Here is an 86,335-nt window from a genome sequence, read left to right as displayed (position 1 = left end):
ACGCGCCTCGCGCCTCGCGCCTCGCGCCTCGCGCCTCGCGCCTCGCGCCTCGCGCCTCGCGCCTCGCGCCTCGCGCCTCGCGCCTCGCGCCTCGCGCCTCGCGCCTCGCGCCCTCGCGCCTCGCGCCTCGCGCCCCGGACCCCGCGCGCCCTCCACCGAAGCCCACTTTGTGCACCGGATGGTCGTCTTCCGCGCGCATTCTTGGTCATCCGGTGCACAAAGTGGGCCGCGCGGCGCTGGGGACCCGGCGCGCGAGTGGGTGGGTAGAGGTCAGAAGGTGTCCTGTTTGGTGCCTAGGGTCGTGGACATGGAGATCAGGTGGGACGCGATCGTTGCTCGGCGGATGCGCCGGCACGGTCTGATCGAGCCGTTCGGTACGCCGGTCGACGCCGTACGGGCGATGTGTGGGGCGCATGCGCAGATCGCGACGGCGGGGGAGGCGTCGGTGGCGATCCGGGTCGCGGAGGCGACTCGCCGAACGGTGCAGCAGAACGACGAGTTGGTGAAGACGTTCGGGCCGCGGGGGACTGTCCATCTGTTGCCGCTCGAGGATCTGCCGATGTGGACGGGGGCGTTGTCGGCGCTGCCTTCGGTCGGTAGCCAGCCGGATCCGATCAGGATGTCGCAGGACGAGATCGATCAGGTGATCGTCGCCATCGGTGAAGCACTCGCGCACGAGGATCTGACCGTCGACGAGCTGACCGAAGAAGTCGTACGGCGGACCGGCGCCTGGGCGCGGGAGCCGACGATTCCCGCCTTCCAGGGTGCCTGGGCCCGTTGGCGGCAGGCGACCTCGCTTGCGGCGAACGCCGGCGTACTCTGCCATGGCCCGATGCGCGGCCGGCTGATGACGTACGCGAACCCGCATCGCCTGCGCCCGTTCGAACCACTCCCGGCCGAGAAGGCGCTGACAGAGCTGCTGCACCGCTACCTGTACTCCTACGGACCGGCGACCCCGCAGCAGTTCGCCCGCTGGCTCAAGACCACGCCAACGTTCGTGAAGCCGTACTTCGATGATCTACCGCACGCGACGCTGGCAGACCATACCGTATGGTATGCCCCGGGTGACGGTGACTTCCCGGACGAGCGCGTCGACGGTGTGCGATTGCTGCCGTACTTCGATGCGTACGGCGTCGGCAGCTACCCCAGGGAACTGCTCTTCCCCGGCAAGGCCTTCGACCGGGCGACCGCTCGCGGGCAGGCCGGCAACTACCCGCTGCTGCTCGTCGACGGCATCGTCGCGGGCGTCTGGCACCAGAAGAAGTCGGGCCGGACCCTGCACGTCACGGTCGAAGCACTGACCCCGCTGAACCGTCGCCGCCGCAAACTCCTGGACGCCGAGGTAGAGCGGCTGGGAGCGATCCTCGGTGGTGCGCCATCGCTCACACTCGGCGACGTGGCGGTCGGCGCTCACGCCTGAAACCGGTACCGATGTCCACAATATGATCAGCAATCCCGTATTCTGGATGAATTCGGAGCGTTACCGGGATTCCGGTGGAAACTGCTGGCATACTGCCCAAGATGCATCGCCAACCGTCGGTGCATGGGGGGACCGTGCGAGTGTGGGGAACAATCGTGCGGCACGAGAGGAATCCGAGGGAGAACTGTGGCGAGGCGCCTTTTCACGTCCGAGTCCGTGACCGAAGGTCACCCGGACAAGATCGCTGACCAGATCAGCGACTCCATCCTCGACGCGTTGCTGGCCGAGGACCCGAAGAGCCGCGTGGCGGTCGAGACCCTGATCACCACGGGTCTGGTCGTCGTCGCGGGCGAGGTCACCACGACGGCGTACGTCGATATCCCCGGGATCGTGCGGTCGCGCATCCTGGAGATCGGCTACGACTCGTCCTTGAAGGGCTTCGACGGCGCGTCCTGTGGGGTGCAGGTCGCTATCGGCAGCCAGTCGCCGGACATCGCGCAGGGTGTCGACACGGCGTACGAGACGCGTTCGGACGCGTCCGAGGATGCACTGGACCTGCAGGGGGCAGGGGACCAGGGACTGATGTTCGGCTACGCGTCCAACGAGACGCCGGAGCTGATGCCGCTGCCGATCACGATCGCGCACCGGCTGTCGGAGCGGTTGTCCGAGGTCCGCAAGAACGGCACGCTGGCGTACCTGCGGCCGGACGGCAAGACCCAGGTCACGGTCGAGTACGACGGTGACAAGGCGATCCGGATCGACACCGTGGTGGTGTCCAGCCAGCACGCGGCGGACATCAACCTGGAGTCGATGCTGACCCCGGACATCAAGAAGCACGTCGTCGACCCGGTGCTCGAGCAGTTCGACATCGACTCGACCGACTACAAGCTGCTGGTGAACCCGACCGGCCGATTCGAGATCGGCGGCCCGATGGGCGACGCCGGGCTGACCGGGCGGAAGATCATCATCGACACGTACGGCGGAATGGCGCGGCACGGCGGTGGCGCGTTCTCCGGCAAGGACCCGTCCAAGGTGGACCGGTCGGCGGCGTACGCGATGCGCTGGGTGGCGAAGAACATCGTCGCCGCGGGGCTCGCGGACCGGGTCGAGTGCCAGGTCGCGTACGCGATCGGCAAGGCCGCGCCGGTCGGCTTCTACGTCGACACGTTCGGGACCGAGAAGGTGCCGGTGAGCAAGATCGCCGACGCGGCCCGTGAGGTCTTCGACCTGCGGCCGGCCGCGATCATCCGCGACCTGGAGCTGCTCCGCCCGATCTACGCCCAGACCGCCCGCAACGGTCACTTCGGGCGTACCGGCGAGGACTTCACCTGGGAGCGCACCGACCGCGTCGAGGCCCTGAAGGCCGCGGTCAACAAGTAATACGGCGGTTCCGACGACCCGGTTGTGGCAGTTGTCCACAGCCGGGTCGCGGCGTTCCGCGCGCTGTCGTCCGGGCGGACTAGAGTTTCCCGGTGACATCGGACTCGCCGGAGCAACTCACGCTGCTGCGGGACGCCGTGCGCAAATCCCGGACCAAAGAGCCGGCCGAGATCACCGAGACGTTGCCGGTGGCACGGATCGCGGTCGATGTCTCCCTCCCGCATCTGGACCGGCCGTTCGACTATCTCGTCCCTGAGGACATGGCCGAGGCGGCGCAGCCGGGCGCCCGGGTGAAGGTTCGTTTTGCCGGCAAGGACCTGGACGGGTTCGTGCTGGAGCGGCTTGCGGAGTCGGATCACGACGGCAAGCTGATGAGGTTGCGCAAGGTCGTGTCGCCCGAGCGGGTGCTGACGCCGGAGGTCGCGGACCTGTGCCGTGCGGTCGCCGATCGGTACGCCGGAGTGCTCGCGGATGTCACGCGGCTGGCGGTCCCGCCGCGGCACGCGAAGGTGGAAGCGGAGCCGCTGCGCTGCGATCAGCCACCGCGTCCGCCGGTGTCCACCTCGCGATCCGAGTGGTCGCCGTACCCGCCTGGTTTTCTCGATGCGATCGCGCGAGGTGAGGCGCCGCGGGCGGTGTGGACCGCCGTACCGGGGGCTGACTGGGCGTTGGCGTTCGCGCAGGCCGCGGCTGTCTGCGCTGCATCCGGTCGGGGCGCCCTGCTGCTAGCCCCCGACGCGCGCGACCTCGAGCGACTGGCGGCCGCCTGCGAAGCCGTCCTCGGCCCGTCCGGCTTCGTCACGCTCTCGGCCGACCTCGGCCCGACAGCTCGCTATCGCGCCTTCCTCGCCGCAGTCCGCGGATGCGCGCGGGTCGTGATCGGCACGCGGGCGGCGGCGTTCGCTCCGGTGGCGGATCTCGGGTTGGTGGCGATGTGGGACGACGGCGACGAGTCGTACGCCGAGCCGCGCGCGCCGTACCCGCATGCGCGTGAAGTCCTGCTGCTGCGGGCGTTCCGGCAGAATTGTGCGGCCGTTCTCGGCGGGTTCGCGCGGTCCGCGGAGGCGGCGGCGTTGATCGAGTCGGGGTTCGCGCACGAGCTGATCGCCGACCGGAAGGTGATCCGCGCGGCGGCGCCGTCGGTGCACATCGCGGGCGAGTCGGATATCGAGTTGGCGCGTGATCCGAGCGCGCGGGCGGCGCGGCTGCCGCACCGGGTCTTCGAGATCGCGCGCGACGGTTTGCGGTCCGGGCCGGTGCTGGTGCAGGTGCCGCGGGCCGGATATCTACCGAGCCTCGTCTGCCAGACGTGCCGGGCGCCGTCGCGGTGTTCGACGTGCGGCGGCACGTTGCGTCGTACGGGCGGATCCGGGCCGGCGAGCTGCAGTGTGTGCGGGCGTCCGGCGGTCGACCACCGGTGCCCGGAGTGTGGCGACACCCGGATGCGCGCCGCGATTGTCGGCGCTCGTCGTACTGCGGAGGAGTTGGGGCGGGCGTTTCCTGGCGTCGTGGTGCGTACGTCGGGCGGCGAGAACATGCTCGATGTCGTATCGGATGCGCCGGCGCTGATCGTCAGTACGCCGGGAGCCGAGCCGGTCGCCGAGGGCGGGTACGCCGCGGCCGTCCTGCTAGACACCTGGCTGATGCTCGCCCGCCCCGACCTACGAGCTCCCGAAGAAGCCGTACGCCGATGGTTCAACGCGGCCGCCCTGGTCCGATCGGCCCGCGACGGCGGCACCGTGATCCTCGTCGGCGACCCGTCCGCCCTTCCACTCCAGGCCATCGTCCGCTGGAGCCCCGAGGGCTACGCCACCCGCGAGATCGAGGAACGTCGCAGCGCCCGCCTGGCTCCCGCCGCCAAGCTGGCCGAACTGACCGGCCCCTCTGAGTCCGTCAACGACCTCATCACCCGCCTCCGAGACCTCGTCCCACCATCCGCGGGCCTGGAGGTCCTTGGCCCCGTTGACCTCGACGAAGAAACCGTCCGAGCCGTAGTCCGCACCCCCCGCCAACACGGCGCAACCCTGGTCCGCTCCCTCAAAGAATCCCAATCAGCCCGCACCACCAAGAAAAACCCCGGCACAGTCCGAATCCAGGTAGACCCACCCAGCTTCGGCTGATTCCGACTCCTATGTCGCCCACCTCGGTCTCGCCCTACCTCCTGCCGGGGCCCGCGCTCGGCCCTTGGTCCACCTTGTGCACCGGATACGCGCTTTCGCCGCCCGACGCTGACCATCTGGTGCACAAAGTGGCCACCCGCTCCGGCGAGGGCGGACCTGAGCCACTGATCAAGCGCACACCGCCCCAAGCAGGAACGCTCATGCCTCGGCCGGCGAAGACCCGCCGGGCGGGTTTGGTCAGTGATGCAGATCCGCACCACCGGACACGAGCCGGCCCAGCTCGCCGCCACACATGTCGGCTACGCTCCAGCTGCCGGAGCACCGGTAGCGGCTTGTTGGTCCGCTGACCGGATACAACATGCCAGCCGTCAAGCAACCCGCCGCCCGGCACTCCCGCAACCCGGCACTCCCGCAACCCGGCACTTCCGCCGCTGGCGACCCCCGTCAGCGGCGACCTGTGGATAACCACCCGACCTCCATGCGCCGGACGGATACGCTCAAGCAGGAAGGGCAGGGGCGACGTCGGGCGTCACGCTCAAGCGGAGGTTGCGAGGGGCGTTGCGGCGGCGAGCAACTGGTGGCCCAGCGGAGTGCGGTGGTAGAGGACGGTGCGCCCGTCGCGGTGGGAGCTGACTACGCCGGCGTTGCGGAGGATGCTCAGGTGGACGCTCAAGGTCGGGGCCGAGACACCCAGCTGGTGGGCGAGGTGGGTGGTGGACATCGGTAGGTCCAGGTGGCTGACGATCGCGGCGCGGGTGCGGCCGACGAGGTCTGCCAGGGGTGAGTCCGTCGTGTCCTGGCGGTCCTCCCACAGGCGGCCGAGACCGCGCGGGGGATACGTGATCGTCGGCACGTGCGGCGCGCCCGTCACCGCCAGGCCGGCGGGCCAGGTGAAGACGCACGGCACGAGGAGCAGGCCCTGCCCGGCCATCGGCTCGCCGTCGCAGGTGTACGGGCGGTCGATCTCGACGCGATCGCCGCGGTAGCTGATCGACGGGTGCAGGTTGCGGAACAGCCGCTCGATCCCGCCGCTCGCCAGCTCGTCGAGCCGGAACGCGAGGTCCTCCTGCAGCAGCGACCGCATCCGCCGCCACTCCGGCTCGATCGCCCGGCGCCAGTAAGTCTCCAGCGCCGACGTGATCAGCTCGAGCGCCTTCGCCGGATTCGCGATCAGCTCCGGCAACAGCGGGTGCGGAGTGTCGTGATGCAGCCTCCCGAGCTCGTCGGTCACGATCTCGTGCGGCGTAGCGGCGATCGCGGCCAGGCCGGACTCGAAACTCGTCGACCGCCGTGGGGGAGCGGGCGTCATGAAATCAGGGATATAGCCGTACGGCGGAATCAGGGCCCTGAGCAACGTCAGGTCGTCACCCGCGATCGTCGGCCGGACCTTCTGCAGCCACGGACCGTGCACGCTCTGCGCGGTGTTGTTGCTCAACGCCCGCACACTCGTCATCGCTTCCCACACCGGCGACAGCGCGAACCGGATCCGCCCGACGTCACCGGCGTTCAGCCTGATCGTGATCACCCGGCCAAGATTAGTCCTCACCCTAATCATCGACAACGGTCGGCATCGACCCGAGAGTTGATCCCATGAGTGCAGTCGCCATCGACACCGCCGCCCCCACCGCCCTGCCGCGGGCGTTCTGGGCGCTGTGGGTGTGCCAGCTGGTCAACCGGCTCGGCAGCTTCGTGCAACCGTTCCTCGTCCTGTACCTGACCCACGACCGCCACCTCTCGGCCGGTACGGCGGGAGCCGTCGCGGCCGCAGTCGGCGCCGGATCCGTGTGCGCGCAACTCGTCGGCGGCTGGCTGGCCGACCGGGCCGGACGCCGGGTGACCATGCTGATCTGCTTCTTCGGTACCGGCGCCGCGCTGATCCTGCTCGGATCCGCCCGTTCGATGGCGCTGATCTGGGTGACCGCCTTCCTGGTCGGCCTGCTCAGCGACCTGTTCCGCCCGGCTGTCCAGGCGACGGTCGCGGACCTGCTGCAGCCGACCGAGCGGGTGCGCGCGTACGGCCTGCTGTTCTGGGCGATCAACCTCGGCTTCTCCGTCTCGACCGTCAGTGCGGGCGTCCTCGCGTCGTTCGGCTACGGCCTGCTGTTCTGGGTGAACGCCGCCACCTCGGTGATCGCCGGCCTGGTCATCTGGATGATGGTGCCGGAGAGCCGCCCGGCGCCCGAAGAAGACTCAGTACGCCGGGCGCTGCTGCCGGTCGTCGTACGCGACACCGTGTTCCTGCTGATGATCCTGATCCAGATCGGCTACGCGACCATCTACATGCAGGGCTACTCGACCCTGCCGCTGGCGATGTCGGATGACGGTCTCTCGTCCCGGACGTACGGTCTGGTGATCGCGCTCAACGGTGTCGTGATCGTGCTCGTCCAGCCGTTCCTCGGCAGATGGTTCGTCAAGCTCGACCGGCCGAAACTGCTCGCGGCCTCGATGCTGGTCGTCGGGCTCGGCTTCGGCGTCGGTGCGGTCGTGCACAGCTGGTGGGGCTACGCGATGTCGGTGGTGGTGTGGACGATCGGGGAGATCGGGTTCGCCGCCGTGATCGGCGCGGTGTTCGCCGACCTCGCGCCGGTCGACCTGCGCGGCCGCTACATGGGTCTGTCCGGGATGGCGTTCGGCGTCGGCACCGTGATCGGTCCGCTGGCAGGCACGAACGCCCTCGAATACCTCGGCCCCACCGTCACCTGGCTCGGCTGCGCCGTCCTCGGTGTGGTGATCTTCATCGGCCAGTACTCGCTGGCGCCGGCGCTCCACGCCCGCGCCGCAGCCAACGCGGCAACCGCCTGAGTTGAGCGGTGAGAACCCGTCACCACGACGTCCGCGACCGCAACCCACGCCGTGTCTCATAGGGTTGAGGGCATGACGATCGACGCGGTGGTGTTCGACATCGGTGGCGTGCTGCTGGACTGGAGTCCCACCTACCTCTACGCCGACCTGATTCCCGACGAGGAACAGCGGTCGCACTTCCTGACCAACGTGGCCACGCCGGCCTGGAACCACAAGCAGGACGAGGGGCGCACGTGGGCCGAGGCCGTTGCGGAGCTGACGAGTCTGCACCCGGAGCACGCCGAGTGGATCGAGGCGTACGACACCGGCTGGCTGAAGATGGTCAAGGGCGTGTTCGAGGACACCGCCGCGGTACTCACCGAGATCAGGGCGCTCGGCCTGCCGACGTACGCGCTGACGAACTTCTCCGGTGAGAAGTGGGAGATCGCGAAGGACGCGTTCCCGATCCTCACGCAGTTCGACGGGGAGGTCGTCTCGGGCATCGAGCAGACCGTGAAGCCCGACGAGAAGATCTACCGGATCCTCATCGACCGCTTCGATCTGGACCCCGCGCGCACCTTCTACACCGACGACATGGCGTACAACGTCGACGGTGCTCGCGCGGTCGGTCTCGACGCCGAAGTCTTCACCGGTGCGGCCGACCTCCGGACGCAACTCCGGGCCCGCGGTCTGGCCGTGTAGCGGTACTACAGTGGTTTGGTGACGTCCGTACCTGGAGACCGCTCGCCCTCGATCGGGGACGTGGATCGCGACACCGCCGTGCGACGCGTGCAGGAGGCCTACACGGACGGGATCCTCACCCATGAGGAGATGGACGCGCGCCTTGACCAAGTGCTGGGTGCCAGGACCCGGCAGGACATCCAGCGGGCCCTGGCATCGCTGCCGGCGCCGGACCCGGGCCGCTCCGCGACCATCGGCGCGGCGTCCGGGCGGATCGTCCGTGCCGGGGTCTGGCGGGTGCCGCGGACGCTGAAGGTGCACTCCGCGTTCGGCCGTGTCCGGCTCGATCTGACCCGCGCGATCTTCGAGCATCCAGAGGTCGACATCGAGCTCAAACTCGGGACCGGCGGCGCGAAGATCCGGGTGCCGCGCAATGCGGTCGTCGAGCTCGAGGGTCTGCACACCACCTGGAAGGACTCGCAGTACAAGCCGCCGCGCGGGTCGACCGGCACCGGGCCGCGGATCCGGATCACCGGTACGGTCGGGTTCGGCCGGGTGCGGATCTGGCACGCGCGCTGGTAGCCGCGTTCAGACTGCCGCCGAGATCGTCTCGGTGTACGTCGGCGTGCTCGCGAGGTGCGCCGCTTCGACGTACACCGTGTTGTCCTGACACGTCATCGGGGTGAGCGCGACGCCGGGTCTGGCGGCGTACATCCGTTGCGGGCTGGCGAGACCGGGACGCCAGCGGTTGATCTGGTAGGTCTCCTCGCCGGCCGGGCTGACCGTGCGGACCTCCCACAGAATCCAGTTGCCGCAGGCAAGGATCGTGTCGGTGACGACGGTGCCGAGCGGGCGGGCGGGGGAGTCGCCGGACTCGCGCACGTATGCCTTGCTCTGGTACTGGTCGGGGTCCGCGGCGGCGACCTCGGACCACACCGTTGCGCCGGCGATGGTCGCGCCGCTCCACTGGATGCAGTTGGTTGCTGCGGGCACCGGTTTCGCCGTGCCGCCGGTCAGGGGAGCGGAGAGGATGCGTTTGCAGCGGCGAGCGGTCTCCGGAGCGATGATCTCGCTGAACGTGACGGTGTCGGCGGAGACGACCGGATCGGCGACGTACCCGGGGGCGGCAACGCAGGTCACAGCGCGCGACTTCAGGGTGGCAAGCTCGGCGACGATCAGGCACGAGCGGTTCTTCGCGTCGGTGGAACTGTAGGCGAACGTGCCGTTGTAGGCGCCGATCTCGGGTTCGGAGACGGGTGGGAGTCCGACGGGTGTCGCGGCCTTGCCGGTCGTGAGGTCGTAGCGGACGACTTTGATCTCCGGGTCCGGGCCGTCCGAGCGGATGTCCTCGATCAGGGCCCAATGGTCGTCGATCACAACGGGGGACTGGGCAACGAAACCGGTCGTCGGGACGTGGCGTACGACGACCTTCCGGCTGGTGCGGTCGGCGATCGTCGTCGTACCCGCCTCGTCGCTTCCGCGCGTAACGACGTACTTGTGTTGCTGGGTGACGAGGTGCTGGCCGTCGACCGGTTGCCGCAGGACGTTCGCCCAGACCGGGATCGCCGTACCGCTGTCCGTCGGCCGGGTCGGGGTGACCGACGGCTTCGGCGTTGGGGTGGGGGCCGGCTTCGGCGTTGGTGTCGGCGTGGTGGTTAGCGTGGTTGACGAGCAACCGGCCAGCGCCAGGACGAGAAGGGTGCCTGCGGCAACCGTACGGCGACGCATCACAGCCCGATGTTCTGGAAGGAGTTGGCCAGGGTGGCGTTGAACAGTGCGCTCGCCGGGATGTTCCGCGGGCCGTCGGTGACGTTGCCGCGGCTGTTGAACCGGCGCTCGTTGAACACCTCGAAGATCGCGATCGTGCCGTTCGCCTTGTCGTAGCCGCGGCCGACCTGGTAGTGGCCGCTGTGGTTGAACGCGAGGTACGGGAAGTACCGCTTCAACAGCTGCACGTGCTCGATCACCGGGGCCTTGTACACACCGAGGTGCTTCTGGTGGACGGTGAAGAACGTCTGCGCGTTCCAGTCCGAGACGTTCTGCACGACGTACGTGCCCGCGGACTTCGGCCAGGCGGTCTTCACGTTGGTCTGCTTCACCATCGCTGAGATCGCCGTACCGCCGGTGGTCGACCCGAGGTCCTTCGCCCAGGACGCCTGGGTGTCCTTCTGGTTGTCGTCGGCCCAGTCGATCGACTGGAACGTCGCCGGACCACACCAGTACCCCTTCTCCTGCGAGGTCTGGAACCCCTTCATGATGTACGCCGAAGCCGGCGTCTTCACCGGAGCAGCCGGCGTTTGCGGAGCAGAAGGCACCGGCTTGGACGGCGCGACCGTCGGTGCGGTCCGAGTCGGCACCACCGTCGCCGTCGCAGTCGGAGTGGCGGTAGGAGTGGCAGTCGACGTCGGCGTCGCGGTCGCCTGGGTCGTCGGCTCGTCGGACGGGGTTTCCGGGTTCACGGGAGGCGTTTGGGCGGCGACCAGCTCGCGGAGTTCGCGAGCTTTTTCGCGGCCGTTCCAGGCTGCTTGCATCTCGTCCAGCTCGGCGGCGACCCGGGTGCTCTTCGGCATCGCGGCACGCTGGGCGACGAAATCGGCCGGGGTGAGGTCACCGGTCGGGATGTCCTGCTCGACTCCGGCCTCGTCCGCCGCGCGCAGGGTCGGCGAGCTCACGAGAGACTGCAGCTGCGCGCCCGTCGGCAGCTTGTCGACGAAGCCGAGACCAAGGCAGTAGTTCTCGGTGTCGAGCTTGAAGCACCTGAGCATGGACTCGGTCTGCTCGGTCTTGTCCGCCGACCGCACCTGCAGATCGCCCGGCGACGTCTCGGTCACCTGCTTGACCACCTCGCTCCACGACCGCGCCGCAGGCTCGTCCACCGGCAGATTCGCAGTCGGCCCGGCTGTCGGTGTCGTGGCCGTCGGTGTCGCCGCGGTTGGCGTCATGGTCGGTTCGACGGTGGGCGCCGAGGTAGGTGCAGAGGTGGGCGTCGACGTGGGGGGAGCGGTCGCGCCGGACGGCCCGGAGTACTCGGGCTCGCGGGGTTGGTAGGCCTGGGCAGTGAGGGGTGCCTGCGCAAGCAGTGCACCCAGGAGGATCAGAGTTGCCCCCCGTGCTGCAGTGAGCATTGGGTCTCCCGAGCGGCGTGTGACGGCAGTGACTGAGGGTACGCCTGGGACCACAGTACGTGCTTGTGGCAACAAACGGGAGGGGCCTCCCGTCCTGAATCCACTCCACGAGCCAACTAGACTTGCGCAGTCCTGCCTCGTGGAACCCGTGTGGAGAGTCTGTGTCGGTCCAACCCATCCGCCTGTTCGGCGACCCTGTGCTGATCACCAAGGCCGAGCCGGTCGTCGACTTCGACGCCGAGCTGCGCCGCCTGGTCACGGACCTCACCGACACCATGCAGGCGGCCCCCGGATCCGGCCTGGCCGCGCCGCAGATCGGCGTCGGGCTGCGGGTGTTCACATACCACGTCGAGGGCGAGCTCGGGCACCTGATCAACCCCGAACTGTCGCTCTCGACCGACGAACAGTTCGGTCCCGAGGGCTGCCTGTCGATCCCCGGTCTGACCTTCGACTGCCGCCGCGCCCAGTCGGTCATCGCCAAGGGCTTCAACATGTACGGCGACCCGGTGGTGATCGAGGGCTCGGACCTGCTCGCCCGCTGCATCCAGCACGAGACCGACCACCTGGACGGCATCCTGTTCGTCGACCGCCTCGACCGGGAGACCCGCAAGCAGGCGATGAAGGCGATCCGCGAAGCCGACTGGTCCGGCCTGGGCGGCCCGCCCCAGCTCAAGCTCTCGCCCCACCCCACGAATGGATTCGGTCTTTGAGAGTCGTCTTCGCCGGTACGCCGGAACCAGCTGTCATCGCTCTCGAGGCGATCGTTGCCAGCCGCCACGAACTCGTCGGCGTCGTCACCCGCCCGGATGCGCCGGCCGGCCGCGGGCGCAAGCTCGTCGCCTCACCGGTCGCGCAGTACGCCGAAGAGCTCGGCGGGATCGAGATCCTGAAGCCGGTCAAACCGAGCGACCCGGACTTCCTGGCCCGGCTGCGGGAGATCGCGCCGGACGCCTGCCCGGTCGTCGCGTACGGCGGTCTGCTGCCGCAGGCTGCGCTCGACATCCCGCGGTACGGCTGGATCAACCTGCACTTCTCGGTGCTGCCCGCGTGGCGTGGGGCCGCGCCGGTTCAGCACTCGATCATCGCGTGCGACGACGTCACGGGAGCAAGCACGTTCCGGATCGTGAAGGCGCTCGACGCGGGACCCGTGTACGGCGTACTGACCGAGCCGATCGGCCCGTCGGACACCTCGGGTGACCTGTTGCACCGGCTGGCTGTGTCGGGGTCGAAGCTCTTGGTCGACACGTTGGACGGTATCGAGGCCGGCGTACTGGAGGCTCGGGAGCAGCCGGCCGACGGCGTGACGCTCGCGCCGAAGATCACGGTCGAGGATGCCGAGCTGGATCTGAATGCGCCGGCGCAGCGGGTCGATCGGCTGGTGCGCGGGTGCAACCCGGCGCCGGGGGCGTGGACGACGTTCCGGGGCGAGCGGCTGAAGGTGCTCGCCGTCCGGCTGACCGACGACGAGCTGAAGCCCGGCGAACTGCAGGCAACAAAGTCGAGTGTGAAGGTCGGCACCGGGAGCCGCGCGGTCGAGTTGGTCACGGTTCAGCCGCAGGGCAAGAAGCCGATGGCCGCGGCCGACTGGGCGCGCGGTATCCGTCTGACCGATGACGATCGGCTGGGTCCGTCCTGTGAGCGAGCGTAGCGAGTGAACAACAAGCACAGCAGTGCAATCACTCACGCCGGAACCGAGCGCAGCGAGGTGGAGGCGTGAGTGATCGGTCTCCTCGCAATCGTGCGCCGCAGGTCCGGCCGGATCGGGTCCGGCGGGTTGCCTTTCAAGTCATCCGGCAGGTGACGGCCGAGGGTGCCTACGCGAACCTCGCCCTCAACAAGGCTCTCCGCGATGCACGCCTGTCCGGTCGCGACGCGGCGTTCTGCACCGAGCTCGTCCACGGGACGCTGCGCTGGCAGGGCACGTACGACGCATTCCTCGCACGCAGCGCCTCCCGCCCGTTGGCGGACCTCGACCCCGAACTCCTCGACCTGCTCCGCCTCGGCGCACACCAGCTACTCAACATGCGAGTCGACTCGTACGCCGCGGTCAACGAGATGGTCACGCTGACCCGCTCCGAACTCGGCCAGAAACGCACCGGCATCGTCAACGCCGTACTCCGGAAGATCAGCCAGCGCACCCTGGACCAGTGGATCGACACGGTCGCCCCGTCACCGGATGAGGATCGTCTGGGCTTCCTGGCGATGGCCGAAGCCCACCCGCGGTGGGTCGTGGAGGCCTTCGACCGCGCCCTCACAGCCGGACCGGGCGCTGCCCCGCCAGGTGATGAGGCGGTCGAGCTGGAGCGGTTGCTTGTCGCTGACAACGAGCCTCCTCGGGTGACGCTTGCTGTTCGGCCGGGGCTGGCGGAGGTTGACGAGCTGGTTGCGGCTGGGGCGAGTCCGGCGCGGTGGTCGCAGTACGGCGCTGTGCTTGAAGGTGGAGGTGATCCGGGCCGGATCGAAGCCGTTGCTACCGGGCGGGCCGGCGTGCAGGACGAGGGGTCGCAGCTGGTCGCGGTCGCGTTGGCTTCAGCGAAGGTTGACGGGGATGACGCCAACTGGCTGGACCTGTGTGCGGGGCCGGGCGGGAAGTCCGCGCTGCTGGCGACGCTCGTTCGCGAGCGCGACGGGCAGTTGACCGCCGTCGAGCCGCTCAAGCACCGGGCCGAGCTGGTCCGCTCGAACCTGCGCGCGATCCCGGGCAATCACAAGGTTCTCGTGGGGGATGGCACCAAGCCGACCTGGCCGGCCGGCTCCTTCGACCGCGTGCTCGCCGATGTCCCCTGCAGCGGACTTGGCGCGCTCAGGCGTCGCCCCGAGGCCCGCTGGCGCCGTACGCCGGAAGACGTCGTCGAGCTGCGTCCGCTCCAGGAGGCGCTGCTCGACTCCGCGATCACCTCGGTCCGTCCGGGCGGCGTGGTCGCGTACGTGACCTGCTCGCCTCATCCCGACGAGACCCGCGCGGTCGTCGACGCCGTCCTGGGCCGCCGCGACGACGCGTCCCTCGAAGACGCACGGGCGTTGTTCCCCGGCGTACCGGATCTGGGAGACGGACCCGACGTCCAGCTCTGGCCGCATCTGCACGGCACCGACGCGATGTACCTGGCGCTGATCCGACGGTCGTAATGGGGACCTGCTGTCAGCAGCTATTGGCTGGACGGTCATGATGGTGAGGTGACAACAACCGCCTCGCCTCCCGCCGTGTCGACCCGGCAGCACCATCTCGTCGGCCTCGTCTCGGCGTTCGGGATCGGCATGCTCGTCGCGGTGCAGTCGCGGCTGAACGGCGAACTCGGCGGAATCCTCGGAGACGGGATCCCCGCAGCACTGATCTCGTTCGGCACCGGCCTACTGATCCTGCTGATCGCGACCGCCGTGGTGCCGCCTGTACGTCGCGGACTCGGCAACGTCTGGCGCACGATCCGCAGACCGATGCGCGGGTACGGCGGTCTGCGCTGGTGGCAGTGCCTCGGTGGACTCGCAGGCGCCTTCCTCGTCGCGACGCAGTCGATCACTGTCTCCATCATCGGCGTCGCGGTCTTCCTGGTGGCCGGTGTGGCAGGGCAGGCGATCAGCAGCCTGGTCGTCGACCGTCTCGGCTTCGGACCCGCCGGCCCGCAGCCGCTCACCCCGATCCGGATCGTCGGCGCGATGATCGCTCTGGTCGCGGTCGCCCTGGCGGTATCGGAGCAGTTGAGTCACCCCGACGGCCTGCTGCTCGCGGTCCTGCCCGCGCTCGGCGGCGTCGGCACCGCCGTACAGCAGGCCATCAACGGCCGGGTCGCGCGGACCGCTTCCTCCGATGCGTACGGCGCGGTCGCCGCCGGGGTCGTCAACTTCCTGGTCGGATTCGCGGCCCTGCTGCTCGTCTTCCTGGTCGATCTCGCATTTCGTGGCGCACCGCGACACCTCCCGAGCGAGCCCTGGCTGTACTTCGGCGGCGCCTGCGGTGTGATCTTCATCAGCGCCGCCGCCGCAGTGGTCCGGGTCGTCGGCGTCTTCGTACTCGGCCTCGGCACGATCGCCGGCCAGCTCATCGCGAGCCTGTTCATCGACGTCTTCGTGCCCGTCGCCGACAAGCCGGTCACGGTGCCGGTCGTCGCGGGGACGCTGCTCGCTCTCGCCGCGGTCGCGGTCGCAGCCGTCCCCAACCTCCGCCGCCACGCCTGACCGAACCCGGATCTGCGCCACTGACCAACTGGCCGTTGCCGGCGCGGCTCACGCTCAGCCGGCACCCGCTACCGGCCGCGGGCGGAGGTTGGTCAGTGGCCCAGATCCGCCGCTCAGATGGTCGCCTGGGCCGCGACGACGGGCTTCTGGCGGAGCGAGGTGAGGACGCCCTGCGAGACCGCCACTCCCAGCAGGACGATGAGGCCGCCGACCGGCTGGTACCAGGTGATGTGCTCGTGCAGGACGATCACGCCGACCAGGATCGAGAAGACTGGCATCAGGTACGTGACCATCGACGAGCGGCTCGCGCCGATCAGCCGGATGTTGCGCATGTTCAGCACGAAGGCGAGCCCGCTGCCGAGGGCACCGAGCGCGACGACGCTCAGCACCACCTCGATCGACAGCGACCACGGCGCGGGCGGCGCCTGCCGGGTCACGATCGGCGCGACGATCGCCAGCTGAACAGTTGCGCACAGCAACAAGGCTGCGGACAGCGCGGTACCGGACAGGGTCGTCCCGGCCAGGAACTTCTTCTGGTAAGGGATCGCGAGTCCGTAGAACACCGCCGCGAGCATGCACAGCCCCTGCCCGAGCAGGTCTGCGCCACTGTCGACCCGCCACGCGCCGAGGACGACGAGCATCCCGGTGAACCCGATCAGCAGCCCGACACCGCGCTGTACCGAGAACACCTCGGTGCGGAAGATCAGCACGGCGATCGGCAGCACGATCAACGGGGTGATCCCGTTCCAGATGCCGGCCAGCAACGACGGGATGCGCTCCTCGCCGTACCCGAACAGAGTCCACGGGATCGCTGAGCCGATCGCACCGGCGACGAACGAGTGCGCCCACAGCCGCGGATCGCGCGGGAGCGACTCGCGCTTCACGACCAGGATCGCGAGCAGTACGACGGACCCCGCGATCACCCGCCCGAGCGCCAGGTAGAGCGGCGGCAACTCCCGCACGCCGACCGAGATGAACAGGAAGCTGCAGCCCCAGATCGCGGCCAGGGCCAGCATCACCGGGAGCCAGGCCCGCACCGGAGCCTTGTCAGGAGTCGTAACGGTACTCACTCCTGACATCCTGCACTACGTCACCGACATTCCGGAGATTTTTATCCGTATTCGGGCAGCTGGCTGTGAGTAATGGACAGCACGTAGCGGCGGGTGTCAGGGGCGAGAGAGGATGACGCTCATGAGTGCCTTCGATGTGGTGGCGGTCCGGAAGCAGTTCCCCGCGCTCGACGAGGGAGCGGCACACTTCGACGGCCCGGGCGGCTCACAGACGCCGCAGGCCGTCGCCGACGCGGTAGCAAGAACGATGACCTCGGCGCTCGCCAACCGGGGTCAGCTCACGGCCGCCGAGCGCCGCGCCGACGAGATCGTCGTCGGCGCCCGGGAGGCGATGGCCGACCTGCTCGGGACGACCGCGCAGGGCATCGTCTTCGGTCGCAGCATGACCCAGCTGACGTACGACTTCTCGCGCACGCTCGCCAAGTCCTGGAGTGAGGGTGACGAGGTGATCGTCACGCGGCTCGATCACGACGCGAACGTCCGCCCTTGGGTGCAGGCTGCTGAGGCCGTCGGCGCGACGATCAAGTGGCTCGGGTTCGACCCCGAGACCTCCGAGCTCGACGACCTCGCTCCACTCCTCACCGACCGTACCCGCCTGGTCGCGGTTACCGGCGCCTCCAATCTGCTCGGTACGCGGCCCGACACGCAGCACATGGCCGACCAGGTCCACGAGGCCGGCGCGCTCATCTACGTCGATGGCGTGCACCTCACCGCGCACGTGCCGGTCGACGCGGCGTACGCCGACTTCTACGTGTGTTCGCCGTACAAGTTCTTCGGGCCTCACCTCGGCACGCTGACCGCCTCGCCGGAGCTGCTCGAGACGTTGAAGCCCGACAAGCTCATGCCGTCGTCGAACGTCGTACCGGAACGCTTCGAGTTCGGCACGCTGCCGTACGAACTGCTGGCCGGCACGACCGCGGCCGTCGACTTCCTGGCTAGCCTCGGCGGGACCGGCGCGACCCGTCGCGAGCGGCTCGTCAGCTCTCTCGAGCTCGTCGAGGAGTACGAGGACAACCTCCGTGACGACCTCGAGTCCCGCCTCGCCGCGATCCCCGGCATCACCCTCTACGGTCACGCCGCGAACCGGACGCCGACCCTGCTCTTCAACCTCGAGGGCCACAGCACGGCAGCCGTCGCCGAGCATCTCGCGAAGGCGGGCGTGAACGCTCCGGCCGGCTCGTTCTACGCGTACGAACCTGCTCGCGTCCTCGGCCTCGGTCCGGCCGGAGCGGTCCGCGCGGGCCTCGCGCCGTACACGGACCAGTCGGATGTCGACCGTCTCGTCGCCGCGGTAGCCGCCTTGACCGGCCCGAGAAGCACTAACTAAAGTCTGTGGGGAAAGTAATCCGCCCCGAGGGAGCCAGGTGAGAGAACCGACTGCTGTTTTCGTCCAGGCGGATCTCTCGGACGGGTTGATCACCGCGGTCGGATCGGGCCCGACCTGGTCCGCGGCCGGCGCCGAGGTCAGCTGGAACGACGGGACCGTCGACGTCACCGCGACGACGATCTCCCGCGTTGCGCTCCGCTGGACCTCGAAGCTGCCGGCGGATGCGCTGATCCTCGGCGACGCCTGGGAGCGTTCGTACGGCGACCTGCAGTGGCGTCACGTCCAGCCCGAGCGTTTGCTGCCGTGGTACTTCCTCATGTACGACCCGCGGACCGGCGCCACGACCGGCGCAGGCGTCGACGTGCAGCCGAGCGCGTTCTGCGCCTGGACGGTCGACGCCGACGGCTTCACGCTCTGGCTTGACCTGCGCAACGGCGGCGGTCCGGCACACTTGAGGGGCCGGACGCTGACCGCGGCGACCGTGCGACTATTCAAGGACAGCGGCACACCTTGGCAGACCCTGAACGCAGCGGTCGCCACCATGAGCACCCGACTACCGGCGCGACCTGAGCCCGCGCCGGTGGTCGGGGCCAACAACTGGTACTACGCGTACGGCGAGAACTTCGACGAGAAGGCCGTCCTCCAGGACGCGACCACGATCGTCGAGCTCGCCGACGGCCATCCGGTCAAGCCGTTCAGCGTCGTCGACGACGGCTGGTACCCGGGCGGCGTCTGCTCCGGCGGGCCCTGGGACCGCGGTACGCCGGGTGTCTTCGACGACATGGCGGGTACGGCGGCCGCGATCAAGGCGATCGGGGCGCGTCCGGGCCTGTGGTTCCGGCCGCTCCTGGTCCGCGAGCCCGGATCGTTTGCGTCGAAGGGACCGCACGACAAGCCCGGCCGCGCGCTCGATCCGTCGTACCCCGAGGTCCTGGACGGCGTGCGGGCCGACCTCGAGCGGTTCCGGTCCTGGGGCTTCGAACTCGTGAAGCACGACTTCAGCACGTACGACGTCTTCGGCGCGTTCGGACCGGCGATGGGGTCGCGGCTGACCCGCGGCGGCTGGCAACTCCACGACACCTCGCGGACGACGGCCGAGATCATCCTCGCGTTCTACCGCGAGATCCGTGCCGCGGCGCAGGACGTCGTACTGATCGGATGCAACACCGTCGGCCACCTCGCCGCCGGGCTCGTCGACGTACAGCGGACCGGTGACGACACGTCCGGGCGCGACTGGGAACGGACCCGGAAGATGGGGGTCAACACGCTCGCGTTCCGGCTCCCGCAGCACAACCGGTTCTTCGCCGTGGACGCGGACTGCGTTCCGTGCACACCGCAGACGCCGTGGGAGCTCAACGAGCGCTTCCTCGACCTGGTCGCCCGATCCGGCACTGCGCTGTTCTTGTCGATCGATCCAGCAGCCCGGACCGAGCGGTCAGACCAGGCGCTGCGGAACGGTATACATTTGGCGCTCAGTGGTGGTGCGGCGGCTGGGATCGAGCCGACCGATTGGCTCGTCAACACCACACCCAACGCCTGGCGGGCGGGTGACCAGGTCCTCCACTACGACTGGTCTCGTCCGTGGGGTGCGGACCCGACTGCCAACTGACCGGGGGACTCTGTGACCGTACGGCGGGGTACGAATCTCGATCGGGTCGGCGGCTTCAACGATGCCGTCGTACTCGATGCGATCCGCCGCAGCGGGCAACTGAGCCGTGTCGAACTCGCCGAAGCGACCGGGCTGTCCGGCCAGGCCATCTCCAACATCGCCCGTCGTCTTCTCGACGCCGGGCTCGTGCGGGAGGCGGGCCGGCTGCGCGGCGCGGGCCTGGGCAAACCGCGGACGTTGCTCGAGCTCGAACCCACCGGCCAGTATGCCGTCGGTGTGCACCTCGATCCGTCCGTGGTGACCGTCGTACTGCTCGATCTCACTGGCGAGGTGGTCGCGCGGCGACCCGTCGAGCAGGACGCCGACGATCCAGGCGTACTCATCGACGGCATCGCGAAGACGATCGAGGCAGTGATCGCGGATTCCGGTGCTTTGCGCGATCGGGTCACGGGCGTGGGCATCGCGGCACCCGGTCCGATCGATGTCGAGCGAGGTGTGGTCGTCGATCCGCCGAACCTGTCGGCCTGGCATCTGGTCCCGCTCCGCGACGAACTGCGGGAGCGGACCGGACTGCCGATCCTGCTGGACAAGGACGTCACGGCCGCCGCGTCGGCGGAGAAGTGGGCCGGACAGGGCGGCAGCTTCCTGTTCTTCTATCTGGGGACCGGTGTTGGCGCCGGCCTGGTGATCGGTGACGAGCTCGTCCGGGGCTCGTCCAGCAACGTCGGCGAGATCGGTCACGTGATCGTCGATCCCGACGGTCCGGTCTGCTACTGCGGGCGGCGTGGCTGCGTTGGCGAGAGCAGTCAGCCGAGCTATCTCGTGCAGCAGGCGATGGCGGCCGGCGTACTTGCCCAAGGCATCGATATCGAGGATCGGCCGGCGGTGGATGCGGCGTTCGCCCGGCTGTGCGCGTTGGCCGCGGACGGTCCTGGTGTGGCGCGGGAGATCATCGTGGCGCTGGCCGGGCGGATCGCGAAGGTCGTCGAGGACATCGCCAATCTGCTCGATCTGGAGCGGGTTGTCTTCGGTGGTCCGCACTGGGAGCACCTTGCGCCGGTGCTCTGCGATGCGGTGCGCGATGCGCTGGACGGCCGGTTCCTGGTGCGCGCGGTCCATCGGTTCGAGGTCGTGGGTACGGCGCTCGGCACCGACGTCGGCGCGATCGGCGCCGCCACCCTGGTCCTCGACCAGACGTTCTCGCCGAACCCTTCCTTGTTGTTGCAGAGCAGTTCCGTTGTCGCTGGTGAAAGGTGATTGTGTTGTTGACGTCCTCCGTGCCCCGTATGGGGGGCTGGGATTCCAACTGCTACGCGGAGGTAGCGAGTTGAGGTTCACGCTTCGGCGAGACCCGTCTGGGCGTCTCTCGGCGTACGCTGACGGCCCGCCCGGCCGCGATGTTAATTGCCGCGTTCACGTCCGCGTTGACCTGGTGTCTGCAGGCCACGCACTGGAAGACCGCTTGGTTCTTGCGGCTCTCTGGTGCGCGGTGCCCGCAATTGCTGCAGGTCTGCGATGTGTATGCGGGGTTCACTTTCTCGACTCGCCCCGCAGCCTTGTGTTCCAGACGACGTACCAGCGCACCCCAGCCGTTGGTCAGTATGCCGCGGTTGAGTCCGGCTTTAGCTCGGCGACGGTTCGGCCCGTAATTGCCCAGTCGTTGGGGGTCGGGTCGGGGTTTGGGTCGTTTGGTCATCTGCGTGATGCGCAGGTCTTCGACCCTGATGACGTCGAACCGTCGTGCGAGGCCGGTGCTGGTCTTCTCAACCCAGTCCTTGCGGCGATCGCTGGCGCGGGCGTGCAGTTTGGCGATTGCGGCCTGCGTCCGCCGGCGTCGTTTCGAGCCGCGACGGCATCGGGTCAAACGGCGTTGCAGTTGCTCGAGCCGATCCTGTTCAGATTCCGTCAGCCCAGGGCAGGCCAGGAGTTCGCCTGTGGACAGCGCAGCAGCCACGATCACTCCGCGATCTATACCGACGACCTCACCAGTCCCCAGTGCAGGGATCGGCGGCGGGATCGCCGCGAAGGCGAGGTGCCAGCGACCCGACCGGTCGCGGGTGACGCGGTAGGATTTTGCATCGGGTATGGCACGCGACACACGAAGTCGTACCCAGCCGACCTTCGGCACCATCACCCGCGCCCACTTACGACTGGTCTGCTCAAGGCGGCTTGCTTGCGGTCCGACAACGCGAAACCCCTCGTGCAGCCCGGCCTTGCGCCACGTCGGCCGCGCGTGAGTACGTTCGTGAAAGTTCTTGACAGCCTGGGCGAAGTCTCGCAACGCCTGCTGTTGAACGGTTTGCGACCCCGCCCGCAACCAGCCGAACACGGCCCGCGCATCGGTCAGTTGCCGTGCTTGCTCGACGTACCCAGGCGTGCTTCCTTTGTCGCGCGTCCACATCGACCACTGCTCGAGCGCGAGGTTCCAGACGTACCGGGCATGCTTGCACTGTTCCAGCAACGCAACCCGCTGCATGGGAGTCGGGTACAGCCGGAACCGGGACATGCAGTAGATCCAATCAGCCGGGACCGACAGTCCCCGATATCCGAAGGGAGGGAGTCGCGGTTCGTTGCCGACAAGAACGACGGGACCGCCCGCGGCCAATCCAATGATCGACCCCGAGGTCCTCGCCCGAGCCGTTGCTGCTGTTCAGCAGGCCACCGGCGACGAGGTGATCGCGGAGATGTTCCGGCGCTCGATGGCCGGCAACCTGCCCGCAGTCGCCCAGCAGTTGCCGGACGGGACGACGTTCGTGCTCACCGGCGACATCCCGGCGATGTGGCTGCGCGACTCCGCGGCACAGATGCGCCCGTACCTGCTGCTGTGCAAGGACGATCCGGGGCTGCAGGACACGCTGATCGGTGTACTGCACCGGCAGCTCGAATACGTCGTCCTGGATCCGTATGCGAATGCCTTCAACAAGGAGGCGAACGGCTGGGGTCATGTGACCGACCAGACCGAGATGTCGCCGTGGGTGTGGGAGCGTAAGTACGAGATCGACTCGCTGTGCTTCCCCCTCGAGCTGGCCTACCGGCTGTGGCGGATCACCGGCCGGGCGGACGTGATCGACGAGCGGTTCCGTGCGGCGGCGGAGGCGATCGTCGAGCTGTGGACCGTGGAGCAGGATCACGAGGCGAGGTCGCCGTACCGGTTCCAGCGGCTCGACGACCGGCCGTCGGACACGCTGGTGCGCGAGGGACGTGGGCGGCTGACGCGGCCGACCGGGATGTCGTGGAGCGCCTTCCGGCCGAGCGATGACGCGACCGAGTTGGGCTTCAACGTTCCGGGCAACATGTTCGCGTCGGTGGTGCTCGGGTATCTGCAGGAGATCGCGACCGAAGTACTGCGCGACTCCGACCTGGCCGACCGTGCCAAGGCGCTGAAGGCGGACATCGACGACGGCATCGCGCGGCACGGGGTTGTGGATCATCCCGTGCATGGGCAGGTGTACGCGTACGAGGTGGACGGCTTGGGGGAGGCGTTGCTGATGGACGACGCGAACATGCCCAGCCTGCTGTCGATCCCGCTGACCGGGTACGCGGCGGCGGACGATCCGACGTACCTTGCGACGCGGAAGCTGTTGTTGAGCCCGGAGAACCCGTACTACTACAGCGGTACGCATGCAGCGGGGATCGGTAGTCCGCACACGCCGCCCCGGTACATCTGGCACATCGCGCTTGCTGTGCAAGGCATCTCGAGCACCTCGCCTGAGGAACGCCAGCGGCTGCTGGAGCTGTTGCGCGACACAACCGGCGGCACCGGTCAGATGCACGAAGGCTTCGACGTCGACGACCCCTCGCAGTACACCCGAGAATGGTTCTCCTGGGCCAACGCCATGTTCTGCGAACTAGCCCTGGTCCACGCCGGCATCAAAAGCTAAACGGACACCGCTCCGCGGCGCCTGTCTTGTTAGCCGCCTCCGGCGGCGGGTGCTGAAGGGGTCGGGGCCGCGATATCGCGTTGGAATCATCCGGTGGAAGACCTCGTAGCACGCTGGGTGCAGGTTGGCGTTCGGCTCACGCGCGATGTTTCAGGTGATGTCTCGGTTGCGGGTGGTCCAGAGGGATAGGGCTGTGAAGAGGGCGCAGTAGGCGAACAGGGTTAGTAGGGCTCGGGGCCCGCCTACTGCGTCGCGGACTCCGGGTGGGGCGTCGGAGGGGGTCATGGTGGTGACGGAGAAGACCAGCGAGCCGGCGTTGGTGCCGGGGAGGGTGTTGGTTAGCCATTTCAGGCCTGGTAGGAGACTGCTGACGACCCCGGCCAGGAGCGTCTCGATGCCCAGGATCCAGACGACGCCTAGGCCGATGGGCAGAGCTACGTTGCGGAAGGCAACGGCTAGTACTGCGCCGGCCAGGCACCACGTCATGAGGACGAGCCAGCCGCCGGCTAGGCCCTGAAGGAGTGCGCCGATGCTGGGCCAGGTCATCGAACCGCTCTCAGCGGCGGCGATGCCGACGCTGCACAACGCACAGGCGACGAAGATCCCGAGGACCCAGAAGGCGATCACCGTGCCTAGGGCAAGGAACTGCGCACCGAGAATCGTGCCGCGGCGTGGCCGTTGGGTGAGGACGGTTTTCAGCGTTCCCCAGGTGTACTCGCCGCCGATCACGATCGCGCCCAGGACAAGCGCCAGAGCGCCGGCGAAGATCGGATAGCCGCCGATCGTGTTGTCGATGACGCGTTCGGGGAGCATGCCGCGGAGTACCTCGGCGCGCGGTACGCCCTCGGTCGACGGACTGTCGTCGCCGGTGGTGTAGGCAAGGTAGGGCAGCAAGTAGCCGAAGATCAGGCTCAGCACCAACCCGGCGCCGAACAGCACCCAGACCGCGGATCGCTTGCGGAGTTTGAGCATCTCCGCCCGGTAGCTACCCAACATCGGCCTTCTCCTCGGTGGTGAGCTCGAAGAAGATGTCCTCGAGCGCTCGCTCGGTCATATGCAGTTCGGAGACGGCGATCCCGGCGCCGACCAGCACGCTGTTCACCTCGGCGGCCCGGCTCGAATCCACCGCCACTCGGAGCGTGTCGTCGTACTGGTGCACGGTGCCGAAGCGGCTCAGGATCGCTTGCGCCTGGTCCTTCGGGTCGGCGCGGACCACCAGTTCCTGTTCGCCGCGGAGTTCGTTGACGTTGTGCTCGGCAACCATCCGGCCGGAGTTGATGATCCCGACCCGATCGCAGATCTGCTGCACCTCGCCGAGCAGGTGGCTGGACAGCAGTACGGTCCGGCCGCCGGTGCCGAGCTCGCGGATCAACCGGCGCATGTCGCGCATGCCGGCCGGGTCCAGCCCGTTGGTCGGCTCGTCGAGGATCACCAGCTCCGGATCCTTCAGCAGCGCGGCCGCGACCCCGAGCCGCTGCTTCATCCCCAGGGAGTACGTCGAGAACCGATCCTTGGCGCGATCGGCCAGGTCGACAAGCTCGAGTACTTCGTCGATCCGCCGGCGCGCCACCCCGGCGTACTCGGCCAACAGCCGCAGATTGTCCAAGCCCGACAGGTACGGGTAGAACGCCGGGGACTCGATCATCGACCCGGTCCGTCCCAGTACTTCGGCCTGCCCGGGCTTCCCGCCCAGCACGCGTACATCGCCACTCGTCGGCGCGATCAACCCGGTCAGGATCCGGAGCGTGGTGGTCTTCCCTGCGCCGTTCGGTCCGAGGAATCCGTAGACCTCGCCCGGCAGCACTGTCAGATCGACACCATCGACCGCGAGGGTGTCGCCGTACCTCTTCGTCAGTCCACTGACCTCGACTAGCGCATCCATGCCAAGAGCGTGGCGGTCGACCCCGCCACGCCGCGTCACCTCGGGGGAGTGACCGCACGTACCTCAGCAGGAGTAGTGCTAACGACAGGAGGTGTGTGCTGATGCGGCGTGTTTTGTGGTGAGCTCAGGCGGCGCGCAGTCGCGAGCGGACCGACACCTCCTGTCGTTACGGGCCCTGCCTCAGCTGCTGGGATTGGATGGCAGGCGGTCGGTGTTTCCGGCGGCGAGTGCTTCGGCTACGTGGTCTACGGCGGATCGGATCAGTTCGCCGTAGCCGTCGGTGGGGAGCAGGTGGAGGTGTTTCCGGGCCAGCTGCAGGTGTTCGTCCGCCTGCAGTGGCTGCGCCAGGCGGCGGTAGTCGTCGGCGAGGTTGAGGTGCAGGGATGGGAGCCAGGCGGTGTCCTCGACCACCTCCAACGCTCGGAGGTCCCACTCCAGTTCGTCGGAGGTTTCGTCCTGTACGTCGGCCAGGTAGTGCGCGATCGCGCATCGGGTCTGCGGATCGTCGACTGCGTCCCACAATCCACTCAGCTGGCGACGGGCGGTTTCACGATCCCCGGCCTGGCCCAATGAGACGGCGGCGGTGATCTCGTCGAGGTGCATCATGCGAGCAGCCTCGCGGTTCGAGTAGCTGGAAGGTCAACCCAGCCAGCCGGGACGGACCAGCCCGGTCTGGTAGGCGACGACAACCAGTTGCGCGCGGTCGCGGACGCCGAGCTTGATCATCGCGCGGCTGACGTGCGTCTTCGCGGTCGCCGGACTGAGTACGAGCCGCTCTGCGATCTCGTCGTTCGACAAGCCCTCGCCGACAAGCGCCACGATCTCCTTCTCACGTTCCGTCAGAACGTCGAGTTCCTTGCTCGCATGTGGTTGCCGGCTGCGTGACGCGAACTCGGCCACCAGCCGCCGCGTGACACCGGGGGAGAGGAGCGCATCGCCGCGAGCAACGACCCGGACGGCCTGCAACAGTTCGACCGGCTCGGTGTCCTTCACCAGGAACCCGCTCGCCCCGACCCGCAGCGCCTCGAACACGTACTCGTCCAGGTCGAACGTCGTCAGAATCACCACATGTACGTCGGTCAGCTCGGGATCGGCGCCGATCTGCCGCGTCGCTTCAAGGCCGTCTGTTCCAGGCATCCGGATGTCCATCAGCACGACGTCGGGCTTCTCGGCGCGCGCGACCGTGACCGCCTCGGCGCCGTCGGCAACCTCACCGACCACCGTGATGTCGTCCTCGGCGTTCAGCAACGACCGGAAACCGGCCCGCACCAACGCCTGATCATCCGCCAGCAGCACCCTGATCATGCGCTGGAGCTTATGCGAGCCCGGCGTCATGGGCGAGGAGGGCGATCTGGGTGCGGTTGCCGAGCTCCAGCTTGGTGAGGATGTGGGAGATGTGCGCCTTGACCGTCGCGAGGCTCATGAACAGCTCGGCGCCGATCTGTGCGTTCGCCTTCCCCTGCGCGACCGCCAGCATCACGTCGTACTCACGGGGTGACAACAGTTGGAGCTTGTTCTGCGCGATCGTGTGGGCGTCGGCCTGCGTGGCAGCTCGGTCCATCAGCCGGCGGGTGATGGCCGGTGACAAGATCGGATCGCCGGCCGCGACCCGTCGTACGGCCTCGACGATCTGGGCCGGAGGGGTGTCCTTGAGCAGGAACCCGCTCGCCCCGGCGCGCAGGGCATGCAGCACGTTCTCGTCGGTGTCGAAGGTCGTGAGTACGACGACCTCGGGCGGATTCGTCCGCGTCCGCAGCCGCCGCGTCGCGACGATGCCGTCCACCCGCGGCATCCGCAGGTCCATCAGCACGATGTCGGGGAAGTGCGCGTCGACCGCGGCCGGTACTTCGTCACCGTCGGCGGCCTGACCTACCACCGAGATCCCGTTCGTCCCGTCGAGCATCATCTCCAGGCTGGCCCGGACCAGCGCGTCGTCGTCCACGACGAGTACGCGGATCGGCGTCGCTGCGGTTTCGCTCATGGGGGCCACGGTAGCGAGGCCTCGAGCCGGAAGCCGCCACCGGGCATCTGCCCATGGTCCAGCGTCCCGCCGGCCAGCTGCACGCGCTCGGTCAGTCCCACCAGGCCGGTCCCGCTTCCGGGCGTCAGCGTGATCCCGTTCGGGGCCGGGTTGGTCAGCTCGATCCGTAAGCCGTCGCCCGGTCGCCCGTCCACCGTGACCGTCACGGGTCGCCCAGCGGCGTGTTTACGTGCGTTGGTCAGTCCCTCCTGCACGATCCGGTACGCCGTCCGGCCTGTTGCCGGGGGCAACGAGGTGGGATCCGTGACGCGGTCCTCGTAGGCGACCGTCGTACCTGCCTGGCGCGACTCGTCCACCAGTGCGCGGACGTCTCCGAAGGTGGGCTGCGGCCGGCCCTCGTAGACGTCCTCGTCCCGGAGGACGTTGATGACCTCGCGCAGTTCGTCGAGCGCCTGGTGTACGCCGGTGCGGATCACGCCGGCCGCCTTCGCGAGGCGCTCGGGAGACGAGTCGGGGCGGTACTCGAGCGCGCCGGCGTACGTCGCGAGCAGGGACAGGCGATGCGCGAGTACGTCGTGCATCTCGCGGGCCATCTTCGTGCGTTCGAGGGTGCGGGCTTCGGCGACCCGGCGGCCTTGCTCGGCCTCAGCCCGCTCGGCGCGCTCACGGAGCGACTCCAGCAGTTGGCGGCGGGCCTGGGCGGCTTGGCCCCAACCGAGCAGAGCGGCGTGGACGACGACGTCGAGTACGGCGAACCAGAGGTACGGGAGTCCGCTGATCGGTTGCCACAGGCCCTGGATCAGGTGTGCGACAGTGCCGGCGATCGCGACCAGAAGCGCAGTACGGAAGGGACGCCGGAGGGCGACGGTCAGCGTGCCGACGGTCGACGGCGGCGTAGCGGCGGGGGAGAAGACCGCGAGTGCGGCGAGCGCGATCGCGCCGTGCACCGGGCGGCGGATCAGCAGCGGGATTACCGCAACGGAAAGGATCCCGACCACGATGTCGAGCACGAAGAACTTCCGGTGCTCCGGATCCGACCATCGTCCGACGATCGTCCCGGCGACCATCGCCGCGACCAGCCCCAACGCCACCAGCCCGGCCAACCGACCCGACCTCCGCGGCACACACAACTCCTCCATGCCGCCGAGACTAAGCGGCCCCGCCCCTCCCCACCACCAACCAAAGTAGAACCCGCGCCTCACTCCACCTGAGCGTCGGCCTCCGGCGTCCCGCGCTCCCCGTCGGCGAACGGCGCTAGCTGCGCCGCCTGGTAGAACCCCCGGATGTGTGCGGTCACCAACGAGGCCGCGCGCTCCGGCTCTCCACCCCGCACCGCGGCCAGGATCCCGCGATGCTCGTTCCGCAACCCGACCGCCACCGCTTCCCAGTCCGGCAGATTGGGTACGGCGGCCAGCACGTATCCGTGGATCGCCGACCGCAACGAAGTCATCACCGCCGCGATCAACACGTTCCCGGCCAACCCTGACAGGGCGACATGGAACTCCGCATCGAGCAGATGGAACTCCTCCGGCGACAACCCCGTGTCGTCCATCCGATCCAGCAGCCCCTCCGCCACCTTCAGCTCATCCGCCCCCAACTCACGCTCGGCAGCCTCCCGCGCCGACCACGACTCGAGCAGCAGACGCGTCTGCACGACGTCCCCCATCGGCAGGTGATTCGTTGCCAGATGCAACCGAAGGACCGCGGTCAGCGGCGACACCGGCTCCGCCACGATCACCGCACCCGCCTCCGGCCCGGACCCGGTCGCCGTCCGCACCACCCCCATCGCCTCGAGCACCCGGACCGCCTCGCGCACCGACGGCCGGCTGATCCCGAGCTGCTCGGCCAGCGTTCGTTCCCCGGGCAACCGCCCGCCGATCCGCAGCCGCCCCGCGGCCAGATCGGCCTCCACCCGGTGCAGGACCAGCTCGTAGTTCTTCACGTGGACACTGTATCGGTGTGGTCGGACCACAGGGTAGGGTGTGGTCCGACCACAGATTGAGCCGGGAGTTGTGATGACCGATCGCCAGATGCCCAAATGGTCCGAGCTGAAGCCGTTGCTGCGGCCGAAGCCGATCACGGTGAACGCCACCGAGCGGCGGCTGGAGAAGGCCCTGACGATCGCGGACCTGCGCGCGATCGCGAAACGCCGTACGCCGAGGTCGGTCTTCGACTACACCGACGGCGCGGCCGAGGCCGAGATCAGCCTGCGCCGTGCCCGCCGGCTGTTCGCGGAGATGGAGCTGCAGCCGTCGATCCTGCGCGACGTGTCCGAGATCGACCTCGGTACGTCGATCCTCGGCGGCCGCTCCGAGCTGCCCTTCGCGTTCGCGCCGACCGGGTTCACCCGGATGATGAACCACGAGGGCGAGAGCGCGGTCGTGAAGGTCGCCGAGCAGATTGGCATCCCGTACGCGCTGTCGACCATGGGCACCACGTCGATCGAGGACGTCGCGGCCGCCGCACCGGACGCGCGCAAGTGGTTCCAGTTGTACGTCTGGAAGGACCGCGAGGCCGGCGAGGATCTGGTGAAGCGCTCGGCCGCGGCCGGCTACGAGGCGTTGATGCTGACCGTCGACGTACCGGTCGCCGGCGCTCGCCTCCGCGACGTACGCAACGGCTTCACGATCCCGCCGTCGCTCACCGCGAAGACGGTTCTGGACGCCTCGCTGCATCCGGCGTGGTGGGCCAACCTGCTCACTACGCGACCGCTGACGTTCGCCTCGCTGTCCACCTGGGACGGCACGGTGGCGGAGCTGCTCGACAAGCTCTTCGACCCGACCATGACGATCGACGACCTCAACTGGCTCCGCTCGATCTGGGACGGCCCGCTGATCGTGAAGGGCATCCAGACCGTCGCGGATGCACGCCGTGTGGTCGACGCCGGCGCGGACGCGGTTGTGCTGTCCAACCACGGCGGACGTCAGCTCGACCGGGCGCCGACACCGCTGCGCATCCTCCCCGACGTACGCAAGGCAATCGGCACCGACGCCGAGATCTACCTGGACACCGGCATCATGTCCGGCGCGGACATCGTCGCGGCGATCGCCCTCGGCGCCGACGCCTGCCTGGTCGGTCGCGCGTACCTGTACGGCCTGATGGCCGGCGGCCAGCGCGGCGTCGCCCGCGCCGCGGAGATCCTCACCAAGGAGGTACGCCGCACGATGGCACTACTCGGCGTCTCCAGCGTGGCCGACCTCAACCCGTCCCACGTCCGCCTCCCGTAACACCAGCCGAACCACGTCCAAGCACTTCGCCGGCCCAGCGCTTCGGGGGACCGTTGCTCACGGCAAGCGCCTGCGGCTGGTTGTACGCCGTGGCGGCTTGCGGCCGCCCGACCTACAGCGGGAGGGTCGCCGTGATGCGCAGGCCGCCGGACGGCGTGCGGCTGGTGGAGAGGGTGCCGCCGAGCGCGGTCGCCCGTTCGCGCATGCCGCCGATGCCGTTGCCTTCCTTCGGCGGGGCGGTGAGCGACTGGCCGTCGTCGTCGATCTGCAGCATGAGCGCCTGTTCGCCGTACTGGATCCGGACCGTTGCGGACGTGGCCTTCGCGTGGCGTACGACGTTCGTCAGCGACTCCTGGATGATGCGGAACGCCGCGCGATCGAGCCCGGTCGGTAGTGGACGCGGCTCGCCGTGGACGATGCGATGCACCTCGAGGCCGGCTCGCGACGTACGAGTGATCAGGTGGTCGAGATGGTTGAGACCGGCGACCGGTTGGCGCGGCGCGGATTCGTCGGACTGCCGCAGGATGCCGACGATCGAGCGGAGCTCCACCAGGGCATCCTTGCTGGCGTCCTTGATCGCGGCGAGCGCCGGCTCGGCCCGCTCGGGCTGCCGGTCGACCAGGTGGAGCGCGGTCGATGCCTGCACGTTGATGAGCGAGATGTGGTGCGCCACGACGTCGTGCAACTCCTGCGCGATCCGCAGCCGCTCCTCGCCGGCGCGGCGCAGTTCCTCCTCCTTGCGGGTGCGAGCTGCCGCGTTGACGCGGTCGCGGTGTGCGCGGAACAGCTCGGCAAGGAAGCCGAGGACGACGAAGCAGGTGCCGACGAGGAGAGTCTGGTACAGGCCGAGTTCGCTGAGCCCGAGGATCAACCGTCCGCCGACATGGCCGAGGTAGAGCGCGGCCAGCGCGGACCAGCCGGAGACGCGGTAGCCGAGCCGGATCGTGGTGAACACGGCGATGATGAACGCGAAGATCATCGGGCCGTAGGCGTACCCCATCAGCATGTAGACGAGCGTCGACCCGACTGTTGCCCACAGCACCGGTCTCGGGTGGGTGCGGAGCCAGTACAGCGACAGCGATCCGATCAGGATCAGCAGCACCATGAACCAGTCCGGCCGGCGGCTGTCCGGCTCGCCGTGGACCGCCGCGCCGATCGAGCCGCCGACCGCGATGATCGAGACGATCACGGGCAGGACGATCCGCCGCGCCCAGTACCCGACGCCGGGCGAGGTGATCGGCTCAGTCGTGCTCACAGTACGAAACCGTAGAGTGCCGCAGGCCAGGTGTCATCGGCGCCACGGAGTACTTCGGCCTGCTCCTGCTGCGGTAGTTCAGTACTTGACCTTGTAGATCTTCTCCTCGTACTGCGGCCCGTAGTACTCATCGAGCGTCGTCAGGTCTTCGTCGGGACGCTCCAGCGTCTGGGAGATGACGGCCCGACGCGGGACGGCGTCCGGGTTCCAGGTCTCGGGCTTCCAGAGCTTCGAGCGCATGAACGACTTCGAGCAGTGGTGGAAGATCTGCTCGATCTCGATCAGCAGCGCCAGCTGGGGGCGGTTGCCCTTGACGATCATGTCGTCGAAGAACGGCGCTTCCCTGACGATGCGGGCGCGGCCGTTGATCCGCAGCGTGTCGGTGCGGCCGGGAACGAAGTAGATCAGACCGACGTGCGGGTTGCTGAGGATGTTCGTGAAGCCGTCGACGCGGCGGTTGCCGGCCCGGTCCGGGATCGCGATCGTCGAACGGTCGAGGACCTTGGTGAACCCGGCCGGGTCGCCCTTGGGGGAGACGTCGCAGTTGCCGTCCGCGTCGGAGGTGGCGATCAGGCAGAACGGGGAGGCATCGAGCCACTGCAGATCCAGGTCGTGGAGCTCTTTGCGCTCCTTGCCCGCGGCTGCTGCCAGTGGCGGCGGAACGAGCTCGCGCAGCTCGTCGTACGACGTGATCTCGACCAGTCCGGGAATCTCCATCAGGCGACGTTCTCCTCTACCAGCGACGGCGTGGCGTCCTCGTTGACGGCCCTCGTCCGCGCAGCCCATCGTACGGCGGGACCAGTTGCGCAACTGGTCCCCAGGAACAGGGCACCGATGACGATCCAGCCGATCGGACCCCAGCCGAGGATCACCGTGGTGAGCAGCGCGGGGCCGAGCATCCTGGCGATCGCGGGGCCGGTGCCGAAGAAGCCCTGGTACTGGCCCTGCTTGTCCGCAGGGGCGAGTCCGAAGCTGATTTCCCAGGCGCCGGACGCGAGCTTCATCTCGCCGACGGTCAGCAGCGCGGCGGCGATCACCAGGATTCCCGCGGTGACTGCGGGGGTCAGGTGGGCGGCAGTCGTCGCGAACACGCCGCAGGCGGCCAGCATGGCGAGTCCGGCGTACCGCACGGAGCGGGCGGCGGTGCGGAGGTCCTTGACGCGCTTGGCGATGTGGACCTGGAAGAACGTGACGCCGAGGGTGTTCACGATCATCAGCGAGGCGACGACCCAGCTCGGCGCGCTCGTCCGGGTCACGATCCACAGCGGGCCGACGAGGCTGATCAGCGGCATGAAGAGCAGCATGATCGCGTTGAGCAGCGCGAGGACGGCGTACGGACGGTCGTGCAGGACGGCGAGGCGGGGTTCGCCTGTGACCCGGATCGTGGTCGCGATCGACGGCACCCGGCGGATGAGAGCGGCCGCGATCAGGAAGCTGAGCGCGTCGATCGCGAAGACCGTCAGGTACGCCGCCTCAGTGTCGAAGCGGAGCGCGATGCCGCCGAGGAGCGCACCGACGGCGAGACCGGCGTTGACCGTGGACTGTAGGAAGGCGCGGATGCGGGTGCGTTCAGCCGGCTGCACCAGGCCCGCGAGGAGCGCTTGGCGGGCTGCGGTGAGTCCGGTTTGGCTGCAGGCGTAGACGATGGCCGCGATCAGGAAGCCCGCGAAGCTGCGCACGAACAGGAATGCTCCGACGCCGGCGGCGGTCATGAGCGCCAGGAGTACTGCGGTGCCGCGCGCTCCACGCCGATCGGCGAGGTTGCCCAGCGGGACGCCGGTCAGGAAACCCACGAGCCACGCGATGGTCAGCCCGAGCCCGACCTCCGCGGTCGACAGGCCGACCACCCGGGTGAAGAACAACGCCGAGGTTACGACGAACGCGCCGTCGCCGACCGAGTTGGCCAACTGCGCCATCGCCAGGTCCCGCGGCGCTCCGGCCGGGGGAAGCATCTGCCCAAGTCTGCTGCTCATGACTTGAGCCTAGGGACTCAGCGGCCCAGCAGGCAGGTCCACTCCAGCCACGGAACGTTGGGCCACTTTTGTCTGTGGACAACCCTGATCCGGGGGTGGAGTCGCGGCACTTTCTAGGTATGAGCTTCCTCGACCTGACACCCACCTGGACCGACCAGCCCCTCACCGACCCACGAGTCGCCGCCGACGTCGTAGACCTGATGCTCACCCTCGGCGACCGCCAACGAGGCACCTTCGCCGTCATCCTCTGCGACCCCGACGACCACTACCGCGCGACGATCACCGTCGACCTCCCATCGGAATTCGACCGCCTGACCCCGCCCCCAGACACCCACACCCTCTGCGCGACCGCCCTCACCCCAATCGTCACAGCCATCCAAACCGCCCCCAACACACCCCTGATCCTCGCCCTAGGCCGCCCAGGCCCCACCCGTTCACCCGCCCTAGACCACGACTGGTCCACCGCCGGCCGGGCCATCTGCCAAGCCGCCCACCTACGCCTCCTCAGCTTCCACATAGCCACCGCCAACGGCATCTACCAACCCCACACCAACCACCCCCTCACCAACACAACCGCAGCCTGACCCCCACCACATCGCGCCCTCACACGCCGCCCAAGCGCGCCCGCCCACCGCGCCCACCGCCGCGCACCGTCGTACTGCGTGTGCCTGCGTGTGCCGGCGAACTGCGTGTGCCTGCGTGTGCCGGCGAACTGCGTGTGCCTGCGTGTGCTGGCGTACTGCGTGTGCCTGCGTGTGCCTGCGTGTGCCTGCGTGTGCCGGCGTACTGCGTGTGCCTGTGCCGTACCCGTACCCGGGGTACTGCGTGCTCCCGCGCATGTCGGCGTGCTGATGCGTCAGCGCGGCGCCGTACCAGGGCCGGCGACGATGGCGCAGACCGTACCCGGGACCGACCTGCTGCGGGCTGCTCTTGTGTGCCGCCTGCTGCTGTACGTCGCGTGCGTTCTGCTGCGTGGAGGCGTGAGGACCGGCGCCCTACGAACGCCGGGCACCGAACGCCGACCGCACGCTCCGGGTCAGACATACTGCGTGCGGCTGCCGCGCACTACCGCGTCCCGCTCGGCGCCGGTTCGTGCTGCCGCATGCGCCGCGTGCTGCTCTTGCTGCCGTGTCGCTCCGCGCAGGTTTGGGTGGGTTGTCAGCGGACGCCGCGGGGGCGGAATTGGATGCTGATGCGGGGACCGATGCGGCCGGAGGCCTTGGGGATTGCGTGTTCCCAGGTGCGTTGGCACGTGCCACCCATCACGATCAGGTCGCCATGCCCGAGGGGATATCGGACGGTCGAGCCCACCGGCCCGCTCGCTCCGGCAGATCCGCCCGAGCCGCCTGGGCGCGGGCGTAGGGCCAGTACGCGGGCCTCACCGACTGACAGGATTGCGACCATCGTGTTCTCGCGATCGCCGCGGCCGATTCGGTCGCCGTGCCAGGCGACGCTGTCGCGGCCGTCGCGGTAGAAGCACAGCCCGGCCGTGCGGAATGGTTCCCCCAGTTCCTCGGCGTACCGCTCGCTCAGCGCGTCCCGGGCCTCTTCCAGGATCGGCAGCGGCAGGTCGACGTTCTCGCCGTAGAAGCAGAGCAGTCGCGGTACGTCGACCACACGGTCGTACATCTGCCGCCGCTCCGCCTGCCACGGCACATCCCGCGCCAGCCGCCCGTACACCTGGTCGGCGCCGGTCAACCAGCCCGGCAGCACATCGATCCAGGCCCCGCGGCCCAGCTCGGTCCGCGTCAGCCCGTCCAACGAGCCCAAGGCCGGATCCTCGAAAGCATCCAGCAACGAGCCCTGGAGATCAGCACCCATACCCCCACCATACCCGACATTCGAACATCTGTTCCCCTGCTGTTGATAATGACCATAGAGGTCGCGGGACGAGGGTGCGGCATCGTCGGCGTCGGGCTCGGTTGTGGGGTGTGGCGCCCTGGTGCGTCTATGTGCGGCTGATCGGTCAGTTGTGCGGGCCTGGCTGGAAGACGCGGACGTCCTGGGCGCAGCGGCAGGCGGCGGCGATCTTCGCGGCCCATTCCAGGGCTTCCTTCCGGGTGGGTACGTCGACCACGGTGAAGCCGCCGAGGAGCTCCTTGCTCTCGGGGTATGGGCCGTCGGTGAGCATGCCCTCGGTGACCGTCCCGTCCGTGGCGACCACGGCGGGCTCCTCCTCGGGGTCGAGTCCGCCGGTGAAGACGTAGACGCCGGCCTCCATCGCCTCCTTGATCACGGCGCGGGCGGCCTTGCTGATCTCGGGCATGACCTCCTCGGGGAAGTCCATCGCGTTCATGCCGAACGAGATGAGGTACTCGGTCATCTCAGCACTCCTTGTCCGGACGGCCTCCCGCCGGCCGCCTCTCATCCCTGCAACGAACCCGATGCGTCGAATCCGACAGGCAGACGGAAATTCTCACGGCCCGTAGTACACCTTCGCCGTAGTTTGGTGACTTCGACGACCCGCTACCCGACCTGGAGGTCGTGCAATGACCAGCAAGTTCACCGAGCTGGCGATCGACTGTGCGGATCCGAGCGGCCTGGCGCGGTTCTGGTGCGCGGTCCTCGGCTACGAGGTGCAGGACGACGGGGAGGACGGCGTGGTCACGATCGGCTCGCCGCTGGTGCCCGAAGGCAGGAGCCGTCCCGGTCCGGTGCCGCCGACGCTGACGTTCGCGCGGGTGCCGGAGGGCAAGACGGTTAAGAACAGGCTCCACATGGACCTCAACCCGACGGATACAGATCAAGAAGCCGAGGTACGTCGGGTGGTCGCGTTGGGCGCACGCCCCGCCGACGTGGGGCAGACGGGCGACGAAAGCTGGGTCACGCTCGCCGATCCCGAAGGCAACGAGTTCTGCATCCTCGCAAGCCGGCAGCCCTGATCGGCCGGCGACGGATGACTCGCGTGCTGATCCGAAACGTCGCTGTGCTGGTGGTGCCCGAGCAGGGCGAGTGCCGGGTCGACGAGGCGCAGGACATCCACATCCACGACGACCTCGTCACCGCAATCACGCCAACAACCGCCGACAGCCCGACGGCCAATCCAACCGACAGCCCGACCGACAGCCCGACCGGCAGCCCGACCGGCAGCCCGACCGGCAGCCCGACCGGCAGCCCGACCGGCAGCCCGACCGGCAGCCCGACCGGCAGCCCGACCGGCAGCCCGGCCGACAGTTCGACCGCCAGCCCACCGGACGGTCTGGCCGGCAGTCCGACGGATGCTCCGTCCGACGGGGAGGTGATTGACGGGACGGGGCTGGTTGCGGTTCCGGGGCTGGTCAACTCCCATACGCACAGTCCGATGGTGATGATGCGCGGGGCGGCGGAGGATCTTTCGATCGCGGACTGGTTCAACCAGCGGATCTGGCCGATGGAGGTGAACCTGACGCCGGAGCGCGTGCGAGTAGGTGCGCGCCTCGCGTGCGCCGAGATGCTGCTCGCCGGCGTCACCACGTTCGTCGATCACTACTTCCACGCCGACCAGATCGCGGCGGCCGCGATCGAGTCCGGCATCCGCGCCGACCTCGCGCCGACGTACTTCTCCTCCGCGGGCGCGGACGGAATCAAAGCAGCGGTCGACACGACCCGCGAACTCAGCCGGCTCCATCCGCGCATCACCGCGAGCCTCGGCCCACACGCGACGTACACAGTCACCGACGACGACCTGAAACGTACGGCGGAGATCGCGCGAGCGGAGGGTTTCCGCATCCACCTGCACGCCGCGGAGACCGGCGACCAAACGCAAGCGTCTCTCGACAACCACGGCGTCACACCGGTCCAGGTGCTCGAACGGACCGGCGTGCTCGAGGCGGGCGCCCTGATCGCCCACGGGTGCGGCATCCGCGACGACGACCTCCCGATCCTCGAGCGGTACGCCGATCGCACGGCCGTCGCGTCCTGCCCGAAGGTCTACCTCAAGCTTGCGATGGGCGAAGTCACGCCGATCAAGGGCCTCCGCTCGGCCGGCGTACAAGTTGGCATCGGCACGGACGGAGCCGCCGTACACAACACCCTCGACGTCTGGGAAGCGATCCGCATGTCGCCCTGACCCAGAAGCAACGCGAGCACGACGCCGAGTGGATGACGCTGTCCGACACACTCCGCCTCGCCACCCGAGGCAGCGCCGCAGCAGCCGGCCTCGCCGGCCGGATCGGCGTCGTCGAACCAGGCCGGCAAGCAGACATCGCCCTGGTCGACCTCAGCGCGCCCCACAACCAACCGGTTCACGACCCACGAGCCGCCCTTGTCTACTCCGTCCGAGCCTCCGACGTGGTCACCGTCCTCGTCGCGGGCAAGGTCGTGGTGCGCGACCGCCGACTCACCACGATGGATCTCGAAGAGGTCCTTGCCGACGCGAAGTCGTTGGCCCACACGCTCGTGGACCTCTCGAAGGGCGGCGCGATCCAGCACTACGCGCCCTGACGACACGGCCGCAGCAACCGGGGCATGCACGACGACACGTTCAGCTGATGGTGACGTCGAGAACTCCAGTGCGGACCAGAATCGATGTACAAAGCTGCAACCGTGCAACGACGTCCCACGAGAGCGCCGACAATCCGGCGCAGGAGCGACGGAAGGTGATCCGTGAAGTACATGCTGTTGATCCGGCCCGACCACGAGTACCCCGACGGCGTGCCCGACGAGATGATCCGCAGGACCGAGGCCTGGGTCGCCGAGATGAAGGCCCGTGGCGTCCATCTGACCGGCGGGGCACTCCATCCGCCGGCGAAGTCGACCGGCGTACGGCGGCAGGGTGCCAAGGTGGTCACCACCGACGGCCCGTTCGCCGAGTCGAAGGAGCAGATGGGCGGCTTCGACCTGATCGAGTGCGACACCCTCGCCGAGGCGGTCGAGATCGCTGCCGGCCATCCGGTCGCCGAGGCCGGCATGGTCGAGGTTCGTCCGATGGTCGAAGAACTGGCATCGCTCGGACGACAGGCTGTCGCCGGCCGCACACCCTAGGCTCGGGCCATGACTGTGGACCTGGGTTCCTGGCAGAGGGCGCCGTTCACCGGCGGCGGCCTGACCTACGACTGCTTCGAGAAGGGCGAGGGGCCGGGCGTCGTGCTGATCCCGGAGATCCCGGGCCTGAGTCCCGAGGTGGCCGAGTTCGGCGAGCATCTCGTCGCCGCCGGCTTCACGGTCGTGATCCCGTCACCCTTCGGTACGCCGGGACGCGCGGCCACCGCCGGCTACACGCTGGGAATCGTCGCGCGGCTCTGCGTCTCCAAGGAGTTCCGCAGCTTCGCGGTGAACGCCGAGCGGCCGATCACGAAGTACCTGCGTGCGGTCGCGAAGGACCTGGCCGGACGTACGCCGGGCCGCGGCGTCGGTGTGATCGGCATGTGTTTCACCGGAGGTTTCGCGCTCGCTGCGGCCGTCGAGGACGTCGTCAACGCGTCGGTGCTCAGTCAGCCCGCAGTGCCCTTCCCGGTCAGCGCGAGGATGCGGCGCGATCCGGGGATGTCGCAGGAGGAGTTCGAGGTCGTCAAAGAGCGCACGCGGACCGACGGGCTGTGCGTGCTTGGCCTGCGGTTCAGCGGCGACCGCGCGGCCCCTCCCGAGAGATTCAACACTCTGCGTGCTCACCTCGGCGATGCGTTCGAGGTGATCGAACTCGATTCGTCGCCGGGCAACCCCGACGGATACGCCAAGGGCGCGCACGCGGTGCTCACCGCAGAGATCCGCGACAATCCGCCGAATTCGGCCTTCAACGCTCGCGCCCGGGTGGTCGAATTCCTCGAAGAACACCTCACAGCGACCGCGTGACGACGTTCAGTGCGGAAATGTCAAAACCACGTTGAGTAACTCGTCCGGTGTGATTCGGTGGCTTTCACGCTGGGGAACGTGGTGATGCCTGGGGGTTGTTCGTTGCGGTCTGCATGTAAGGGGGCGCGGTGGGTGACGCCGTTGTTCTTCCTCTGGTCGTGGGTACCTGGGTCATGGCACGATCGGCAACCGAGGGCACAACAGGGGACGCATCGCATATGGCGGGTGCCAGGCACTGGACGAGTGAGGCTGTATGAACGGGCGGACAGCGCAAGATAGCCGGATCCCGGTGAACGGGTCGGGCAACGGGACCAACCGTCACGGTCCGCAATCATCCACTCACCTTCAACCACCGGACCAGTCCGAGGGTCCGACCGGCGAACATCCTCAGCCGAATCAACAGAATCAACAGAATCAACCGAAGCAGCCGAACTGGCAGCCGGGGGAGAAGATCGCCGAGATCCGCACCGACCAGCCCGACCAGCCCGGACAGCCCGACCAGCCGCCGCGCTCGGACTGGCTCTCCGAGGTCCGTGATCGGCCGCGCGAGCACAACGGTACGGCGCTGCGCCAGTTCAACACCCCGGTCCGGGTCGACGAGATCGCGGTTGCCGCGATGACGCTGGCCGAAGACCTGCAGGCGGCGACGCAGAGCATGCCGGACTCCACCGAGCTGCGCCGGTTCCGGCACGAGCTCGACCAGGCCGCCACCACGTTCCGCGAGATGGCGTCCAAGCTCGAGGCCACCGCCGGCAAGCTCGTCCGGCTCGCGGCGAACGAGGGCCAGGTCTGCGGTGTCGGCTGGGGCGTCTGCCCCGAGCACGGCCTGACGCTGATGAACATCGGGGACACCGCGACCTGTCACGTCCTGGGCTGCGGGCGGCAGAACGAGGGCGAGGTCGAGCGCTGCGAGCACCCGGTCGCCTACAAGGTCGTCGACGCTGCCGGACCGGCCCTGCTCACCTGCTCCGGCCATGCGATCGCCTGCCGGATGTACTTCGACAACCCGGTCATCACCGCGACCGCCGACAGCATGGAGCTGTTCTAGCTCCGAGGCGGTCCGGGCGGTCCAAGCGGTCCACGCCGTACCGAGGTCAGCGGCGCCTGCCTGAGCAGGCGACCGCTGCCGTTGGTCTGTCGCGCGGCGAGCGTACAAGTCTGACAAAGCCCCGCAAGAACTTGACCGCTCCGTAGCTCTTGACGCCCTTCTGTCGTGAACTTAGTTTGTTGGATCAACAGACAAAGTCGGCAGGGAGGCACGAGGATGACGTTGACCGACGGTCGTCGCCCCGGCAGCCGGGGTGTCGCCGCCGATCACGTCTCGCTCCGACGGAACAACCTCTCGGTCGTACTGCGGCATGTCCGCGACCTCGGCCCGCGGTCCCGGGCCCGGATCGCCGAGGAGACCGGCCTGAACAAGGCCACCGTGAGCAGCCTCGTCGCCGAACTCGTCGAACGCGGACTGCTCCGCGAAGGCTCCGCCGACTCGTCCCGCGCGCTCGGTCGCCCTGGCCTGCTCGTCGAGCTCGACGGCACCGGCGTGTGCGGCGTCGGTGGCGAGATCAACGTCGACTACCTGGCCGTCTCGGCCCTCGACCTGACCGGCGCGGTCGTGCTCGAGAAGCGCGTCCCGGTCGACGTCGCGCACCTCGATCCCGCTACGACGCTCGACCGCTTCGCGGACCTGGTGCAGGAAGCGGTCGCAGGCGTCGAGGTCCGTGGCGGGCAGTTGGCGGGCGTCACCCTGGCCGTGCCGGGCCTGGTCCAGGGCGAGACCGGCGAGCTGAAGATCGCGCCGAACCTGGGATGGGGCGAGCTGTCCGTCGCCCAGGAGATGCGGTCGCGGCTGGGCGACCCGACGTACCCGTTGCACGTCGACAACGAGGCGAACCTTGCGGCGCTGGCGGCGTACGCCGATCTGCGCCAGACCGAGGACGAGCCGGTGCACGACCTCGTGCTGCTGACCGGCGCGGTCGGTGTCGGCGGTGGCGTGGTGGCCGGCGGGCAGCTGTTGCGCGGCGGGCACGGGTACAGCGGCGAGGTCGGGCACATGCCGGTCGCGCCGCCCGGACGGACCTGCGGCTGTGGCCGGACCGGCTGCTGGGAGACCGTCGTCGGGCTGACCGCACTGTTGCACAAGGCAACGGACAGCGACGACCCGGTACGGGATCCGTCGCTGGACGTGGAGCAACGGCTGGCCGGGATCACCCGGCGGGCCGAGGCGGGGGAGGCGCGGACGCTGTCCGCGTTGAAGGACGTCGGCACCTGGCTGGGGATTGGGGGAGCGATCCTGGTGAACATCCTGAACCCGGACGTGCTCGTGCTCGGTGGGTACTTCGCCGTGCTCGGGCCATGGCTGAAAGAACCACTGGAGAAGGCGATCCGCGAGCGCGTGATCGCACCGGACGGCGGCGGCTGCCGGGTGGTCCGGTCCGAGCTCGGTTTCGCGGCGGCAGTCCGCGGCGGCGCGCAGATCTCGCTCGACCAGGTCTTCGTCGACCCGACGAGGATCGGGGTGGCGCGATGACCGACCTCCTGACCATGACCGGCATCGTCAAGGAGTTTCCCGGCGTACGCGCGCTCGACGGCGTCGACCTCGACGTTCGCGCCGGGGAAGTGCACTGTCTGCTCGGGCAGAACGGCGCTGGCAAGTCGACCTTGATCCGGGTGCTGACCGGTGCGCACCAGCCGGATGCGGGCACGATCCACTTGAACGGCGAGCCGGTCCAGCTGAACAGCCCGACCGCGGCGATCCAGCGCGGCATCGCCGCGATCTACCAGGAACTCGACCTGGTGCCCGACCTGACCGTTGCCGAGAACATCTTTCTGGGCCACGAGCCGGCCCGCTTCGGCTTCAGCCGTACGCACGAGGCGACCGCCCGGGCCCGCGAGATCCTGCAGGGTCTCGGGCACGCCGAGATCCCCACCCATCGCGCAGTCGGTTCGCTGCCGGCCGCCGGGCAGCAGGTCGTGAGCATGGCCAGGGCGCTGTCGCGTGACGCCCGCCTGATCGTGATGGACGAACCGTCCGCGGTCCTCGATCCCGAAGAGGTGTCGAACCTGTTCCGGGTGATCCGCGGCCTGACCGAACGCGGCGTCGCGGTCGTCTACATCTCGCACCGGCTCGAGGAGATCCGCCAGATCGGCAACCGGGTCACGGTCCTGAAGGACGGCGCGACGGTCGCCACCGGACTCGACGCCCGCGAGACCCCGACGAAGGAACTCATCCGGCTGATGACCGGACGCTCGATCGAGTATGTCTTCCCGCCGCGCAACGAGGTCGCGAGCACGGCGCCGGTCGTCCTCGAGGTCGACGAGCTGACCAGGCCGGGCGAGTTCGCCGGGATCGGCTTCACGGTCCGAGCCGGCGAGATCCTCGGCCTGGCGGGCCTCGTCGGCTCCGGCCGCTCCGAAGTACTCGAGACCGTGTACGGCGCGCGACGCGCAGCGAGCGGATCCGTCCGCGTCGACGGTGTCGCGCTACGGCCGGGCCGGGTGCAGGCGGCGGTCAAGGCCGGGGTCGGGCTCGCTCCGGAGGAACGCAAGAGCCAGGCACTGCTGCTGGACCAGGCCGTGTACAAGAACATCACGGTGTCGACGCTGCAGCGGTTCGCCAGCGGGGGATTCCTGAACAACCGGGCCGAGCGGGAGGCAGCCGCCGGCCTGGCCAAGTCGCTGGACCTGCGGCCGCCTGGGGTGGACCATCCGGTCCGCAACCTGTCCGGGGGCAACCAGCAGAAGGTCGTGCTGGCGCGCTGGTTGCTGCGCGACTGCCGGGTGCTGCTGCTCGACGAGCCGACACGCGGCGTCGACGTCGGCGCGCGCTCGGAGATCTACGCGCTGATCCGCACGCTGGCGGCCAACGGGGTCGCGATCGTGCTGGTCTCCAGCGAGGTCGAGGAAGTGCTCGGTCTGTCCGACCGGGTCGTCGTACTGCGGGAGGGGCGTGCCGTCCACACGGGACCCGCGCAAGCCATCGACGAACACCAGGTCCTCGACCTGGTGATGGAGGGAAGTGCGGTGTGATGAGTGAGGACATCACGACACCTGACACAACGGGGGAGACCGGACCGGACACGACAGCGTCGAGCCAGGCCACTGTCACCCAGCCGGCAGCCCAACGATCGGCGAACCTGCTCAGGTCGGGGGTCGGACGCAACCTCGGTCTGGTGGTCGCGCTGGTCGTGCTCTGCATCGTCGGTGTGATCACCGCCGGCGACACGTTCGCCACCGGTGCCAACGTGCTGACCATCCTGCGGCTGGCCGCCGTCATCGGTGTCGTCAGCGTCGGCATGACGTTCGTCATCACCGGCGGCGGGATCGACCTGAGCGTCGGCGCGATGGTCGCGCTGGCCTCGGTCTGGGCGACCACGCTGGCGACCCAGCAGCTGGCCGCCGACTACCACTGGATCCTGATGGTCTCCACGGCGCTCGCGGTCGGTGCCGCGTGCGGCCTGGTCAACGGCCTGTTGATTGCCTACGGCAAGATCGTGCCGTTCATCGCGACGCTGGCGATGCTCGCGGCGGCCCGCGGTCTGGCCGAGATCATCTCCGACCGGAAGACCCAGATCATCACGGTCAATTCGTTCGTCGACTTCTTCGGCGGCTCGCTGATCGGCGTCCCGGTCCTGGTCTGGATCTTCCTGCTGGTCGCCGCGGCCGGCTGGGTGGTGCTGAACCGGACCACCTTCGGCCGCCGTACCTTCGCCGTCGGCGGTAACGCCGAGGCCGCCCGGCTGGCGGGGATCAAGGTCCAGCGTCACACCGTGGCGCTGTACGTCGTGGCCGGACTGTGCTGCGGGATCGCCGCGGTGATGTTGATGGCGCGGACGACGACGGGGAGCTCCACCCATGGTCAGTTGTACGAGCTGGACGCGATCGCGGCGGTGGTGATCGGCGGCACGCTGCTGTCCGGCGGCCGCGGCACGATCGTCGGCACGGTCATCGGCGTACTGATCTTCACGACGTTGAACAACGTCTTCACGCTCAACAACCTGAGCATCTCCGCCCAGTCTGTGGCCAAGGGCGCGATCATCGTGGTCGCCGTCCTGCTGCAGCAACGTCTGGCCGCCCGCACGACGAGTTCATAGGAGGACAACGATGTCCAAACGTTTCGCCCGAAGTCTGGTGGTCGCAGGTCTGGCAGCCGTCGCCTTGACTGCCTGCACCAGCAACACCCCGAAGACCGAGGACAATGCCGACAAGGCGCCGGCCAACCAGGCCGCGGTCAAGAACGACGAGCCCGGCAAGAAGGTCAAGATCGGCTTCTCCGCGCCGGCCGCCGACCACGGCTGGATGGGCGCCATCACCAAGGCGACCCAGGCCGAGGCCAAGAAGTACTCCGACGTCGAGCTGATCGTCGCCGAGGGCACGAACGACGTGAACCTGCAGATCAGCCAGGTCGAGACGTTCATCAACCAGAAGGTCGACGCCATCGTTCTGCTTCCGTTCGACGGGGCGGCGCTCACCCCGGTCGCGACGAAGGCGATGGAGGCCGGCATCACGGTGATCAACGTCGACCGCGAGTTCGACAGCCCGTTCGCGGCCCGGACGACGGTGCTCGGCGACAACCACGGGATGGGCGTGTCGGCCGGTACGTACATCTGCGACCAGCTGAAGGGCAAGAAGGACGCGGTGGTCGCCGAGATCGCCGGCATCGACTCGCTGCCGTTGACTCAGGACCGCAGCCGTGGGTTCAAGGAAGCGCTCGCCGACTGCGGTCTGAAGGTCAGCAACCGGGTGGCCGCGGAGTTCACCGTGGAGTCCGGCGAGAAGGCCGCCGCCAACCTGTTGCAGGCAGCGCCGAAGATCGACGCGATCTGGAACCACGACGACGACCAGGGCGTCGGGGTGATGGCCGCGATCAAGAACTCCGGCCGCAAGGAGTTCTTCGTGGTCGGCGGGGCCGGTTCGGCGAACGTGATGCGGGACATCAAGTCCGGCAACTCGTTGCTGAAGGCCACCGTTATCTACCCGTCCACGCAGGGTGCCGACGGCATCCGGCTGGCCCGTCTGCTGGTGCAGAAGAAGGCTCTCGGCGACCTGGTGGAGGTCGAGGTGCCGCGCACCGTCCAGCTGTACGCGCCGGTGGTCACCAAGGAGAACGTGGACCAGTACCTGCCCACCGCCTTCGAAAGCTGATCAAACACAGCGAGAGCTAAGAGGAGAGCAATGACGAACCTGGGCATCGGCCTGATCGGCTACGCGTTCATGGGCGCGGCCCATTCGCAGGCCTGGCGGAGCGCGCCGCGCTTCTTCGACCTGCCGCTGGACCCGGCCATGAATGTGCTCTGCGGCCGCAACGCGGAGGCCGTGCAGGCCGCCGCGACGAAGCTCGGCTGGAAGGACACCGAGACCGACTGGCGCAAGCTGCTCGGCCGCGACGACGTCCAGCTGGTCGACGTGTGTACGCCGGGCGACAGCCACGCCGAGATCGCGATCGCCGCCCTGGAGGCCGGCAAACACGTCCTCTGCGAGAAGCCGCTGGCCAACACCGTCGAGGAGGCCGAGGCGATGACCGCGGCAGCCGAGGCGGCCAAGGCCAAGGGGATCAGGTCGATGGTCGGGTTCACCTACCGCCGGGTGCCGGCGATCGCGCTGGCCCGCCAGCTCGTTGCCGAGGGCAAGCTCGGGACGATCCGGCACGTCCGCGCGCAGTACCTGCAGGACTGGATCGCCGACCCGGAGGCGCCGCTGTCGTGGCGGCTGGACAAGTCCAAGGCCGGGTCGGGTGCGCTCGGTGACATCGGCGCGCACATCATCGACATGACGCAGTACATCACCGGTGACACGATCGGCGAGGTCAGCGCCCGGCTGGAGACCTTCGTCAAGGAGCGCCCGGTCGCCGCCGAACACTCCGGTCTCGCCGGTACGGCGGGGACCGAGCGCGGACCGGTGACGGTCGACGACGCTGCAGTGTTCCTGGCCACGTTCCGCTCCGGTGCGCTCGGTGTCTTCGAGGCCACCCGCTTCGCGACCGGCCGGAAGAACGCGATCCGGATCGAGATCAACGGCAGCCTCGGCAGTCTGGCCTTCGACTTCGAGGACATGAACCTGCTGCACTACTACGACGCGACAGATGACTCGAGGACGGCAGGCTTCCGCCGCATCCTCGCCACCGAACCCGACCACCCGTACGTCGGTGCGTGGTGGCCGCCGGGCCACCTGCTCGGCTACGAGCACGGCTTTACCCACCAGGTCGTCGACCTCGTCACCGCGATTGCCGAGGGCACCGATCCGGCGCCGTCGTTCGCCGACGGACTGCAGGTCCAGCGCGTGCTGGCCGCGGTCGAGACCAGTTCTACAACCCGTCAATGGCAGGAGATCTCAGCATGAACAGCTTTACCCCGACCAAGGACGACAAGTTCTCGTTCGGTCTGTGGACGGTCGGTTGGCAGGGCGTCGACGTGTTCGGTACGGCGGTGCGCCCGGCGATGGACCCGGTCCACGCCGTCGAGAAGCTCGCGGAACTGGGCGCCGCGGCGGTCACGTTCCACGACGACGACGTCGTACCCGATGACAGCACTCGCGGCCAGGTGCTCGAGCGCTTCACGAAGGCGCTCGCCGACACGGGCATGGGCGTCGAGATGATGACCACGAACCTGTTCAGCCACCCCGTCTTCAAGGACGGCGGCCTGACCGCCAACGACCGCCAGGTACGGCGCTACGCGTTGGCGAAGGTGCTGCGCAACGTCGATCTGGCCGCCGAGCTGGGCGCGACGACGTACGTGCTGTGGGGCGGTCGTGAAGGTGCGGAGTCCGGTGGCTCGAAGGACGTGCGGGCCGCGCTGGACCGGTACAAGGAGTCGATGGACCTGCTCTGCGCGTACGTCCGCGAGCAGGGGTACAACATCCGCTTCGCGATCGAGCCGAAGCCGAACGAGCCGCGCGGCGACATCCTGCTGCCCTCGATCGGCCATGCGATTGCCTTCATCAACGATCTCGCCGACCCGGAACTGGTCGGCATCAACCCCGAGGTCGGGCACGAGCAGATGGCGTCGCTGAACTACGCGCACGGCATCGCGCAGGCGTTGTGGCACGGGAAGCTGTACCACATCGACCTCAACGGACAGCACGGTCCGCGGTTCGACCAGGACCTGCGGTTCGGCGCCGGCAACCTGCGTGAGGCGTTCTGGACGGTCGACGTACTGCAGGGGTCGGGGCGCTACCCGGCGTACGACGGGCACATCCACTTCGACTACAAGCCGCCGCGGACCGAGGACGAGGACGGCGTCTGGGAGACCGCGCGCGGTTGTATGCGGAACTACCTGATCCTGCGCGAGAAGGTCAACGCGTTCCGTGCCGACCCGGAGGTCGCCGAAGCACTCGCGGCGGCGCGGGTTGCGGAGCTGAACGAGCCGACGCTGGCCGAAGGCGAATCGCTGGCCGACCTCCGCGGTGCGTCGTACGACCCGGATGCGCTGGGCAACCGCGGTCTCGGGTTCGAACGTCTGGACCAGTTGGCGATGGAACACCTCCTCGGCGTCCGGTAAGGAGTAGACGACATGGCTCGACCGATCACGTTGTTCACCGGGCAGTGGGCCGACCTCCCGTTCGAGGAGGTGGCCCGGCTGGCGGCCTCGTGGGGCTACGAAGGTCTCGAGATCGCCTGCTGGGGCGACCATCTCGACGTACGGCGTGCTGCCGAGGATCCGGCGTACGTCCAGGACCGTCTGGACATCCTGGAGAAGAACAACCTGAAGGTGTGGACGATCTCCAACCACCTGCTCGGGCAGGCGGTCTGCGACGATCCGATCGACCAGCGGCACCAGGCGATCCTGCCCGCGCACATCTGGGGCGACGGTGATCCGGAGGGGGTCCGGCAGCGGGCGGCCGAGGAGATGAAGACCACCGCCCGGGCCGCGCGTGCGCTCGGCGTCGATGTCGTGGTCGGGTTCACCGGGTCGTCGATCTGGAAGACGGTCGCGATGTTCCCGCCGGTGCCGCCGGCGATGCTCGAGGCCGGGTACCAGGACTTCGCGGACCGGTGGAACCCGATCCTCGACGTGTTCGACGAGGTGGGCGTGAAGTTCGCCCACGAGGTGCACCCGTCGGAGATCGCGTACGACTACTGGTCGACGACCCGGACGCTCGAGGCCATCGGGCACCGGCCGGCGTTCGGGCTGAACTGGGACCCGTCGCACTTCGTCTGGCAGGACCTCGACCCGGTCGGGTTCCTGTGGGACTTCAAGGACCGGATCTACCACGTCGACTGCAAGGACGCCAAGCGTCAGGTCGGCAACGGCCGTAACGGGCGGATGGGTTCGCACCTCGCCTGGGGTGACCCGCGGCGCGGTTGGGACTTCGTCTCGACCGGCCACGGGGATGTCCCGTGGGAGGCGTGCTTCCGGATGCTCAACACGATCGGGTACGACGGCCCGATCTCGGTCGAGTGGGAAGACGCCGGCATGGACCGCCTGGTCGGCGCCGCGGAAGCGGTCCAGTTCGTCCGCTCGCTCGCCTTCGACGCACCGACCGCATCGTTCGACGCGGCGTTCTCGTCCTAGAGCTTTCCGAAGAACGCCTGGAGGTCCTCGATCACCAGATCGGGGACCTCCACCGCCGCGAAGTGGCCGCCGCGGTCGAACTCGGTGTAGTGCACGACGTCGAACTCCCGCTCGACCAGCCTGCGAACCGTGCTGTCGTTGGGAAACACCGCGAGCCCCGTCCGAACCGGGCACCACGCGACCTCGGCGCCCCACGACGACTGGCCCTCGCGGTAGAGCCTCGCCTGTGACCCTGCGGTCCCGGTCAGCCAGGTCAACGTCACGCTGTCCAGGATCTTGTCGTTGCTGATGGCACCGATCCGGTGGCCGTAGTCGTCGTACCACTCGAGATTCCAGGCCAGCTGGCCCACGGGGGAGTCGACCAAGGCGTACGCCAGGGTCTGTGGTCGCGTGGACTGGATCGACGCGTATCCGGACCGCTCGGCCTGCCACCTGTCCAAGCCGCTCAACCGTTGCTGCTCGTCCTCCGTCAGCTCCTCACCCTGCGGAAACGCCAGGTAGCTGTCCAGGTGCATCCCGATCACCCGCTCCGGCGCCAATCGCGCGAGCGCCGGCGCGATCCGCGCGCCCCAGTCGTAGCCGTGCACGCCGTACCGCTCGTATCCGAGCTCTTCCATCAACGTCGCCCACGCCCGCGCGATCCGCTCAACACCCCAGCCGGTCGCTGTGGTCGGGCCGGAGAATCCGAAGCCGGGCATGGTCGGGATGACCAGGTCGAAGTCCTCCGCAAGCGGCTCGATCAGGTCCAGGAAGTCGGAGTTCGAGCCCGGCCAACCATGCAGCAGAAGCAGCGGGGTGCCCAACGATTTCCGGTGGATGTAGTGCACGCGCTGTCCGTCGATCTCGGTCAAGTGCTGGGGCTGCGCATTCAGCCGCTTCTCGAACTGCCGCCAGTCGTACGACGCACGCCAGTACTCCGCGACCTCGCGCAGCCGGTCGAGTTCGACGCCGTACGACCAACCAGCCTCCGACAGCTGATCCGGCCAACGGGCCGTGTCCAGTCGCCGCTGCAGCTCGTCCAGCTCTGCCTGGGGTACCGCTGTCCGAAACTCCATGGCTCCGACACTAGAAGGCGTAGCGGACACCAGCTGACCGCTACGGTTACGCTCGCCCTATGAGTGCTGGAAAGTACACCGCGCAGATCGTGGAGGTTCCGGACCACGGCATCAAGTTGGAGCCGGTGGAGGGTGCGACCGTGCCGGACGGGCCGAACGAGGTGAACCTGCTCGGGATGTCGATCGCGTTGGCGTTGGGTGCGGCGGGATATCACCACCACGCCGAGCAGCGTGACCCCGAGCTGCAGACGCTCGACGCGTTGCTCGCCGGCGATGCGGTGATGCCGTGGAAGCCGGCCGAGTCCGGGAGTACGGCGTACATCGTGTGCGAACTGAACGACGGGCGGCCGACCTGCGAGGTCCGTCCGACCGCCGGGTAACGACGGCGACATGGCCTGGCCGGCGGCGCCCGCGCTGCGGCGGCCGCGGATCCTGCGGCAGCGGTGGCTCGATCTGTCGTTCCTGCATTGGGCCGTCGAGCCGGCCGACGTCGCGCACTTCTTCCCGCCGGGAACGCGTCCGGACACCTTTGAGGGACGCACGTACGTCGGTCTGGTGCCGTTCCGCATGGTCGACACCGGGTTGCCGCGCGGTCCGGGCGTGCCGTACTTCGGCTCGTTCCTGGAGACGAACATCCGGCTCTACTCGATCGACGAGACCGGTCGCCGTGGTGTCGTGTTCCTCAGCCTCGACGCGAACCGGCTGGCGGTGGTCGCCGCGGCGCGGACTGTCTTCGGGCTGCCGTATCGGTGGGCCCGCATGAGTCACGTGCGCGACGGCAACCACCACACCTACACGTCGAGATTGCGTGGGATCGAGTCGGCTGTGGGGATCTCACTGGGGGAGCGCTTGCCTGTCGGACCGCTTGAAGACTTCCTCACCGCCCGCTGGGGTCTGCACATCGAGCGCGCCGGCCGCACCTGGTACCTGCCCAACGAGCACCCTCCCTGGATCCTGCACTCCGCGACGCTTACCTCGCTGGACGCAGATGCCTTGCTGAAATCCGTCGGTCTGGTGCCTCCGGGTCGGCCGCCGGACCATGTCGCCTTCAGCGCGGGGGTGCCTGCTGCGTTCGGTCTGCCATTAGGCCAGCCGTCTCCTGGACGATGAACTTCAGATCCACCTGCGTCGCCCAGCGGTTGACCTCGGCCGCCAGTGCTTGCGAGCCCGCGATGTCGCCTTCATCGCGCAGCAGCACGGCGAGCAACGTCTGCTGAGCCAGTGCTCCGAGCAGATGCCCGACCTTCTGCCGCAGCTCGGTCGATCGCTCCCAGTGTTGTCTCGCCAGCGCCAGGTCGCCCGCAGTGTGTGCGTGGTCGCCGAGATGCCTGAGCGCGAGCGACATCAGCAGCTCGTCGCCTGCCTCCTCGCCCAGTTGGTACGCCGTTGTGTAGTGCGCAAACGCGTCCTCTGACTGGTTGTAGAGGTTGTCCGCCATCACACCCGCGTAGAACGTGACGGCTCCTCGGCGGGCATCGTCAGGCGCGTCGGCGATCAGCTGTCGGGCGCGCTCCGCGAGATCTCCGTCGTCGGCGCGTGAGCCGAACAGGGCGGTCGAATAGTCCTTCCGGAGTTTCAGCATCGCGAGATCCCACGACTGAGCTGCGAGAGCTTCAACTGCGGCCAGGGCCGCGGGGGCGTGGTTGGTCTGTTGAGCGAAGTCCTGGTCTGTCGCGACCTCGGCCCGGGCCAGCGCGAGGGCCAGGTGCTCGGTCGGATCGTCGGGGTCGGCGGCGTTCAGGAGCGCGGTGGCGGCGGACCACTGGCCGGCGCGCATGAGGTGAGTGGCGGCGGTGACGACGTCTACAGCTGCGAGCTGGCTCATGCCGAAGAGAGTATTTCGACGTCGAAATATTTGACAACTAACCTTCAGCGGCTGAAAGATTAGATGGGTGAAGGACTTTGTGGATGCTCATGTCGAGCTCTGGGCCGGTCAGTTGCCAGGGCTGGATCCTGAGGTCGAAGGGATCACGGTCCGCATGCAGGTCCTGACGCGGTACCTCGAACGCCGGCGGGAGGCCGTGCTTGCGGAGTACGGGCTGCAGTTGTGGGAGTTCAAGACCCTCCATATGCTCCGCCGCGGCGGTACGCCGTACCGGGAGACGCCAGGTGGGTTGGCCAAGCAGCTCGGGATGTCCGCGGCGGCGCTGACCAATCGTCTTGATGCGCTGGAGCGGCGTGGGTTCATCGAGCGTGCGCACGACCGCGACGACCGGCGCAAGGTCGTCGCGACGCTCACCCGGTCCGGGAGCGACCTCTGGGAGCGTGCCATCGGCGATATCAGCCGGGTCGAGGAGGAGCTGGTCCACCAGCTGCCGGCCGCTGACCGCACCCGGCTCGACGACCTGCTGCGGCAGCTGGTTCTCATCACCGAGAAAGATTTCTAGCCGCGTCATGTCAATCTGAGCCCGCCGGCTCCGACCTCTGGGTGTAAGCGCCGAAGATCCTGGAGGACGGACCCATGGAACCGCTGAACCTGATGGTCTCGCTGAGCCACTTCGCCAACGACAACCGCGACAACAAGCACGGCCTGAGCGAGCGCGCCGGCCGCCGTCGCCGTACGGACAGCAGCGCGACTCCCGAGCGTCGTCGCAGTTGGTGGGTGATCCGATCGCGTGTCAGAGTCCTTTCGTGACTGATGCCTCGAAGCGCGAGCAGTTGCTCGCTGTGTACGACGACCAACTGCGCGGAACCAGTGAGAGCGCGGACGTGCCGACGAGCATGGACGGCCCGGTGATCCGGGTCGAGTACCCGAGCCGCGGGTTCGTCAGCTATCGCACGCTCGACGGTCTCGACAGCGCCGAGATCGACGCGCTGATCGCCCGCCAGCGCGACTACTTCGCGGCCAAGGGCCAGGCGGTCGAATGGAAGCTCCGCGGTCACGACCGGCCCGCCGACCTGCCGGACCGGCTGCGCGCCGCCGGGTTCGAGCCCGAGGAGCAGGAGACCGTGCTCGTCGCCGAGAGCGCCGACATCGCCGAGCGCCTCCGCGGCCGTGACGCGGTCGACGGCGTCACGATCCGCCTGGTCTCCGACCGCGCCGACTTCGAGCGGATCGCCGCGATGGAGTCGACCGTGTGGAACGACGACTGGTCCTGGCTGGCCGACGACCTGGTACGCCGGCACGCGAGCGGCACCGACATCTTCGTCGCCGAGGTCGACGGTCAGGTGGTCTCCGCCGCCTGGGCCGTGTACAAGAAGGGCACCGAGTTCACCGGCCTGTGGGGCGGGTCGACGCTCGCCGAGTGGCGCGGCAAGGGCATCTACAAGGCGCTCGTCGCAGTACGCGCCGCTCGTGCCGTCGAGCTCGGCTACAAGTACCTCCACGTCGACGCCTCCGACGACAGCTCCCCGATCCTGCAGCGCCTCGGCTTCCTCGCGGTCACCACAACCACGCCGTACGTGCACAAACCGGCTTAGAGGCCGGCGAACCGGGCCACCGTGTTGCGCACGTACTCATGCATCGCGGGACTGCCTTTGTGGCCTGCGTCGGCGAAGGTAACCAGTTCGGCGCTCGGCCAGGCTTGAGCGAACTTCCACGCGGCGTCGAACGGACAGCTCAGATCGAGCCGTCCGTGGATGATCACCCCTGGGATGCCTGCCAGGATTTCGGCGCCGCGAAGCAAAGCCCCGTCGTCGAACCAGCCGTCGTGGGTCGCGTAATGGGCGCAGATCCGTGCGAAGGCCAGCAGGTCGGCCGAGGCGCGGTCGCTGAAGGGTGCCGGTTTGCCGTGGAGCTCCAGGGACAGGACAGCGTCCTCCCAGGCCGACCAGTTGAGCGCCGCCCTGGATCGCACCTGCACATCGGGGTCGTTCATCAGCGTCACGTAGGCAGCGACAACGTCTCCAGGCTCGGTGACGTCGTTGCGGAACCGCTCCCACTCCGCTGGGAACAGTTGTGCGACCCCGCCGCGATACAGCCAGTCGACCTCCGCGCGGCCCATCAGCCAGAACGCGGGCAGCACCATCTCCGACACGCGTTCGGGATGCCGTTCGGCATACGCGACTGACAGCGCCGATCCCCACGAACCGCCGAAGAGCAACCACCGTTCAACCTCGAGCTGCGCACGTAGCTGTTCCATGTCGCGCAGCAGGTGCTCGGTGGTGTTGAGCGACATGTCCGTTGCGAGCTCACTCGCATGAGGGGTGCTGCGTCCGCAGCCCCTTTGATCGAACAGGATGATCCGATACCGCTCCGGATCGAACAACTTCGGCGTACCGGATGGACTGCCGCCACCGGGTCCGCCATGAACGATGAGCGCCGGCTTGCCATCCGGATTCCCGCGCTCCTCCCAGTAGACACGGTTGCCGTCACCGGTCTCCAACATCCCGGACTGACGAACCTCGGTCGAGGAGTGTGTGCCAGACATATGAACCCCTCCAAGGGCAAGAAAGTCATCGCAGACCGTACCCGTCTAGGGATCCAGCCCCTCGCATAACCACCCGATCGGCTTGCGCTGTCAGGTGAAGGCACGTGGAGAAGCTCGGCGGACGGCACCGCTGAAGCTCACCGGTCGGCACACGCTGCTCCGGTACACGGGCACTCGGTGGGTACGTCAGCCGACGTCAGCTGCTTGGCCTCCCCACGGATCGAAGGGCGCAGGTTCCGTCGGGCGGGCAGGTGTGGGTGGCGGTGTGTTGTTCGGGCCTGATGGGTGGTCGTCGTCGGACCACGGGTCGGGGCGTGGGGTGGTCGGTTGGTGGACTATGTCGGCGGTGGGTGGTTTGTACTTGCCGGGTGGGATGGCCGTCGGGTTGGCCCAGGTGGGGTGGGTGACCTGGACGACGCCTTCGAGGATGCGGATGCGCCAGTGGCCGGAGTGCAGGTCGCGGTGGTCACGTTTGCACAGGAGCGCGAGGTTGGAGACGGCGGTGATGCCGCCGTCGAGCCAGGAGACCACGTGGTGGGCGTCGCAGTGGATGGGTGGCGCTCCGCACACGACGCAGCCTTTGTCGCGGGCGTTGAGGGCGCGGCGCATCGGACGGGTGACGAGGCGTTGGCTGGTACCGACGTCGAGTGGTTGCGATTTTGACCCGAGGACGATCGGGAGGATCTCGGCGTCGCAGGCCAGCTGGCGGACAGTCGCGGCCGACAGGTTGTCCCCGAAGATCAGCGCGCCGGTGGCGTTCGCGGTAGCGGCGGCGAGGTCGTTGTAGTCGATGGTGATGCTGATGTGTGGCTTGGCCCCGTGACCGGGCACGAGCTGAGGATCGCCGCCCGAACCGTCCGCGTCACGTCTGTCCGCATCACGACCTTCGGCGTCACGAGCGCGTGCGTCGGGCCGGCCAGTGTCAGCCGGCGGGAGGGGAAGCCGGATGAGCGTGCCGCCCTCGCCGTCGCTGTCGTCGTCAGTCGCGCAGTCGTTCGCGGTGCCACTGTCGGCCGGCCTGGTGTGGGCGGCGGCTGTGCTTGTGACCGTGCTGGTCAGGCCGGCGGTGCCGGTCGTGCCGGCCGTGCTGGTGGTGTTGAGGATTGTGGTGACGGCGTCGGCTTGGCGTTTGCTCAGGGGGCGGGGATCGAGTTGGCCGTCGACGGTGCGGTGGGGCTTGGCATGGGCGTGAATCAGGGTGCGGAAGAGTTCGGCGTTCTCGTTGGCCAGGAAGCCGCGGAAGGTGACGCCCCGGTCGGCGGTCTTCCAGGTGAGGGACTCGCGCGCATACGCGGCCTTCTCGTCGGGCTCGGGGCCGTCGGGGTCGAGAATGTCGCGAATCTTGTGGCCGGCCTTGCGTAGGTCCGACGGTGTGTGGGTGGCGGCCAGGTCGATCAGTTGCCGTTCGGCGAACTCGAGATTCTCGGCCGGGACGCTCGGGGGCAGCTTGTCGAGGATCGCCACGATCGCCGCGGCCTGCGCGGGATGCACCCGCCACGTCCCGGGCACGTCGGTGTCGTCGGTGTCGTCGGTGTCGTCGGTGTCGCCGGTGTCGCCGGTGTCGGTGCTGTCGGGGTGTCGGGGGTGGTGGCTGTGTCGGGGTTGGTGAATGGGAAGGCGGGATCGGGGAGGGCGGCTGACGTGGCGGCGTACTTGGTCAAGGCGGTGGCGAGGCGAACGTCGCGGTGGGCTTCGGTGGAGTCGATGCGATAGCGCTTGATCAGCAGCCGCGCGGTGTTGCCGGCGCCGAGCTCCGTCGCATACCCGGCCTGGTCGATGGCTGCGATCAGCTGCAACCCGAGAGTCTTCAATCGGGACGTCTCAGCGAAGACCGCGTCGAGAGCCGACAGCATCTCGCTGTCGCTCATCGACCAGACGGGTCGTTCGCCGAGGATCTCCATGCCGCCAACTGTAGACACGACCTCCGACAGTTTTTCAACCCAAGATCCCCTTATTTTCAGGGAGTTCCACGACCCGCAGGTTGTCCACAGCCAAGCGGGTTGTGCGCAGATTCGCAGAAACTTGCTTCAGGCAACGAATGGTGATGAGTTGCTGGTTGCGGGTCAGGCCGGCGGTCGGTAGAGCGCGTAGTGCATGGGGCCGTTGTGTGGTAGTTCGAGTTCGGCGATGACGGTGAAGCCCAGAGATTCGTAGAAGCCGACGTTCGCGGGTTCCTGGGTCTCGACGAAGGCGGGGGAGTGGGCGGCGTCCGCGGTCGCGAGACCGGGGGCGATGACGGCGTGGCCAAGGCCTTGGCGCTGGCGGTCGGGGTCTACCGCGGCGAGAGCGAGTAACCAGACGGGCATGCGCGGGTGGAACAACCCGATCGCCTGGCCGTACTCCGCAGTGAGCGCGGCGCGGGATCCGCTGAGCTCCTGGAACGCGGCGGCATGTGGTGCGAACGCGTCGGCCGGCATGTCCGGCGGAAACCAGACCGCGACCGCGCTCACGTCGTCGGTGACCCAGATCCGCCCGTGCGGCAGCCCGATACCTTCGACGAACAACCGGTGGTACTTCGTGAGTCGTTCGCCATACCCGTCCGGGTCGAGGCAGGCCCGGGACATCGGGTAGTCGAACAACGCGCGGGTGAGCGTGCCGACCGCCGCGTCGACGTCCGATTCGGTTGCCTCGCGCACCTTCATGTCCGCAGGACCTCGATGATCAGGTCGGCGACGCCGCGCATGCCGGCCGCGTTCGGGTGGTACGGAACGAAGCCGCCGAGGTTCGGCGGCAACATCGTGAAACCGGTCGTCCACGGCTCTGCCGAACCAATCGCGTGGTCGCGACTCGCCGCCGACGCCGCGACCAGGTCCGCACCCGTTGCCGCCGCGGCCTTCGCGAACGCGCCGGCCAGACCCTCCGCCATCATCGCGACGCTCGGTAGCTGCTCCTCGTTCAGCGGTACGTCGAGGCGCGGGCGCGTGGCCGGTCCGATCAGGCTGAGGTAGTCGACGAGCAGGATGCGCGCGTGCGGTGAACGCTCCTGCGCCTGCTCGACGACCTTGGTCAGTGAGTCCGCGACGGCCTGGTACGACGCTTCGTCCTTCAGGTAACTGACGCGCGCCCGGATCCGGTTCGCGACCCGGCGGCCGAGAATCGTGGCGGGCTTCGCGATCGTGTTGAGGAAGCTCCCGCGCAGGAACGTGCCGACGTACTCGAGATCGTTGCCGCCGACGGTGATCGTGACCAGCGCGGTGTCCGGAGTGAGCGCTTCGAGCTGCGGTGGCGCGTCGTCCTGTGGGGTGTCGAGCAGGTGCGCGGTGGTGGCGCCGGAGTACGACACATCCGTGAGGTCGAGGCCGAGCTCCGCGGCGACGAGGTGCGCGTAGTTGTTGCCCGAACGGCCTGCGGGCGGGTGCACGATCGGGCTGATCCCCGGTCCTGCTGCGAACGAACTACCGAGGGCGACGTACCGGCTGCCGGATGCGATCACCGGACCACGATAGTCCTTCCGGAGGTACGACATACTGCCTCGGTGACTGACGACGTGTTCGGTACGGCGGGAATTCGCGAGCGGGTGCTGGCCGGATGGACGGCCGCACCCGTTCGCTTCCGTGAAGACGCGAACGCCGAGGAGGAACTGGCCCTCGGCGGGTACGTCGACCGGCTGGTGATCGAACTGGCCCAGAACGCCGCCGATGCGGCCGCACGCGCCGGCGTACCAGGCCGGGTGCTCTTCGAGTTCAAGAACAACACGCTGGTCGTGGCGAACACCGGTGCGCCGTTGGCTGCGGACGGCGTCGAGTCGCTGGCGACCCTGAGGGCATCAGCGAAGCGCGAAGAGCCTTCAGTGGGGAGGTTCGGAGTCGGCTTCTCCGCTGTGCTTGCGGTGACCGACGAACCGGTCGTGCTGTCGCGCACCGGCGGCGTGCGGTTCTCGAAGGCCGACACCGCGGCTGCGATCGCCGGACTCGCGGCTGATCTCGACACCGAGGTACGGCGACGTGACGGGCAAGTGCCGGTCCTTCGACTCCCGTTCGAAGCTGACGGCGAACCGCCCGCGGACTACGACACCGCCGTCATCCTGCCCCTCCGCGACGAGGCGGCTGCCGCGCTGGTCCGGCGCCTGCTCGCCGAAGCCGACGACGCGCTCCTCCTCGCTCTGCCCGGCCTCCAGCGCATCGAGATCGAGACCGACGACGACCACCGGATCCTCCAAGATGTCGAGTCACGCTGGCATATCCACCGCACTCTCGGCACCTTCGACGCTGCAGAACGCGAGCAGCTACTGGCCGACCGCCCCACCGAGGAACGCTCCCGCCCGAACTGGTCGATCGTGTGGGCTCTGCCCCGCAACCCGCCGCCGCAGCCTTCGGCTGCTGCGGCGGCCGGGGAGGCGGGAGACGCGGCGGCGGCGGTGGCGGTGGCGGGGGAGGCGGGAGACGCGGGTACGGCTGCGGCGGTGGCGGAAGCTGCGGTGGAGGTGCCGGGGGTTGTTCATGCGCCGACGCCTACTGACGAGCCGATGTCGCTCGGTGTGTTGTTGTTGGCGACATTTCCGCTTGAGTCCACTCGGCGCCATGTGGCGAAGGGTCCGTTGACGGATTGGCTTGTGCGGGAAGCGGCGGCGGCGTTCGCCGGCCTCCTGAGTGAGCGAGCCAAGGCGGGCGACATCGTCCTCCACCTCGTCCCGACCGGGCTCGCGGCCGGGACGCTGGACCGGATGCTGCGCGAGGAGATTCTGAACCATCTCCCAACGACTCCGCTGCTGAGAGCTGTGGAGGACGGGTCTCTGCTGCGGCCGCGGGACGCCGTCGTGGTGGAGGGGGCGGACGACGCGTTCAACGAGAAGCTGGCGCCGATCGTGCCGGGCCTGATCAGATCGCGGCGGGAGGATCGACTGGCGCTGGATGCCTTGCAGGTAAGGCGTTTGGAGCTGGCTGAGGTAGTGGATCAGCTTGGGGGAGAAGAGCCGGCCGAGTGGTGGCGCAAGCTGTATACCTCGCTCAGCGCCATGGTCACCGATGCGCTGATTCGGGAGTCGCTCGGCACGCTGCCGGTGCCGCTTGCCGACGGGCGGCTGGTGCGGGGTGCGCGCGGATTGCTGCTGCCCGGCCCGGAGATCCCGGTCGACACCCTGGCAGCCTTCGGTGAGTACGGCGTACGTGTCGTGCATCCCGACGCCGTCGACCCAGCACTGGAACGACTCGGCGCGATCCCCGCCACCCCGCGATCGCTCCTCGAGGACAGTGCCGTCCGCACCGCAGTCGAGCACTCCGCCGAGGCCGACGACCCCGACGCGATCGCCCACGCCGTACTCAGCCTGGTTGCCGCCGACCCAGCGCAAGCCGAGGGGCTCTGGTGGCTCAACGACCTGGTACTCCGTGATGCGGACGGCGAACTTGTGCCCGCAAACGCCTTGGTTGTCGAGGGTTCCGACGCACAAGCCATCCTCGACCCCGACGAGGTCGCACCCATCGCCAGCGACGTCCTCGACCGCTACGGACTGCCCGCGCTCGAAGCCGTCGGGGTGCTCGCGACCCTCGGCGTCGTCGCCGCCTCCGACGTCGCCCTCGATCAACTCCCCGAAGCCGTCCAGGACCTCGACGCGATCGAGGACTGGGCGTACGACGTCGCACCCGAAGGCTCCCGGTACGGCGCAACCGTCGGCGAGCTCGAGGCGATCCGTGACCTGGACTGGATCACCGACGACAACTGGCCGAAAGCCCTGCAGATCATGGGTTCTGAGCCCGATCTCCGCCGGGCGCTCGTCACTCAGATCCGCGTCGTCGGCCCGGACGACCGGCCGCTCGGCGTACCGTCCTACGCCGCCTGGTGGATCCGCGAACACGTCCTCCTTGACGACGGCGAACCACTCGCCGGACGTGCGGACCCCGAAGCCGAACCTGTGCTCGCGACCTTCCTCGACGAGGCGCCTGCCTGGACCGCCGCCCTCGATCCGGAGATCCGTACGGCGATCGGCCTCGTCCGCGAAGTCGGCGACCTCGACGCCGACGGCATCAGTCTGGTACTCGACCGTTTGGCCGACCCCGAACGCGAGGTCGATGCCGCCTCGATCCTCCGCCTGTGGACCCGGCTCGGCACGCTCGCGCTGTTCCCCGGCGATGCTCCGGAGCAGACGCGTGTGCTCGACGCCGATGGCGTGACCCGGGTGATCGACGCGGATCAGGCCGTCGTCATCGACGGTCCGATGTGGGTGCAGCGGGACGACCTCGGCGGGTTCGTGATCGGCTCGGGCGCCGCGGCCGACGGCCTGAGTGATCTCCTCGACGTACCGATGGCCCAAGAGATTGCCGAGGGCAAGATCGGCGGCGAGGGTACGGCGGCCGACGTACCGCCGATCGTCCGCGAGCTGGTGCCCGAGGTGCCGGCGACCTGGTGGGAGCACGAGGAGCTCACCGTCGACGGCGTCGAGGTCTCGTGGTGGGTGGACGCCGACGGCGCCCCGCACGCGGCGACGTTCGACGGTCTCGCCAAGGCCCTGGCCTGGTCCGCGGGCCGGTGGGACCGGCGGCATGTGATCCGTGCGGTTCTCAACGAACCGGACCGCAGCACCGAACTTCTGGTCGACGCTGTCTACGACTGACCGGAACCGGCCGCGGGGGCGGATCTGCACGCCCTGTGACCGCCGTTGGAAGCGTTTCCGCCTCCGGGCGTCACTCAGAGCGAACCAACGTTGTCAGAGGTTGGTATATCGACTGATCTGCGGATATGACGTCCGGAGTTCAACGTGGCAATGAACTCTTGCCAACGTTGTCAACGCTACTTATAGTCCGTGACACCTCTCGGTCGGTGAACAGCTCGTCCGCGCAACGGAAACGGAGGTGACTTTCGTCATGAACGAAGCACCGCGCCCACAGTTCGAAGACGTCCAAGATGTCGTCCGCTATCAGCTGAGTCGGCGAAGCATGCTCGGCGGAGGTGCCGCGGCGGCGATGACCGCCTTCCTCGCCGCCTGCTCCGGCGGCGGCGGCTCGTACTCCGACAAGCCCGCCAACAACAACAAGCCGGTCGCGACCAAGTCGATCCAGATCGGCAAGGCCAACATCCCGGTCCCGCGGGACCAGTCGGTGATCGTCGGCCAGGTCGAGTACACCGTCTTCGACAGCTTCAACGGCATGATCCCGAACGGCTCACCCTCGGGCGCCGGCGTGGAGCTGAGCACCGAGCCGTTGTTCTACCTGAGCTTCGCCACCGGCGAGATGCGTCCCTGGCTGGCGACCGAGTACAAGTACAACGACGACCACACCGAGGTCACCTTCAAGTTCGACCCGAAGGCGCACTGGAACGACGGGAAGCCGCTGGGGGCGGCCGACTTCAAGTTCACGATCATGCTCCTGAAGGACCGGCCCGACCTGTTCGGCGGCGGCGGTGAGCTGAAGGAGTTCGTCAAGGACATCGAGGTTCCGGATCCCCAGACCGCGGTGGTCAAGATGCTGAAGCCGGGTCCGCGGTTCCACTACAACTTCATCTCCGCGATCGCGGGTCCGCCGCTCGGGATCATGCCCGAGCACATCTGGAAGTCGCAGGACCCGACGAAGTTCAAGGACAACCCGCCGGTGCACAGCGGTCCGTACAAGCTGAAGCAGGCGATCCGGAACCAGAAGATGTTCGTCTGGGAGAAGGACCCGAACTACTGGAACAAGGACAAACTCGACGTCAAGCCCCAGTACGTCGTCTACCAGAGCACCTCGAAGCAGCTCGACCAGGCGTCGCTGGCGTTCGAGCGTGCGGAGTTCGACGTCGGCTCGGTGGACGAGCCGCACGCCAAGCAGCTGCGCAACACCGGCTACCCGGCGCTGGTGACGACGCAGTTCCACGACCCGAACCCGCGGGTGATGTGGCTGAACTGCGACCCGTCCCGCGGTGTCATCTCGGAGCCGAAGATGCGGTGGGCGATCAACTACTGCCTCGACCGGGAGAAGATCGGCAAGTCGATCTGGCCGGTCCCGGTGCCGCCGGCGCAGTACCCGTGGGCGGACTACCCGACCAACGACAAGTGGAAGAACGACGAGCTCGCGAACAAGTACAAGTTCGAGTTCAACCCGGACAAGGCAACGCAGCTGCTCGACGAGATCGCGCCGAAGAACGGCGCCGGCAAGCGGATGTACAAGGGCAAGGAGATCAACCTCGAGATCATCACGCCCTCGCCGGTCGACGGCGGCGAGTACGCGATCGCGAACGTGCTGAAGACCGAGCTGGCCAAGGTCGGCGTACCGGCCACCCTACGAAGCCTGGCCGGCAACGTGCACGACGAGAAGTTCCAGCGCGGCGAGTACGACATCGACTCCAGCTGGGCCGGCATCGCGATCGACCCCGAGCAGCTGTACTCGGACTGGACCAGCGACAAGTACCAGCCGGTCGGCAAGAACGCGGCCGGCAAGAACAAGCTGCGGTACCGCAACCCGAAGTTCGACGAGATCTCGAAGAAGCTCGCCACGCTCGACCCGGAGAGCCCCGAGGCGAAGCCGCTGCTGGACCAGGCGCTGGAGATCTACTTCCAGGACCTGCCGATGCTGTCGGTGATCCAGACCGGTTACCCGTCGTACTTCAACACGACGTTCTGGAAGGGCTGGCCGACCGACGACGACCTGTACGAGGTCCCGTTGAACTGGTGGCAGCACTTCATCTTCGTGCTGGGCAAGATCGAGCCCACCGGGCAGAAGGGACCGGCGTGACGGCGGAAGCCCCGCCCGCGGTCGCTGTCGACAAGAGCCAGGACTCCGCACCCGTCTCGGGGGTGCGGGCCTGGCTGTCGCGGCATCCGCTGGCGGCGTACGCGATCCGCCGGTTCGGGCTGTACCTGATCGAGTTGTGGGGCGCGCTGACCATCGCGTTCTTCTTCTTCCGGCTGATGCCGGGCGACCCGATCCAGACCCTGATCCAGACTCTGCAGCAGAACTACATCTACAACGCGCAGGCGAGCGCCGAGATCATCGCCCGCTACAAGCACGAGTTCGGCCTGGACGGGAACCTGCTGACGCAGTACCTGGTCTACATGCAGAAGCTGATCCTGCACGGCGATCTCGGGCCGAGCCTGATCAACTACCCGACGCCGGCCCAGACGGTGATCCTGCGATCGTTGCCCTGGACAATCGGTTTGCTCGGCATCTCCGCCGTGATGGCGTGGATCCTCGGGGTCGTCATCGGCGCGATCGCCGGCTGGCGGCGCGGCAAGCTCGGCTCCGCGATCGCCACCAACCTGTCGATCGCGCTGTCGCACGTGCCTTACTTCTTCGTCGCGCTGATCCTGGTGTACGTCTTCGCGTACTCGATGGGACTGTTGCCTGCGAGATCGGCGTACGACTCCAACATCAATCCAGGGATCAGCTTTGCCTTCATCGGCAGCGTGCTGAAGTACGGGTTGCTGCCCGGCCTGTCGATCGTGATCATCGGGACGTTCAGCTGGATCCTGTCCACCCGGATGCTGATGATCCCGATCCTCGGCGAGGACTACCTGGTGTATGCCGAGGCCAAGGGGCTGAAGAACTCGCGGATCCTGACCCGGTACGCGCTGCGGAACTGCTACCTGCCGCAGATCACCGCGTTCGGTATCTCGCTGGGCTTCATCTTCAACGGCAACGTCCTGGTCGAGCAGCTGTTCAGCTATCCGGGGCTCGGCACGACGCTGGTCACGGCGATCCAGCAGCTCGACTTCAACACGATCCTCGGCGTCACCGATATCGCGATCTTCTCGGTGCTGACCGCCGTCCTGCTCCTCGATCTCCTGCTCCCGCTGCTTGACCCGCGGGTCAAGTACTGGAAGTGATGACGATGAGACTTCTGACCGCGGTACTGCGGACGATCCGCAACAGCCGGCGCCTGGCGACCGGCCTCGTCATCCTGGCTCTGCTCGTGCTGGTCGCGCTGTTCAGCCCGTTGATCGTCAAGGCGGTCGGCGGTGGACAGGACCCGATCGAGCTCGCGGCGTACGACAAGTGGCAGGTGCCCGGGCCACAGCATCTGCTCGGCACCGACCAGTTCGGCCGGGACGTGTTCGCGATGGTGGTGAAGGCGCTCGCGGTCTCGCTGCAGATCGGCGCGATCGCCGGCGTGATCTCGACCGTCGTCGGTGTCATCGTCGCGTTCGTCGCCGGGTACAAGGGCGGCTGGATCGACAACGTGCTCTCCACGTTCACCGGGATCCTGCTGGTCATCCCGACGTTCCCGCTACTGATCGCGCTGTCGGCGTACGCGAAGAACGTCAGTCTGTTCCAGGTCGGCGTGATGATCTCGATCTTCTCCTGGCCGTTCGCCGCTAAGACGATCCGTTCGCAGGTGCTCTCGCTGAGAACGCGGCCGTATGTCGATCTCGCCCGGGTCAGTAAGGCGCGGGACATCGAGATCATCGTGACCGAGCTGCTGCCGAACCTGCTGCCGTTCATCGGCGTCGGTTTCGCGTCGTCGGCGCTGGGCGCGATCTTCGGCCTGGTCGGTCTGGAGATCATCGGCCTCGGGCCGGGCGGCGTGATCGACCTGGGCCAGATCATCTTCAACGCGATCGGCACCGGCGCGCTGACACTGGGCGCCTGGCCGATGTTCGTCGTACCGATCGCCCTGCTGACGTTGCTGTTCGCGGCGCTGAACATGGTGAATATCGGCCTCGAAGAGGTCTACAACCCGCGACTGAGGGGAGTGGCCGGTGAATAACGTTCTCGAGGTCAAGGGACTCGAGGTCGTCTACTCGACCAACCGCGGCGACGTGCAGGCTGTCCGCGGCATCGACCTCGACGTACACCGCGGCGAGATCCTAGGGATCGCGGGGGAGTCGGGCAGTGGCAAGAGCACGCTCGCGGTCGCACTGCTGCGGCTCCTGAAGGCGCCGGGCAAGGTGACCGGCGGTTCGGTCATGTTCCACCCCGCGGGCCGGTCGCCGGTGGACCTGCTGAAGGTGCACGGCGAAGAGCTGCGGGTACTGCGGTGGAGCGCGCTTTCGTATCTTCCGCAGGGTTCGATGAGCTCGCTCAACCCGGTGATGCGGGTGGAGGAGCAGTTCAAGGACGTGATCCTCGAACATGCACCGGCACGCAGGGATTCGCTCGGCGAGCTGATTCCGCGGCTGCTCGGCCAGGTCGGTCTCGAGCCGCGGGTGGGCCGGATGTACCCGCACGAGTTGTCCGGCGGGATGAAGCAGCGGGTGCTGATGGCGATAGCGGTCGCACTCGAGCCTGACCTGGTGATCGCGGACGAGCCGACCACTGCGCTCGACGTGACAATCCAGCGGGTGATCCTGCAGTCGCTTGCGGATCTGCGCACCGACTTCGGTGTGACGCTGATGGTGATCTCGCACGACATGGGTGTGCACGCCCAGCTGGCCGACCGGGTCGCGGTGATGTACGAGGGCAGGCTGGTCGAGGTCGGCGACGTACGCCAGGTGTTCAAGGATCCACAGGATCCCTACACCCGGCAGCTGATCGAGTCCATCCCGCGCTTGGGAAGGAAGGCATCGTGAAGTCCGAGCTCGAACTTCGTGGCGTACAGCAACGGTTCCATGCCCGTGGGGTCGCCGACGGCTACGTGACCGCGGTCGATGACGTCAGCTTCAAGCTGCTCGCGTCGCCGCCGCAGATCGTCAGCCTGGTGGGTCAGAGCGGCAGCGGCAAGAGCACGATCGCCCGCAACGTGCTCGGCCTGCAGAAGCCGACCGCCGGCTCGGTGCTGTACGGCGGCAAGGACATCTTCAAGCTGAGCCGGTCGGAGTACGACGCCTACCGGCGCGACGTGCAACCGGTGTTCCAGGACCCGTACGCGATCTTCAACCCGTTCTACCGGGTGGATCGCGTGCTGTGGAAGGCGGTGAAGAAGTTCAAGCTGGCCTCGACCCGCGAGGCAGGGCTGAAGCTGATCGAAGAGTCGCTGCAGGCGGTCCGGCTGGAGCCGGAGAACGTCCTCGGGCGGTACCCGCACCAGCTGTCCGGTGGGCAGCGCCAGCGCATCATGCTGGCCCGGGTCCACATGCTCCGCCCGTCGTTCATCATCGCCGACGAGCCAGTGTCGATGCTGGATGCCCAGGTCCGCAAGCACTTCCTGGACATCCTGCTCGACTTCCAGCGCGAACACGGCATGACCACGCTGTTCATCACCCACGACCTGTCGACGGTGTACTACCTGGGCGGCGAGGTCATGGTCATCACCAAGGGCCAGATCGTCGAACGCGGCCCGGTCGCCACGGTCATGCACGAGCCGACCCACCCGTACACGAAACTCCTGCTCGACTCGATCCCGTCCCCCGACCCCGACCAACGCTGGACCACCCGCATCCAGGTCGACGAACTCGAACGCCTGGACGACAACACTCCCGCCGACACCACCAAGCCGGAGGCCCCGGTCCTGTAGCCCCGATCCTGAAGCGCCGATCCTGTAGCCCCGATCCTGAAGCGCCGATCCTGTAGCCCCGGGGCCTGAATCAGGCGCTGATCTTGAACTTCGCCGACGTCGCCAGCTCGGCCAGCCGGCGGCTGGTGAACACCGGTTGCGTCAGCGGCGATCGGCCCGAGTCCTCGACCTTCTTGGCCTGCGCGACGAAAACGACGGTGCCGTCGTCGTACCGGTAGGCGGCCCACTGGTCGAAGCCGCCGCGCCCGTTGGTCGTCAGCACGCCGACCTTCTTGCCGCCGACGTCCGTGACGGTGCAGGCCCCGGTCCCGCCCCAGAACTTCCGCGCGAGCGTGCAGGGGTCTGTCGCCGGCTTCCCGTCCGGCGTGGTCGACTCCACCAGCAACTTCCCGACCCGGTCGCCCTTCTGGACCGGGATGGTGGCCATGTACTCCCAGTAGTCCGGCTCACCGTCGCTGGACGCGTACTGCGCCTGTGGCCATCGCATCGATCGGCCGTCCGGGAACTTCAGGTTCGGGGTGCTGAACCCCGCCGGTGCCGACGAGCTCAGATTGTTCATCAGTGTCACGGCCCGGTCGGCGCGAGGACCCGCGGTCGCCGTACGGTCCACCTGGCCCTCGGGCCACGGGTCAGTGGACTTCCGCGTCTTCGGCGCCATGGTGCCGGCCGGCGTCGGGGTGGACGACGAGGTAGACAACGACGACGGGGTCGCCGCCGGCCGGGTCGTGCCGGTGTCGCCGGCCACCATCGGGCCTTCCGACCGGTTACCGGTGTAGTTCGCGATCAGCACCGGACCGGCCCCGGCGGCGACCACCAGCGTGACGACGGCAGCCCCGGCCCACCTGACCGTGCGCCGCTTGTGTGCCCGGCGGGCCTGGTCGAGAGCGCGCCCAGGATCCATCGACGCGGGCGGACGGCTGCGCACGATCACGTCGTGGAATGCCTCGTTGAGATCCTCTTCGTTCATCGAACCCTCTCCTGTTCAAGCAACCCCCGCAGCGTCGCCAGGCCGCGCGCGGCCTGGCTCTTGACGGTTCCGGTCGAGCAGTCGAGCAGCGCGGCCGTCTGCTCGACCGACTGGTCCTCCCAGTACCGCAGGACCAGTACGGCGCGTTGCCTGGGCGGCACCTTCACGAGTGCCTCCAGTAATACGAGCCGTTCGTCGGGGAGATCGGGTGACGGCACCGCCCAGTCGGCCGGCTCCGACCCGACCGACTCGTGCCGGAACCAGCCTCGGCGCCGCTCGGACAGGAAGGTGCGGACGAGTGTCTGCCTGGTGTAGCTGTCCATCACCCCGTGCCGCTGAATCCGCCGCCACGCCAGGTAGATCTTCGTGAACGTCTGCTGGACCAGGTCCTCCGCGCGATGCCAGTCCCCGCAGAGCAGGTAGGCCGTGCCCCGCATGGCATCGGAACGTGCGGCGAAATACGCCTCGAACTCGGCGTCCCGATCACTCATCTGCTCTCCCATCCTCGATCCCCGGGTTAGACACGCCTACCAGGTCGAAGTTGGTTGCATCGCAGTACGAGGGAGTTTGGTAGAGGGTCCTTTCTCAGGCGGTCTTGATGGCGGGGTCGCTCTGGCCGGGGGCGCCGGTTTCGACGTGCCCGGCGTAGCGGCGGAGGTAGGTCGTGTCAGCGTCGGTGGTGACCGAGACGTCGTACCAGCGGCTCGTGGTGGTGACCGTGAAGGTGGTCTTGCCCTTGCGGACGCTGAGCGTGGTCTTCTTACCGTCGTACGCGTTGGCGATCGTGACCTGGCGGGCGGCGTCGGAGGTGATGGTGAGGTCGATGTTGCCGGTGTGGGCGTTCTCGCGCGCGGTGATCTCGAGACCGGTGGCGGGCTTTCCCTTGAAGGAGCGGAGGAAGCCGTTCGGGCCGTGGACGGTGAGGTCGGTGACGCCGCCGGAGTAGATCGGGTTCCAGCTGTCGGCGACGGTCTTGCCGGCCTCGGTGGTGTACGTCCACGGGCCGTCGGTGCGGTTCGCGGACGTGATCAGGAACTGCGCGCCGGCCTGCGGCCCGGAGCTGAAGGTCAGCTTGTACTTGCCGTCGGCAACCGCTCCGTCGACGACCGGTGCGTAGGGCAACGGCCGGGTACGGCGGCAGCCGCGCTCCTGTGCCGGGAGCTTGCCGACCGCGGGCGGCGTCGGCACGTAGTCCGGGTGCCGCTTGTTGTCCGGCGGCTGGTACGCGGTCGTGTCGGGAAGCTTGGCCGGCCGCGTGGCCGTCGTACCGAAGTCGAACGCGGACGTCAGGTCGCCGCAGACCGCGCGGCGCCACGGCGAGATGTTCGGCTCGTGCACGCCGAACCGCGACTCCATGAACCGGATGATCGACGTGTGGTCGAACGTCTCCGAGCACGTGTACCCGCCGGTGCTCCACGGCGAGACGACGAGCATCGGCACCCGCTGGCCCAGGCCGTACGCTCCGTGCGCGGCCTTCGTGCCGGTGTACAGGTCCGGTCCCGGGTCGACCGTGGACAAGCCCTGGGAAGCCGACAGCGGCGGGAACGGCGGTACGACGTGGTCGAAGAAGCCGTCGTTCTCGTCGTACGTGATGAACAGCGCGGTCTTGCTCCAGACCTCGGGGTTCGCGGTGAGCGCGTCGAGGACCTGCGAGATGTACCAGGCGCCGTAGTTGGCCGGCCAGTTCGGGTGCTCGGTGAACGCCTCCGGCGCGGCGATCCAGGAGATCTTCGGCAACTGGTTGTTCTTCACGTCGGCGGCGAGCCGCGCGAACAGGCTCTCGCCGGCCTTCGCGTTCGTGCCGGTGCGAGCCTTGTCGTACAAGGGGTTGCCGGCCGAGGCATTGCGGTAGTTGTTGAAGTACAGCAGCGAGTTGTCACCGTAGTTGCCGCGGTACGCGTCGTCGATCCAGCCCCAGCCGCCGGCGGCGTCGAGGCCGTCGCCGATGTCCTGGTAGATCTTCCACGAGACACCGGCCTGCTCGAGCCGCTCGGGGTACGTCGTCCAGCCGTAGCCCGCCTCGTCGTTGCCGAGGACCGGGCCGCCGCCGGTGCCGTCGTTCCCGGTGTAGCCGGTCCACATGTAGTACCGGTTCGGGTCGGTGGAGCCCATGAACGAGCAGTGGTACGCGTCGCACAGCGTGAACTTGTCCGCGAGCGCGTAGTGGAACGGGATGTCCTCGCGGGTCAGGTACGCCATCGTGGTCGACGTCTTCGCCGGGATCCACTGGTCGTACTTGCCGCCGTTCACGGCCTGGTGCGCGTCGCCCCAGCTGTGGGCGAGGTCCTGGATGAACTGCATGCCCAGGTCGTCGGCGTCCGGGTGGAACGGCAGGATCTCCTTGCCGAGGGCATCCTTCTGGTGCCACACCGGCTGACCGCTCGGCAGCGTCACCGGCCGCGGGTCACCGAACCCGCGGACACCGTTGAGCGTGCCGAAATAGTGGTCGAACGACCGGTTCTCCTGCATGAGCACGACGATGTGCTCGACATCCTGGATGGTGCCGAACCGGCGGTACGCCGGGATGGCGGCAGCCTGCTCGATACTGTTCGCCATCGCGGCGAACGCGGCCGAGGCTCCGGCCAGCTGGAGAAACCTCCGGCGATTGATCTCTGGCATGCAAGTCTCCTGACAGGCGGTGGGGCGGATGGAGTCTGAAACACCAGCACTGCGACGGAGGCACCCTAATCTGAACGTTTAAACGATGGAAGATGAACTCTGCCCCGATTGCTCCTCGCGACGATCGGCGGGAGACTGGACTAGCGCGGCCTGGGGGATTGGGGGAGGCTGCGATGGGCGGGCAGGCGCTTTTCGGCGCCAGGGAAACCGGAGTGGAACGGCTCCAGGCGGAGCTAACGGCGCTGAGGGACCAGTTCGCCGCGGCCGACGAAGTCCTGTCCGCGGTCGGCCGCTCGGCCGGCGATCCGGACACCGTCCTGACAACCGTCGTCGAGAGCGCCTGCCGCCTGTGCCGCTCGCAGGCCGCGCAGCTGTATCTGCTCGACAACGGCCGCTACCAGCTGATCAAGGCTGTCGGGATGTCAGCCGAAACGATCCGGTACCTCGAGGAACACATGATCACGGTCGATCGCGGCTCGCTGGTCGGGCGGGTCGGTCTCGATCGCACCACCCAGCAGATCGCGGACGTCCTCGCGGACCCCGATTTCGGTCGTCAGGAGCTGCAGCAGATTGCCGGGTTCCGGACCACGATGGGTGCGCCGATGCTCGTCGACGACGAGGTTGTCGGCGCGCTGACCGTCTGGCGCAACGAGGTCAGCCCCTTCGACCAGCGCGAGCAGTATCTGGTCACCGCGTTCGCGGGTCAGGCCGCGATGGCGGTGAACAGCGTCAAGCTTGTGCAGCAACTCGAGGCGCGCGGCGCCGAGCTCGCCCGCAAGCTCGGCGAGCTGGAGGCCCTGCGCGAGGTGGGCGAGGCGGTGAACTCGAGTCTCGACGTCTCCAATGTGCTCTCGACCGTCGCGAAGCACGCGGTCCGCATCTCGGCGACCGACGGCGGCTCGATCATGGAGTACGACGAGGCCCAGCGATGCTTCCTGGTCCGTAGCGTGTACCGGACCGATCCGAGCGTGATCGAACGGCTGCGGACGACCCGGATCCATCTCGACGAGACGCTGGTCGGTCGCGCCGCCAAGCTCGGCCGGCCGCTGGCGGTCCCCGATCTCGGCGCGGTCGAGCTCGATCCGCACCTGGCCGTCCTGTACGACGCCGGCTGGCGCTCACTCGTCGCCGTTCCCCTCCTGCGGGAGGGGCAGATCGTCGGCTCACTCGTCGTACGACGCAAACGGCCCGGAGAGTTCTCAGCCGAGACGCTGGCGCTGCTGGAGATGTTCGCCGATCAGTCGACCCTCGCGCTGCTCAACGCCCAGCTCTATCGCGAGCTCGAGCAGCAGAGCGCGGAGCTGGAGATCGCGAGCCGGCACAAGTCCGAGTTCCTGGCGAGCATGTCGCACGAGCTGCGTACGCCGCTGAACGCCGTGCTCGGATTCTCCGAGGTTCTGCTGGAGCGGATGTTCGGGGATCTGAACGAGCGGCAGGAGGAGTACCTGCGCGATATCCACGGCTCCGGCCGGCACCTCCTCGAGCTGCTGAACGAGATTCTCGACCTGTCGAAGGTCGAGGCCGGCCGGATGGAGCTGGAGTACACGACGTTCCCGCTGCGCCGGCCGCTCGAGAACACCGTGGCGATGCTGCGTGAGCGGGCGGCCGCGCACGACCTCGAGCTGCGGGTCGAGATCGGACCCGGCATCGACGAGGTGTACGCCGACGAGCTCCGGCTGAAGCAGGTGGTGCTGAACCTGATGACGAACGCGGTCAAGTTCACCGACGAGGGCGGTTCGGTCGTGGTGCGCGCGACGCGGTCCGGCGCCGAGGTCCACATCACCGTGACCGACACCGGCCGCGGCATCCCTGCCGAGGACCGGGAGCGGATCTTCGAGTCGTTCCAGCAGGGCGGCCGCGGTCCGTCCCGGGAGGAGGGCACCGGGCTGGGGCTGACGCTGTCGCGGCGGATCGTCGAGCTGCTCGGCGGGCGGATGTGGCTGGAGAGCGAGGTCGGTGTCGGGAGTACCTTCGGGTTCTCGCTGCGCAGCAGGGAGAACGAGGTCCGGCGGGACCCGGCCCGGGTGATCACGGATGTCGTGGTGATCGAGGACGACAGACCGTCGCTCGAGCTGATCACCGCGTACCTGTCCGGTCCGGCCGTGCGGGTCACCGTCGCGGGCGACGGTCAGGCCGGGTTGGACGCAGTACGACGGGTCCGGCCGGCCGCCGTACTGCTGGACATCCGGCTGCCCGGGATCGATGGATGGGCGGTGCTGCAGGCACTGAAGGCTCAGGATGCGACCCGCGACATCCCGGTGGTCATCGTGTCGATCGTCGACGAACGAGGTCGCGGCGCTGCCCTCGGCGCAGCCGCCTACCTGGTCAAACCGGTCAGCCGGGACGCGTTGCTGCAGGCCTTGCGGGCGGTCGGAGCGCTCGCCGACGACGAGGGGGAGAATCGATGAATCCAGGCCGGATCCTGGTGGTGGAGGACAATCCGAAGAACCTCAAGCTGGTGCGGGACGTACTCCGCTTCTCCGGCTACGAGGTGATCGAGGCGACATCGGGTGAGGACGGGGTGCGTCTCGCGGCGTCCGAGCATCCCGACCTGATCCTGATGGACCTGCAGTTGCCCGGTATCGACGGCGCCGAGGCGTTGCGCCGGATCCGGGCCGGCGAGCGCGAGCACGCCGTACCTGTGGTTGCGGTGACGGCGTTCGCGATGGACAACGACCGGCATGACGCGTTCGAGTCGGGATTCAACGGGTACGTCGAGAAGCCGATCAGCATCCGCCGGCTGCCGCAGCAGGTGCACGACTTCCTCCAGCTCGGCGGGGCGACGACATGACCGCGGACAGAACGAGAGTTCTCGTCGTCGACGACCAGCCGCCGAACGTCCGCTTGCTGGAGGCGATCCTCAGCCCGCGAGGGTACGACGTACTGACCGCGTCCTCCGGCGAGCAGGCGCTGGAACTGATCGGTGCCGAGGACGTCGATCTCGTCCTGCTGGACATCCTGATGCCGGGGATCGACGGGTACGAGGTGTGCCGGCGGATCCGCGACCAGGTGGACACGGCGTACCTGCCGGTGGTGATGGTGACGGCCAGCGGCGACGAGCAGAAGGTGAAGGCGCTCGAAGCCGGTGCCGACGACTTCCTGACCAAGCCGATCAACCAGAGCGAACTGCTGGCCAGGGTCGCGTCGCTCGCGCGGATCAAGCGGTACCAGGACACCATCAAACGGCAGGCCGCCGAGCTGGCCGGATGGAACCAGGAATTGGAGTCGCGGGTCGAGCACCAGGTCTCGCAACTGCAGCGGATGGGCCGGCTGCGGCGCTTCCTCAGTCCGCAACTCGCCGAGCTGATCGTCGATTCCGGCGACGAGTCGTTCCTGGACAGCCACCGGCGCGAGATCGTCGTCGTGTTCTGCGACCTCCGCGGCTTCACGACGTTCGCGGAGGCGAGCGAGCCGGAGGAGGTGATGGGCGTACTGGAGGAGTACCACCACGCGCTCGGTGACCTGATCTTCCGCTTCGAGGGAACGCTCGAGCGGTTCGCGGGCGACGGTCTGATGGTGTTCTTCAACGATCCGGTCCGGTGCGAGGACGGTCCGCTGCGTGCGTTGCGGATGAGCGTCGCGATGCGCAGCAGGGTCCGTGGACTGGCGGAGGCCTGGAGCCGGCGCGGGCACGACCTGTCGCTGGGCATCGGGGCTGCGCAGGGGTACGCGACGCTGGGCACGATCGGTTTCGACGGGCGGCTCGACTACGCGGCGATCGGCAGCGTGACCAACCTCGCCGCGCGGCTGTGCGCGGATGCCGAGCCCTGGCAGATCCTCGCGACCGAACGGGTCTTCAGCGCCGCCGGGGACGGGGTCCTGGGCGAGGACGCCGGGCTCCGGGAGGTCCGCGGCTTCAGCCGGACCGTGCATGCCTACAACATCCGTGGGCTCGACAACTCGAGGATCGCGTCATGACCGGTGATCTGTGGACGGCGCCCGACCGGACAGAGCGTGTGCTGTCGGCGTTGAGCGAGGCTGAGCGGTACGAGCGGTTCGATCTGCTGCAGGAGCGGATGGCCGGCGCGTGGGATGCGATGCGGCGCAACTATGACGACGAGTCGGTGATCGTCGTTCCGTCGCTGACGCTGGACAAGACCGAGGCCGAGACCGGGACGCTGATGCAGGCGTATGAGGAGCGGTTTCTGTTCTTGCTGATCTTGTTGCGGGAGCCGCGGTTGCGGATGGTTTATGTGACGTCGATGCCGATCGCGCCGGGGATCATCGAGTATTACCTGTCCTTGCTGCCCGGTGTGATTCCGAGTCATGCGCGGGCGCGGCTGTCGCTGATCTCGGTCGATGACGCGTCGCCGGTCTCACTCAGCGAGAAGCTGCTGGCCCGGCCGCGGCTGCTGCAACGGATCGCCGATCTGATCCCGAACCGGATGCGCTCGCACCTGATTCCCTACAACACGACCGAGCTCGAGCGCGACGTCGCGATCAGTCTCGGCATCCCGATGTACGCCGCTGATCCGCGGCTCGCGCCGTTGGGGTCGAAGTCCGGGTGCAGGCGGTTGTTCGCGGAGATCGGCGTACCGCATCCGCTGGGGAAGGAGGACCTGCGGAGCCTGGACGAGCTCGCCGACGCACTGTTGACGATGCGAGCCGAACGGCCCGCGATGGACAGCGTGATCGTGAAACTCAACGAAGGCGTGTCAGGTGAGGGCAACGCAGTGGTTCGGCTGAAGGGGCTGCCGGCGCCCGGTACGCCGGGGGAGCGGGATGGCGTGCTGCAGCGACTCCGCGAGATGGAGCTGGAGTCCGTGACGACGCCGTTCGACGTCTACATCGCGAAGTTCGCCGACAACGGCGGCATCGTCGAGGAGCGGATCGTCGGCGACGAGTTGCGCAGTCCCAGCGTGCAGCTGCGGGTCGTGCCCGGTGGCAAGGTCGAGTTGTTGTCGACGCACGATCAGCTGCTCGGCGGGGCAAGTGGGCAGAGCTATCTGGGCTGCGTGTTCCCGGCGGCGCCGGAGTACGCGCGGATGATCACCGAGCATGCGGCGACGATCGGGCAGCGGCTGGCCGACGAGGGAGCACTCGGGAGGTTCGCGGTCGACTTCGTCGTGGTCCGCGGCGCGGACGGCGGCTGGACGCCGTACGCGATCGAACTCAACCTGCGCAAGGGCGGTACGACGCACCCGTTCCTGACGCTGCAGTTCCTGACCGACGGGCGGTACGACCCGTGGTCGGCGATGTTCCTGACGCCAACCGGACACGAGAAGCACCTGGTCGCCACGGATCACCTCGAGTCGGAGCTGCTCACCGGGCTCGGACCGGCTGACCTGTTCGACATCGTCGCGCGCAACGGGCTGCACTTCGACCAGTCGCGGCAGGTGGGGATCGTCTTTCACATGATCAGCTGCCTGACCGAGTGCGGCCGGCTCGGACTGACCGCGGTCGGGGACAGTCCGGCGGAGGCAGATCGCCGGTACCGTGATGCCTCCCGCATCGTGCTCGCCGAGGCCGAGAAGGCTTTCGCGGAACGACCGCTCCCGCTCTGAAGGGCTTACATGCAGCGAGTTTGGTACGTCGCCTACGGATCCAACCTCGCACTCAACCGATTCCGCTGCTACCTGTCGGGCGGGCGCCCCGAAGGTGGCGCACGTGTGTATCCGGGCTGCCGCGACCGCAGCGACCCGGAGGCGATGGCCGGCGTCGAAGTGCCCGGCGGCCTCGTCTTCGCCGGCACGTCGAAGGTGTGGGGCGGAGGCTCCGCCTTCTACGACGCGAGCGCTGACGGAACTGTTGCCGGCCGCGCCTATCTCCTGACCCCCGACCAACTCGGCGACGTCGCCGCGCAAGAGATGCGCCGCGAGCCCGGCGGCGAGTTCGCCGTTGATCTCGCCGGCCTGCTGCCCGTTGTCGACTCGCTGCACACCATGGGCCCGGGCCGCTACGAAACAGTCGCCCGCCTGGGCGAGCGCGACGGCGTACCGATGTTCACGGTCACCCACGGAACCGTCACCGACCTCGAGCCGTCCGCTCCAACCGCGCCGTACCTGCAATGGATAGCTACCGGACTGGTTGAAGCGCACGGCTGGGGGATCGATCGCGTCGTCGAGTACCTGCACGCGGCGCCGGGCGTTGGGTTGGGTTGGACGCCCGGCGCCTTGCGGTCAGTGCTTGATGGCGATGCAGGTCGCGGTTGAGGTTTTGGTGGGGTCGCTTTCCGAGGTGGCGGTGAGGGTGATCTTACCGATCGGGCCGGTGCCGGGCTTGGTGTAGACGGGGACGGTTATCTGCTGGCCGGCGTCGGCGGTTGCGAGGGCGTTGGGCAGGGCGATGGGCCAGCCGTCGGCCTTGGCGGACAGGCGGTAGACGTCGCCCTTCAGGTACTGCGTGATGTCCTCCGGCCCGGACGTCGTACCCGCCTTGCCGGTGTTCGTCAGACTGAAGTTGCAGGTCTGTACGCCGCTGCGGTCGGGCTTGGCCACCGTGGGCAGGACGCGTACGCCGCGCTTCTGCGCGCCCGAGCCGTCGAGCGAGCGGATCGCGACCGTGTACGACAGCACGCCCTTGCGGTCGCGGTGAACGTTGGTGATGTAGAAGTGCAGGCGGTTCGCCGTGTCGGTGTACTCGTACTCGCTGCCCGAGTTCGTGCCGGCGTGGAAGAGCGCGTCCGACAGCTGGCGGTAGTCGCCGATCGTGATCGGGACCTTGGTGCCGTCGGGCAGGACGTAGTCGGTCATGTTGATGTCCTGTGGGTTCGCGTCGACGACCCACTCGAACGGCGCCCGGTCCTGGTTCTTCGTCTTCGCCAGCAGTACGCCGGAATCGGGCGTGAACGAGTCCGTGCCCATCCGGTCGACGACCTCGACCGTGTAGTTCTGGTACCCGCGACCGTCGCACAACGGATCGGTCGCCGCGTTGCACGGCGCGTCGAGATCGCCGGCGCCGCCGAGTTCGATGTTGATCCCGGACAGGTCCTTCGCGCCCGGCTTCACGCTGCGCGCGGTCACGTTTGCGATCACGACCCCTGACGACGCGAGGGCTTCGCGGGACAGTCTGAGCACGTTCTGCTCGTCGACCATCTGCAGCTTGATCTTGTTGCGGAGCATGTGTTGTGCACCCATCGAGGCGCCGCCGGTCGCGGGGATCATCCACCGGCTGTGTGGACCACCCGGGCCGTTGAAGCTGCCCCGCGACAGCATCTCCCAGATGCCTGTGTACGAGCGTCTGGGCGGTACGCCGTACGGGTTGTTGTAGTTGTCGCCGATCCCGAGGATGTGGCTGAACTCGTGCGCGAAGACTGCCATCCCCGAGCTCTCGGCCTGCGTCGACGATCCGCCGCCCGCGTTCGGCCAGATCGAGGAACCGGCGGCCCACGACGTCCAGTCGACGTACCGGGTGTCGGACCAGTTCGGCAGAGCCGGGTCCGGCGGGCCGAAGTCGTCGGTGACGTCCTCCTTGGTCGGGAACTTCATCATCCCGAACTCCTGCCAGGTCGACGATTCGTCCTGGCCGGCGCTGAGGAAGAACACGAAGTCGAAGCCGGCCGGTACCTCGGCTCCTTGGTCCGCGACCCACGCGGCCTTCCCGTCGGTCCGGATGTCGCGGTCGCAGTTGTCGCCGGCCGGGCACTCCGCGGGGCTCTGGAACTCCATGCCGTACTCGTGCGACTTGCCCGGCATCCGGTACGGGCCGAACGCCGTGAGGTCGACGCCGTACCGGCCACCGGAGTCCTCCATCCAGTACTCGTGCAACGTGTGCCCGTGGTTCAGCGGCTCCGGTGTGTTGAGGAAGTTCTTGTAGAACTGCGCGACCTGATCCCGCGGTACGCCGTTCGCCGCGGCACTGGGATTGCCGAAGACGGTCGAGCCCTTGGGCTTGGTGATGACGAAGTCCTGGTTCGGGTAGTCGAGCAGCACGAGCGCACCCTTGAAGGTCCGCTGCGATCCCTTCACCGCGGGATCGGCCCAGTTCGTCCCCGGCGGTTTGGTGTAGTCGTCCCACGTCATGTGGTCCGGGTTCTCCCAGTTCTGCGGGTCGATCGGACCCGGCAGCCCCTGGGACACGGTCTTCGCGACACGCTGATCCTGCCCCGACTCCTGCCACGGCTGCTTCTGCGGCCAGTGCGGGTACTGCCAGGCGTTCACGGGATCCGGGGGAGGAGCGCTCGGTGCGGCGAGCGCCATCGAAGGCACCGAAACAGCGGCAAGCACCACAACCAGCCGCAAGACACGACGAACTTTCCGTTGCTCAGACACGGGCGGGCATCCGATCGACGAAGGGGCGGAACATCGAGTAAGCCCTGAGCATGCCGCCTGCATGCCAATGACACAAGCAGTACGGCGGGCTGCGTATCGGGTCAGGCAGCCGCGATGCCGCGGAGGTAGGCGAGGTGGTGCGAGGTGGCGAACGACACGATCTTGGTCCTCGATAGTGCACGGCTGCGGCCGGATGCGGCCTCGGTGAACCTTTTGTCGCCCCAGGAATAGTCCGAGCCGTAGAAGCTGTCCGACGCCACCAGATCTCTGGAGACAAGACGCACGGTCCGCGTCGTCCCTGACGATTCGTCGTCCGCGTCGACGACCCGCTCCCTCAGATAGAGCCAGTGATCGCCGCAGGTGTACTTGAGATTGATGTGATTGGTCGGATACCCCCTCGGATCCCAGACCGGATGAGCGACGCCGTAGTCGCCGAGGCGCAGATCATCAAGTCCGCCGGCCACCAGCGATCGCCAGAGGTCCTCCTCGAAGCGCTGCTGCTCCCATCTGTGCAGCTGGCTGAGCGTCTTCGGTACAGACCCGCTCAGAATCGTCCTCGACCGGAATGGGCCGACTCCTCCGAGGCCTTCGACCAAGCTCGCGACGTCGTCCACCCGACCGGCGTCGATCCCCGCGATGTAGGAAAGATCGACCAGGAGGTCGAGGTCGGACGGCCGCGTGCCGAGGCGCTCTACCGCAGCGATGACAGTCTCGGGGGTCGCGGAAATCAGCGGCACTCGCAGCCCGCACCCATGGCCGAGATCTCGCGCCAAGCGGCCGGTGGCAGCCAATGTGCGTTCGTCCGCGGCGCTGTGAGTGACCGGAATGAACGGGACCGGATCGAGGTCGAGCAGGTCAACCGGCTCACTGAGCCGTCGGGCGAGGTGGTCCAGTACTGCGCCGGCGCCGTCGAACCCTGCGGCCGTTGCCATGTTGGTCGCATCGAGCATCATCAGGCGTCCCAGCCGGTAGGTGCTGCGGGTGACCTCCACGACGCGATCGACGAGGTTGTCGACGGAGCTCGTTCCGTTGTGGCCCAGCGACAGGACGGGCTGGACGCCGTGGTCGAGGTCGAGCGCCGCCAGAGCGTCGAGCTCGCCGCGTTTCGCCCGCAGTACGACCAATGCCCGGAATCCAGATGCTTCCGCCACGTCGCCCTCCCGCTACGCAGTGTCATTTCAGGGTAAGCGGCCAGGTCACGCCATGCATGCGACACGAGAGAACACTGTATACAGTATGGCGAGTATGGTGTCCCGGCTTTTGATGGAGGAGCTATGTACTCAGTCACGGACCCGGCGAGTGGGCAGCTGGTGGAGGAAGTGGCCAACTCGACCGAGGAGGAGGTGCGGGTCGCGATCGGGCGGGTGTACGACGCGTACCAGGACTGGCGGCGTCGATCCGTGCGGGAGCGGGCCGCGATCGTGGCGCGGGCGGCGGACCTGTTCGAGGAGCGGGCGGACGAGCTGGCCCGGATCATGACGCTGGAGATGGGGAAGCGGATCAACGAGGGCCGGGGCGAGGTCGGCATCGTCGTCGACATCTTCCGGTACTACGCCGAGCACGGGCCGGCGTTGCTCGCGGACGAGCCGATCGAGATCAGGGGCGGGAACGCCGTCATCACCAAGGGCCCGATCGGCGCGCTGCTCGGGATCATGCCGTGGAACTTCCCGTGCTACCAGGTGGCCCGGTTCGTCGCGCCGAATCTCGTGCTCGGCAACACGATCCTGCTCAAGCACGCCTCGATCTGCCCGCGGTCGGCTCGCGCGATCGACGAGATCCTGCACGCGGCCGGCGTACCGGAGGACGTCTACGTGAACACGTTCGCGTCGAGCCGGCAGATCCCCGGGATCCTCGCCGACGCGCGGATCGCGGGCGTCTCGCTGACCGGTAGCGAGCAGGCCGGCATCTCGGTCGCCGCCGAGGCCGGCAAGAACCTCAAGAAGACCGTGCTCGAGCTCGGCGGCTCCGACCCGCTGGTCATCCTCGACACCGACGACATGGACGAGACCGTCAACGCCACCGCGACCGCGCGGATGCGGAACTGCGGCCAGTCGTGCAACGCGCCGAAGCGGATGATCGTCCTCGCCGACATCTACGACGAGTACGTCGACCGCCTGACCAAACGCGTCGCGGAGTACTACGTGCCGGGCGACCCCTCCGACCCCGACACCAAGCTTCCGCCGCTCGCCTCGACCGCAGCCGCCGACGAGGTCGCGGCCCAGGTCGCGAAGGCGATCGAACAAGGCGCCACCCTTCGCGCCGGCGGCCGCCGCATCACGCCCGGCGCGTATCTCGAGGCGACCGTCCTCACCGACGTCACGCCGGAGATGGACGCGTACTACGAAGAGATCTTCGGGCCGGTCGTCATCGTCTTCCGGGCTTCGGACGAGGACGATGCGATCCGGCTGGCCAACGACACCCCGTTCGGTCTCGGCGCATCGGTCTGGGGAACCGATGCCGACCGCAACCGTCGGGTGGCCGACCAGATCGACGCGGGCATGGTCTACCTCAACCGCGCCGGCGGCTCCCAGGCCGACCTCCCGTTCGGCGGCATCAAACGCTCGGGCCTCGGCCGCGAACTCGGCCCGGCCGGCATCGAGGAATTCATGAACAAGAAATCGATCCGGCTCTGACGTCAGCAACCGCTCAGAGAGGGTTCGGTGCGTTCCAGCCCCTCGTCGACAGGCCGTTAACCGCGCATACTGCGAGTGAGCGAGGGGGCCGACGATGACCGTACCCGGTGAATACTCCATCAAGACCTATCGCTATCTGCGGATGGCGATGGTGGCGATGATCGTCCTGCTCGGCGCTGCGGTGGTGATCGAGTGGTCCAAGACCGATCCGAGTTGCCTGCAGACGTCGATCAGTGCGTACTACTACACGCCGGTGCGGGCGATCTTCGTCGGCGCGCTGATCACGATCGGCGTCTGCATGGTGGTGCTGAAGGGCAACACCGAGCCGGAGGACATTCTGCTCAACGTGGCCGGCATTCTCGCGCCCGCGGTCGCGCTGGTGCCGACGCCGGGACGGGGCACCTGCCACTCGGTGCCGGTGGCGCTCGGGGACGCGGCCGCGAACGTCGCGAACAACATGCTCGCGCTGTTCATCGTCGGCGTACCGTGCCTGATCCTGACCGCGGTGTTCATCGTCCGGGACCGGATCAAGAACCCGGGTCGCTGGACGCCGATGTACCTGGTCGGGCTGGGCGTCGCGGTGCTGATCTTCGGCGGCGGGCTGGTGTGGTTCTTCGCCGACCGCTCCGGGTTCATCGGGCACGCGCACTACGCGGCGGCGATCGTGATGTTCGTCTGCATCGTCGCGGTCGTGCTGCTGAACGCGGAGCAGTTCCGGCGCAAGCAACGCAAGCACGCCGTACCGCATTCGCCGGCGAACAGGTACTCCGTGATCGCGATCGCGATGGTGGTCGTGCCGCTGCTGATGGTCCTGTGGAAGAAGCTCTTCGGTTGGGACCACGCCGTGCTGTGGATCGAGGGCACGCTGATCGTGCTGTTCGCGGCCTTCTGGATCAGCCAGACGCAGGAGTTGTGGAACGACGGGATCCGTCAGGAGTTGCCGCGTTCGCAGGCCACGCCGTCGCCGTTGCGATCCAGCGCTGCGGAGTAGCCGGGATCGCCGCGGTGGAGCGGGGCCTTTCCCGCGGCGCGGACCTCCGCACAACTGTTGTACACAACAGTCGCCCGAGTCGGCGTCGTGCGTGGACTCTGAGGTGTTGTCGGCAGTGTCGTCGTCGGCGCTTCGGTGGTCGGCGGCACTGATCGCTGACCGACCTCGGTCGGTGTCGTGGTCGGTGTCGTCGTGGCGGTCGTCGTGGCGATGGTCGTGGTGGTCGGCGGTCCCGCCGGTGTGCTGGACCCGATCTGCGGCGTCGTCGAGGTCGGCGTACGTTCGGCCTGGGCCGGCGTCTCGCTTTGCTCGGCCGGAGTTGCCGGCGCGGTCGTGGACCTCGACGGCAGGAAGTCCGGCGCGGTATCGGTGGAATCACCGCCGCTGAACGGGTTCAGCAGCACCAGCGCCATCAGCGCGGTGGGTACCACGACGATCGCAAGACTCGTCAGCCGGCGCGGTCCGCCGTACCTCCCGATCGGTCCGCGCACCGCTCGGCCGTGCTCGTCGACCCAGAACACCCAGCGGTCCGGCGCCGCCGGCCAGGACTCGGGTGGCTGCCATCGCCGTGCTGGCCGCCAATCCGGTGTCGGTGGATCAGGCCACTCCGGTGGTGTGTTGAATTGCCGCACTTTCCGTCCTCCCCGGAGGGCAGCCTAACCACCGGCGCGCGGGGAGAAACATCCGGGGCTACCGAAAGCCCTTTGTTTCATACGTTTGCCCGCCGCCGGGCCCCCGGACCGGGACGCGGTACGGCGTCGCGCGGCGTCGTCACTCGATGACCGGACTCGCAGTACAGCTCGGTATGTACGGGCGCTCCGCACTCGCGATGCTCGATCCTGAGCGGTGAACCCTCGGGGCCGGCCAGGTACTTGTCGCCCCAGTCGCGGATCGCGATCAGGACCGGGTAGAGGTCGAGCCCCTGCTCGGTGAGGCGGTATTCGTACCGCTGACGTGCGCCCGGTTCGCGGTACGGCGTACGCCGGAGGATGCCGTGATCGACGAGCTTGGCGAGCCGGTTGGACAGGACCTGGCGGGGGATGTCGGTGCGCACCCGCAGATCGTCGAACCGGCGGATGCCGTTGAACACCTCGCGCAGCACGATGACCGTCCAGCGTTCGCCGAGGATCTCCATGGTGCGGCCGATCGGGCAGTTCGCCACCGACCAGTCCAGCGCGTTGTAGGTCGTCAAGCCACTCATCCGGCCATCGTAGTGAGCTCTAGGTCTCGTTGACAGACCCAGCTGGGTGATGTGAGGCTCGAGCCATGACGGAGACTCAGCAGGTGCCCGCGGACGAAGCCGGGGCAGCGCCCGTCCGAAGCCGGACGTTCACCTGGACGGATCCGGCCGCCACGGCCGCGCAGGTCGGGAGCTCGTCCGGGCTGGAGATGCTGCTGGCGATGCGCGACGGGCTGATCCCGGCGCCGCCGATCCTGCAGTTGGTTGGGGCGACCGGGTTCGAGCCCGAGGAGGGCAAGGTCACCGTGTACATGCCGGCGGCCGAGTTCCACTACAACCCGCTCGGCTCGGTGCACGGCGGCGTCATCGCCACCCTGCTCGACACCGCCGCCGGCTGCACCGTCCACTCGACCCTGCCGGCCGGCGTCGGCTACACCTCGCTCGACCTGATGACCCGCTTCATCAAGCCCGTCACGGTCGACTCCGGCGTCCTCCGCTGCGAGGGCGCGATCATCAGCCGCGGCCGCCGTACAGCAGTGGCCGAGTCCCACCTGTACGACGAACGCGGCAAACTCCTCGCCCACGCAACGTCGACCTGCCTCATTTTCGATCTGCCGACGGCCTGAGCGGGGCGACGTCCCAGTCGTCGTCGGAGGTCCGGAGTACTGCGATCGCGCAGTATGCGAAGCAGACCGTCATCAGGAACCACGCGGCCATGTCGACGACCGGCTGTTGCAGGACCACGAAGGCAACGACATGCGCCGGTGTCGTGAGCACCATCGCGAGCCAGCCGATCAGCGGAATGCTCCCGCGCAGCGCGAACCCCATCAGGATCGCGCCGATCACGTGGCCGGCGACGAAGACGGCTGTGCTCACCCCCGCGAGCCCGGACGACCAGAGCTGGTCGATCACGACAGCCGCTGTGCCGCGTTGGTCGGCCGGAAGCCGGCCGCCGACGAGGTACAGGTTGTCGATCGCGCCGACCGCCCACGAGCCGAGGTAGGCGACCAGGTTCACGACAACCGCGATCGTCGTCAGCACCGGCCTGCGCGGCCGCGACAGCCGGGCGGCCGCGAGAAACGCCGGCACGATCGTGAGGATGCCGACGTAGCCGAGCAGCGCGAAGATGAACTGGCGGTCTGGGTTCGCGGCGATCTGCTCGAGCGCACGGCGTGTGTCGTCGTCGTTGGTCTGGAACAGCCGCGCGATCCCGATGCTGGTCGCGGGTACGAGGAGCACCAGCGCCGCCGCGCGGCGACGGAACCGTCGTACGTCGTGAATCCGACGCGTCGGCTCGGCCGCCACCGGAGTCTGTCGGAATGTTGTCATTTCCCCTCCCAGAACGTCGATGTGGTTCTGAGCGTGCTGGCCGTGTCCGGACGGCAGCAGAGGGACACCTACCGGTCGCGCCGGGTGGTTGCCCGGGATGACCAGGAACTGATTCCCTGTCCAGGCGCGGCAGATCGAGTGATCATGACCGTATGCGGAGGGGGACTCTCGCGTTGGCCGTGACGGCCGTTGCCCTGCTGCTCGCCGTGGTTGCGGTGGTCGGCACGCTGCTGGTCGGCCTGGACGCGAGTACGGCGGTCTCCAGCTACCTGATCACGAACATCGCGATCGGACTGTCCGCCGTACCCGGCGGATTCCTGATCGCGAGCCGGCGGCCGTCGAGTCCGATCGGGTGGCTGCTGCTCGGCCTCGGCTGCGCGCCGCTGCTGACTGCGGCGATGGTTCCGTTGGTCGCGACGGGCAACGAATCGGGGTGGCCCGAGCCGGTCATGCGGCTGGTCGTTACAGTCCTGAACTTCGCGTGGGGTTGGGGTTTGTTCTGCTGTTTGCCGCTCGCGCTGCAACTGTTCCCGACAGGCCGACCGGTCACACCGGCCTGGCGCCGGCTCGTGTGGCTGACGCTCGTCGTGGCGGTCATCGCCTGTGGCTCGACCGGACCGACACCTGAGTACGGCACCTCGTCGTACTTCGTCTCGCCGTGGTGGCAGACGGGCGAGCTGATCGCCGGAGTGCTCATGCCGGTCGTCTTACTTGCGACGGTGACCAGTCTGATCGTCCGCTACGTGAAGGCCGACGAGGTGGTCCGGCAGCAACTGCTGTGGCTGGTCGTCGCGGTGGTGCTGGTGATCCTGGTCAACAGCCCGACCTGGTTCTCGGTGCCGGTCGGTTCACAGATCTTCCTGTTGCTGAGCTTCCCGCTGATCCCTGCCGCAATGACGGTCGCGGTGCTGCGGCACGGATTGTTCGATGTTCGGCTCGTGCTGTCGCGGCTGCTGCTGTACGGCGTTCTCTCGCTCGGCGTGATCGCCGTGTACTCGGCGTTGGTCGCGCTGCTGGGGCAGCTTTTGAGCTCGGCCGGCGCACCGGTGTTCGCCGCGTTGGTCGTTGCGCTTGCCTTCAACCCGGTGCGGCTCCGGCTGCAGTTGCTGGTCGACCGCGCGTTCTACGGCTCGCGCCGCGACCCGGTCCGCGCGGTGTCCGCGGTCGGGCGTCAGCTGGCCGGCGACGACCTCACCGGCGTACTCGAGGCGCTGCGCGACGCCTTGCGACTTCCGTACGCCGCGATCGAACGCGGCGCGGAGTGCTTGGCCGCGAGCGGGCAGCGACCCCACGTCGTCCACAGTGTCGAGCTCCGGCTCAACGACGAGGTCCGCGGTCGCCTGGTCGTCGGCGTACGGCGTGGTGAACGGCAGCTGTCGAAGGCGGATCGGGCTGTCCTGAATCTGCTCGCCGGGCCGTTGGCGGTCGCGCTGCATTCGACCGCGTTGCGGATCCAGCTGCAGCAGTCTCGCGATCGGTTGCTCTCGGCAACGGCTGACGAACGCGAGCGGCTGCACCGCGACCTGC

Annotated in this window: 81 protein-coding genes (1 of these 81 only partly in view); 49 read left to right on the top strand and 32 right to left on the bottom strand. The window is 68.1% G+C overall.

The genetic code is table 11. The features are described 5' to 3' along the window. Positions 1–307 precede the first annotated feature (307 nt). The 3 genes from EV653_RS13860 to EV653_RS13850 all read left to right on the top strand — a co-directional run bounded on the left by EV653_RS13860 (position 308) and on the right by EV653_RS13850 (position 4,920). A complete protein-coding gene (locus EV653_RS13860) occupies positions 308–1,420 on the top strand; it encodes a winged helix DNA-binding domain-containing protein (RefSeq protein WP_134104234.1) in 1,113 nt (370 codons plus the stop codon). Positions 1,421–1,606: 186 nt separating this feature from the next. Further along, complete coding sequence (gene metK, locus EV653_RS13855) at positions 1,607–2,800, top strand: methionine adenosyltransferase (protein ID WP_134102558.1); 1,194 nt, start codon at positions 1,607–1,609, stop codon at positions 2,798–2,800. A 92-nt stretch (positions 2,801–2,892) separates the two neighbouring features. Continuing rightward, a complete protein-coding gene (locus EV653_RS13850; RefSeq protein WP_134102555.1) occupies positions 2,893–4,920 on the top strand; it encodes a primosomal protein N' in 2,028 nt (675 codons plus the stop codon). A gap of 535 nt (positions 4,921–5,455) precedes the next feature. On the opposite strand, the gene EV653_RS13845 is transcribed toward EV653_RS13850, so the two are convergent. Further along, a complete protein-coding gene (locus tag EV653_RS13845) occupies positions 5,456–6,445 on the bottom strand; it encodes an ArsR/SmtB family transcription factor (RefSeq protein WP_134102551.1) in 990 nt (329 codons plus the stop codon). A gap of 65 nt (positions 6,446–6,510) precedes the next feature. Between EV653_RS13845 and EV653_RS13840 the strand changes: the two genes are divergently transcribed. From EV653_RS13840 to EV653_RS13830, 3 genes are all read left to right on the top strand, one after another. After that, the gene (locus EV653_RS13840) at positions 6,511–7,722 is read left to right on the top strand and encodes an MDR family MFS transporter (RefSeq protein ID WP_134102548.1); all 1,212 of its coding nucleotides are present in this window, start codon (positions 6,511–6,513) and stop codon (positions 7,720–7,722) included. Between the two features lie 72 nt (positions 7,723–7,794). Then, positions 7,795–8,403 carry an HAD family hydrolase gene (locus tag EV653_RS13835; RefSeq protein WP_134102545.1) on the top strand — a complete coding sequence of 203 codons (609 nt, stop codon included), beginning with the start codon at positions 7,795–7,797 and terminating at the stop codon, positions 8,401–8,403. A gap of 18 nt (positions 8,404–8,421) precedes the next feature. Continuing rightward, a complete protein-coding gene (locus EV653_RS13830) occupies positions 8,422–8,964 on the top strand; it encodes a DUF1707 SHOCT-like domain-containing protein (protein ID WP_134102542.1) in 543 nt (180 codons plus the stop codon). A 6-nt stretch (positions 8,965–8,970) separates the two neighbouring features. Here EV653_RS13830 and EV653_RS13825 read toward each other — a convergent pair whose 3' ends face one another. Further along, positions 8,971–10,110: a hypothetical protein gene (locus EV653_RS13825; RefSeq protein ID WP_238159825.1), complete on the bottom strand. Its 1,140-nt coding sequence runs from the start codon at positions 10,108–10,110 to the stop codon at positions 8,971–8,973. Continuing rightward, positions 10,110–11,324: a C39 family peptidase gene (locus EV653_RS13820; protein ID WP_238159720.1), complete on the bottom strand. Its 1,215-nt coding sequence runs from the start codon at positions 11,322–11,324 to the stop codon at positions 10,110–10,112. The genes EV653_RS13825 and EV653_RS13820 overlap by 1 nt, the downstream gene beginning before the upstream one ends. 344 nt (positions 11,325–11,668) lie before the next feature. Here EV653_RS13820 and def point away from each other — a divergent pair, with 344 nt between their 5' ends. The 4 genes from def to EV653_RS13800 all read left to right on the top strand — a co-directional run bounded on the left by def (position 11,669) and on the right by EV653_RS13800 (position 15,677). After that, positions 11,669–12,217: a peptide deformylase gene (gene def / locus EV653_RS13815; protein ID WP_134102536.1), complete on the top strand. Its 549-nt coding sequence runs from the start codon at positions 11,669–11,671 to the stop codon at positions 12,215–12,217. After that, a complete protein-coding gene (fmt, locus tag EV653_RS13810; RefSeq protein WP_134102533.1) occupies positions 12,214–13,155 on the top strand; it encodes a methionyl-tRNA formyltransferase in 942 nt (313 codons plus the stop codon). Before def ends, fmt begins: the two co-directional genes overlap by 4 nt. A gap of 65 nt (positions 13,156–13,220) precedes the next feature. Beyond that, complete coding sequence (locus EV653_RS13805; RefSeq protein ID WP_134102530.1) at positions 13,221–14,633, top strand: RsmB/NOP family class I SAM-dependent RNA methyltransferase; 1,413 nt, start codon at positions 13,221–13,223, stop codon at positions 14,631–14,633. 48 nt (positions 14,634–14,681) lie between these two features. Next, the gene (locus tag EV653_RS13800) at positions 14,682–15,677 is read left to right on the top strand and encodes a DMT family transporter (RefSeq protein WP_238159719.1); all 996 of its coding nucleotides are present in this window, start codon (positions 14,682–14,684) and stop codon (positions 15,675–15,677) included. A 113-nt stretch (positions 15,678–15,790) separates the two neighbouring features. On the opposite strand, the gene EV653_RS13795 is transcribed toward EV653_RS13800, so the two are convergent. Beyond that, positions 15,791–16,747 carry a DMT family transporter gene (locus EV653_RS13795; protein WP_202871590.1) on the bottom strand — a complete coding sequence of 319 codons (957 nt, stop codon included), beginning with the start codon at positions 16,745–16,747 and terminating at the stop codon, positions 15,791–15,793. A gap of 121 nt (positions 16,748–16,868) precedes the next feature. On the opposite strand from EV653_RS13795, the gene EV653_RS13790 reads away from it, so the two are divergent. From EV653_RS13790 to EV653_RS13780, 3 genes are read left to right on the top strand one after another with little or no spacing between them, the layout of a single operon-like run. Beyond that, entirely contained in the window at positions 16,869–18,074 is a 1,206-nt protein-coding gene (locus EV653_RS13790; protein WP_134102521.1) for a cysteine desulfurase-like protein, read from the top strand. A 37-nt stretch (positions 18,075–18,111) separates the two neighbouring features. Next, a complete protein-coding gene (locus EV653_RS13785; protein ID WP_134102518.1) occupies positions 18,112–19,683 on the top strand; it encodes a hypothetical protein in 1,572 nt (523 codons plus the stop codon). Between the two features lie 12 nt (positions 19,684–19,695). Beyond that, a complete protein-coding gene (locus EV653_RS13780) occupies positions 19,696–20,940 on the top strand; it encodes an ROK family transcriptional regulator (protein WP_134102515.1) in 1,245 nt (414 codons plus the stop codon). Positions 20,941–20,992: 52 nt separating this feature from the next. Here EV653_RS13780 and EV653_RS13775 read toward each other — a convergent pair whose 3' ends face one another. Continuing rightward, the gene (locus tag EV653_RS13775) at positions 20,993–22,189 is read right to left on the bottom strand and encodes an RNA-guided endonuclease InsQ/TnpB family protein (protein WP_134102512.1); all 1,197 of its coding nucleotides are present in this window, start codon (positions 22,187–22,189) and stop codon (positions 20,993–20,995) included. A gap of 103 nt (positions 22,190–22,292) precedes the next feature. Between EV653_RS13775 and EV653_RS13770 the strand changes: the two genes are divergently transcribed. Continuing rightward, positions 22,293–23,564 (top strand): glycoside hydrolase family 125 protein, encoded by a 1,272-nt coding sequence (locus tag EV653_RS13770; RefSeq protein WP_134102509.1) that lies wholly within the window; start codon positions 22,293–22,295, stop codon positions 23,562–23,564. 150 nt (positions 23,565–23,714) lie between these two features. Here the strand turns inward: EV653_RS13770 and EV653_RS13765 are convergent, their stop codons facing one another. From EV653_RS13765 to EV653_RS13735, 7 genes are all read right to left on the bottom strand, one after another. Then, positions 23,715–24,560 (bottom strand): ABC transporter permease subunit, encoded by an 846-nt coding sequence (locus EV653_RS13765; protein ID WP_134102507.1) that lies wholly within the window; start codon positions 24,558–24,560, stop codon positions 23,715–23,717. After that, complete coding sequence (locus EV653_RS13760) at positions 24,550–25,446, bottom strand: ABC transporter ATP-binding protein (RefSeq protein ID WP_134102504.1); 897 nt, start codon at positions 25,444–25,446, stop codon at positions 24,550–24,552. Before EV653_RS13760 ends, EV653_RS13765 begins: the two co-directional genes overlap by 11 nt. A 180-nt stretch (positions 25,447–25,626) precedes the next feature. After that, positions 25,627–26,052, bottom strand: a complete 426-nt coding sequence (locus EV653_RS13755) for a hypothetical protein (RefSeq protein ID WP_134102501.1) — start codon at positions 26,050–26,052, stop codon at positions 25,627–25,629. Positions 26,053–26,085: 33 nt separating this feature from the next. Further along, a complete protein-coding gene (locus EV653_RS13750) occupies positions 26,086–26,751 on the bottom strand; it encodes a response regulator (RefSeq protein WP_134102498.1) in 666 nt (221 codons plus the stop codon). A 10-nt stretch (positions 26,752–26,761) separates the two neighbouring features. Then, entirely contained in the window at positions 26,762–27,427 is a 666-nt protein-coding gene (locus EV653_RS13745; RefSeq protein ID WP_134102495.1) for a response regulator, read from the bottom strand. Then, positions 27,424–28,566 (bottom strand): sensor histidine kinase, encoded by a 1,143-nt coding sequence (locus tag EV653_RS13740; protein WP_134102492.1) that lies wholly within the window; start codon positions 28,564–28,566, stop codon positions 27,424–27,426. Before EV653_RS13740 ends, EV653_RS13745 begins: the two co-directional genes overlap by 4 nt. Positions 28,567–28,625: 59 nt before the next feature. Then, on the bottom strand, positions 28,626–29,369 hold the full coding sequence (locus EV653_RS13735; RefSeq protein WP_134102489.1) for a FadR/GntR family transcriptional regulator: 744 nt from the start codon (positions 29,367–29,369) through the stop codon (positions 28,626–28,628). A gap of 73 nt (positions 29,370–29,442) precedes the next feature. Here EV653_RS13735 and EV653_RS13730 point away from each other — a divergent pair, with 73 nt between their 5' ends. Continuing rightward, positions 29,443–30,654: an alpha-hydroxy acid oxidase gene (locus EV653_RS13730; RefSeq protein WP_134102486.1), complete on the top strand. Its 1,212-nt coding sequence runs from the start codon at positions 29,443–29,445 to the stop codon at positions 30,652–30,654. 112 nt (positions 30,655–30,766) lie between these two features. On the opposite strand, the gene EV653_RS13725 is transcribed toward EV653_RS13730, so the two are convergent. The 3 genes from EV653_RS13725 to EV653_RS13715 form a co-directional block, all read right to left on the bottom strand. Then, on the bottom strand, positions 30,767–31,909 hold the full coding sequence (locus EV653_RS13725; RefSeq protein ID WP_238159717.1) for a sensor histidine kinase: 1,143 nt from the start codon (positions 31,907–31,909) through the stop codon (positions 30,767–30,769). 78 nt (positions 31,910–31,987) lie between these two features. Next, a complete protein-coding gene (locus tag EV653_RS13720) occupies positions 31,988–32,626 on the bottom strand; it encodes a pyridoxamine 5'-phosphate oxidase family protein (protein ID WP_134102483.1) in 639 nt (212 codons plus the stop codon). Continuing rightward, on the bottom strand, positions 32,626–33,882 hold the full coding sequence (locus EV653_RS13715; RefSeq protein WP_134102480.1) for an MFS transporter: 1,257 nt from the start codon (positions 33,880–33,882) through the stop codon (positions 32,626–32,628). Before EV653_RS13715 ends, EV653_RS13720 begins: the two co-directional genes overlap by 1 nt. 119 nt (positions 33,883–34,001) lie before the next feature. Between EV653_RS13715 and EV653_RS13710 the strand changes: the two genes are divergently transcribed. Next, entirely contained in the window at positions 34,002–34,466 is a 465-nt protein-coding gene (locus EV653_RS13710; RefSeq protein WP_134102477.1) for a hypothetical protein, read from the top strand. Positions 34,467–35,040: 574 nt separating this feature from the next. Here EV653_RS13710 and EV653_RS13705 read toward each other — a convergent pair. Both EV653_RS13705 and EV653_RS13700 read right to left on the bottom strand, forming a co-directional pair. Further along, positions 35,041–35,703 (bottom strand): alpha-ketoglutarate-dependent dioxygenase AlkB, encoded by a 663-nt coding sequence (locus tag EV653_RS13705; protein ID WP_134102474.1) that lies wholly within the window; start codon positions 35,701–35,703, stop codon positions 35,041–35,043. Positions 35,704–35,848: 145 nt separating this feature from the next. Next, positions 35,849–36,205, bottom strand: coding sequence for a YciI family protein (locus tag EV653_RS13700; RefSeq protein ID WP_134102471.1), 357 nt, complete (start codon positions 36,203–36,205; stop codon positions 35,849–35,851). Between the two features lie 166 nt (positions 36,206–36,371). Here EV653_RS13700 and EV653_RS13695 point away from each other — a divergent pair, with 166 nt between their 5' ends. The 13 genes from EV653_RS13695 to EV653_RS13640 all read left to right on the top strand — a co-directional run bounded on the left by EV653_RS13695 (position 36,372) and on the right by EV653_RS13640 (position 49,157). Then, positions 36,372–36,764 (top strand): VOC family protein, encoded by a 393-nt coding sequence (locus EV653_RS13695; protein WP_134102468.1) that lies wholly within the window; start codon positions 36,372–36,374, stop codon positions 36,762–36,764. Positions 36,765–36,778: 14 nt separating this feature from the next. Beyond that, positions 36,779–37,930: an amidohydrolase family protein gene (locus EV653_RS42470; protein ID WP_370357761.1), complete on the top strand. Its 1,152-nt coding sequence runs from the start codon at positions 36,779–36,781 to the stop codon at positions 37,928–37,930. A 32-nt stretch (positions 37,931–37,962) separates the two neighbouring features. Further along, positions 37,963–38,304: an amidohydrolase family protein gene (locus tag EV653_RS42465; RefSeq protein WP_255510714.1), complete on the top strand. Its 342-nt coding sequence runs from the start codon at positions 37,963–37,965 to the stop codon at positions 38,302–38,304. A 171-nt stretch (positions 38,305–38,475) separates the two neighbouring features. Continuing rightward, a complete protein-coding gene (locus tag EV653_RS13685) occupies positions 38,476–38,844 on the top strand; it encodes a YciI family protein (RefSeq protein ID WP_238159823.1) in 369 nt (122 codons plus the stop codon). Between the two features lie 9 nt (positions 38,845–38,853). Then, positions 38,854–39,651: a dienelactone hydrolase family protein gene (locus EV653_RS13680; RefSeq protein WP_134102462.1), complete on the top strand. Its 798-nt coding sequence runs from the start codon at positions 38,854–38,856 to the stop codon at positions 39,649–39,651. A 253-nt stretch (positions 39,652–39,904) separates the two neighbouring features. Next, positions 39,905–40,699, top strand: coding sequence for a hypothetical protein (locus EV653_RS13675; protein WP_134102459.1), 795 nt, complete (start codon positions 39,905–39,907; stop codon positions 40,697–40,699). A 216-nt stretch (positions 40,700–40,915) separates the two neighbouring features. Beyond that, positions 40,916–42,178, top strand: a complete 1,263-nt coding sequence (locus EV653_RS13670) for an ROK family transcriptional regulator (RefSeq protein ID WP_134102456.1) — start codon at positions 40,916–40,918, stop codon at positions 42,176–42,178. Then, positions 42,175–43,677 carry a sugar ABC transporter ATP-binding protein gene (locus tag EV653_RS13665; RefSeq protein WP_134102453.1) on the top strand — a complete coding sequence of 501 codons (1,503 nt, stop codon included), beginning with the start codon at positions 42,175–42,177 and terminating at the stop codon, positions 43,675–43,677. Before EV653_RS13670 ends, EV653_RS13665 begins: the two co-directional genes overlap by 4 nt. After that, positions 43,677–44,741 carry an ABC transporter permease gene (locus EV653_RS13660; RefSeq protein WP_134102450.1) on the top strand — a complete coding sequence of 355 codons (1,065 nt, stop codon included), beginning with the start codon at positions 43,677–43,679 and terminating at the stop codon, positions 44,739–44,741. The genes EV653_RS13665 and EV653_RS13660 overlap by 1 nt, the downstream gene beginning before the upstream one ends. A 10-nt stretch (positions 44,742–44,751) precedes the next feature. Continuing rightward, complete coding sequence (locus EV653_RS13655) at positions 44,752–45,792, top strand: substrate-binding domain-containing protein (protein ID WP_134102447.1); 1,041 nt, start codon at positions 44,752–44,754, stop codon at positions 45,790–45,792. A gap of 30 nt (positions 45,793–45,822) precedes the next feature. After that, positions 45,823–46,986 carry a Gfo/Idh/MocA family protein gene (locus tag EV653_RS13650; protein ID WP_134102444.1) on the top strand — a complete coding sequence of 388 codons (1,164 nt, stop codon included), beginning with the start codon at positions 45,823–45,825 and terminating at the stop codon, positions 46,984–46,986. After that, positions 46,983–48,143, top strand: coding sequence for a xylose isomerase (xylA, locus tag EV653_RS13645; protein WP_134102441.1), 1,161 nt, complete (start codon positions 46,983–46,985; stop codon positions 48,141–48,143). Before EV653_RS13650 ends, xylA begins: the two co-directional genes overlap by 4 nt. A 12-nt stretch (positions 48,144–48,155) precedes the next feature. Then, a complete protein-coding gene (locus tag EV653_RS13640) occupies positions 48,156–49,157 on the top strand; it encodes a sugar phosphate isomerase/epimerase family protein (RefSeq protein WP_134102437.1) in 1,002 nt (333 codons plus the stop codon). Here EV653_RS13640 and EV653_RS13635 read toward each other — a convergent pair. Beyond that, positions 49,154–50,212, bottom strand: coding sequence for an epoxide hydrolase family protein (locus EV653_RS13635; protein WP_134102434.1), 1,059 nt, complete (start codon positions 50,210–50,212; stop codon positions 49,154–49,156). The genes EV653_RS13640 and EV653_RS13635 overlap by 4 nt on opposite strands. A gap of 59 nt (positions 50,213–50,271) precedes the next feature. Here EV653_RS13635 and EV653_RS13630 point away from each other — a divergent pair, with 59 nt between their 5' ends. Together EV653_RS13630 and EV653_RS13625 are read left to right on the top strand one after the other, a co-directional pair. Next, positions 50,272–50,592: a hypothetical protein gene (locus EV653_RS13630; RefSeq protein ID WP_134102431.1), complete on the top strand. Its 321-nt coding sequence runs from the start codon at positions 50,272–50,274 to the stop codon at positions 50,590–50,592. A 10-nt stretch (positions 50,593–50,602) separates the two neighbouring features. Then, positions 50,603–51,322 carry a YqjF family protein gene (locus EV653_RS13625; protein ID WP_134102428.1) on the top strand — a complete coding sequence of 240 codons (720 nt, stop codon included), beginning with the start codon at positions 50,603–50,605 and terminating at the stop codon, positions 51,320–51,322. On the opposite strand, the gene EV653_RS13620 is transcribed toward EV653_RS13625, so the two are convergent. Beyond that, entirely contained in the window at positions 51,261–52,037 is a 777-nt protein-coding gene (locus EV653_RS13620; RefSeq protein ID WP_134102426.1) for a hypothetical protein, read from the bottom strand. The genes EV653_RS13625 and EV653_RS13620 overlap by 62 nt on opposite strands. A gap of 67 nt (positions 52,038–52,104) precedes the next feature. Here EV653_RS13620 and EV653_RS13615 point away from each other — a divergent pair, with 67 nt between their 5' ends. The 3 genes from EV653_RS13615 (at position 52,105) to EV653_RS13610 (ending at position 53,632) form a co-directional block, all read left to right on the top strand. Beyond that, positions 52,105–52,599: a MarR family winged helix-turn-helix transcriptional regulator gene (locus tag EV653_RS13615; protein WP_238159716.1), complete on the top strand. Its 495-nt coding sequence runs from the start codon at positions 52,105–52,107 to the stop codon at positions 52,597–52,599. Positions 52,600–52,673: 74 nt separating this feature from the next. Beyond that, positions 52,674–52,847 carry a hypothetical protein gene (locus EV653_RS41115; RefSeq protein ID WP_166679385.1) on the top strand — a complete coding sequence of 58 codons (174 nt, stop codon included), beginning with the start codon at positions 52,674–52,676 and terminating at the stop codon, positions 52,845–52,847. Then, positions 52,844–53,632, top strand: a complete 789-nt coding sequence (locus EV653_RS13610) for a GNAT family N-acetyltransferase (protein WP_166679384.1) — start codon at positions 52,844–52,846, stop codon at positions 53,630–53,632. Before EV653_RS41115 ends, EV653_RS13610 begins: the two co-directional genes overlap by 4 nt. Here the strand turns inward: EV653_RS13610 and pip are convergent. The 5 genes from pip to EV653_RS13585 all read right to left on the bottom strand — a co-directional run bounded on the left by pip (position 53,629) and on the right by EV653_RS13585 (position 58,015). Continuing rightward, entirely contained in the window at positions 53,629–54,582 is a 954-nt protein-coding gene (pip, locus tag EV653_RS13605) for a prolyl aminopeptidase (protein WP_134102424.1), read from the bottom strand. The genes EV653_RS13610 and pip overlap by 4 nt on opposite strands. Positions 54,583–54,768: 186 nt before the next feature. Beyond that, a complete protein-coding gene (locus tag EV653_RS42460) occupies positions 54,769–56,073 on the bottom strand; it encodes an HNH endonuclease signature motif containing protein (protein ID WP_134102421.1) in 1,305 nt (434 codons plus the stop codon). Then, a complete protein-coding gene (locus EV653_RS42455) occupies positions 55,977–56,483 on the bottom strand; it encodes a DUF222 domain-containing protein (protein WP_134102418.1) in 507 nt (168 codons plus the stop codon). The genes EV653_RS42460 and EV653_RS42455 overlap by 97 nt, the downstream gene beginning before the upstream one ends. Before the next feature lie 162 nt (positions 56,484–56,645). Continuing rightward, positions 56,646–57,224 (bottom strand): GNAT family N-acetyltransferase, encoded by a 579-nt coding sequence (locus EV653_RS13590; protein WP_134102415.1) that lies wholly within the window; start codon positions 57,222–57,224, stop codon positions 56,646–56,648. After that, entirely contained in the window at positions 57,221–58,015 is a 795-nt protein-coding gene (locus tag EV653_RS13585) for an SGNH/GDSL hydrolase family protein (RefSeq protein WP_202871588.1), read from the bottom strand. Before EV653_RS13585 ends, EV653_RS13590 begins: the two co-directional genes overlap by 4 nt. 42 nt (positions 58,016–58,057) lie before the next feature. Here EV653_RS13585 and EV653_RS13575 point away from each other — a divergent pair, with 42 nt between their 5' ends. From EV653_RS13575 to EV653_RS13550, 6 genes are all read left to right on the top strand, one after another. Beyond that, a complete protein-coding gene (locus tag EV653_RS13575) occupies positions 58,058–61,129 on the top strand; it encodes a sacsin N-terminal ATP-binding-like domain-containing protein (protein WP_238159715.1) in 3,072 nt (1,023 codons plus the stop codon). 250 nt (positions 61,130–61,379) lie between these two features. Beyond that, a complete protein-coding gene (locus EV653_RS13570; protein WP_134102409.1) occupies positions 61,380–63,221 on the top strand; it encodes an ABC transporter substrate-binding protein in 1,842 nt (613 codons plus the stop codon). Then, entirely contained in the window at positions 63,218–64,312 is a 1,095-nt protein-coding gene (locus tag EV653_RS13565; protein WP_134102405.1) for an ABC transporter permease, read from the top strand. Before EV653_RS13570 ends, EV653_RS13565 begins: the two co-directional genes overlap by 4 nt. Positions 64,313–64,317: 5 nt before the next feature. Next, entirely contained in the window at positions 64,318–65,193 is an 876-nt protein-coding gene (locus EV653_RS13560; protein ID WP_238159714.1) for an ABC transporter permease, read from the top strand. Then, positions 65,186–65,995, top strand: a complete 810-nt coding sequence (locus EV653_RS13555; protein WP_134102400.1) for an ABC transporter ATP-binding protein — start codon at positions 65,186–65,188, stop codon at positions 65,993–65,995. The genes EV653_RS13560 and EV653_RS13555 overlap by 8 nt, the downstream gene beginning before the upstream one ends. Continuing rightward, positions 65,992–66,879 carry an ABC transporter ATP-binding protein gene (locus EV653_RS13550; protein ID WP_134102397.1) on the top strand — a complete coding sequence of 296 codons (888 nt, stop codon included), beginning with the start codon at positions 65,992–65,994 and terminating at the stop codon, positions 66,877–66,879. The genes EV653_RS13555 and EV653_RS13550 overlap by 4 nt, the downstream gene beginning before the upstream one ends. 70 nt (positions 66,880–66,949) lie before the next feature. Here EV653_RS13550 and EV653_RS13545 read toward each other — a convergent pair whose 3' ends face one another. The 3 genes from EV653_RS13545 to EV653_RS13535 all read right to left on the bottom strand — a co-directional run bounded on the left by EV653_RS13545 (position 66,950) and on the right by EV653_RS13535 (position 70,465). After that, positions 66,950–67,846, bottom strand: a complete 897-nt coding sequence (locus EV653_RS13545) for a hypothetical protein (RefSeq protein WP_134102394.1) — start codon at positions 67,844–67,846, stop codon at positions 66,950–66,952. Beyond that, positions 67,843–68,337: a SigE family RNA polymerase sigma factor gene (locus tag EV653_RS13540; RefSeq protein WP_134102390.1), complete on the bottom strand. Its 495-nt coding sequence runs from the start codon at positions 68,335–68,337 to the stop codon at positions 67,843–67,845. Before EV653_RS13540 ends, EV653_RS13545 begins: the two co-directional genes overlap by 4 nt. Before the next feature lie 94 nt (positions 68,338–68,431). Further along, the gene (locus tag EV653_RS13535) at positions 68,432–70,465 is read right to left on the bottom strand and encodes a phosphocholine-specific phospholipase C (RefSeq protein ID WP_134102387.1); all 2,034 of its coding nucleotides are present in this window, start codon (positions 70,463–70,465) and stop codon (positions 68,432–68,434) included. 212 nt (positions 70,466–70,677) lie between these two features. Here EV653_RS13535 and EV653_RS13530 point away from each other — a divergent pair, with 212 nt between their 5' ends. From EV653_RS13530 to EV653_RS13510, 5 genes are read left to right on the top strand one after another with little or no spacing between them, the layout of a single operon-like run. Beyond that, entirely contained in the window at positions 70,678–72,873 is a 2,196-nt protein-coding gene (locus EV653_RS13530) for a GAF domain-containing protein (protein ID WP_166679383.1), read from the top strand. Continuing rightward, complete coding sequence (locus EV653_RS13525; RefSeq protein WP_134102382.1) at positions 72,870–73,256, top strand: response regulator; 387 nt, start codon at positions 72,870–72,872, stop codon at positions 73,254–73,256. Before EV653_RS13530 ends, EV653_RS13525 begins: the two co-directional genes overlap by 4 nt. Continuing rightward, positions 73,253–74,383, top strand: coding sequence for an adenylate/guanylate cyclase domain-containing response regulator (locus tag EV653_RS13520; protein WP_134102379.1), 1,131 nt, complete (start codon positions 73,253–73,255; stop codon positions 74,381–74,383). Before EV653_RS13525 ends, EV653_RS13520 begins: the two co-directional genes overlap by 4 nt. After that, positions 74,380–75,969 (top strand): peptide ligase PGM1-related protein, encoded by a 1,590-nt coding sequence (locus tag EV653_RS13515; protein WP_134102375.1) that lies wholly within the window; start codon positions 74,380–74,382, stop codon positions 75,967–75,969. Before EV653_RS13520 ends, EV653_RS13515 begins: the two co-directional genes overlap by 4 nt. Positions 75,970–75,978: 9 nt before the next feature. Then, positions 75,979–76,617 carry a histone deacetylase gene (locus EV653_RS13510; protein WP_134102372.1) on the top strand — a complete coding sequence of 213 codons (639 nt, stop codon included), beginning with the start codon at positions 75,979–75,981 and terminating at the stop codon, positions 76,615–76,617. On the opposite strand, the gene EV653_RS13505 is transcribed toward EV653_RS13510, so the two are convergent. Together EV653_RS13505 and EV653_RS13500 are read right to left on the bottom strand one after the other, a co-directional pair. Then, the gene (locus EV653_RS13505; protein ID WP_238159713.1) at positions 76,585–78,603 is read right to left on the bottom strand and encodes a M6 family metalloprotease domain-containing protein; all 2,019 of its coding nucleotides are present in this window, start codon (positions 78,601–78,603) and stop codon (positions 76,585–76,587) included. The genes EV653_RS13510 and EV653_RS13505 overlap by 33 nt on opposite strands. Before the next feature lie 173 nt (positions 78,604–78,776). Then, the gene (locus EV653_RS13500) at positions 78,777–79,826 is read right to left on the bottom strand and encodes a beta family protein (protein WP_134102366.1); all 1,050 of its coding nucleotides are present in this window, start codon (positions 79,824–79,826) and stop codon (positions 78,777–78,779) included. A 123-nt stretch (positions 79,827–79,949) separates the two neighbouring features. Here EV653_RS13500 and EV653_RS13495 point away from each other — a divergent pair, with 123 nt between their 5' ends. Next, the gene (locus EV653_RS13495; protein ID WP_134102363.1) at positions 79,950–81,308 is read left to right on the top strand and encodes an NAD-dependent succinate-semialdehyde dehydrogenase; all 1,359 of its coding nucleotides are present in this window, start codon (positions 79,950–79,952) and stop codon (positions 81,306–81,308) included. A 94-nt stretch (positions 81,309–81,402) separates the two neighbouring features. Further along, positions 81,403–82,299 carry a hypothetical protein gene (locus EV653_RS13490; protein ID WP_134102359.1) on the top strand — a complete coding sequence of 299 codons (897 nt, stop codon included), beginning with the start codon at positions 81,403–81,405 and terminating at the stop codon, positions 82,297–82,299. Here the strand turns inward: EV653_RS13490 and EV653_RS41665 are convergent. Together EV653_RS41665 and EV653_RS13480 are read right to left on the bottom strand one after the other, a co-directional pair. After that, a complete protein-coding gene (locus tag EV653_RS41665) occupies positions 82,239–82,931 on the bottom strand; it encodes an excalibur calcium-binding domain-containing protein (protein WP_238159712.1) in 693 nt (230 codons plus the stop codon). The genes EV653_RS13490 and EV653_RS41665 overlap by 61 nt on opposite strands. A 77-nt stretch (positions 82,932–83,008) precedes the next feature. Beyond that, on the bottom strand, positions 83,009–83,500 hold the full coding sequence (locus EV653_RS13480) for a winged helix-turn-helix transcriptional regulator (RefSeq protein WP_134102356.1): 492 nt from the start codon (positions 83,498–83,500) through the stop codon (positions 83,009–83,011). A gap of 65 nt (positions 83,501–83,565) precedes the next feature. Between EV653_RS13480 and EV653_RS13475 the strand changes: the two genes are divergently transcribed. Then, positions 83,566–84,105 (top strand): PaaI family thioesterase, encoded by a 540-nt coding sequence (locus tag EV653_RS13475; protein ID WP_134102353.1) that lies wholly within the window; start codon positions 83,566–83,568, stop codon positions 84,103–84,105. On the opposite strand, the gene EV653_RS13470 is transcribed toward EV653_RS13475, so the two are convergent. Then, a complete protein-coding gene (locus EV653_RS13470; protein ID WP_134102350.1) occupies positions 84,080–84,808 on the bottom strand; it encodes a hypothetical protein in 729 nt (242 codons plus the stop codon). The two genes, EV653_RS13475 and EV653_RS13470, sit on opposite strands and share 26 nt — an antisense overlap. Positions 84,809–84,960: 152 nt before the next feature. Here EV653_RS13470 and EV653_RS13465 point away from each other — a divergent pair, with 152 nt between their 5' ends. Continuing rightward, positions 84,961–86,335: the 5' portion of a sensor histidine kinase gene (locus tag EV653_RS13465; RefSeq protein WP_134102347.1), read on the top strand. Its footprint extends 557 nt past the window's final position; only the first 1,375 of its 1,932 coding nucleotides appear in the window; it begins with the start codon at positions 84,961–84,963; the stop codon falls past the right edge of the window.

The sequence above is a fragment of the Kribbella pratensis genome, from assembly GCF_004365355.1.
Lineage (GTDB): Bacteria > Actinomycetota > Actinomycetes > Propionibacteriales > Kribbellaceae > Kribbella.
Note: the sequence above shows the minus strand (reverse complement) of the source record. Positions and strands in the feature narration are given on the sequence as shown.

What these genes read in the sequence shown, in the direction of transcription:
- EV653_RS13860 (WP_134104234.1), top strand. Translation starts at nt 308, where the DNA reads ATGGAGATCAGGTGGGACGCGATCGTTGCTCGGCGGATGCGCCGGCAC.
- EV653_RS13840 (WP_134102548.1), top strand. Translation starts at nt 6,511, where the DNA reads ATGAGTGCAGTCGCCATCGACACCGCCGCCCCCACCGCCCTGCCGCGG.
- EV653_RS13835 (WP_134102545.1), top strand. Translation starts at nt 7,795, where the DNA reads ATGACGATCGACGCGGTGGTGTTCGACATCGGTGGCGTGCTGCTGGAC.
- EV653_RS13825 (WP_238159825.1), bottom strand. Translation starts at nt 10,110, where the DNA reads ATGCGTCGCCGTACGGTTGCCGCAGGCACCCTTCTCGTCCTGGCGCTG.
- EV653_RS13820 (WP_238159720.1), bottom strand. Translation starts at nt 11,324, where the DNA reads ATGACGCCAACCGCGGCGACACCGACGGCCACGACACCGACAGCCGGG.
- EV653_RS13790 (WP_134102521.1), top strand. Translation starts at nt 16,869, where the DNA reads ATGAGTGCCTTCGATGTGGTGGCGGTCCGGAAGCAGTTCCCCGCGCTC.
- EV653_RS13775 (WP_134102512.1), bottom strand. Translation starts at nt 22,189, where the DNA reads ATGTCCCGGTTCCGGCTGTACCCGACTCCCATGCAGCGGGTTGCGTTG.
- EV653_RS13770 (WP_134102509.1), top strand. Translation starts at nt 22,293, where the DNA reads ATGATCGACCCCGAGGTCCTCGCCCGAGCCGTTGCTGCTGTTCAGCAG.
- EV653_RS13765 (WP_134102507.1), bottom strand. Translation starts at nt 24,560, where the DNA reads ATGTTGGGTAGCTACCGGGCGGAGATGCTCAAACTCCGCAAGCGATCC.
- EV653_RS13760 (WP_134102504.1), bottom strand. Translation starts at nt 25,446, where the DNA reads ATGGATGCGCTAGTCGAGGTCAGTGGACTGACGAAGAGGTACGGCGAC.
- EV653_RS13755 (WP_134102501.1), bottom strand. Translation starts at nt 26,052, where the DNA reads ATGATGCACCTCGACGAGATCACCGCCGCCGTCTCATTGGGCCAGGCC.
- EV653_RS13750 (WP_134102498.1), bottom strand. Translation starts at nt 26,751, where the DNA reads ATGATCAGGGTGCTGCTGGCGGATGATCAGGCGTTGGTGCGGGCCGGT.
- EV653_RS13745 (WP_134102495.1), bottom strand. Translation starts at nt 27,427, where the DNA reads ATGAGCGAAACCGCAGCGACGCCGATCCGCGTACTCGTCGTGGACGAC.
- EV653_RS13740 (WP_134102492.1), bottom strand. Translation starts at nt 28,566, where the DNA reads ATGGAGGAGTTGTGTGTGCCGCGGAGGTCGGGTCGGTTGGCCGGGCTG.
- EV653_RS13730 (WP_134102486.1), top strand. Translation starts at nt 29,443, where the DNA reads ATGACCGATCGCCAGATGCCCAAATGGTCCGAGCTGAAGCCGTTGCTG.
- EV653_RS13720 (WP_134102483.1), bottom strand. Translation starts at nt 32,626, where the DNA reads ATGGAGATTCCCGGACTGGTCGAGATCACGTCGTACGACGAGCTGCGC.
- EV653_RS13715 (WP_134102480.1), bottom strand. Translation starts at nt 33,882, where the DNA reads ATGAGCAGCAGACTTGGGCAGATGCTTCCCCCGGCCGGAGCGCCGCGG.
- EV653_RS13710 (WP_134102477.1), top strand. Translation starts at nt 34,002, where the DNA reads ATGAGCTTCCTCGACCTGACACCCACCTGGACCGACCAGCCCCTCACC.
- EV653_RS13705 (WP_134102474.1), bottom strand. Translation starts at nt 35,703, where the DNA reads ATGGGTGCTGATCTCCAGGGCTCGTTGCTGGATGCTTTCGAGGATCCG.
- EV653_RS13700 (WP_134102471.1), bottom strand. Translation starts at nt 36,205, where the DNA reads ATGACCGAGTACCTCATCTCGTTCGGCATGAACGCGATGGACTTCCCC.
- EV653_RS13695 (WP_134102468.1), top strand. Translation starts at nt 36,372, where the DNA reads ATGACCAGCAAGTTCACCGAGCTGGCGATCGACTGTGCGGATCCGAGC.
- EV653_RS42470 (WP_370357761.1), top strand. Translation starts at nt 36,779, where the DNA reads ATGACTCGCGTGCTGATCCGAAACGTCGCTGTGCTGGTGGTGCCCGAG.
- EV653_RS42465 (WP_255510714.1), top strand. Translation starts at nt 37,963, where the DNA reads ATGACGCTGTCCGACACACTCCGCCTCGCCACCCGAGGCAGCGCCGCA.
- EV653_RS13685 (WP_238159823.1), top strand. Translation starts at nt 38,476, where the DNA reads ATGCTGTTGATCCGGCCCGACCACGAGTACCCCGACGGCGTGCCCGAC.
- EV653_RS13680 (WP_134102462.1), top strand. Translation starts at nt 38,854, where the DNA reads ATGACTGTGGACCTGGGTTCCTGGCAGAGGGCGCCGTTCACCGGCGGC.
- EV653_RS13675 (WP_134102459.1), top strand. Translation starts at nt 39,905, where the DNA reads ATGAACGGGCGGACAGCGCAAGATAGCCGGATCCCGGTGAACGGGTCG.
- EV653_RS13670 (WP_134102456.1), top strand. Translation starts at nt 40,916, where the DNA reads ATGACGTTGACCGACGGTCGTCGCCCCGGCAGCCGGGGTGTCGCCGCC.
- EV653_RS13665 (WP_134102453.1), top strand. Translation starts at nt 42,175, where the DNA reads ATGACCGACCTCCTGACCATGACCGGCATCGTCAAGGAGTTTCCCGGC.
- EV653_RS13660 (WP_134102450.1), top strand. Translation starts at nt 43,677, where the DNA reads ATGAGTGAGGACATCACGACACCTGACACAACGGGGGAGACCGGACCG.
- EV653_RS13655 (WP_134102447.1), top strand. Translation starts at nt 44,752, where the DNA reads ATGTCCAAACGTTTCGCCCGAAGTCTGGTGGTCGCAGGTCTGGCAGCC.
- EV653_RS13650 (WP_134102444.1), top strand. Translation starts at nt 45,823, where the DNA reads ATGACGAACCTGGGCATCGGCCTGATCGGCTACGCGTTCATGGGCGCG.
- xylA (WP_134102441.1), top strand. Translation starts at nt 46,983, where the DNA reads ATGAACAGCTTTACCCCGACCAAGGACGACAAGTTCTCGTTCGGTCTG.
- EV653_RS13640 (WP_134102437.1), top strand. Translation starts at nt 48,156, where the DNA reads ATGGCTCGACCGATCACGTTGTTCACCGGGCAGTGGGCCGACCTCCCG.
- EV653_RS13635 (WP_134102434.1), bottom strand. Translation starts at nt 50,212, where the DNA reads ATGGAGTTTCGGACAGCGGTACCCCAGGCAGAGCTGGACGAGCTGCAG.
- EV653_RS13630 (WP_134102431.1), top strand. Translation starts at nt 50,272, where the DNA reads ATGAGTGCTGGAAAGTACACCGCGCAGATCGTGGAGGTTCCGGACCAC.
- EV653_RS13625 (WP_134102428.1), top strand. Translation starts at nt 50,603, where the DNA reads ATGGCCTGGCCGGCGGCGCCCGCGCTGCGGCGGCCGCGGATCCTGCGG.
- EV653_RS13620 (WP_134102426.1), bottom strand. Translation starts at nt 52,037, where the DNA reads ATGAGCCAGCTCGCAGCTGTAGACGTCGTCACCGCCGCCACTCACCTC.
- EV653_RS41115 (WP_166679385.1), top strand. Translation starts at nt 52,674, where the DNA reads ATGGAACCGCTGAACCTGATGGTCTCGCTGAGCCACTTCGCCAACGAC.
- pip (WP_134102424.1), bottom strand. Translation starts at nt 54,582, where the DNA reads ATGTCTGGCACACACTCCTCGACCGAGGTTCGTCAGTCCGGGATGTTG.
- EV653_RS42455 (WP_134102418.1), bottom strand. Translation starts at nt 56,483, where the DNA reads ATGGAGATCCTCGGCGAACGACCCGTCTGGTCGATGAGCGACAGCGAG.
- EV653_RS13590 (WP_134102415.1), bottom strand. Translation starts at nt 57,224, where the DNA reads ATGAAGGTGCGCGAGGCAACCGAATCGGACGTCGACGCGGCGGTCGGC.
- EV653_RS13570 (WP_134102409.1), top strand. Translation starts at nt 61,380, where the DNA reads ATGAACGAAGCACCGCGCCCACAGTTCGAAGACGTCCAAGATGTCGTC.
- EV653_RS13560 (WP_238159714.1), top strand. Translation starts at nt 64,318, where the DNA reads ATGAGACTTCTGACCGCGGTACTGCGGACGATCCGCAACAGCCGGCGC.
- EV653_RS13545 (WP_134102394.1), bottom strand. Translation starts at nt 67,846, where the DNA reads ATGAACGAAGAGGATCTCAACGAGGCATTCCACGACGTGATCGTGCGC.
- EV653_RS13540 (WP_134102390.1), bottom strand. Translation starts at nt 68,337, where the DNA reads ATGAGTGATCGGGACGCCGAGTTCGAGGCGTATTTCGCCGCACGTTCC.
- EV653_RS13535 (WP_134102387.1), bottom strand. Translation starts at nt 70,465, where the DNA reads ATGCCAGAGATCAATCGCCGGAGGTTTCTCCAGCTGGCCGGAGCCTCG.
- EV653_RS13525 (WP_134102382.1), top strand. Translation starts at nt 72,870, where the DNA reads ATGAATCCAGGCCGGATCCTGGTGGTGGAGGACAATCCGAAGAACCTC.
- EV653_RS13520 (WP_134102379.1), top strand. Translation starts at nt 73,253, where the DNA reads ATGACCGCGGACAGAACGAGAGTTCTCGTCGTCGACGACCAGCCGCCG.
- EV653_RS13515 (WP_134102375.1), top strand. Translation starts at nt 74,380, where the DNA reads ATGACCGGTGATCTGTGGACGGCGCCCGACCGGACAGAGCGTGTGCTG.
- EV653_RS13510 (WP_134102372.1), top strand. Translation starts at nt 75,979, where the DNA reads ATGCAGCGAGTTTGGTACGTCGCCTACGGATCCAACCTCGCACTCAAC.
- EV653_RS13505 (WP_238159713.1), bottom strand. Translation starts at nt 78,603, where the DNA reads ATGGCGCTCGCCGCACCGAGCGCTCCTCCCCCGGATCCCGTGAACGCC.
- EV653_RS13495 (WP_134102363.1), top strand. Translation starts at nt 79,950, where the DNA reads ATGTACTCAGTCACGGACCCGGCGAGTGGGCAGCTGGTGGAGGAAGTG.
- EV653_RS13490 (WP_134102359.1), top strand. Translation starts at nt 81,403, where the DNA reads ATGACCGTACCCGGTGAATACTCCATCAAGACCTATCGCTATCTGCGG.
- EV653_RS13480 (WP_134102356.1), bottom strand. Translation starts at nt 83,500, where the DNA reads ATGAGTGGCTTGACGACCTACAACGCGCTGGACTGGTCGGTGGCGAAC.
- EV653_RS13475 (WP_134102353.1), top strand. Translation starts at nt 83,566, where the DNA reads ATGACGGAGACTCAGCAGGTGCCCGCGGACGAAGCCGGGGCAGCGCCC.
- EV653_RS13470 (WP_134102350.1), bottom strand. Translation starts at nt 84,808, where the DNA reads ATGACAACATTCCGACAGACTCCGGTGGCGGCCGAGCCGACGCGTCGG.